Genomic DNA, 108077 nt, shown 5'->3' on the forward strand with positions numbered 1-108077 from the left:
CAACCTCGCGGTGGCGGCGATCGTGGCGGCCTCGATCGCCTGAGCCGGCTGGGCGCCGCCGGGACCGGCACGGACCGGCGCGCTACGCCTGCGTGTCCTGTGCCTGCGTGCCTCGTGCCTGCGTGCCCCGTGCCGCAGCAGGGTGCGCAGGCACGCCGCGTACGTGCGCGCGGCCCCAGGCGCCCAGCGGGGCCAGCGCCTCGTTGAGCCGCCGGCCCGCCTCCGTCAGCGTGTACTCCACGCGCGGCGGCACCTCGTCGTACGCCTCGCGGTGCACGATGCCGTCCGCCTCCAGTTCGCGCAGGTGGGCGGCGAGCACCTTCTCGGTGACGCCCGGGACCTGGCGCCGCAGCTCGCCGAAGCGGCACCCCGGGCGCTCCCCGAGCGCCCACAGGATCAGCACCTTCCACTTGCCGCCGATGACGTCCATCGCGGCGTCGATCCCGCAGACGTACGCACCCGGCCTCGGCACCGTCGCCATGCCCCACCCTCCCGACCTGCTCGCTCACCCCAGGGTAACCACCCACTCCGAAGTGCGTACTTGATGGCCGGTCGGGCCGCGGGGAGGCTGACCGGCATGGCAGAGAACACCGTTGACCCCGCTGCGAAGACCCCCGTCACCCTCCTCGGACTCGGCGCGATGGGCGCCGCCCTGGCCCGGACCTGGCTGGCCGCCGGGCACCCGCTGACCGTCTGGAACCGCACCCCCGCCCGGGCCGAGCCGCTCGCCGCCCTGGGCGCCACCGTCGCCGCGACGGCCGCCGAGGCGGTCGCGGCCGGCCGGCTGGTGGTGGTCTGCCTGCTCGACGACGCCTCCGTTGCGGAGGCCCTCGACGGCGCCGACCTGGCCGGCCGCGACGTGGTCAACCTGGTCCCCAGCACCCCCGCCCAGGCGCGGGCGCGGGCCGCGTGGGCCCGCGGGCGCGGCGCCCGCTACCTCGACGGCGGGATCATGGCCGTTCCGCCGATGATCGGCGTCCCGGCGGCGGGGCCGTACGTCTTCTACAGCGGCTCGTCCGAGCTGTTCGCCGAGCACCGCGAGACCCTGGCCGTCCCGGCCGCCACCACCTGGGTGGGCGAGGACCCGGGCTTCGCGGCGCTGTACGACGTGGCGCTGCTGAGCGCGATGTACGGGATGTTCGCCGGGGTCGCGCACGCCTTCGCGCTGATCGGGAAGGAGGAGGTCGCGCCGACCGAGCTGGCCCCGCTGTTGTCGTCCTGGCTCACCGCGATGTCCGGGTCGGTGGCGAAGACCGCCGAACAGCTGGAGAGCGGCGACTACACCAGCGGTGTGGTCTCCAACCTGGCCATGCAGGTGGCGGGCACGCCGACCTTCCTGCGCACCGCCGAGGAGCAGGGCGTCAGCGCCGAGCTGCTGGAGCCGTACTTCCGGCTGATGCGGCGCCGGCTCGCCGAGGGCAGCGGGGCGGAGGACCTCGTGGGCGTGGTCGACCTGCTCCGGCGGTAGTGGTCAGTAGTGCGGCGCAGCCGGGCGGTCCGGCCGTCCTCTTGGCGTCAGCCGGCCGCGGCCTCCCCGGCCACCGGGTCGCCGGCGGCGCGGTCGGTGACCGGGCGGCGGCGCAGGGCCGGGTCGGTCAGGGCGGGCGGCTGCCAGACGCCGTCCGGGTGGTAGACGTTGGTGCCGGGCGGGACGACGGCGTCGATGCGGTCGAGCACCGCGTCGTCGAGGACCAGGTCGGCGCCCGCGAGCGCGGCCGCCAGCTGCTCGGTGGTGCGCGGGCCGATGATCACCGAGGTGACGGCCGGGTGCGCCAGCGGGAAGGCGAGCGCCAGCTCGGGCAGGGTGCGGCCGAGGTCCTCGGCGATCGCGGTCAGCCCCTCGACCGCGTCCAGCTTGGCGGCCGTGCCGGGGAGCGCGGGGTCGAAGCGGGCCGGGTGGAGTGCGGCCCGGCCGGTGGCGAGGTCGATCGGGCGGTTCTTGCGGTAGCGGCCGGTCAGGAAGCCGGAGGCGAGCGGACTCCACGTCAGCGCGCCCATCCCGAGCCGCTGGACGACCGGCAGCACGTCCCGTTCGATGCCCCGGGCGAGCAACGAGTACGGCGGCTGCTCGGTGCGGAAGCGCGGCAGGCCGCGCTTCTCGGCGACGTGGTGGGCCTCGACGAGCTGCTCGGCGGGGAAGGTCGAGCAGCCGAAGGCGCGGATCTTGCCGGCCCGGACGAGGTCCCCGAGCACGCCGAGGGTCTCCTCGATGTCGGTGCGGTGGTCCGGCCGGTGCACCTGGTAGAGGTCGATCCGGTCGGTCCGCAGCCGCCGCAGGCTCTCCTCCACCTCCTGGACGATCCAGCGCCGGGAGTTGCCGCCGCGGTTGCGGCCCTCGCCCATCGGGAAGTGCACCTTGGTCGCGAGCACCACGTCGTCGCGGTTGCCGCGGCTCTGCAGCGCCTTGCCGACGATCTCCTCGGACTCGCCCGCCGAGTACATGTCGGCGGTGTCGACGAAGTTGATGCCCTGGTCGAGGGCGGTGTGGATGATCCGGGCACAGTCGTCGTGATCGGGGTTGCCGATCCTTCCGAACATCATGGTGCCGAGGCAGTAGGCGCTCACCTCGATACCGGTGCCGCCGAGGACGCGGTAGCGCATGGTTCAAGTCCCCCTTGTCAGGAATCTGCACGGTGGAGCCGGCGCCGGGCCCCGGGAGTCGGGGTGCCGGGAGTCCGGGTCCGGAGTCCGCCGGTGCCGGCCCCGTCGCAACGGGCCGCCGCCGCTGCCGGTGCCCGCGCGGGGCGGGCCCCCCGCCGTCCGGTGGCTCCGACGATAGGAGCTGGAGTGCGCTCCAACGCAAGGGGATTCGGGAGGGGCGGTGCCGTCCCCCTGCAGGGGGAGCCGTTTCCCCTCCCCGGGGGAGGGCGCCGGCGGGCGGACGGTGCGAGCTTGGGCGCATGACGGCGATCGAGGTGCGGACGGCGGAGCCGGGCGGCACGACCGGGCGGACGAGGTGGACCGGGTGGACCGGCAGCGGCACGGGCGCGGCCGTGTGGGGTGCCGGGTACGCGGTCTTCGGCGCGGTCTGCGCGGTGGCCGGGACACCGCTGTTCGGCACCGACCGCCTGGGGTGGGCGGTCGCGGCGGTGGGTGCGGCCGCGGTGGCGGCCGGGGCGGTCGCGTCCCGCTCGGCCCGCACCGCCCCGGCGTACCGCCGGATGCTGCGACCGGTTCTGCGGACGCTCTGCGTCCTGGCCGGTGCGGCGGCCTTCGGCCTGCTGATGGACGTGATCACGCTGCTCTTCAACCAGGCCGTGGACAGCGCTTCCGGCGCTGCCCTGCACGCCCTGTCGGCGCTCGGCGCCCTGCTGCTGGCGGCCACCGCGCACTCGGTCCGCGCCGACGGCACGGCCGCCGTGGCCTCCGCCGGCGCGGCCGACCGCTCCGGCCGGCCGCAGCCGTCAGCGGCCTCCGGCCCGGTCCAACTGGCTGCACTGGCGGGGAGCCTGGCCTTCGTCCCCTACACCGGGATGAAGCTGACCTGGGCGTTCGGCGGCACCTTCGCGGGTGTGAGCGGCGCCGAGGTGCGGGCCGCGGCCGAACGCAACGGCGCCTCCGGCCTCTGGCTCACCCTGGAGTCCTGGGGCGTGGACGCCACCGCCCTGCTGGCGGCGCTCGGCGTCTTCCTGCTCTGGGGCCTGGTCCGGCCGTGGGGCCAGGTCTTCCCGCGCTGGACCCTGCCCCTGCACGGGCGCCGCGTCCCCCGCTGGCTCCCGCTCACCCCTGCCCTGATCGGCGCCGCCACCCTCGCCCCGTACGGCCTCGTCGGCATCGGCTACGCGGCGCTGGGCACCACCGGGCTGGTGACGGTCCCCCTCGGCGACTTCCCGACCGAGGCCGACGTCCTGCTGGTCTGCTGGCTGGGCCTCGGCGCCTTCGCCGTCTACGGCGTCGCCCTGGCCGCCGCCGCCCGCTCCTACTGGCACCGCACCGCCCCCACCCCGCGCACCGCCCCCACCCCGCGCACCGCCCCCACCCCTTGAGCCCACCCCCGGCCGTGCCTAGGATCGCGGAGCGGCCAGTGGGGTGGGGCGAGGGCGAGGGGCGCGGGTGACGGCTACTCAGCGGATGCGGATCGTCGACGGCACACTGAAGTTCTTCGCGTTCGTCTTCGGTTCCGGGGCGTTCGTCTTCAGCACCCTGGCCGGCTCCAACAGCGGGCGGCAGGTGGAGTTCATCCTCTACGGCATCGCCACCACCGGTCTCACCGTGCTGGTCGGATCGGTGGAGGCGCGGCGCGCGCGGACGGTGCACGGGCAGGTCGAGGCGCTGGCCCGGGAGACGTCCCGCGGTCTGAACGAGCTGGTCACGGCGCTCGCTCCGGGAGCCACCTTCACCGCCAACATCAGCGGCATCCTGGCCGCTTCGGGGGATCCGAGCGCCGAGCGCGGGCGGCTCGACCAGGCAGTCGCGGCGGCCGCCGCGCGGATCCATCACTCCTGCCGCGGGGCCTACTACTCGTGGGACCCGGCGACCACGACCTTCACCTGCCGCGGGCGCTCCCTCGACTCGGCGTCGCCCGTGGAGCGGATCGGCCCCGGTGACTTCGGCATCGGCGCCTTGCGCAAGGTCGTCACCACCGGCCGGGTGTTCCGCCGCACCGGCACGAAGTCCTACCTCCGGGGCAACGTCCCCGGCACTCCGGCCGACGACGCGGTGGTGATCGTCCGGGTGCAGGCGGGGAACGTGCCACTCGGCGTTCTCGCCGTGGACGCGAAGGCGGATTCCTGGAGCGACGCCTTCAGTGAACCGGACCAGCAGGAGTTCAGCGATCAGAACGTCCGGCAACTGCTGGTGCTGGCCGATCTGCTCGCCGGTGGGTTGGCCCGCTGAACCCCGACAGCACAGGGAGCCGGCGACGCCGGATCCGGAGGAGGAGCGCGTGAGCAGTGGCTACAACGCGGTGCCCGGCGGGCCTCGGCGGCGGGGCTTCCGTCGGCGGGCGGTCCGGGTGGAGCGGGACTGGGAGGAGGGCGACATCGAGCCCTACTTCTTCGATCCGGGAGAGTTCACCGGGAGCGGCGGCGAGGGGGACGCGGCCGCGCAGATCGAGGAGATCCACCGGGGCCTGCCGGGCAGCAGGCTCGGGCTTTCATACGCAGTCCTCGGCTCGGCCGCACTCGCGTTGCTGCTCTGGCTGTACTCCCACACCGTGTGGGCCTTCGCACCGGCCGGACTGGCGGTTCTGGCGACGGGGGTGCTGGTCTGGTTCCACGTGACGGACCGGGCCGACCGGGGTCGGCGCCGGGCGGCGCTCCTGGGTCGCCGTCATCGGGAGGGCCCCCCGATCGAGTCCGAGTTCCGGGAGCGCTGAGGCCCCCGGCGCGGTGCTCCGACGCGTGCCGCTTTGCGGAAGTGGCAACTCTGCTTGCCGCCCGCGTGAGGGCAGGCGCAGCCTGGCGGTGGAGGTGGCCGGTAGAGGCGGCACCCCACCCACCGCGAGGGAGGACGGCATGACCGACGAGCAGCGCGAGGGCCACGGCCACGGGCAGGCCCAGGGACACATCCACGCCCACACCTGCGGCCGTCGGGCGTCCGGCGCCGAGCCGGACTGGGACGCCCTCGCCGCCTACCTGGAACGCGAGGGCGAGCTGCACGCTCCCGCGTTCACCGGGGCCGCGGGGTGGCTGCGCGAGCTGCGGGGCGGCGCCGCGGTCGAGCGGGTGCTGGACGTCGGCAGCGGCCCGGGTGTGGTCGCGGGCCTGCTGGCCGAGACCTTCCCGAGGGCCGAGGTGGTCGCGGTGGACCGCTCGGCCGCCCTGCTGGAGCGCGCCCGGACCCGCTCGTCCGGTCGGGTCGCCACGCAGCAGGCCGACCTTCCGACCGAGTTCGGTCTGCTCGGTGCGGCCGACCTGATCTGGTCCTCGCAGGCCGTCCACCACCTGGGCGACCAGCAGGCCGCGTTGACCGCGCTGGCCGGCTCGCTGCGCCCCGGCGGTCTGCTGGCCGTTGCCGAACGCGGGCTGCCGCTGCGGTTCCTGCCGCGGGACATCGGCCTCGGCCGCCCCGGCCTGCAGGCCCGGTTGGACGCGGCCCACGAGGACGCGTTCAGCCTGATGCGCGCCGAACTCCCGGACACCACAGCGGTGGTGGAGGACTGGCCGGCCATGCTGGCCGAGGCCGGACTGGTCCCCGCCGGCAGCCGGACGTTCCTGGCCGAGTGGCCGGCCCCGCTCGACCGGCGGGCCCGCGAGCACCTGCACGGGCACCTGGTCCGGCGGCGCGACCAGCTCGCCGGGCAGCTGGACGCGGAGGACCTCGCGACGCTGGACGCGCTGCTCGACCCCGACGCGCCCGCCGGCGTTCTGGCGCGTCCGGACGCCTTCTTCCTGGTCGCGGTCACGGTGCACACCGCCCGTGCGGGCGAGGCGTCCTGACCGCCCGTGATTCCTCAGCAGTCCGGCTTGCGGTGCCGGCCGGCACCCTGGCGCGGGACCGGCACCGCGGTGGCAGCGCCCTGGGGCAGCCCGCCCGCGGTGCCCGTCCGGGCGTCGGCGCCGGTCCGGGCGTCGGTGTCCGCCCCGGGGGCTCTGTCGCCCTCGGCGTCGCCCTCGGTGCCGGCCCCGGTGTCGGCTCCGGCGTCGGCTCCGGAGCGGGTGATCTGCGCGTACGCCGCCGCGTAGTTCGCCGCGACGCCGACCGGCCGCCACAGGTAGCCGTCCCACTCGACCACCAGCCGCGGTACGTCGAGGTGGACGTGCGCCCCGCGGCGCGGCCCGGTGGCGAGCGTGATCGCGTCCCGGGTGCCGGGCGCGCGCCGACGGCCCGCCCGCCGTGCGTACCATTCGGCCAGGGGCTCGTCCTCGGCGCTCACCGCCACCTCCCTCACGTCGGCCCCGCCAGTCTTGCCGACGGGGGAGGGCGGGTCGAGTCCACGATCGAGTGAAACCGACGCCAGGTCAGAGGCCGGACGCCAGCTTGAGGGTGATGGCGCCGGCGATGATCGAGGCGAACGAGAGCAGCTTGGGCGGCGTGATCCGCTCCTTGTAGATCAGGGCGCCGAAGAGCACGGTGCCGATCGAGCCGAGCCCGGTCCAGATCGTGTAACCGACGCTGACGTCCAGCGTCCGCAGCGCGAGGCTGAGCGTGAAGATGCCGCCGGCGGCCGCGAGCAGCGTGAGGACGGACGGCCAGAGCTTGGTGAAGCCCTGCGTGGCGTTGGTGCCGAGGGCGAAGGCGATCTCGAAGACGACGGCGATCGCGAGGAAGATCCAGGCCATGGTGGCGTGCTCCTTGGTGGAGTGGGGCGTCGGGTGACGGGGAAGGTCAGGCGCTCGCGCCGAGTCGGTCGGAGAGCTTCAGCCCGAGCACCCCGCCGATGATGAGGACGAAGGCGGCGACCTTCCCGGCGTTCATCGACTCGTCGAAGATCACGGTGCCGAGCACGACGGTGCCGACCGAGCCGATCCCCGTCCACACCGTGTAGCCGACGCCGACGTCGAGGGTCTTCAGGGCGAGGCTCAGGAAGAAGATCCCGCCCGCGGCGGCCCCGGCGGTCAGCAGGGACGGGCCCAGCTCCGTGAAGCCGTGCGTGGCGTTGGTGGCGAGGGCGAAGACCACCTCGAAGACCGAGGCGATGAGCAGGTGGATCCAGGCCATGGAGCGAAACCCCCCGGGTTCACTGGCTTTGCATGCATGTATGTGCAAATTGATTCGAGCTGGGCAAGAGCATGCATGTACAAGTAACCTGTGTCAACCGCCCCAGCCGTCAGGAGCCGCCCCGATGCCCACGGAACCCATCCCCACCAGCGGTGATTCGGACGCCAGGATGTGGAGCAGGCTGACCGCGCTGCACGCCCGGGTGGAGAGCCGGCTGGCCGCCGCGCTGCAGCGCCGGCACGGTCTCGGGCTCTCGGAGTACCGCGCCCTCGGCCTGCTCGCCGAGGCACCCGGGGGCGAGCTGCGGATGCAGGACCTCGCCGCCGGCCTCGGCCTCAACCAGAGCTCCGTCACCCGCCTGGTCGCCCGCCTGCACGCGGCCGACTTCACCTACCGGGACTCGTGCCCCGACGACAAGCGCGGCGTGTACACCGTCATCACCGAGCCCGGCCGCGCCCGCCGCCAGGAGGCCCGCGCCACCTACGAGGAGACCCTCGGCACGGCCCTGGACGAGGCGGCCGCCGCCGCCCCCGACCTCGCCCCGCTGCTCGACACCGCGCGCCGCTCCCTCGGCTGACCGGCGCGCGGTACGGTCGCGGCATGCCGGCAACCACCCGTGACGTCGTCGTGGTGACCACCACCCACGAAACCGAGGACAAGGCGCGCGCCCTCGCCGCGGCCGCCGTCCGCGAGCGCCTGGCCGCCTGCGCGCAGGTCCACCCGATCCGCTCGCTCTACTGGTGGGACGGCGAGGTGCAGGAGGGCGCCGAGTGGCGCGTGGACCTCAAGACGCGGGCCGACCTCGCCGACCGGCTCACCGCCTTCATCGGCGCGCACCACGACTACGACACCCCGGAGGTCGTGGTCGTCCCGGTGACCGCCGGCAGCCCGGCCTACCTCGAGTGGGTGGCCGCGGAGACCACCGCGGACTGATCGACCGGAACGGCCCGGCCTCCCCGCTCTCGTGCACAGCGGGGAGGCCGGGCCGTTCCCGGGTCCTGCTCGGCCCCGTCCGGGCCGACGCGCGCCGACTCCGCCGTCGACGCGCGGTCTGCTCTCCGCCTACTCGCCGCCGCCGAAGCGGGCGGTCCAGGCGGCCAGGTCCTCGTCGGTGATCTTCGCGAAGAGCACCGGCGGCACGGTGAAGGCCGTCCCGGCCGGGACCGCGTCCAGCGCGCGGGCCTCGTCCGCGCTCACCCAGCGCCGGGTCCGCGCCGGGGCGTCCCCGGGGAGCGCGAACGCGTCGCGCATCGCGCCGGCCGCGGTCGGGATGAACGGCTCGGAGACCACCGCGTAGAGGTGGATCAGGTTCATCGCCGTGCGCAGGGTCAGTGCGGCCGCCTCCGGGTCCGTCTTCACCTGCTTCCAGGGCGCCTTCTCGTCCAGGTACGCGTTGCCCGCGCTCCACAGCGTGCGCAGGCTCTGCGCGGCCTTGCGGAAGTTCAGCGCGTCCAGCTGGGCCTCGTACTCGGCCAGCAGCTCGGCGATCTGCGCGCCCAGCCGCTCCTCGGCCTCACCCGCGGCGTCCCCGGCCGGGACGTCGTCGCCGAACCGCTTGCGGCTGAACGAGAGCACCCGGTTGACGAAGTTGCCGAGCGTGTCGGCGAGGTCCTTGTTGACGACGGAGGCGAAGAGGTCCCAGGTGAAGCTGGAGTCGTCCGACTCGGGGGCGTGCGCCATCAGGAAGTAGCGCCAGTAGTCGGCCGGCAGCAGCTCCAGCGCGACGTCGGTGAAGATGCCCCGCTTCTGGCTGGTGGAGAACTTCCCGCCGTAGTACGTCAGCCAGTTGAAGGCCTTGACGTAGTCGACCTTCTTCCACGGCCGGCGCGAGCCCAGGATGGTCGCCGGGAACATCACCGTGTGGAACGGGACGTTGTCCTTGGCCATGAACTCGGTGTAGCGGACGGTCTCGTCGGCCTCGTACCACCAGGACTTCCAGTCCCGCACCTCGCCGGCCGGCGCCGCGTCCGCCCACTCCTTGGTGGCGCCGATGTACTCGATCGGGGCGTCGAACCAGACGTAGAAGACCTTGCCCTCGGCTGCCAGCTCCGGCCACACGTCGGCCGGCACCGGCACTCCCCACTCCAGGTCGCGGGTGATCGCGCGGTCCTGCAGGCCCTCGGTCAGCCACTTGCGGGCGATCGAGGAGGCGAGCACCGGCCAGTGGTCGCCGTGCGCCGCGACCCAGGCCTCGACCTGCTCGGTCAGCTTCGACTGGAGCAGGAACAGGTGCTTGGTCTCGCGGACCTCGAGCTCCGAACTGCCGCTGATCGCCGAGCGCGGCTCCAGCAGGTCCGTCGGGTCGAGCACACGGGTGCAGTTCTCGCACTGGTCGCCGCGCGCCTTGTCGTAGCCGCAGTGCGGGCAGGTGCCGACGATGTAGCGGTCCGGCAGGAAGCGGCCGTCGGTGATCGAGTACACCTGGCGGATCGCCCGCTCCTCGATGAAGCCGTTGGCGTGCAGCTCGCGGGCGATCTCCTGGGTGATCTCCCGGTTCTGCGGCGACGAGCTGCGTCCGAAGTAGTCGAACGAGAGCCGGAAGCCGTCGTAGACCGCCTTCTGCTGGTCGTGCGCCTGCGCGCAGAACTCCGCCACCGGCAGCCCGGCCTCCTGCGCGGCCAGCTCGGCCGGCGTGCCGTGCTCGTCGGTGGCACAGATGTAGAGCACCTCGTGCCCCCGCTGGCGCAGGTAGCGGGAGTAGACGTCCGCGGGGAGCATGGACCCGACCATGTTGCCCAGGTGCTTGATCCCGTTGATGTACGGAAGGGCGCTGGTGATCAGGTGCCGAGCCATCCTCGGATGCTCCAATTTCTCCTGCACGCACCCCTACCCGGAGTGCCGTGACAGGCGCAGGGTCTGGGGGCCGCAACGGGAGCCCGGCACACGCGCCGACTCCCGGGCTGCCTCACAGAGCGGAAGTCCACTGTGGGCAGCCCCGAGTCTATCGAGGCCGCGGACCGTGCTCCCGCCCATTTCGCGTCTCGGACACCGGGAGCGGTGAGGACACCTTTTCGACCGGGCACCGAAGCCTGGGCCAGGCCCTACTGGGACAGGCGATCACGTAGTGCCCCGACCACCGGCTGTCGGACACCCAGCGGGCCCAGACGAGATCGTCGCCGTGGCACAGCCGCTCCTCCGCGAGCCGCCGCCGCTGCTCGGTCGGGCACCACGGGTCCCCGCCGGGCGTGTGGCTCTCGTAGCGGGCCGCCAGCCAGGCGGTGGCCTGCGCCGCGTTCGTCCACGTGCCCCGGACCTGTGTCGAGGGGCGGAGCAGCCACCAGCCGGTCATCATAGGCGGCAGCTCCGAGGCCCTGAACCCGCCGCCCTCCACTGGCCGCCGCTCGGCCTCCCGCGCCAGCAGCCGTCCGTCACCGGCCCACTCGTACCCGTGGAAGTGCACGTCGTTCCTCCTTGCGGGGCCCGGGCCGTCCGCGCCAACCGCGGACGGCCCGGGCGGACGAGCTACGCCGAGAGGCCGAAACGCGCCGGGTCGATACCGGCCGCGTCCAGCTCGTCGGCCGTGAAGAGCAGCGGCCGGACATCGGGTCGCTTGCTGTCCCCGAGAGCGAAGACACCGGGGGCGTCGGGCACGGCGCCGAGCGTCACGCACGACTCGCCGTCGTCCCCGCCGCCCTGGTTGCCGCCGCAGGCGCGCTTGAACTCAACGGTGGTGAGGTCGAGCTCATGGAGGTTGAAGTGATCCATCGCGTGCACCTCTCTGGTGATTCGGGGCGCAACAGGCCCCGCCCCGGCCCGTGTGTTCGGGCGGGGAGAAATTGGAAGGAGGAGGAGCGACGGCTACCCGCGGGCGGACTACCGCTCGAAGAACCTGCCGGGCGCGTCACCCGGCGGCACGAGATCGGAGACGCGGACGACTCGCTCCCGCCCTCCCCTCAACGGCCGGACGTAGAGCCCGAATCGGCGAATCGCCATCACCTCGACCGCGTTCCCGGTCGCGCGCTCGAAGACCCGCTGACCGACTCTCGGGTCCTACCCCTCAGCCACGGCCAGCCACGGCGGACACCATCACTCAGCCGCCGCACGAGTTCGCCGGACGGGACGCGTCGCTGCGGCCCGTCCGGCGTGAAGAGCGGATGCACGATCGCCATCCCGTCGCTCTCACTGACCAGTTCGACCATCAGGCCGGTGGTGAGGTCGAACCGGATCGGATTGTTCTCGATCAGGGAAAGAAGCTCCGCAATGGTCCGGCGACGCCCCGGCGCGAGGCTCGGATCGGCCGGTTCGATGGAATCCGGAACGGACATGGCGGGCTCCCGCGTCTCTCGGCGTTGTTGGGTGAGACACCAGGCTATTTTCCGGAAAGGGTCGATTCCACGATTATTCGCGTAGCTGCATGGATTCGCTACGCGCAGCCCCGGAAGTCCTCGGACCACTGTGTGATCAGGTTCCTGGCGTCGTCTCCGAACACCGACTCGCCCGAGAAGTAGTCAAACAGGTCCCGATAGTGATCCATATCCTTGGGGTCGCGCAGTACGAGCCGCCCGGTGAACAGTTCGATGGTCACCAGCTTGGTGCCGTAGACAGTAAAGGTGTGAAACGGGGCGTCAGCCACCTGAGCCGAGAGCGGCAGGATTCCCATCGTGACATTGGGGAATCGCGAAACGGAGACCAGCCTGTCCAGCTGCACAGCCATGATCGCCGGATCGCAGAGCTTCCAGCGGACGGCGGACTCGGTCAGCAGGAAGTCGAACCGCTTGCTCCGGTCGTACAGGACGGACTGCCGCTCCAGCTTGAGCGCGATCGCCTGGGAGACGTCACAGTCCGCAGGGTCGACCGGAGGGCTCATGGCCGTGCGCATGTACTCGGGTGTCTGGAGTAGCCCGGAGAGCATCGCGGGAAGGAAGTAGCGGATGTGCTTGGCGCCGGCTTCGAGCGCCCCTAGTTCGCGTTGGCGAAGGTGTAGTCCGCGGCGGACGGAGGCGCGCACGTCCTCGTACTCGGCGTTGGCGATGCTCGCCAGCGCAAGGAGCTCTCGCGCCAACTCCTCGTCGACGCCCAGCCCGTCCAGTATCTGCTGGACGTCGACGACGGACGGCAGCGTCTTCCCGGTCTCGATCCGGGAGACCTTGCTCTGACTCATGCCGCAGCGGACGGCCAGGCGCTCACCGGACAGCCCAGAGGCGCGCCGGAGATCCTTGAGCGCTGCTGCGAGGTCTCGGCGCTGCTCTCCGGCCCTGCCGGGGTCGTGGGTCAATCTGAGCTGTACTCCAGGAACGGCACCGACATGGAGATCGCGAGGTCGCGCCAGCGCCGGTATTGCTTCAGGTCCGGGTTGGCCAGGAGTTCTCTACCGACCTGTGCCCCGTCGGGCCGGTACTGCATGTCGACCACGCTGACGCCGTCGAACATCCAGAAGTCCTGATCGGGTAGGCCGGGATTCTGCCGGTCGGTGAGGTCGAGAATCCTGATCTCCTCGCCGGCCGCGACGTTGAACGCGTACGCCGCGAATTCATAGCGCAGATAGTCCGACAGGGGCCGAGTGAGAACGCGGACGCGGCTGATGGTCCGGCCGGTTTCGCGGAAGTGTCGCACCCGGGTCAGCCACGGGTCGTCATCGGGGATGTGGAGTTCTCCCGTGGTCAGGAACTCCCGGTACTCCTCGTCCTCGTCCGGCATGGCGTAAAAGCTCCGGGTCTCCAACCGGAATGCCTCGTGCCCGAACGAGTCGAAGAACGTGCGCCAGGCGTCACCAGCCAAGAGCACGGAACGCCTCCCGGAGCACGCTTTCGGGGATCTCCACGACGGCCTCGCCGTCGGGCGTCCGATGATCCACGGTGTACCCCTGGACGGCAATGGTGCCCCGGTCCGTGGTGTAGACGGTCGGGCAGTCGTCATTGCGGCAGTCCGGGTCGCCGCCCGCGACCCTCGTCAGCTCCACTGCTCCTCCTCCACCTTCGATGCGGATTCGTGATGAGGACACTAGGGAGGCACCAGCGGAGGAGCAAGGATCATGCACGTTCCCGCATGGACTCGCGGTCCCATGGCTGGTCCTGCAGCGCCTCGACTCGGCCTGAACGCCGGGTTCCGTCTCCCGGCGGCCCCTTGCGAGGAGCAAGGGGCCGCCGGAACGATTCGGCTAGAGGTCGACGAAGTGGTCGAATTCGCCGGCCTGGACTCCCTGGACCCAGAGGGCGAACTTCTTCTGGGTCGTGACGACGATGGTGTCGGGATCATCGGACTCGCGGATCTCGATCATGCCGTCGGCGCGGACGCGGACCTCTATCGAGTTGCCACCGTCCTGCGTGCTGGTGCTCGACTTCTGCCACTGCTTGGACATCGCTACGTCTCCAATTCCAGTCCGTGCTTGCGCTCGACCTCTTCCCGCCAACCACCCCGCAAGTCGTGGGGGTGCTCCGCCGGTTCCTGCGGGACATGCTCGGATCCGTCGGGCGCGACCATGACGCGCCCTGCCTCATCCTCTCCGAGCTCGTCACGAACGCTCTCGTGCACCGGGGGAGGCGCCCCCGCAGTCGTGCTCGAACTCCGCGACGGCAGGCTCTACATCACGGTCTCGGACGCCTCCCCCGTCCCCGTCGTCCGCCGGGCCCCGGGCGACGCACGAACCGGCGGCCGGGGACTTGACCTCCTGGACGCGCCTGCCGATGAATGCTGTGTGGAACTCATCGGGTCGTATTTCAAGGCAGTCCGGGCCATTTCGGCGGTCAGTGTCTGATGGCCGTCCTGCTGCTGGCCGGGTTGTTCGTCTCCCTGCTCTTCATGGGCTGGCTGGCCTGGGTGGTCAACTCCCAGCCCCGGGCGAGACGCTCGTCCACCCCGGGGGAGAAGTAGGCACGGTCACCCGGCGGCCAGGCGCCCGGTCAGCCGCTCGCGCGCGGCCGGCCACTCGTCCCGCAGCATCGAGAAGTACGCGGTGTCGCGCCAGACGCCGTTCGCCCGCAGCTTCTCCCGCCGGTGGGTGCCCTCGTACTGCGCGCCGAGCCGCTGGATCGCGTTGCGGGAACGGTCGTTGAGCGCGTCCGTCTTCCACATCACCCGCCCCATGCCCAGCTCGTCGAAGGCGTACGCGAGCAGCAGCAGCTTGGACTCGGTGTTCACCGCCGTCCGCCAGACCGACCGGGCGTACCAGGTGCCGCCGATCTCGACCAGCTCGTCGACGGCGCTGAAGTCGTAGAACCCGGTGATGCCCACGGCGCGCCCGCTCGCGAGGTCGATCACCGCGAACTTCACGGCCGTCCCCGCCTCCACCTCCGCGAGCCGGATGTCGAGGATCGCGCCCAGCTCCTCCTCGGAGGCCGGCGGGAGGAACGGGATCCAGCGCCAGACGTCCGGGTCCGGGCCGACCGAGGCCCAGAGGTCGGCGAGGTGGTCACGGCTCAGCGGCTCCAGCCGCACGTGTCGGCCGGTCAGGGTCACCGAGGCAGGCAGCTTCGCAGTCATGATCCCGAAGGTAGCGCCACTCTGCACTAGATGCAATGGATATCTGCACTAGTGCAAAATCGTCAGGCCGAGAAAGAGGCCCTGCGGGACGCGACGTCCCGCAGGGCCTCCGAAACCGCGGAGCCTCAGGCTCAGATGAACGAGTTGATCTGGATCGTCTCGTCACGGCCCGGGCCGACGCCGATCGCCGAGATCGGAGCGCCGGACATCTCCTCCAGCGCCTTCACGTACGCCTGGGCGTTCTTCGGCAGCTCGGCGAAGGTCTTCGCCTTGCTGATGTCCTCGTTCCAGCCCGGCAGCGTCTCGTAGACCGGCTTGGCGTGGTGGAAGTCCGACTGGTTGTACGGCAGTTCCTCGACCCGGCGGCCGTCGATCTCGTACGCGACGCAGACCGGGATCTGCTCCCAGCCGGTCAGCACGTCGAGCTTGGTGAGGAAGAAGTCGGTCAGGCCGTTGACCCGGGTCGCGTAGCGCGCGATCACCGCGTCGAACCAGCCGCAGCGGCGGTCACGGCCGGTGGTGACGCCGCGCTCGCCGCCGATCCGGCGCAGCGCCTCGCCGTCCTCGTCCAGCAGCTCGGTCGGGAACGGGCCCGAACCGACGCGGGTGGTGTACGCCTTCAGGATGCCGATGACGCGGTCGATCTTGGTCGGGCCGATGCCGGCGCCGGTGCAGGCGCCGCCCGCGGTCGGGTTGCTGGAGGTGACGAAGGGGTACGTGCCGTGGTCGACGTCCAGCAGGGTGCCCTGGCCGCCCTCCAGCAGGACGACCTTGCCGGCCTTCAGCGCCTCGTCCAGCACCAGCGTGGTGTCGGCCAGGAAGGGCTTGATCTTCTCCGCGTAGCCGAGGTACTCCTCCAGCACCAGCTCGGCCGGGATGGCGCGGCGGTTGTAGAGCTTGACCAGCAGCTGGTTCTTGTCGTGGAGCGCGGCCTCGATCTTCTGCTGCAGGATCGACTCGTCGAAGAGGTCCTGCACGCGGATGCCGACGCGGTTGATCTTGTCGGCGTAGGTCGGGCCGATGCCGCGGCCGGTGGTGCCGATCCGGCGCTTGCCGAGGAAGCGCTCGGTGACCTTGTCCAGGGTGCGGTGGTACGGCGTGATCAGGTGGGCGTTGCCCGAGATCAGCAGCTTGGAGGTGTCGATGCCGCGCTCGTTGAGACCGTTGAGCTCGGAGAGCAGCACGCCCGGGTCGATGACGACGCCGTTGCCGATCACCGGCGTCACATTCGGGCTGAGGATGCCGGAAGGCAGCAGGTGCAGGGCATACTTCTGGTCGCCGATGACCACCGTGTGACCGGCGTTGTTGCCACCCTGGTAGCGGACGACGTAGTCGACGGAGCCACCGAGGAGGTCGGTCGCCTTCCCCTTGCCCTCGTCCCCCCACTGAGCGCCAACGAGCACGAGTGCCGGCACAGGCGTACACCCCTTCCGGTTGGGGCATCCTGCGTAGGCCGCAGTCTGCCCCGAGATAGACGAAGCCCCTGGCGCAATAGCGCAAGGGGCTCTTGCACCGAGAGATTACCTGAGGAAGGACCGGTCGTGTCGTCCCTGTCCACGCCTGCAACCGGCGGCCCCGAGCCGCTCCTGCTGCTCCTCGACCCGGCGGCCCGGCAGACCGACGGCGAGTCGGTGCGGATCGCGAAGGACGTCCTCTGCGGAGGGGCGGACGTCAAGGTGGCCTATCCCGAGACCCCGTCCGAGCTCGACCGGGTCCTTTCGCACCGGGGGCGGCGGCGACCGGTCGTGATCGGTTCCGACCTCGCACTGCAGCGGGTGCTCCAGGCCCTGTACCGGCAGCGTGAGCTGGGCGCGGATCCGGTGGGCGTGGTTCCGGTCGGCCGGGCAGGCGAGCTGACGGCGGCCCGCGCACTGGGCGTGCCGGGGGCCCCGGTGGCGGCGGCGCGGGCGGTGCTCTCCGGCGTGCCGCGCAAGCTGGACCTGCTGGTGGACGACGGGGGCGGCGTGGCGCTCGGCGGCGTGCGGATCGCAGGCGGCGGCGTGCGCCGGGCGGTGGGCCGCACGAGTGGTTGGCGTTCGCTATGGGCGAAACTGGCTGCGGCCGAGCAGGGGACCCCACTCACGTCCGCGGCCCGGGACGGGGAGGAGCCGGACCTCGGCGGCGGGCGGGCCGACCACAGCGCCCGACTCCGGGTGGAGGCGGACGGCAGGCTGCTCGCCGACGTCCATCGCCCGGTGCGGGTGGTTCAGGTGACCCTGCCGTCCGGCGACGGGGCCGGCGCCGGCGTGATGGAGATCGTCGTCCGCACGCCGGGCGCCCTGGTGCGCGCCCGGGCGGCGACCGTCTCGGTGGCCGGGCGCGGGTTCGGCTACGAGGTGGACGGCCACCCCGTGGGCCCGGTGCGGGCGCGCACCTGGACGGTCCACCCGAGCGCCTGGGGCCTGCTGCTCCCGGCGGCGTAGCCCGGGCGCGAGGCGGGAGGGCCGGTCCGCCCCGGGTGAGCAGGCTCACGTTGGCCGAACGCCCGGCGAACGCCGGGCGAAGCGCCGTCCGCACACGGAACTCCCCAACAAGCGCGAACCACAAGGCCAAGCGCCCCTCCGCCGAATTCCGGCGTGCTGAAACCGGGCCGCGGTAAGGGGTTTTGTCTACGCGCGTTGCCGGGTGATCGCCCGACAAACCCGGCCGCCCGGGTTCCGGAAGCCTGTGCCAACTGCCCTAGACTCGAAGGCGTGCCACGTGGTGACGGAAGACTCAACCACGATCTTCTTCCCGGCGAGAAAGGCCCCCAGGACGCTTGTGGCGTCTTCGGTGTCTGGGCTCCCGGCGAGGAGGTCGCCAAGCTCACGTTCTTCGGCCTTTACGCCCTGCAGCACCGCGGTCAGGAATCCGCGGGCATCGCAGTGAGCAACGGCTCCCAGATTCTCGTCTTCAAGGACATGGGCCTCGTCTCCCAGGTCTTCGACGAGGCCTCGCTGGGGTCGTTGCACGGGCATATCGCCGTCGGACACGCCCGCTACTCGACCACCGGTTCCTCGGTCTGGGAGAACGCCCAGCCGACCTTCCGGGCGACCGTTCACGGTTCGCTGGCCCTCGGCCACAACGGAAACCTGGTGAACACCGCCGAACTGGCGGCGATGGTCGCCGAACTCCCCGGCGAGGAGCACGTCTCCCGCTCGGGCCGGACGGCCGCGACCAACGACACCGACCTGGTGACCGCCCTGCTCGCAGGCCACCCGGACCTCTCCATCGAGGAGACGGCCAAGGTGGTCCTGCCCAAGGTCAAGGGCGCGTTCTCGCTGGTCTTCATGGACGAGCACACGCTCTACGCCGCCCGTGACCCGCAGGGCATCCGCCCGCTGGTGCTGGGCCGGCTGGAGCGCGGCTGGGTGGTCGCCTCCGAGACGGCGGCGCTGGACATCTGCGGCGCCTCGTTCATCCGCGAGGTCGAGCCCGGCGAGCTCATCGCCATCGACGAGAACGGCATCCGCACCTCCCGGTTCGCCGAGGCCAAGCCCAAGGGCTGCGTCTTCGAGTACGTCTACCTGGCCCGCCCCGACACCTCGATCGCCGGCCGCAACGTGCACCTCTCCCGCGTGGAGATGGGCCGTCGCCTGGCGAAGGAGGCCCCGGTCGAGGCCGACCTGGTGATAGCGACCCCCGAGTCCGGCACCCCCGCCGCGATCGGCTACGCCGAGGCCAGCGGCATCCCGTACGGCTCCGGCCTGGTGAAGAACGCCTACGTGGGCCGCACCTTCATCCAGCCCAGCCAGACCATCCGCCAGCTCGGCATCCGGCTCAAGCTCAACCCGCTGCGCGAGGTCATCGAGGGCAAGCGCCTGGTGGTCGTGGACGACTCGATCGTCCGCGGCAACACCCAGCGGGCGCTGGTCCGGATGCTGCGCGAGGCCGGCGCCGCCGAGGTCCACATCCGGATCTCCTCGCCGCCGGTGAAGTGGCCCTGCTTCTTCGGCATCGACTTCGCCACCCGCGCGGAGCTGATCGCCAACGGCATGACGGTCGAGGAGATCGGCCGCACGCTGGGCGCGGACTCGCTCGCCTACATCTCGATCGACGGCATGATCGAGGCCACCAAGCAGCCGAAGGACCGGCTCTGCCGGGCGTGCTTCGACGGTGAGTACCCGATGGAGCTGCCGGACCCGGCGCTGCTCGGCAAGCTCCTGCTGGAGGCCGAGATCAAGGGCGGCCAGCAGCCGCCGGCCGTCCGCGGCAAGCCGACCAGCGGCAGTGACCTGGACGGCGTCCAGTCGCTGCTCGGCGGAGCGGGCGCGGCAGACGCCCTGCGCCGCCCGTAGTACCTCTCGGTGGGGTCCCGGAACCCGGGGCCCCACCGCCGTTCCAAGCCCCCACCTCGACCCGAAAGGGCCGCACCGCAGTGACCACGAACCAGAACGGCGCCACCTACGCCGCCGCCGGCGTCGACATCGAGGCGGGCGACCGCGCCGTCGAGCTGATGAAGCAGTGGGTGAAGAAGGCCAACCGCCCCGAGGTGGTCGGCGGCCTCGGCGGCTTCGCCGGGCTCTTCGACGCGTCCGCCTTCAAGCGCTACGAGCGGCCGCTGCTGGCCTCGGCCACCGACGGTGTGGGGACCAAGGTCGCCATCGCCGCCGCCATGGACAAGCACGACACGATCGGCCACGACCTGGTCGGCATGGTCGTCGACGACCTGGTGGTGTGCGGTGCCGAGCCGCTGTTCATGACCGACTACATCTGCGTCGGCAAGGTCGTCCCGGAGCGGGTCGCCTCGATCGTCAAGGGCATCGCCGAGGGCTGCGCCCTGGCCGGCTGCGCCCTGGTCGGCGGCGAGACCGCCGAACACCCGGGCCTGCTCGGGCCGGACGAGTACGACGTCGCGGGCGCCGGCACCGGCGTGGTCGAGGCGGACGCCCTGCTCGGGGCGGACCGCGTCCGCGCCGGCGACGTGGTGATCGCGATGGCCGCCTCCGGCCTGCACTCCAACGGCTACTCGCTGGTGCGCCACGTGCTGCTGAACGAGGCCGGCTGGAAGCTGGACCGCAAGGTCGAGGACTTCGGCCGCACCCTCGGCGAGGAGCTGCTGGAGCCGACCCGGATCTACTCGCTGGACTGCCTGGCGCTGACCCGCGCCACCGAGGTCCACGCCTTCTCGCACGTCACCGGCGGCGGCCTGGCGGCCAACCTGGCCCGGGTCATCCCGGACGGCCTGCACGCCCGCCTGGACCGCGGCACCTGGACCCCGCTGCCGGTCTTCCAGACCGTGGCCGAGGTCGGCAAGGTGGCCACCCTGGAGATCGAGAAGACGCTGAACATGGGCGTCGGCATGGTCGCGGTCGTGCCGCCGCACTCGGTGGACGTCGTGCTGTCGATCCTGGAGGACCGCGGCGTCGAGGCGTGGCTGCTGGGCGACATCGTCGAGCGCACGGACGAGCACGACGGCGGTGCGGCGCTCTACAACGCCTACGAGGGCTTCACGGCCGGCTGAGCCGATCCTGCACCGACCGGGCTGGCCGGCCTGACCGCCGTCGCTGGTCAGACCGGCGGGACGACCAGGGGCCTCCCCGCAGCTGCTGCGGGGAGGCCCTTGCGCGTGTCCGAGGCGTTCGTTCGCCGCCGGCGGGCGGGTGCTCGTCCGCCGGGCACGCCACGGAGGGTCACGTCCGGGGCCGGCCGCGCGCGGGAACGCCGAAAACCGGCCCGGCGCCCAGGGCGCCCGGACCGGTCAGGCCAGACTGGTGACTACGCGCGACGGCGGGCCTGGGAGGGCCCGGTGTCCGAATCCGCTTCGTCGTCCTCGTCGACGTCGCCGTAGCGAGCCGCGTATTCCGCGTACGGGTCGTCGTCCTCTTCCTCTTCGATCGGCTCCGGCTCGATCGAAGCGGTAGCGGGCGATACGCCCAGCTCGTTGGACAGACGGTTAGCGTCGAAGCCGCCGCTGTTGTACTTCAGCTGGCGGGCGACCTTCGTCTGCTTGGCCTTGGCCCGGCCGCGCCCCATGGGTCGACCCCCTCAACGGCGGGGCTCACGGCCCCGAGTCTGACACGTGTTCATGTTCAGGATCGGCCTGCCCTAAGTGGAGAAGCCGTCCCTTGGAGCATTAACGGTACCTGTTTCCGCCGCCGGACGGTACGTCGTCGGTGTGACGTGGCGCGCACCGACAGCACCCAAGACCGGGTCTTCCCAGGTCACGAGAGGTTTTGCGGCAGTTTGCACGCTGTCCGGAGGTATCTGAGGTCCGTCGTTCCCGGATCGATTATCCCCCCAAGGGGGACCTCGGATCACCCGATCGGCCGCAGAAGTGAGAATCCGGTTCCACATTGTGATGCGCGGGGGACGAGCGTCCCCCGCGCATCACGGTCGGGCCGGCCGGATCAGGCGCGGCGGGCGCCCGGCAGGAGCACCGAGCGGAGCGCGCTGATCTCACGCATCCGCTTCTCGGCCAGGCGGTCGGCGGCGACGGCCGGCGGGACGCCGTCGGTGGCGGCCCGGGTGAAGATCTCCAGCGTGGTGTCGAAGATCTTCGTGGCCTTGTTCTTGGCCCGCTCGAAGTTGAAGCCCTCGATCTCGTCGGCGACCTGGATCACGCCGCCGGAGTTCACCAGGTAGTCCGGCGCGTAGAGGATGCCGCGGTCGGCGAGGTCCTTCTCGACGCCCGGGTGGGCCAGCTGGTTGTTGGCCGCACCGCAGACCACGGAGGTGCCGAACTCGCCGAGCGCGGCCACCGAGGCGTCGGTGAGGGCGCCGCCGAGGGCACAGGGGGCGTAGACGTCCAGCTTGGCCTGGAGCAGGGCGGCGGTGTCGCCGACGACCTCCACCTCCGGGTGGGCGGCGCGCACGCGGTTGACCGCGGTCTCCGAGACGTCGGTGATGACGACGGTGGCGCCGTCCGCGACCAGGTGGCCGACCAGGTAGTGGCCGACCTTGCCGACGCCGGCCACGCCGACCCGCTTGCCGCGCAGGGTGGGCTGGCCCCAGCGGGCCTGGGCGCTGGCGCGCATGCCCTGGAAGACGCCGAAGGCGGTCAGGATGGAGGAGTCGCCGGCACCGCCGTGCTCGGGGGAGCGGCCCGTGACGAACTGGGTCTCGCGGGCGACCACGTCCATGTCCTGGACGTAGGTGCCGACGTCGCAGGCGGTGATGTAGCGGCCGCGCAGGGACTCGACGAAGCGCCCGTAGGCGCGCAGCATCGCCTCGTTCTTGTCCTTGTTGGGGTCGCCGATGATGACGGCCTTGCCGCCGCCGAGGTCGAGCCCGGCCAGCGCGTTCTTGTAGGACATGCCGCGCGACAGGTTCAGCGCGTCCTCCAGCGCCGCCTCCTCGGAGGCGTACGGGAAGAAGCGGGTGCCGCCGAGGGCGGGGCCCAGCGCGGTCGAGTGGATGGCGATGATCGCCTTGAGCCCGGAGCTGCGGTCGTGGCAGAGCACGACCTGCTCGTGGCCGTCGCCGGGGGCGCCGTCCTGCTCGGTGCGGAAGATCCTGCTGAGCACGCCGGGTGCGGGGTGCGTCGCGGAGGTCTGTACGTCGGTCACTGTGGTGACTCCAGCATTCGAGGCCCGCTGCTGTGGTGCGGGCGCCTAAGGCGAAGAGTAGTCGCGGGGGCGCCCGCGATCTGCCCCCTTGTCCGAGCTCGAGCCACTTGTCCGAGTGCTGAGACTCGGGGGCGCGGAGTGCGTCCGCGAACGGCTCGCGGCCGGAGCCCTCCCGGCAGGCGGCCGGTGCGTGCGACGATGCAGCACGTGACCGTCGTACGCACCTCCGTGCAGCCGCCCTACGCCGCCCACCTGCGGGTCTACGAGCCGCTGGCCGCGTACCCGGAGGCCGAGCGGGCGCGTTGGCAGGCCTACGTGGCCGAGCACGGCCCGGACGCGGCGGAGGCGGGCCGCCCGGTCGCCGCGGCGGCACTGGAGGAGCAGCGGACGGCACTGGCGGAGCTGGTGGGCCGCACGCCCCGGCCGCTGCCGGAGCGGGAGAGCGAGCGGGCCTTCGTCCGGGCACTGGACGGCGTGCTGTACGTCTGCCCGTGGGCGACCAGGCTGCGCAGCTGGCAGGCGCTGGAGGAGCTGGCGGGGGCCGCCCCGGTGGCGCTGGTGGACACGGCGCTGCCGCCCGCCTCCCGGGCTGCCGCGGAGGCGGACCGGGACCGCTGGCGGGCGGAGCACCCGGACGCGCGGCCGTGGATCCTGACCAGCCGGTGGGAGGTGCCGGTCCGCTGGTTCCTGCCGTTCGGGGAGGAGGACCGCTGCTTCGTGCCGGCCGGGGGGCCCGGCGGGGAGGCGGCCGGGGCCGCCGCGGCCCCGGCCGCCGCAGGAGGGGGGAAGGGGGAGGGGCCGGCGCTCTTCTACCTGACGCCGATGGCACAGGCCCGCCGGCGGGTGGCCCGGGCGTACCGGGCGTTGCGCGAGGCCGTGCCGGAGGGGGATCTGGTGCGCGGCGCGGAGCAGGTCGGGCGGTGGCTGGAGGAGTTCCACCCGCGCTCGCTGGTGGAGCTGGACTACGGGGGGCTGGTTCACCTGCTGGGGCCGGAGCGACTGCTGGCGGACCGTTCGGCGGGGGAGCTGGAGGACGGGCTGCGCGCGCTGCGGGAGGGGGACGCGGCGGAGGCGCTGCGGGCCTACGAGGAGCTGACGGTCCGCTGGCGGCGGGTGCTGGCCCTGCGGTACGCGAACTGAGCGGTTCTCCGGGGCCCGGACGGCGGCCCGCGCGGCGGCCCGCGCGGTGGCCCTGAGCGGGCGTCACCGCGGGCCCGGCGGCCTGTCGGTGGTACTTGTAAGACTGAAGGGGTCCTACGGCCCGAGTGGTATGACCAAGGTCCCGGTTCGGGTCAATAGCTGTCGAACGTGACACTACTCACCGTTGACGCGAACTTACCCCTATGTGCAAAAATGGGACAACCAGCCCAACTTCACGTGAGCGTGCCCACTTTTGGGTGGTTCTGGAGTCGATGCGTGCTTTGCGGGGAAACGGCGGGTCTGGTCCCCTCGTAACTAGATGTCACTATAAAGTGACTGTCCGTTATGGGGTGGTCCATCGCCATCCGTCGGCCTTGAACCCGTGAGGGCTCAATTTTGGCGGTTTGGTCGATAGGGCTGGACGGATGGTGTAGTTGTAGACACCAGGACAAGCCGTTCGTCCTATAACCGACTCGGCCCGTCTATGCCATTTCGGGCATCGCGGGCCAAGGTGCAGAATTTGAAGGATAGAACCGCCCTGGTTCGGTTCTCCCGAGGAGGCCGCTCATGACCGCTCGTACCCCTGATGCTGAGCCCCTGCTGACGCCGGCAGAGGTAGCCACCATGTTCCGCGTGGACCCGAAGACGGTTACCCGCTGGGCCAAGGCGGGCAAGCTCACGTCCATTCGCACCCTCGGCGGCCACCGCCGGTACCGCGAGGCGGAGGTGCGCGCTCTGCTGGCCGGTATTCCCGCCCAGCGCACCGAGGCCTGACGGCCGAAGGCTCTTTCAAAGGGGCCGCTTACCGGACTCCGCCGGGTCCGGTAAGCGGCCCCTTTGCGTGCCCCGGCGCGATCGGCGGGGGCGCTGCCGGGGAGCATCCCGGTCGCCCGGAATGTTGAACTCCACATAACGATTTGATGGGCGTGGGGCGGGGGGGATTTACTGTGAATAGCAGTGCAATTTTACATATTAAATTAGCGGCCGCGCGGAGGGGGTGAAGACCGTGTGTTCGCCGGGGAAGGTGAGTGACGACCGTCACACGGTCTGTCACTTGTGGTCTAGACCTAGTCCAGGGTATAAGCGGGCGGCGGTGAAACGACGAGAGGCCCGGAACCAAACGGTTCCGGGCCTCTCGGCTACGGCGATCCCGACGGGACTTGAACCCGCGACCTCCACCTTGACAGGGTGGCGAGCTAACCAACTGCTCCACGGGACCAGAGATTTCTGATCCGTTCGCTTTGCTTGCCGCGCTGCGAACAAGACAGATCGTAGCCCATGTGGGGCCCCCAGGTCGAACTGGCTCCTGAGGGCCCCCGGCCCGCTGAGCTGGGCGGCCTCACAACGTCGCCCGGGCCGCCTCCATCGCCTTCATGATCCGCTTCTCGGAGACGGGGGTCGGCGTACCGAGCGACTGCGCGAAGAAGCTGACCCGCAGCTCCTCGATCATCCAGCGGATCGCCAGCACCTCCGGCGAGGGCTGCCGGCCCGCCGGCACCGCCGCCAGCAGCTCCCCGTACTCCTGCTGCACCTGCTGGACCTTCAGCAGCTGCTGGGCGTCCCGCTGCGGGTGGTTGGGCAGCGCCTCCAGCCGGCGGTCCACCGCCAGCAGGTAGCGCTTGAGGTCCGGCAGCCGCTGCCAGCCCGTCTCGGTGACGAAGCCCGGGTGCACCAGCGAGGCCAGGTGCAGCCGGACGTCGTTGACCGCCGACAGCAGCACCGGGCTGCTCACCGACTTCAGCCGGGTCGACGCCTTGTGGAAGGCGATCAGCGCGGAGGCGGTCTTCAGCGTGGTGTCCGCCGAGAGGTCGTACAGGTCCGCCCGTACCTTGTCGTGCAGCTTGCCGAAGGCGGCCTCGTCCCAGGCCGGACCGCCGGCCAGGGACATCAGCCGGTCGGCGGCGCAGGCCACCACGTCCTCGAAGAGCGCCGGGATCGAGCCGTGCGGGTTGTACGACAGGGCGAGCTTCGCCTGGTTGCCCAGCCGCCCCTGGATCGACTTCGCCGGGGAGGTGGTGGTCAGCATCAGCAGCCGCCGGGTGCCCGCCCACATCGCCGCGGCCTGCGCCTCCGGGGTGTCGAACAGCTTGACGCCGACCGCGTCCTGCTCGTCCACCAGCGCCGGGTAGGCGCGCAGCGAGTGGCCGCGCGAGCGCTGCTCGAAGGTCCGCTGCAGGACGGGCAGCGAGGCCGGCCAGGCGGTCAGCCCGGACTGCTCGATGCCGCGCCCGGAGGCGGCCGAGGAGAGCGTCTCCTTGAGCTTGGGCTTCAGCTTCAGCCGCAGCTCCTCCAGGTCCTTGGACTCGGCGAGGTTCCGGCGGCCGTCCACCACCCGGAAGGTCACCTTGAGGTGCTCCGGCACCCGCTCCTCGTCCCAGGCCTCCGGCGGCACGGTGACCGCCGTCAGCCGCTTGAGGACGAGCTCCAGGGTGGGCAGCAGCGGCTCGCCGGACCCGAAGGTGCCGGCGGCCTGGCGCTCCCTCACCTGGCGCAGCGCCGCCCTGGCGAAGTCCGGGGCCGGGACGAAGTTGCGCCGGACCGCCTTGGGGAGCGACTTGATCCAGGCGGTGACCAGTTCCTCGCGCAGGCCGGGGATCTGCCAGTCGAAGCCCTCCGCGGTCACCTGGTTGAGCACCGGGAGCGGGATGTGGACGGTCACGCCGTCCGCGTCGCTGCCCGGCTCGAACTGGTAGGTCAGCTTGAAGCGGAGCTTGCCCTGCTGCCAGTGGTCCGGGTAGTCGGCCTCGGTGACGCCGTCGGCGGCGTCGTTGATCAGCATCGACTTCTCGAAGTTGAGCAGGTCCGGCTGCTCGTGCCGGGCCTTCTTCCACCAGGAGTCGAAGTGCCGGGTGGAGACGACGTCGTCCGGCAGGCGGCTGTCGTAGAAGTCGAACAGGGTCTGGTCGTCGACCAGGATGTCCCGGCGGCGGGCCCGGTTCTCCAGTTCCTCGACCTCGCCGAGCAGTTTGCGGTTCTCGGCGAAGAAGCGGTGGTGGGTCTCCCAGTCGCCCTCGACCAGCGCGTTGCGGATGAACAGCTCGCGGCAGAGCTCCGGGTCGATCCGGCCGTAGTTGACCTTGCGCTGGGCGACGATCGGCATCCCGTAGAGGGTGACCTTCTCGTAGGCCATCACCGCGCCGGCCTTCTTCTCCCAGTGCGGCTCGCTGTGGCTGCGCTTGATCAGGTGGCCGGCCAGCGGCTCCACCCACTCGGGCTCGATCCTGGCGTTGATCCGGGCCCACAGCCGGGACGTCTCGACCAGCTCGGCCGACATCACCCAGCGCGGCGGCTTCTTGAACAGGCCGGAGCCCGGGAAGACCGCGAACCGCGCCCCGCGGGCGCCGCCGTACTCGCGCTTCTCCACGTCGAACAGGCCGATGTGGGAGAGCAGGCCGGCCAGCAGCGACTGGTGGATCCGGTCGGCGTCCGGCTCGGCGTCCGGGTGGGGCTCCTCGATGGTCACGCCGAGCTGCTTGGCGACCGTGCGCAGCTGCGAGTAGATGTCCTGCCACTCCCGTATCCGCAGGTAGTTGAGGAACTCGGCCTTGCACATCCGGCGGAAGGCGGAGGAGGAGAGCTCCTTCTGCTGCTCCCGGACGTAGCGCCACATGGCCAGGTACGAGAGGAAGTCGGAGGTCTCCGACTGGAAGCGGCGGTGCCGGTCGTCGGCCGCCTGGCGCTTCTCGGTGGGCCGCTCCCGCGGGTCCTGGATGGAGAGCGCGGCCGCGATCACCATGACGTCGCGGACGCAGCCGTTCCGGTCGGCCTCCAGGACCATCCGGGCCATCCGCGGGTCCACCGGGAGCTGGGCCAGCTTGCGGCCGAGCGGGGTGAGGCGCTTGCGGGCGTCCTTCTCGTCCGGGTTCAGCGCCCCGAGCTCGTGCAGCAGGTTGACGCCGTCCTTGATGTTGCGGGAGTCCGGCGGGTCCAGGAACGGGAAGGCGGCGATGTCGCCGAGGCCGGCGGCGGTCATCTGGAGGATGACCGAGGCCAGGTTGGTGCGCAGGATCTCGGCGTCCGTGAACTCGGGGCGGGAGAGGAAGTCCTCCTCCGAGTAGAGCCGGATGCAGATGCCGTCCGAGGTGCGGCCGCAGCGGCCCTTGCGCTGGTTGGCGCTGGCCTGGCTGATCGCCTCGATCGGGAGCCGCTGCACCTTGGTGCGGTGGCTGTAGCGCGAGATCCGGGCGGTGCCCGGGTCGATCACGTACTTGATGCCGGGGACGGTGAGCGAGGTCTCGGCGACGTTGGTCGCCAGCACGATCCGGCGGCTGCTGGAGCGCTGGAAGACCTTGTGCTGCTCGGCCGAGCTCAGCCGGGCGTAGAGCGGGAGGACCTCGGTGGACTTCAGCTTCATCCGGTTGAGCGCGTCGGCGGTGTCGCGGATCTCCCGCTCGCCGGAGAGGAAGACCAGGATGTCACCGGGGCCCTCCGCCTGCAGTTCCTCGGCGGCGTCGCAGATCGCCTGGATCTGGTCGCGGTCGCGGTCGGCGTCGGTGGAGTCGTCCTCGGCGTCCTCGTCGAGGATCGGGCGGTAGCGGACCTCGACCGGGTACGTCCGGCCGGACACCTCGATGATCGGGGCGTCGCCGAAGTGGCGGGCGAAGCGCTCGGGGTCGATGGTCGCGGAGGTGATGACGACCTTGAGGTCCGGGCGGCGGGGCAGCAGCTGCTTGACGTAGCCCAGGATGAAGTCGATGTTGAGGCTGCGTTCGTGCGCCTCGTCGATGATCAGGGTGTCGTACTGGCGCAGCTCGCGGTCGGTCTGGATCTCCGCGAGCAGGATGCCGTCCGTCATCAGCTTGACCAGGGTGTCCTGGCCGACCTGGTCGGTGAACCGGACCTTCCAGCCGACCGCCTCGCCGAGCGGGGTGCGCAGCTCCTCGGCGACCCGCTCCGCCACCGTGCGGGCGGCGATCCGGCGGGGCTGGGTGTGGCCGACCAGGCCGCGGATGCCGCGGCCCAGCTCCAGGCAGATCTTCGGGATCTGGGTGGTCTTGCCGGAGCCGGTCTCGCCCGCCACGATCACCACCTGGTGGTCGCGGATGGCCGCCAGGATCTCGTCCTTCTTCTGGCTGACCGGGAGCTCGGCGGGATAGGTGATGGTCGGGACGGCGGCGCGGCGCTGCTCGACCAGCAGTTCGGCGCGCTCGATGTCGCCGGCGATCTCGGCGGCGATCTGCGCACGCGCCTCGGGCTTGCGGACCCGGCGGGCGCCCTCCAGACGGCGCCCGATCCGCACCTCGTCGCGGAGGGTCAGCGCGGGGAGACGGGCGGCCAGCTCGCCGATGCCCGGGCCCGTGTCGGGCGCCTGGGCGGATGCGTCGGCGGACTGGACTGCGGGAGAACTCACTGCGGGCATCCCTCTAGGTTCGCAAGGAGGCGGGGTGGTGTGCACCCCGGTTTTCGAGCCCCTCCAGTGTCACAGCCGCCGGTGCGGACACGCGAACCCCGGGCGGCCGGTCGTTCGAACGGCGGTCGGCGGCGCAGGGGGCCGGCCGCGGGCGCGCCTCGGCGCGGGTGGGCAGGGGCGGGGCGGGCGGAGAGGCCGGGCCGGCCGGGCGACCGGTTCGGTGCCGCGGGGGGCTCAGCGGCCCAAGGCGTCCTCGTCCGGGCCGGGCAGCCAGTCCCGCGCAGGGTCGTACTCCAGCCAGCGGCTGCGCCGCGCCTCCTCGCCGAACGCCTCCAGCAGCGGTTCCAGTCGGGGGTGCGGCTGGGCGTCGTCCTCGCGCCACACCAGCGACCAGGCGTAGAGCGGTGTGGGGTCGACCAGCGGGACGGTCCGCACACCGGGCCGACCGTCGCTCGCCGCCGGGGGGTCGGGCAGCGGGCAGTCGGCGGGGAGGAGGGAGAAGCAGGTCGGGTCGGTGCGCACCCTCTCGACGAAGTGCTCCAGGCCGAGGTTGGTCGAGCCGGCCCGCCCCTCGACGCCGAACCGGTCGGCGAACCGGGTCAGGAAGTCCAGCCGGTCCACCGCGGCCGGGTAGCGCAGCACGCTGTCGCGCAGGTCGGCCGGGCGGAGCGTGTCCCGCCCGGCCAGCGGGTGGTCGGTGCTCAGCAGCGCGTCCACCGGCTCCAGCCGGACCAGCCGGTGCGCCAGCCCCGCGTCCCGGCCGTCCGGCAGCGGGTGCACCCGGCCGAACCCGGCGTCCGACTCGCCCCGCAGCACGGCGGCCGCCACCGACGGCAGGTCCCGCCCCGGCACCGGCTCCACCTCCAGGCCCGGCAGCCCCTCGACGGCGCGCGCCACGGTCCGCATCGGTGCGTACAGGTGCCCCCACACGTCGATGCGCAGCGGCCGCCGCGGACGGGCCACCGCCGCCACCGCCCGGTCGCCGTCGACGAGCAGCCGGCGGGCCGGATCCAGGAAGCGTCGGCCGGCCGGGGTCAGCCCGACGCCGTGCGCGTCGCGGTCGAGCAGCCGGGCCCCGAGCGCGGCCTCCAGCCGGGCGACCCGCTTGGAGAGCGCCTGCTGGCTGATCGCCAACCGTGCGGCGGCGCGCCCGAAGTGCAGCTCCTCGGCCGCCGCCGTGAAGGCGCGGACCTGGGCGAGATCGAGATCCATGGCCGCCCAGCGTAGGGGCGACAACGGTCGGTTGTCCTCCCACCTGAGCGGTTGTTGGACCGGCCCCGGACGGCCGGGGTCTGCTGGGAACCGCCCCGGGACCGCCGCCGCGGCCGCCGGACCGCCCGGCGCGGGGCCGAGGGAGGGAGCAGGAGCATGAAGGCGCTGACACCGACCGGACGGGCCGACGCCGCGGTCGGGTTCGCCGAGGTGGAGCAGCCGCGGCCGGGCCCTGGCGAGGCCCTGGTCAAGGTCGAGGCGTTCTCGGTCAACCGGGGCGAGACCTTCCAGCTGGAGGCCCCCGGGCCGGGCTGGCGCCCCGGCAAGGACGTCGCCGGACTGGTCGTGCAGGCCGCCGCCGACGGGTCCGGCCCGGGCGTCTGCCGCCGGGTGGTCGGCCACCCGCCCGCCGGCGGCTGGGCCGAGTACGTCTGCGTCCCGACCGCGTCGCTGGCCCAGATCCCGGACGAGCTGGACAGCGTGCGGGCCGCCGCCCTGCCGCTGGCCGGCCTGACCGCCGTCCGGCTGCTGCGCACCGCCGGGGCCCTGGCCGGCCGCCGGGTGCTGCTGACCGGCGCCTCCGGGGGCGTCGGCCACTACGTCACCGAGCTGGCCGCGGCCGCCGGAGCCGAGCTGACCGTCGTCACCGCCTCGCCGGAGCGCGGCCGGCGCCTGGCCGAGCTGGGCGCGGCGGAGGTGGTGCACGAGCTCTCCGCGGCGCGCGGGCCGTACGACCTCGTGCTGGAGTCGACCGGCGGCCCGAACCTGCCGCTGGCGCTCACCCGGCTGGCCCGGCGCGGCACGCTGATCTGGTTCGGCCAGGCCTCCCGGACGCCTGCGACGCTCGATTTCTTCGGCTTCTTCGCCGGGCCGGAGTCGGCCACCCTGCGGCACTTCCACTACGCCGACTCCGACGTGCCCGACGGGGTGGACCTCGCCACCCTGGTCCGCCTGGTGGGCGAGGGCCGGCTGACCCCGGAGATCGGCCGGGTCGCGCCCTGGACGGAGACCGCCGCCGTGCTCACCGATCTGCGGGAGCGCCGGATCCGCGGCAAGGCCGTGCTCACCCTGGCCTGACCCCGCGGGCCGGCCGGCGCCTGACCGGCCCACCGCCCGCGCGCGCCCATCCGCCCTCCCCACCCGCCGTACCCACCAGCCGTACCCACCAGCCGTGCCCACCCGCCGTGCCCGAACCCGCAGAGGAGCGAACCGCACCCATGACCGGCACCCCGTCCCCGGCCCCGTCCCCGGCCCTCCCCGACCTCTCCTTCCTCGACCACCCGGAGCTGCTCCCGGCCTTCGTCGAGGAGAACCGCCCCCGCGCCACCGGGGCCGGGTTGGACCCGCACGAGTACACCCGGGTCACCGCCCCGCTGCGCTCCCTGCACGAGTGGCCCGCAGCCTGTCGCGCGGCCGGCCGCCGTCACCTGGCCGCCGCCGACCGCGCCGCCGCCCAGGGCCGTACGGTGTCGGCAGGCGAGGCGTACCGGGTGGCCGCCCGCTGGTTCCACGTCGCCGGTCTGCTGCCGCACCCCGACCGCTCGGCCGCGGCAGAAGCCGCCGCCGAGGCGGACGAGGCGATGCGCCGGGCGCTGGCCCACCTCGACCCGGCGGCCGAGCGGGTCGAGGGCGGCTCCTTCGCCGGTTGGCTCCGCCGCCCGACCGGGGTGGCCCATCCCCCGGTGGTGCTGGTCGTCCCGGGGATGGACTCCGGCAAGGAGGAGTTCCACGCCGTCGCCGAGGCCCTGCTGGCCCGCGGCACCGCGGTCCTCGCCCTGGACGGGCCGGGGCAGGGCGTGCTCGCCGCGACCAGCGCACCCGAGCCGGACTACCACCGCGTGGTCGGCCGGGTGATCGACGCCCTGACCACGCACGGCGGCGTGGACACCGACCGGGTGGGCGTGATCGGCCTCAGCCTGGGCGGCTACTACGCGGTGACCGCCGCCGCCCACGAACCCCGGATCCGCGCCACGGCCGTCGTCAGCGGCCCGTACCGGCTGGACTGGGACGCCCTGGTCCCCTTCGTCACGGCGACCCTGACCCAGCGCTGCGGTACCCCGGAGGAGGCCCGAGCCTTCGCCGCCCGCGTCGACCTGACCGGTCTCGCCCCGGCGGTCGCCGGTCCCCTCCTCGTCGTCGAGGGCGGCGAGGACCGCATCCCGGGCGTCACCAACGCCGACGTCCTGGCGGACCGGGCCCCGCACGCGGAACTCCTGCTGGTGCCGCACGGCAACCACCTGCTGGGCAACGCCCTCGCCGACTGGCTCCCCGCCGCCGCCGACTGGCTCACCGCCCGACTCGGCACCCCGTCAGCCCGGTGACCGGGTCGCCAGGTCCTCAGTAGCCGAGCAGCCCGTCGGTGACCAGCTCGAAGTCGAACGGTTCGGGGAGGTGCAGTGTCTCGCCGAACTCGATGTCCTCACGACGGTGGTACTTGGTGCCGTCAGGGCGGCTGAACAGGGTGACCGTCTTCTGCCGGGCATCGACCAGCAGGTAGAGCGGGATCCCCATCAGCGGGTAGTCACGCACCTTGCCGACCCAGTCGTTCTCCGGGTTGGAGGGGGAGACGAGTTCGACGGCGATGGCGGCGAGCTCGGCGGGGACCTGGTTCTCGGTGGTCTCCAGGGCCTCCGCGGGGAGGTAGGTCAGATCGGGGTTGCGGCTCTTGCCGACGTTCGGTGACACGAGGTCCGTGTTCTCGCTCGGCAGCAGCTCGGCGGGCACATGGGCGTCGAACTGGCGGCGCACCACCAGGAGGTTCCGCTGGTGGATGCCCGTGGCGCTGACCATCATCACGATGGTGTCGCCCGAGATCTCGACCTTGAACCCGTCAGGCAGGCTCCTGCGGGCTTCGTCGAGGAGGGCGAAGTGCTCCGGGTTCATCAGCGGCGTCTCCTGACGGTGGACCGGCGGCATCTCAGCGTAGCTCCGGGGAACGCGAAAGGCCCCGTGAACTCTCCGGGGCCTTTCCCACGGTGGCCAGGGCCGGGGTCGAACCGGCGACCTTCCGCTCTTCAGGCCACGCCGGGGCATTGGAATGCCCTGATGTGAGCGCTTCTGCCGTCCGTAGGAGTGCGGCTTCGGACGTCATCGTGCGCGGCGGTTGGCGTCAGTGTTGGCGTCAATCGGAGTTACGGGATCGGTGAGCTTGCGTCCCGCGCCGATCCAGCCGACGAGACCTCGGATCTGCTCGACGGTGCGTGGCTGCTCGGGTTCCATCATCGCTTCCTGTCTGGCTCGGGCTTGGCGGATTCCACCATCAGGGGTCGGGGTCCCGCTAAGGTCGCAGCGATGAGCGAGTACCAGTACTACGAGTTCCTGGCGATCGACCGGCCGCTGACCAGCGACGAGCAGGAGCAACTGCGGGCGCTGTCCACCCGAGCCCGGATCACCGCGACCAGCTTCACCAACGAATATCAATGGGGCAACTTCCGCGGTGATCCGAGGCGGATGGTGGAGCAGTACTACGACGCTCACCTCTACCTGACCAACTGGGGCACCCACCGGGTGATCCTGCGCGTGCCCAAGGGGCACCTCGCGCTGCGGGCGGTGGAGCCGTACTGCTTCGACGAGTGCGTCGAGTCGTGGACGACCGAAACCCACCTCGTTCTGGACCTAAGCAGCGAGGACGAGGGCGCGGATCGGGAGGAGGGCGCCGAGGACTCGCTCGGTGCCATCGCTGGGGTACGGGCCGAGCTGGCTTCCGGGGATCACCGTGCCCTGTACCTCGCGTGGCTGTCCGCCATCGGCGCTTGGGCGCTGCAGGACGATGACGAGGAGGCTTACCAGGACGAGGTCGAGCCCCCGGTCCCGGCCGGGCTCGATCGGCTCACCGCACCGCAGCGAGCGCTCGCGGACTTCCTGCGCGTCGACGCCGACCTGCTGGCGGTCGCCGCTCAGGCCAGCCCGCCCGCCCCCGCCCCTCGGAAGCGGCCCGGGAAGAAGGAGCTGGCGCCGCTGATCGCCGCGCTTCCCGAGACGGAGAAGGATGACCTCCTCTTGCGCCTCGCGTTGGGTGGCGAGCCTCAGCTGGGAGCTGAACTCGTGCGCCGGCTGCGGGGCGAGCCGTCTGTCGCGACCGTGCCGGGGCAGCGCTCCGCCGCCGAACTGCTGGATGCCGCGCACGCGCGAGTCGCTGAGCGTCGGCAGCTCGCCGAGCAGGATCGAGTGGAGGCTCGGGCGGCGAAGCTGTCCATCCTGGCTGCCGACGAGGAAGCGATCTGGCGCGAGGTCGAGAGCCACGTCGCCCGTAAGCAGGCGGCCCGCTACGACACCGCCGTGGCCCTCCTGGCCGAGCTCCGTGGCGCCTGTGACCACGTCGGGCGCGGACTGGAGTTCCGGCAGCGGCTGGCCGCGCTCCGCGACCGGTACCGGCACCTGCCCGGCCTGCTGCGCCGGCTCGACGACCGGGCCTTGCGGGGCTGAGGCCCGTCCTTCCCACTGGTGGGTCCGCCGAGGGACACCGCCGACTCCGGCTGCAACCCGGCGACCGGGGTCAGCGGCCCTCGGTCCAGAACTGCTGGAGTCGCGCGATCGCCTGGGCCTTGTCCAGCTCGGCGACCTGGTCCTCGGCGAGTCCGACGCGGTTGATCAGCATGTGGACCAGATCCGCGGGAAGCGCGTCGCGTGGCGGCTCGGGCACGCCTCGATCGGGCAGTGTGCCGTCCAGGACGCACGGCCAGAAGACATTCTCCGTCACGTCCAGCTGATCGCGGAGGATGTGTGCCCACATGCTCGCGCCGTACGCGGTGCGGTCGACCGGATGCGACACCCGAGTGCGCAGGATCCGCCCATCGGGGAGCGCGAACTCATAGGTGATGTGGTGGGTGCCGGTGCGGCCGCGCGCGTCACGTACACGGTCCCAGCCTTCAACCTTGCAGAACTGCTCGTGTCGTTCGCGGGTCGGCTGAGGCCAGGTCACTTCGCGACTCCGAGCAGCCAATCGCGGAGCTGCGCGTCGTCGCTGAGGCCGATCAGCTGAACGAGGCCCCAGTTGTCGCGGTGGTTGGGAGCGCTCAGGAGTCGGTCCTGCCAGTCCTCCGCGTACTCGCGGAGCGCGTCGACCATCTCGTCGATGGCCTCATCAAACGTGCCGCCGTCCGCGGCGACCGGGAGGCCGGGGAAGAACACCGACCAGCCACCGCCCTCGGCGACTACCTCGGCCTTGGACGGGCACAGCAGCGTGAGGGCATGGCGCAGCCGCCCCGCGTCGACCACCGCCGCGTACCCGGTGTCACGGCGAACGGTCGCGACCCGGCCCTGCCCGGCCGCGTCCAGTAGGTCCTTCAGGTGCGCTCGGGCTTCGGTGTAGCTCTCGTAATGGACTGCTGTCATGGGAGCCTCCTCGTCCGAGAACCAGGGTCGCCCCCGCTGTGAAGTACGTCAAGTACGTCACGTACTTGCCGACAGGCGAGAGGATGGTGATCCTCCGCCGTCCCGTTGGCGTCGAACAACACGAAAATGCCCCCGAAGCGATTTGCTTCGAGGGCATCGTGCCTGTTCAGGCGCCTGTGGCCAGGGCCGGGGTCGAACCGGCGACCTTCCGCTTTTCAGGCCGCGTGAGGGCTGCCTGCCTCGGCACGCCGACCACAGCGGTTGGCCTCGTTTGTGCTGCGGCGTCCAGCTCTGTGCGCCGCTGTTGGCGTACGGGGTGGTGTACGCCAAGCAGCAGGTGGGTGCACGGTGGAGCCCTCAGCTGTGTGGTTCTGACTGATCGCTTGGCGTTCGCGAGTGCGGCGGCTCAGTGTGCGATCGGAGCCACCCCAAGAGGGCGGCTCGGCAGACATCAGCAGCCGTCCGATGCAGTCCGCTCTCAGCGATTTGATTTGGAGTTGGCGCGATGAAGCCTGTTTCCTCGTCCATCTCAAGCAGGCTGCTTCCATGCGTGAGGTCTGAGCGAGTGTCGTAGAGTAGCCTTCGGGCGCGCTTATCCTCGGGGGAGCCAGTTGGTGGCGCATATTGGCCAATGAAGCTATTGAACAGCTTGGTTGGGCCATCGGCTATCGGGCGCCGGCACTCCTCGCAGTCGGGCGCGGAATCTGACGTGATTGTCATCGCTTCGATTGCCTGAATGAAGAACTGAAAGCTTGCCGAATTTGAAGAGCTGAATACCTGCCTCGCTAGGTGCATCCAATAGGATGCCCTAAGGATTCTCCGGCGATCTTCGCTGTCGAGATTGGAGAATGCTTGCAGGTGTTCTGAAATGTCTGGCCGAAGCGTTAGGCTGTCGCCGATTGATATCCCAAGCCCTGGCGGCTTGAGCTGGATTTCTGGTAGATCCCCCCGGCTTGATAGCGAATCAGCTGGACCGTCGAGCGCCCCTGTGCAGTGGTATCCGAACTGTGCGTATTCGCTATGTAGGTCATCTATCGGTGCGGCCGGGTCGTGTGTGCTCCACGTGGGGACGAGGACCCATCCCTTGGCGGACGCATTAGGGATCTTCAGGCCGGGGATGAGCAAGGAAAGGATCAGTGTGTACTGGCGAATTGCGCGAGCGGATCGGAAGCCATTCACCCAGGGGTCGGGCGCGCCCAGGTAGCTAATTTCGCAGATTAGTGGATGGTCTGCGAGCAGGAAAGGCGGCTGGGGTGAGCCGGGAGGTACAGGGCGCAGGACGATCTGGTCTTTGAATCGCCAGTAGCCATCGACCGGAACATGAGAGTATAGAATCGCCTTGGCGACCTTACGTACGGGAGCCACCAATAGCTTCTCTTTCACCTCCAGCTCAATCTGGTCGAGTAGTTGATTCGTCAGTCCCGACAGTGGGGTAAGGTTGGATATGGCCCCAGTCTTCTTGTCGTAGGTTATGCGCATTCGGGCGCGCCCGTTCGTGAGCTCAACGCTGCGGTCCGATTGGTACTGTCCGGACGGAAAGAAGTTGACCAGAATATTTCTGAGCTCGCTATCATCGACCTCCCCCATGTGAAGTCTGCGCTCTAGTTGATTCCGTCCAGTGCTGCCCATGGCTGCCTCTCCTGTGGGTAGGGTGGCTATAGCTGGGGTTGCGATTTTAGATGGCCCTGGCAATCTCATCCACTGAATAGATGATGATTACGGCCGCCGGGACCTGCTCGCCAGCGGCGAGCAGGTCTCCGAGTTGGCGAGCTGCTGTGGAGTGGTGATCACGACTGCGGCTTGTGGGTGAGGTTCCTGAGACCCCAAGGCGCTTGGCAGAAGGCGACCGCAGCGTCATCGCTGGCCTTGTAGCGGGGCCAGCGCACGCCATCCGGGTCGGTGGCCTCAATCGTCCGAACTGACGAAATCAGTCCTTCGACGCCCGACTCCCGGAGCGTGGTGAACACCTCGCTCCAGGAAGCCGCACGATACTCGGTCACCAGCCGCGACACGCCATCGGACATGACGGCGACCGCCTCTACACCAGCCAATGGCATTACTCCGGTGAGCGCGTGGTGTGCCGCTTCGCCGTTGGAGGCCGCTACCCAGTAGCCGCCAGGGGTGTTCCTGGTGAGCCGCTGTGCCGTAACCATTCGACGGAGGCTCTCGGCGTGCTCCGGCGAGCCGGTGGTGAAGCGTTCCGTCTCCGCGCGAAGCTCGGGCACCACGGTGTCCACCCGCAAGTCGGTGAACACCTCGTAGCCGCCGCCACGCTCGACAACGATGGGAGAATCGGCCAGGACCAGGTACTCGAACTGGTCGACTCCGGCACGGAGAACCGAGACGGTCGCCGACGGTGTGCCGGGGTTGCTGAGGTCGCACTCCGGATGGAGCGCGGCCACCTGATCGAGGGCCTTGGCCAGCCCGTCCGTGAGGGGACAGTCAGGGGTAGCCAGCGAAGCCACCAGGTGGCTTCCGAGTTGGGCGACGTACCACGGGACGCCGTGCCGACAGCCGGTGTCGAGGCCGACCGTACTCAGCCCGTCCAGGACCATGGCCAGCGTCGGGGTTGCGGCCACCCAATCCTCGTTAGGGAGTAGGCCGCCCGGGGCGGTGGCGATGGAGACGCGCATGTGTCAGCCCTCGTGTCGGTAGATCGGGGTGACCCGGCTGCTCTCCAGGACTTCGAGGGTCTTCGGGTCGTAGCGGCAGGAGATGAGCGTGGAGAAGCGCTTCGTGCGTACCTCGCGATAGAGCTCCGCCAGGTGGTTCTCCAGGTAGTGGACGACTCCGTTCGCGCCGACTGCGTGGATGCCTGCGATGTAGAGGAAGGTCCCCTTGCCGTCGAGTCGGGGCAGCCGGCCGAGATAGCCCACGTCTCCGGCTGTGCCGTCCTCATCTAGTGGGGACCGGAATTCGGTCTCGGTACGCAGGTCTACCAGGTGCCAGGCCTTGTCCTTGCGGAAGCGCAAGTTGTCGTCCCCTTCGAGCACTTGGGCAACGATCGGGGACAGGCGCGGACCGCAGATGACCACCAGGTGCTCACGGTTGAGACTAATGATCCCGGACGGTGGAATCACCTCGTAGTCCGACTCCAGCTTGAGGCCGGAGAACAGTCGGCGCAGGTGCTCGAAGTTGCTGAGGTCTTCCCGAGTGACGACCTCGCTCGGGTTCTCCTCCTGGGACTTCCCGGCTTCGTACTTGCCGCCGAGCGCCACGGTCATCGGTCCCATGCCGAAGAACGCGCGTTCCGGCGCGGGGCCGGCCGACGCGAGCTGTCCGACGCGCCCGCGGCTGACACCCAGTTGCGCGGCGATCTCGGCCTGGGTCATGCCCGAAGCGGAGGCCTCTTCGATGGCCTCGCGGCGGACCCGGGAGAGCTCCACGACGCGGCCTTGGTAGTCGGCCATCAGGGCAATGGCCGCTTTGGCGCGCTCGATCGGGACGCCGATGTTGGCGACCCGCTCCATCTCCTCGTGCATGGTCATCCCTTCGCTGCCTAGGGGGGCAAAGCAAGGTTACCGCGAGGGGGGCTTGACGCCTAGGCGTTGCCTGCCTACCTTGGGTATCAGGCAAGGGCGATAGCCCCCCTAGGCAACTAGGGGGCTAGCTTCTCGCTTCTTTGACCTGCGCAAATGCGCCCGGAGGGGTGGGGTGGCAGCCCCCCGAAGGCAGTGCCTGACCTTTGAGAACTCCACAGAGTGCATCCGTGACGGGGCTCGTCCCCGTCCCCGCGCGGACCGGGTGATGTCCGCAACGTTTCGAGTGTCTTTGGTCCCCGATCCGTGCCGCCACAGGACGGGTCGGGGGTCATGGCTGCTCGTGATGTGACGAGTAGCTGGGCCCGCATGAGTCGGGCCGCCACGCCCCCGGCCAAGGAAAGCGTGGCGGCCCTGCGGGCTCACGCCCATCTACCCAGAGGTGAACCCGTGAAGTCGATTGTTGCAGGTCAACGGGCCGTTTCGGCCGTGGAGTTCGCTGAGCTGGCGCTCGGCGTCGACAACGAGCCGTTCGACGCGCTGTTCGGCGGCGTGGCCGGCGAGAGCGAGGCGGAGTACGCGGCCCGGACCGATGTGGCCCGGGAGGTGCTGGCGGAGCTGTGGGAGAGCGACCCGGAGTCGGCGGAGGTGGCCGCGGAGCTGCTGCGGTCCGTCCCGGTCCCGCTGCACCGCCCGCAGGCCGCCCGCCGCCGGTACCGCCCGGGGATCGCGGCGTGACCCGGGCCGGAAAGTTCTGGATGGTGGCGGCCCTGCTGGCCGTCGTCGGCATGGCGTTCCGCGTCTCCTGGAACGCGCTGAAGGACGTGGCGACCGCCGTCGGGGCCGACCCGACCGCCGCCACGGTCTACCCGCTGGTGGTCGACGGCCTCATGGCTCTCGCCCTGATCGCCGTACTCGTCCTCATCGGCGACGACCGGCGGTTCGCTCTGCGGGTCCTGGTCGGCTACACCGCCGCTTCGCTGGTCCTCAACTATGTGCACGGCCTGGTGCCGACTCTGCACACCGGTAGTCGGATGCGGTTGGCGGAGTGGGCGCCCGCGCACTGGGCCCTGGTCCTGCTCGCGAGCAGCCTTCCGGTCGGGTCGATCTACTTCGGGTCGGACCTGGTCGCCAAGGTCCTGCACCACAAGCCAGAGACCGCCGAATCGGTGCAGAGTGGGGCGAATCGGTCGGGGTCTGACCTGCCCGAACCCGCCCCGGCCGAACCGAACGGGTCGGTGTACGAGTCGGCCGACCCCGCCCCCGTCCCGGCCCCGACCACTCCGGTGGCCGAGCCGACCGCACCGGCCACCGAGGCTTCCCCGGCCCCGCCGACCCGGAAGCCGACCGCACCCGCGGCGGCCCGGCCGCGGCGGGCGACCGGCGCGGTGCCGGTGGCGGCCCGCACGACCCGACCGAAGCGCACGGCGGAGGAACTGCTGGACGCGGCGCGGTCGACCACGGCCGACTGGTCGGACGCGGAGCTGACCGCCGACCGCATCCGCACCGCGGTCCGCACGTCCGCCGCCAACGCCCGCACCCTGCGCGACGCGCTGGCCGCCGAGCGCGCCACCCACACGGCCGCCGTCGAGCCGGAGCGGCCCGCGCTGCACGCCGTGCCCGACCCCACCCCGGACGCCGACACCACCACGGCCGAAACCGAGACCGACGCGACCCCCGAGACCACCGACTCCCCCGAGGAGCAGGCATCGTGACCACCACCGCCACCCCCGGCACGCAGATCAACGCGGCCGGCGCCCTGATGGCCATCCTTACCGCCCACTTCGACCTGCCCACGCCGACGATCGGGCTGGAGGAGATGCGTGCCCCCGGGCGGTCCTGGATGTGGGGCCTGCGCATCGCGCTGCACGACGGACTCGACCAGTTCGAGCAGTGGCGTGCCGCCCTCGACCTCGACCCCGCCGGTGTCGACCACAAGCGCCGCGGCACCCTGGCCTGGCTGACCGTGACCGAGGAGTGCTACGGCGTCCCGGTCGAGCTGGTCGGCTTCTACAGCGTGCCCGCGGGTGAGGAGGAGCTGTCGTGACCTCTCTGGCCACCCGCGGCGACGCCGCGTCCGTGCTGCTGATGCTGCTTGCCGAGCACGGGGACATCACCCAGCCCGACCAGTTCGAGGTGTGCGAGTACGAGAGCGAGACCGGTGAACCGGACTGGGGGGTGTGCCTGATCGTCCGCGACTCGCTCGGCCGGTTCGAGCAGTGGCGCCACGCGCTCGACCTCGACCCGTCCTGGATCGACTACAGCAGTTGCCCGCACGGCGCGTGCCTGCGCGCCGGGGGCGAGTACGAGAACGTGCCGGTGGAGCTGTTCGCCGTCGCCGACTTCCCCGGCCAGTAGCCGTGGGACTCCCGCGCTTCTGGGACCCGGAGGGACGCCGCCACGGCGGCACCCCCACCTACCCGTGGCGGATGGCCCCCGCCGGGCTGTTCACCCGCCGCCAGCTCCGTACCCGCGGCCTGCGCCCGGGTGGTCAGCCCGTGGCCGCACAGATCCTCTGGCGCTCCCGCCGCACCAACGGCGTGCGGGCCGCCTACCTCTACCGGCTCGCCCTGGCCAAGCCCGTCCGCCCCATGACGGAGGCCAGGGCCGCCGCCCTGGCAAAGGCCAATGCCGCCCGCCGCACCTGCCCGGCCTGCGGCATCGATGCCGGCTACGTCCTGCCCGCGCACCTGGGCACCTGCCTGCCCTGCGCCGACAGCGTGCCGCTCGCCGCCTGAGATCCCCCCAACTTCCGTGCACGACAAGACCTTTGGAGTCTTCGTGAACAGCGTCCGCGCTGCCCGCTTCGCCGCCGCCTACGCCCTGTTCCGCGCCGCCGCCGACGTGGCGGACCACTGGATCCAGACCGACCACCAGGCCTCCACCAAGGGCCAGCACGACCACAACCAGGGGCAGTCCAGCGCGGCCGGCCGCCGTGCCTGCGCCGCCCACGTCGCCACCTACACCGCCACCCAGGCCGCCGCGCTCATCGCCGGTAGCCGCCTGCTCGGCATCCGGCTGCGCCCCGGACCGGTCGCCACCGCACTCGCCCTGTCCGCCGCCACCCACTACATCGCCGACCGCCGCGAGCCCCTGCGCCGCCTGGCCGACGCCACCGGCAAGGGCAACTTCGTCCGCCTCACCGACTACGGCATGAACGGCGCCTACGCCCTCGACCAGGCCTGGCACCACGCCGCCGAGACCTGCGCCGCCCTCATCGCCTCCGCCTGAACCAACGCCTGAAGGAGAGATCGGCATGTACCAGCGCCCGCCCGTGCACCGCTACCCCGTCAAGGGCACTGTCCAGGTCATCACCGGCCTTCTCACCTCCCACTGGAGGTGTGAGGGCTGCCTCGCCACCAGCTACCCCATGACCCGCCAGCAGGCCGCCGACCAGGCCGAGCGCCACGGCGCCACCTGCCGCTCCCTGCGCCGCCCCTGACACCCACCCACGCCACCACACGCCGAGGAAGGCCTTCGCCATGACCGTGTTCAACGTCAACGACCGCGTCACCGTGATCGACCGGAGCGACCGGGACTTCGGGCAGACCGGACGCGTCTTCTACGTCCAGTCGGACGGCACGCTGCTGGTCGACCAGATCGGCTCCGGGTTCCTGAACGCCCTGTGCGGCGGGCTGGTCTTCCACCCGTCGCAGCTCAAGCACGCCGACGCGCAGACCGCGCAGGGCTGATTTCGCCCCGGGGCGGCCGCCTAAGCCGCCAAGCACGCCGGCCGTCCCGGGCCCCTTCTCCGCACCACAACGCAGTGAGGAAGGAACACCCAGTGAACCAGCCGCACAGCACCGACCGCAGCACCGAGCCCGACCCTGGCGGGGGCGTGGTGGTGGACCTCGACAAGGCCCGCGCTGCCCGCACCATCCCGACGGACGCCCCGCCGCCCGCTGTCCCGGCGGCGCCCGTGCCGGTCGAGGGTGTCGTCCTGCCTAACCCGGCGGCCATGCCGGGGCGTCCGCCGGTGTGGGTGCGCGGGGGCCGCTCGGTGCGGGTGGTGCTTACCGATGACCGGACCCGCACCGCTGCCCGTCTGGTGGTCCGGCACGGCGCCTACGTCGTCGCCGGGGCCGGCATCGCCGCCCGGCGTGCGTGGGACGGCCGCACCTTGGCCCGCTACGAGCGCATGATGCGCACCGCGGAGGCGGCGGGTCAGCACGAGGTGGCGATGGAGTGGGAGGTCCGGGCCGCGGCGTTCCGTGCGGCCCGCCACCAGCGCCGCATGGACCTGCTGAAGGCACCTCAGCAGGTCGCCAAGTCCGCGGCGTTCGCCGTGGGCACCGCGCAGGGAGCGCTGCTGCTGCTCGGTGTGATCCTGGCCATCGCGGAGAAGGACATCGCCCAGCTCGTCGTGCCGACCATGACCGTGATCGACCTGATCCGGTGGGTGGCGGTGTTCATCGGCATCGTGTGGGGCCCGCTGACCGTGCTCGGCCCCTGGCTCGGCTTGCTGGCCTTGTGGTCGGTCGGCCGGCACCGGCAGGCCGCCCCCGCGTGGACGCTGCCGGCCGCCGCCACGGCCACGGTCGGCGCGCCGATCACCCCCTCGGTGGTGGTCACGTCGCTGCGGGATCTGGGCATCGCCCCGCTGCGGAACGCGATCCGGGAGATGGGCGACGCCGGGGCGGGGATGCTCGGCCCGATCCGCATCGCCGGCTGCGGCGTCGAGGTGGACGTCACCCTGCCGTCTGGGGTGTCGACGGAGGAGGTGCAGAAGCGGCGCCGCAAGCTCGCCGAGAACCTGTCCCGGCACGAGCACGAGGTGTTCATCACCATCCCGCAGGCCGCCCGCACCGTGCGCCTGTGGATCGCCGACTCGGGCGCGTTGGACGAGCCGATCGGCCCGTCCCCGCTGGTCACCGACCCCGACACCCCGGCCGACCTCTACACTGGCCGCGCCCCCTGGGGCCAGGACCTGCGCGGCGACGCCGCCGCGCTGTCCCTGCTGCAGCGCCACCTGCTGATCACCGGCCTGTCCAACCAGGGCAAGACCGCAGCGCTCCGTGCCCTGGCGCTGTGGCTGGCCCTGGACACGTCGGTGGAGTTCCGCATCGCCGACCTCAAGGGCGTGGGTGACTGGCGCATGTTCGACGGCCTGGCCACCGTCCTCATCCAGGGCCCCACCGACCAGCACGTGATTGACGCGACCGAGATGCTGGAAGCCGGCGTCGCGGAGATGGAACGCCGCATCGAGCTGCTGGAGCAGTCCGGCGCGACCGACGGCGTCACCCGCGAGATGGCCCGCACCGACCACCGGTTCCACCCGATCGTGCTGCTCGTCGACGAAGCGCAGGTCGCGTTCATGTGCCCGGCGGTCGGCGAGGACAAGCGCCCCTACGGCGGGACGAAAGCCACGTCCCGGTACTTCATGGCCGCCCGCAAGCTCCACAACCAGGGCCGCGCGGTGAACGTGACCCTTTGGCAGGGCACCCAGGACCCCACCAACGAGAACCTGCCCAAGCTGGTCCGCGAAGGTGCCCACATCCGGGCCTCGCTCGTCCTCGGCACCGAGGAACAGGCCCGCATGGCCCTCGGTGACAAGGCCGTCGACGGCGGCGCCGCCCCGCACAAGCTCCGCCAGGGCCTCGACAAGGGCACCGTCGTCGTCGCCGGCGACGGCGTCAAGCTCGCCCCCGGACAGTCGTCCACCACCATCCGCACCCACTTCATCTCCGGCGAGCACGCCGCCGAGATCGCCGACCGCGCCAAGGCCCGCCGCACCGGCGTCACCACCCTGTCCGCGGTCGAGCGCCCCGAGACCGTCGACCCGCTCGCCGACATCGCCGCCGTCCTCGGCGACGAGAAGCGCATGCGCACCCAAGAGGTCCTGGCCGGCCTCGCCGCCCGGGACCCGGGCGAGTACCGGGAGTGGACCTTCAGCGACCTCAAGACGGTCCTGGAGGCCGCCGGCGCCGCGCCCTACAAGTCCGACGGCGTGCAGGTCGTCTCCCGCTCCAAGGTCGAATCCGCGCTCCAGCTCCGCGCCGAAGACGCCGGAGCGTAACCAAACGACTAGAGGGAGGCCGGAGGGAGGCAGGGAGTTCTCCCTCTCCGCCTCCCTGAACCCCAACCCTGCCCCTGATCAGCCCAGATAGGCGCTTCAGGGAGGCAGGGAGGCAACCCCCGCACCCCCGCCAAGGGCCCGGAAACCCGCATCGCGACCCGGAGCCCTCCTCCCTCCCCACCCACCCACCATCACTCTCCGCAACCAGAGATGAAGGGAGAGCCATCCCGTGAACGCCCCCGCCCCGGCCGTCATCCGGCCGCTGGCCGCCGTGCACCTGCGCGACGCGCTCACCGCCGCCGCCAACGGCCACGGCCCGGCCGCACTGGCCGCCCTCATGCACATCGACCCCGAGTCCTGGGCCGCGATCGAGCAGCGCGCCGCCGCGCTCGGCACCGGCCTGATCGACCTGCTCGCCACCGCCGCCCGCACCGGAGGAACCCCGTGAGCGCCACCACCGACGCCATCACCGCCGCCGTCCTGTTCGGCCCCGGCCTGGCCGGCACCGCAGCCCTCGCCCTGACCTGGCGGGGCGCCAAAGCCGACTCCGCCGCCGTCCGGCAGGTCCTGGCCGAGTCCGCCGCCGCCCGCGCCGCCCAGCAGCAGACGGCCCCGCCCGACGGCGGCGAAGGCGCCCCCACCCCCACGGCCGAGCAGCCCACCCGCCTCGCCACCGTCCTGCCCTTCCCCACCACCCGGCGCGCCGCCTAGCCGGTCTGTGCCGACCCCGGTTCCGCCCGCCCCCCGACACCAGGCGGGGCGCGGGCGGTGCCAGGGACGGACAGCCCGATCCCACCCAGTTGCCCCGGGAGGGCCACATGACCAAGCGCACCTACCTCGACCCCCGCCAGATGGGCGCCGACAACATCGGCGACGCCGCCCGCCTCTTCCTGCTCGGCGTACGCATCACCCGCGCCGAAAGCCGCGGCAAGTCCACCAAGCGACTGGAGAACAAGGCCGACCGCATCCAGCAGGACGCCTTCGACCGCTGGGACGCCAAGTATGGCGCCCCCGACGAGAGCTGACTCCGCCCGGAGCGGCCGGCCACTCCCTGCCAGGATCTTCCGGCCGCTCCGGTTCCTCCCCCTGCTCTACCGAGATGAGGAGAACCACCAGCATGACCCAACCGACCAACCGGGGCGAGCACCTGCCCACCGCTCTCTCCCTGGCGGCCTCCGGCGTGCCCGTGCTGCCGTTGCGGGCCGGGAAGGTGCCGTTCGGCAACTGCCGGCACTGCGCCGACAACGCGTGTGGCGGCCGGCCGAACATGAAGACCCCGGGCCCCTGCACCTGCCCGAAGCCGTGCCACGGCTGGGCCGCCGCCACCACCGACCCCGACGTCATCAGCTCGCCCGCGTGGGCGCACGCGTGGCGGGAGGCGGCCTCCGTCGGCTACCACCCCGGCGGCGCGGGCCTGACCGTCGTGGACCTCGACAACGCGGACGCCATCGCGTGGGCCCGCATGGCCCTACCGGCGACCCGGACCGTCGCCACCACCCGGGGCGAGCACTGGCTGTACCGGGGCGCCATGCAGTCCGCGAACGCGGTGCGGCCGGGCGTGGACGTCAAGTCCACGATGGCCTACGCGCGGTGGCTCGGCCCCGGCACCGGCACCCTCACCGCCTTGCCGGACGTCGTCCGCGCCCTGGTGGTGAGGGAGCCCGCTGCGGTCCGGCCGGCGGCCGTCACGGTGCCCGCGCCGGCCGGGGGCGGGAAGTGCCCCCACCGCAGCCCGGTCTTCCTGGAGCGCGGCATCGCCATGGCCGAGCAGCGCATCGCCGAGGCGGCCAGCGGGGTGCACAACACGGTGTTCGGGGCGTTCCTCGCGGTGCTGTCCACGCACGGGCGGTGCGGGTGTCTGACCGAGGCGCACACCGCGCGGCTGTTCACCGCCGCGCAGGCCAAGGGCGAATCGCCCCGGCACTGCGCCGACGCGTGGGCCAACGCCCTGAGCAGGTTGGGGCTGTAGCCGTGGCCGAGGACGAGAAGACCCCGGCGCGCGAGATCATCGCCGACTACGCCCAGGTGCACTTCCGCTACTTCCGCACCGCCGACGGGACCGTGTACGCGCAGCGCACCGGCCACCCCGTGGCCCGTCCGATCCGCTCCCAGGGCACCACCGGCAGCCACCGCCAGGAACTCATGGTCGGCCTCTACAAGGACGGGGTCGGCGTGTTCAACGGGACCGCACTCAAGGAGGCACTGGACTTGATCGAAGCGCTCGCCCTGTCCGAGGACGTGCAGCCCGTCCACATCCGCGTCGCCCCCGGGTTCGACGGGGCGACGTGGCTGGACCTGGGCCGCGCCGACGGCCTGTCCGTGCGCATCCACCCCACCGGCTGGGACATCGCCACCCCGGACCCGCGGGAGGTCTGTTGGCGGCGCACCCAGCTCACCGGCGAACTCCCGGTGCCGGCCAAGGACACCGACGGCAAAGGCATCGACCTGCTGCTGCGGCTGTGCAACTTCGCCAACGCGCAGGCCGAGTGCCTGGCCATCGCCTGGCTGATCGGGTGCCTCGGGCCGTCCGTGCCCGTCCCGGCCCCGTTCCTCACCGGGCCGCAGGGCGCCGGCAAGTCCACCGGCGGCCGGATGCTGGTGCGGATCATCGAGGGCATGAGCGGTGACCTGCGCCGGGCACCGAAGGACGAAGAGAACCTGATCGCCGCCGTGGCGGCCGGCTGGGTCACCGCCCTGGACAACCTGAGCCACATGACCCCCGACCTGTCGGATGCCATGTGCTGCATCGTGACCGGCGCCGAGAGCGTCAAGCGCGCCCTGTTCACCGACGGCGACGTCCACCGCTCCGCCTACCGCCGCCCCCTGCTCCTGACCGGCATCGACGTCGGCGTCATCCGCCCCGACCTCGCCGAACGACTCCTGCCCCTGCGGCTGGAGCGCCCCCGCGTCCGCCGCACCGAAGCGGAGCTGTGGGCCGAGTACGCGGACGTGCTGCCCGTCGTCCTGGGGTCGCTGCTCGACCTCACGGTCAAGGTCCGCGCGGCCGAGGCGGAAACCCCGACCGACCTGCGGATGGCGGACTTCGCCCACCTGTGCGCGCAGCTCGACGCGGCAACCGGCTGGAGGGCACTGGCCGCCTACCGGGCCAGCCTGGACGACCTGAACGACGACGTCATCGAGGGCGACCTGTTGGCGCAGACCGTCCTCAAGCACGCCGAGACCATCGAGCCCGGCACCGCACAGCGCATGACCTCCACCGAGTGGCTGCAGTGCCTCGGCCGCCTCTACAGCGGCGACGACCCGCGGGCCGTTCCCAAGGGCTGGCCGACCACCGGCAAGGTCCTCTCCGACCGCCTCAAGCGCCTCCAGCCCACCCTTGCGGCCCGGGGCGTCCTCATCGACACCGGCCGCACCCACGAGGGCCGCTACCTCGAAATGGCCCGCCCCGCCCCCACGCCCCCGCACGACCAGCCCCGGCTGCACTGACCGCCCGGACAAGCAAGAAGAGCACCGGCGGCCCGGGTGCTCTTCTTGCTGTTCGGCGAAGCCGCCAAAGGTCGCGCCGCGCAGCGGCTCCTCATTCGCTCTGTGAGGCGCGCCTACTACAACGAACAGCCCCTCCTTTGTCCCAAGGAGGAAGACGCTGCGTCACGTGCGTCATACGGGGCGGAAACCGGCCCCCGACCTGCGACGACAGCCATGACGCAGACGACGGCCGCTGCGTCATCCTGCGTCACCTGCGTCACGCAATGACGCAGCCCATGACACACCCATGACGCAGCCCCCGCCTGCTGCGTCAGGCAAAACCCCTGGTCAGAGACCCAAATGACGCTGATGACGCAATGACGCAGAAATCCGCACCTCGGACAGCGCGCACCGCGAGAAGCCCCCGCCACCGCCCCAGGGAGCATGCATGACCACGATCCCGCCCGTCGCCCTGCAAGTCCCCGAGGTCATGGAGGCCCTGCGGCTGAGCCGCAGCAAGGTCTACGACCTCATTCGCACGAAGAAGCTCGGCAGCTTCAAGGAAGGCGGCTCCCGCCGCATCCCCGTCACTGCCCTGCATGACTACGTCCGCACCAAGATGGAGGAGGCCGCCTGATGGCGAAGCGTGCCAACGGCGAAGGCAGCATCACTCGAATGAAGGGACGCGACCTCTTTCACGGGCGGGTCTACGTGACGACCACGTCCGGCCTGATCAAGCGTGTCTCCGTGTACGGCAAGACGCGTGACGACGTACGGGAGAAGATCACTGCCCTTCAGGCCCAGGACAACCAGGGCATCCCGACGCCCGACACGAACGTGAAGATGGCCGAGTACCTGACGTACTGGCTGGCCGCGGTCGTGGGCGTGAACCGGCGCCCGAAGACCTACCAGGGGTACGAGAGCGTCGTCCGGGTGCACCTGATCCCCGGGCTCGGCAAGAAGAAGCTCAGGACGCTGCGGGCCACCGAGGTCCGGGTGTGGCTTGCCCACCTTGCCGCCGCCTGCCAGTGCTGCAAGAACGGCTGGGACGCCGCTCGGTCGGAGCCGGAGTGCTGCGCGGCGGGGCAGTGCTGCGAGACCAAGCTGTCCCACCGCACGGTTCAGCAGGCACACGCGGTCCTGAGGAACGCGTTGGAGAACGCCGTTCGGGAGGAGCTGGTCCTCCGGAACGTGGCGAAGCTGGTGCAGGTCCCCGCGCCCGACTACACGACCGGGAAGGGCCTCTCGGTCCCGCAGGCCCGGCTCCTGCTGAAGGCGGCCGGCGTCGACCGCCTCCATGCCCTGTACGTGCTGGCTCTGACCATGGGGATGCGGCGCGGGGAGCTGTTGGGTCTGCACTGGGAAGCGATCGACCTGGACCGCGGGACACTGATCGTCGCCAGCAACCTTCAACGGGTCGGTGGAGCGCTCCAGCTCGGCCCCACCAAGACGTCGTCCTCGCTGCGGACGCTCCCGCTCCCGCCGCTCGTCCTGGAGGCCCTGAGGGCCCACCGGGAGCGGCAGGCGCAGGAGCGGGTGGCCGCCGGGGAGCGGTGGACGGAGACCGGCCTGGTGTTCACCAGCAGGGTCGGGACGCCGATGGAACCGGACAACCTCCGGCGGAGCTGGTACCCGATCCGGGATCGGCTCGGCCTCACGCTCCGCTTTCATGATCTACGCCACACCTGCGTGACCCTGCTGCTGGATCTCGGGGTGCCGCCGCACGTCGTCCGGCAGATCGCCGGCCACAGTGACATCGGGGTGACCATGAAGATCTACGCCCACGCGTCCCTGGACGAGCAGCGGAAGGCCCTCGGGTCGCTCAGCGACCGGCTCTCCTGAGCCGTTGGCGTACCGGTTGGCGTACGCGGCATGCAGAAGGCCCCGGAGAGTGATCTCTCCGGGGCCTTTTTGCCTTTTCAGGCGCTTGTGGCCAGGGCCGGGGTCGAACCGGCGACCTTCCGCTTTTCAGGCGGACGCTCGTACCAACTGAGCTACCTGGCCGTACTACACCGCCTCTTGCGAGACGAGCGATCCCGACGGGACTTGAACCCGCGACCTCCACCTTGACAGGGTGGCGAGCTAACCAACTGCTCCACGGGACCTTGTGTGGTGTTTCTCCACTAGGTCTTGCGGCACTGCACTTTACTACGGTACTGCGGTACTGCGTGCCCCCAACGGGATTCGAACCCGTGCTACCGCCTTGAAAGGGCGGCGTCCTGGGCCACTAGACGATGAGGGCTTGCGGCCTGTCCCGCTGTTTCCAGCGTTCGGGGACGTCGAGAAGCATATGGGATGTCGAGCCGAACGCCAAAACGGGTTCCGGCCGAGTGGCGGGGCGTGGGACGGGCCGGGTCAGGACCAGCCGAGCTCGTCGAGCTCGTGGTCGTCGAAGCCGAAGTGGTGGGCGACCTCGTGGATCACCGTGGTGCGGACCTCCTCGACCACCTGTTCGCGGGAGTCGCAGTGCCGGAGGGTCGGGCCCAGGTAGATGATGATCCGGTCGGGCAGGACGCCCGCGTACCACTCGCCGCGCTCGGTGAGCGGGGTGCCCTCGTACAGGCCGAGGAGCTCCGGGTCGGAGGCGTCGGGTTCGTCCTCGACGAAGACCGCGACGTTGTCCATCATGGCCGCGAGCTGCGGGGGAATCTGGTCGAGGGCGTCGCCGACCAGCGTCTCGAACTCTTCCCGGGTCATCTCCACCGGATCATTGTCGGCTCTGCGGTGACGGTGTGCCAGGCGGTCGGCGCCGGTGTTTCATGGGCTTATGACGACCTCGGGCGGTGCGGTGGGGAGCGCGGAACGGACGGGGCCGGCGCCGGTCCGGCCGGTGCGGCCGCCGGTGCTGCGCGGACAGGGGCGGGCGGTGGGCGCGGTGGCGCTCGGCGGGGCGATCGGCGCCGCGGCCCGCTACGGGGCCGGGCTGCTGTGGCCGGCCGGTCCGGCGGCCTTCCCGTGGACCACGCTGCTGGTGAACGTGGTGGGCTGCGCGGTGATCGGGGTGTTCCTGGTGGCCGTCACCGAGGGACGGCCCGCGCACCCGCTGCTGCGGCCGTTCTTCGGGACCGGCGTGCTGGGCGGGTTCACCACCTTCTCCACCTACGAGGTGGACGTCCGGCGGTTGCTGGGCGAGGGGCGGCCCGGGGCGGCGGCGGCCTACCTGGGGCTGACGCTGCTGGCGGCGATGGCCGCGGTCTGGGCGGCGGCCGGGCTGACCCGCGGCCTGATCCGCCGTCTGGCCCGGAGCGGGGAAGGGGCGTCGGGATGACCAGGCGGTCGGACGGGCCCGCGTCGGACGGGCCGGCGTCGGGCGGACCGGCATCGGACGGGACCGCGGCGAACGGGCCGGAGCCGAGCGGGCCGGCCCTGCGGCTCACCGTGCTGGTGGGCGAGGGCGACCGGTGGCACCACCGCCCGCTGTACAGCGAGATCGTGCACCGGGCGCGGGACGCCGGGCTGGCCGGGGCGAGCGTGTTCCGGGGGATCGAGGGGTTCGGGGCGTCCTCGCTGGTGCACACCGCCCGGCTGCTCTCCCTCAGCGAGGACCTGCCGGTGGCGGTCGTGGTCGTGGACACCGAGGAACGGGTGCGGGCCTTCCTGCCCCGGCTGGACGGGCTGGTGGCCGGCGGCCTGGTGGTGCTCGACCGGTGCGAGGTGGTCCGGCCGGCGGGACGCGGACGGGACGCGGAGCACGAGCGGGGGGCGGGGGAGTGAACTGGCTGCTCGTGGTGGTGGGCGCGGTGGTCGGCGCGCCGCTGCGGTACCTGACCGACCGTGCCGTGCAGTCCCGGCACGATTCGGTGTTCCCGTGGGGCACCTTCGCCGTGAACGCGGCCGGCTGTCTGGTGCTCGGGCTGCTGACCGGGGCGGCGGCGGCCGGCGCGGCGTCCTCGGACGTCCAGCTCCTCGTCGGCACGGGGTTCTGCGGGGCGTTGACCACGTACTCGACCTTCTCGTACGAGACGCTGCGGCTGGCCGAGAGCGGCGCCGGGCGGTACGCGCTGGCCAATGTGCTGGGGAGCCTCGCGGTGGGGCTGGCGGCCGTCTACGCGGGGGCGGGGCTGGCCTCTGTGCTCTGGGGCTGAGCGGTCCCGGGGCGCCCGGCGGTCCGGTGGGCGGCGGCGGTCCGGTGTGCAGCGGCGGTCCGGTGGGCGGCGGCCGCACCGCGGAGCCGCCCCGCGGCCGGGCCGGGCGGGAGGTTCGAACCGCGGCCGTTGCGCCGGGCGGTCGGCGTCCGGGGCTTCCTGCGGGGCCGGCCGTGTCCCGCCGGGCCGGACGCGCGTTGGTCACCACGAGTGGGCCGTGTGCATGGGCGGCCGGGTGGGGCTGTGGAGCGAGGGGCTCGGTGGCGGCGATGCGTTCGGTGCGTTCGGTGCGTTCGATGCGTTCGGTGCGCGAGGTGGGCGCCCGGGAAGGCCGTCCGGCGGTGGTGCGGGCGTTGGCGGTCCGGCGGACCGCGCCGGTGCGCAGTGGCGTGGTGCGGGCGGCCGCGGTGCTGGCGGTGGCCGGGTTGGGCCTGACGGGGTGCATGTCGGTGGGCCCCGGTGCGGCGGACGAGAAGCACGGCACGGTGCCGGTCGGGCAGGCCGGGACGCCGGGCCGGGCGGGCGGTGCCGGCGGTACGGCCGCGCCGAGCGGCGGCCACCAGGGCGGCCCGTCCGGGAGGTCGGAGCGCCCGGGAGCGGACCCGCCGACGGCGCGCGGACGGCGGGCCTGACCCCGACACCGGGCGCGGCCCCGCCGGGCGTCGGCGGCACGGACGGCGGGAACGGCGCGGCCGGTCCGAGCGACGCGAACGGGACGGTCGAGGGCGCGGGATCCGCCCCGGGCGCCGTGACGGGCGAGCCCGCGCCCGGAGCGAGCGGATCCGCCGGGGGCGTGAGCGCTGGCACCGCACCTCGTCCGGGCACCGGGTCGTCCAGCGGCGGCGCGGCCGGCGGCCCGGCCGGGACGGGCGGGGCCACCGGCCCCGCCGGCACCGCGGGCGCCGGCGAGGGGCGTTCCGGCGGCGGCTCCGCCACCACACCGGCGGCGAGCCCGTCCGCGCGGCCGTCGAGCACCCCGGAACCCGCGCACACCACCTCCGCCCCGCCCGTGCCGAGCACCCCGGAACCGTCCGCCGGAAGCTCCGGATCTTCGGCGCCCACCGCCGGTCCGGGTGGGCACTAGCGATCTGGCCAGGGCATTTGCCTCCGATCCCGAGGTTCCTCTATGGTGGTAGATCGTTCGTTTGATCCATTTGACTGGCGCCCTATTCCCATCTGGCGCCCTTGGCGCGTTCCGGCGATCCGTGGCTGACCGCATAGAGGCGGTTGTGAAACAGAACCCCGGACTTTGGCGCGTGCCACTTCCGGAAGGTTTTAGATGTCTCTCATTGACGACGCCCGCTTCGCCATGCCCGCGAACGAGTCCGCCGCCGATGCCACCACTCCCGAGACCGACGCCCGGCTGACCGAGGCCGACGCCGCCGAGGTCGTCGCCGAGGCCGCCGAGATCACCGAGGCCGCCGCCGACGAGGCCGAGGTCGAGGAGGCCGCCGAGCCCACCGTCACCTTCGGCGACCTGGGCCTGCCGGACGACGTCGTCCGGGCCCTCGCCAAGCGCGGCGTGACCACCCCGTTCCCGATCCAGGCCGCGACCATCCCGGACGCGCTGGCCGGCAAGGACGTCCTGGGCCGCGGCCGCACCGGCTCCGGCAAGACCCTGAGCTTCGGCCTGCCGCTGCTGACCCGCCTCGCCGACGGCGAGCGCACCCGCGCCAAGCACCCGCGCGGCCTGATCCTGGTCCCGACCCGCGAGCTGGCGATGCAGGTCGCCGACGCCCTGGAGCCGTTCGGCTCGGTGCTCGGCCTGCGCCTCAAGGTCGTCTGCGGCGGTACCTCGATGTCCAACCAGATCTACGCGCTGGAGCGCGGTGTCGACGTCCTGGTCGCCACCCCCGGCCGTCTGCGCGACCTGATCAACCGCGGCTCCGCCAAGCTCGACGACGTCCAGGTCGCCGTCCTCGACGAGGCCGACCAGATGGCCGACATGGGCTTCCTGCCCGAGGTCACCGAGATCCTCGACCAGGTGCCGGCCGGCGGCCAGCGCCTGCTGTTCTCCGCCACGCTGGAGAACGAGATCGACACCCTGGTCAAGCGCTACCTGAACAGCCCGGTCACCCACGAGGTCGACCCGTCGGCCGGCGCGGTCACCACCATGACCCACCACATCCTCGTGGTGAAGCCCAAGGACAAGGCGCCGATCACCAACGCGATCGCCGCCCGCAAGGGCCGCACGATCATCTTCGTCCGCACCCAGATGGGCGCCGACCGCGTCGCCGAGCAGCTGATCGAGGCCGGCGTCAAGGCCGACGCGCTGCACGGCGGCATGACCCAGGGCGCCCGCACCCGCGTCCTCGGCGACTTCAAGGACGGCTACGTCAACGTCGTCGTCGCCACCGACGTCGCCGCCCGCGGCATCCACGTGGACGGCATCGACCTGGTCCTCAACGTGGACCCGGCCGGCGACCACAAGGACTACCTGCACCGCTCCGGCCGCACCGCCCGTGCCGGCCGCTCCGGCACCGTCGTCACCCTGGTGCTGCCGCACCAGCGCCGCGGCGTCTTCCGTCTGATGGAGGACGCGGGCGTCGACGCCTCGCGCCACATCCTCGACCACGCCTTCGACGCCGAGGTCGCCCGGATCACCGGCGCCCGCTCGCTGATCGAGGTCCAGGCCGAGAGCGCCGCCGGCATCGCCGGTGCCGCCGAGCGCGAGCTGGCCGAGATGACCCGCCAGCTGGAGCGCGCACAGCGCCGCGCCACCGAGCTGCGCGAGGAGGCCGACCGCCTGGCCGCGCGGGCCGCGCGCGAGCGGGCCGAGCTGGGCATCGAGGACGCGCCGGCCGCCGACGCCGAGGCGGGCGAGGCCGCCGAGGCCCCGGCCGAGACCGCCGCGCCGGTGGTCGAGGAGCGCACCCCGTCCTACCGCGAGGCCCGCACCGAGCGCCCGGCGTTCACCCGCGACCGCGACCGCGACCGTGACGACCGCGGCGGCCGTTCCGGCGGCTTCGGCCGTGACCGCGACCGTGACCGCGGTGGCTTCGGCCGTGACCGTGACGACCGCGGTGGCCGTTCGGGTGGCTTCGGCGACCGTGACCGCGGTGGCTTCAACCGTGACCGTGACGACCGCGGTGGCCGTTCCGGCGGCTTCGGCGACCGTGACCGCGGTGGCTTCAACCGTGACCGCGACGACCGCGGCGGCCGTTCCGGCCGTGACCGTGACGACCGCGGTGGCCGTTCGGGTGGCTTCGGCGACCGTGACCGCGGTGGCTTCGGCCGTGACCGCGACGACCGCGGCGGCCGTTCCGGCGGCTTCGGCGACCGTCCGGCCCGCTCCTTCGGCGACCGCCCGTCCTTCGGCCGGGACCGCGACGAGCGCGGCGGCAGCAGCCGTCCGTTCTCCCGCCGCGACGACCACCGCTCCGGTGGCCGCCCGCAGGCCTCCGGTGGCTTCAACCGTGACCGCGACGACCGCGGCGGCCGTTCCGGCGGCTTCAACTCCGGTGGCTTCAACCGCGACGACCGCAAGCCGCGCTGGAAGAACTGACCCGGCCGGCACCGGCTCCACGGGCCCGCTCCACTTCGGTGGGGCGGGCCCGTCCGCGTTCGCGCGCCCGTCCGCCCGGGCCGACCGGGGGCGTTCGCGGCCGCCCGGGCGCGGGTGTTGTTCTGTGGGTGAGAATAACCTGTGGCGTGGCGGCGGTCCCGTCCCCTACCGTCGCGGTCATGAGCAGCAGACTGCATCACGTGGCAGCGGTGAACGAGGAGATCGCCGCGCGGGGGAGCTACCGGGTGGCCGGGGGCGAGCTCGTGCAGGTGAGGGAGCGACTGGCCGCGGCCAGGGAGGGGACGGTGTCGTACACCCCGGAGGCGCTGGACGCGCTGCTCCGGGCGGGCGGGCCGGGCCCGCTGAGGGGTGCGGCCGGAGCCGTCGAGGTGACCGCCGAGGGCAGCATTGAGGCGGCCCGGCGGCTGGCCGGGGCCGGCACCGGCCGGGTGGGGGTGCTCAACTTCGCCTCCGCGCGTAACCCGGGCGGCGGCTACCTGCGCGGCGCCCGCGCCCAGGAGGAGGACCTCTGCCGCAGCGCCCTGCTGTACACCTGCCTGGTGGAGGCGCCGGACTACTACGAGGCGCACCGCGCCTCGACCGACCTGCGGTACAGCCACCGGGTGATCGTCTCGCCGGACGTGCCGGTGATCCGGGACGACAGGGGCGAGCTGCTGGCGCAGCCCTACCCGGTGACCTTCCTCACCTCGCCCGCGCCCAACGCGGGCCAGCTGGAACGGCGTTCGGCCGGGACGGACGTCCGGGGCGTGCTCGCCGAGCGGGCCGTACGGGTGCTCGCGGCGGCCGCCCGCCACGAGATCCGGGCGCTGGTGCTGGGGGCGTGGGGCTGCGGGGTGTTCCGCAACGACCCGGCGCAGGTGGCCGAGGCGTTCGAGGGGGCGCTGGCGCAGTACGGCGCGGCCTTCGAGCAGGTGGTGTTCGCGGTCTGGGACCGCACGCCCGTCTCCGCCAACCGCGCCGCCTTCGAGGCCCGGTTCGGCCCGGCCTCCCGCTGACGGACCGGCCTCAAGCCTCCGGCCCGGCCTCCCGCTGACGGCCGGGTGGCCCGGAGCCCCGTCGACGTCGGCCCGTCGGCCGGTCGGGTCAGCCCTTGCGGTCGGTGATCGCGGTGGCGGCGGTCGAGGCGGCCACGACCACCCCGGTGACCGCGAAGACGGACGGCCAGGCGCCGATCCTCTTCGCCAGCGGGTGCGAGCCGCCGAAGGCCGCCACGTACAGCCCCGTCAGTGCGGCCGCGGTGGCCGCGCCCGAGCTCCGGTGCCACTGCACCGCGGCACCGGCGCCGGCCGCCGCCAGGACGGCACCGCCCAGCTCGCGCCGGCCGCTCCAGCGGGCGACGCCGTAGCCGCCGACCAGACCGCTCGCCGCGGTGAGAGCGGCGGGCGCCGCGGCCGAGAGCACGTCGGGGATCCTCGCCATGGTCGACTCCACTCCGTGGGTTCGGCCCGGGGCCGCCGGCCGCTCCGGCTCCTCCGGTCCTTCGACCATAACCCGCCCGCCGGGCCGGCCGATCCGCGCACCCGGGCCGGGGCCGGCCGCCGGTCCGATCCGGCCGACCGCCCCGTCCGGCACCGGGGTTCAGCGGTAGGCCTGCTCGAAGGGGTGCGCGGGCGCCGCCGCGGCGAGCTTGGCCGCGGCCTCGGCGGGGGCCAGTACCCGCTCCAGCCGGAGGTCCCCCGGGACCTGCTGGATGAACCGGCCGGCCGACCAGCTCCGCTCGTACGGCTGCGGGTCCAGCACCAGGGTGCGCACGCCGTCCACCACCGGGATGTCGGCGGGGGTGCCCTCGTTCCAGATCCACGAGCCGTCCGGGGCGAGCAGGTTGAACGCTCCCAGCGCGATCACCCGGCGCCGGGCGTCGACCTCGGCGGTCCGGCTGAGCGCCACCACCTCAGGGTGGGGGCGGGTGCCCGGCAGGTGGCCGCCGCCGATCAGCAGCTCGGCCAGCAGGGTGTGCAGCTGGAAGTTGTCGGCCAGCCCGTCCATCCGGACCAGGTAGCCGGTGCCGCTCGGACGGTCGAGCACCAGCAGCGGCTCGTCGTCCAGCATCTTCATCAGGTAGAGCAGGCCCTTGAGGTCGTGGTGGCCGTCCCCGTACCGCTCGATCAGCTCGGCCAGGACGTCCGTCACGCCGGAAGACCGGGCCGAGGTGCGGACGGCGGCGTGCGTGTAGACCGCGAACGAGGCCATCTGCCACAGGTGCAGCGTCCACCAGCCGATCACCGCCCGGTGGGCCGGCCAGGCGTCCGGGTCGTCCGGGTCGGCGATCCGGGCGTGCGCGTGCCCCGGGTCGTCGGCGTCCGGGTCGGGCAGCTGCCCGCCGCCCGTCTCCTTCCAGCGCTCGACCAGCAGCAGCGCGCCGGTGAGCGCCTCGCGCAGACCGGCCAGCACCTGGTCCGCGCAGGCCACCGGATCGGCGCCGCGCTCCACGCAGGCGCCCACCATCATGGCCAGGTGGGCCCGTTCGAAGGGCGGTGAGTCCGCCAGCTGGGCGGCCAGCCGCGGGCCGGCCTCGGCCGACTCGCGCGCTCCGGCCGGTCCGAGCAGTCCGCGCAGCAGCCGGAACGCGGCATCGAAGCGTTCCATGTCGGCGACCGCGTTGGCGGCCTCCAGAGCGGTGATCGCGCTGTCCAGGGTCGGCTGCTGACGGTCGGACGGATCCGCGGACCCGTCGGGCGAGGGAATTCGGTCGGACACCATTCGCCGCAGCATAGGCGCCCACCCTGACGGGCCGTCCGGCCGGGGTCGCCCGTGCGTCCGACCGTCGAAAACACCCGCGCGGAGCGGTCGCCGTGTCGCATACTCGCGCGGTGACCGTGCCCCGTGCCCTGCCGGCCCCCTTGGCGGCCGAGGCGGAGCCCGCCCTGCGGGTGGCCCCGCTCGAACTCTTCCTCGACCTCGTCTTCGTCTTCACCATCACCCAGCTCACCGGGAGCCTGGTCCACCACCTCACCCCCGGTGGCCTGGCCCAGGTGGTCGTGATGCTGGCGGTGATCTGGTGGATGTACGACGCGTTCATCTGGCTGACCAACGCGATGCCGCCGACCAGCCACGGCCGCCGCGGCCTGTTGCTCCTGGCGATGGCCGGGTTCCTGGTGATCTCGCTCGCCGTCCCGCACGCCTTCGAGGGCAGCGGCGTCGCCTTCGGGTGGGCGTACCTGCTGGTGGTCGCCGTGCACACCGGGATGTTCGCGGCCTCCGGGGTGGCGCTCGGGCCGGTCCTGCGGATGGGCGGGCTCAACCTGGCCAACACCGGCCTGGTGGTGACCGGCGGCTACCTCACCGGCACCGCCCAACTCGGCTTCTGGGCCGCGGCCTTCGCCCTGCAGTTCGCGATACCCCGGTTGGTCGACCTGCCGAGCTTCCAGCTCCGGGCCGACCACTTCGTCGAGCGCCACGGCCTCGTCGTGATCATCGCGTTCGGCGAGTCGGTGATCGCCATCGGCGTCGGAGCGGGCACCGCCGACCTCGGCGCCCCGCTGGTCGCCGTCGCCGTGCTCAGCCTGGCCGTCTGCGTGGGCCTCTGGTGGGCGTACTTCGGCCACGACGACGACAGCCGCGCCGAGCACCACATGGCGGCGCTGCCCTCGGACCGCCGTAACCTGCTCGCGGTGAGCGTCTACAACCTGGGCCACTACGGGCTGCTGCTCGGAGTGCTGCTCTTCGCGGCCGGGGTGAAGTCCGCGGTCGCCCACCCGGACGCGCCGATCACCCTCGCGCAGGCCGCCGCCCTGGCCGGCGGCGTCGCGCTCTTCCTCGCGGTGAACGTCGCGATCCGCCGCAGCTTCGCGCTGACCCCCAACCTGCCCCGGCTGCTCGCCGCAGGCCTGCTGGTGGCGGTCGTCCCGCTGGGGACGGGGGTGTCGGCGCTGGCGGAGGTGGCCGCCTCGGCCGCCGTGCTCGGCGGGGCCTTCGGCTACGAGGCCGCGCGGCAGCGGGGCCGGTCGGTGCCCGGTGGCAGACTCGCACCGTGACGGATTACGCGATCAAGGACGGCCTCTACCGGGTGCGCAACGTCGGCAGCGGCCTGCTGCTGGAGGTCGTCGACGGAAGCCGCCGCAGCGGCGCCAGGGTCGGGCTGGGCGCGGACGACGGCTCGGACGCCCAGCTCTGGCGCTTCACGGCCGTCCACGCGGGCGGGGCGCTCTTCCACGTGGAGAACGCCGGCAGCGGCAAGCGGCTCGACGTCACCGGGGCCTCCCCGGAGGACGGCGTCCCGATCCAGCAGTGGTCGGCCAATGCCTTCGGCGCCCAGGAGTGGCTGCTCGAACACCACCTCGACGCCCCCGGCACCTACACCCTGGTCAGCTTCATCGCCGGCAAGCCGCTGACCGCCACCGCCCCGGGCGAACCCGTCGAGCAGCGGGAGGACGACGACTCCCCCGCGCAGTGGTGGCGCCTGGAGCCCCAGGGGTAGGCCCTTGCCGCCCCGGTCCCGCCCCGGTCCCGGACCGGACGGGGGCGGGGCGGGCCCCGTGTCTCAGGCCTCCGGACCTCGGGCGGAGAGGTTGTCGCGGAGGGCGGTGAGGTCCTCGTCGGTGGTGCCGTGGGCCCGGAGGTAGTCCGCGACGGAGCCGTGGTTGGTCCGGATCCAGGTCAGCGAGGAGGCCAGCAGCGGCGCGGAGACGGGCCGGGAGACCCGCTCGGCGCCGGTCTCGTCGATGTAGGGCGTCGGGCCGTCGAGCAGGCCGAGGCCGGCGTTGGAGAGCAGGTAGTCGGCCATGACGTCGGCGTCGGAGGCCCCGAGGAGGGACTGCACCACGGCGATGGTGAGGCCGGTGCGGTCCTTGCCGACGGCGCAGTGGACGACGGCCGGGACGCCGCCGGCGGCGCCGAGCCGGCGGACGGCGGCGACCAGGGACGGGCCGGCCGTCTGGGCCATGAACGGGTAGAGCTCGGCCTGGTCCTCGGGCCAGGGGCGGTCGGTGTCCTCCCGGTTGGCCGGGAGGGTGGGGAGGTTGACCGCCTCGTGGTCGAGGCCGTGCCGCAGGTCCGGCCAGACCTCCAGCTCGAACGGGCTGCGCAGGTCGATCACCAGGCGCAGGCCCAGCGCCTTGAGGCGCTGGGCGCCCTCCGGGGCGAGGGCGTGGAAGGACCCGGAGCGGTAGAGCACCCCCTTGCGCAGGGTGCCGACGCCGCCGGCGTCACGGAAGTTGCGGACACCGGGGATGTCGATGAAGGCGGACGGCAGGTCGGGTTCGCGGTCCGGCAAGGCGTCGGTCATGCGCTCCACCGTACGGGCGGGAGCGGCACCGCGGGAAGGAAACGGAACACGGGGTCTCGGTGTCCGGGTCCCCGCGCCCGCACCCCGGCAGCCGCAGGCGCCCGCCGGGGCGGCGCCCGGGCCGGCCCCATCGTCCCGGGAGCCGTCGCCCCGGGGGCCGGGGCCCCGCCGGGGCGGGCCTCAGCGGCCGCCCGCGACGTCCAGGAAGCCGCCGGTCATGTACGAGGACGCCGGGGAGAGCAGGAAGAGGATCGCCTCGGCGACCTCCTCCGGCTGCCCGCCGCGCCGCATCGGCAGGTCGGGGGCGACCCGGTCCACCCGGCCGGGCTCCCCGCCCAGGGCGTGGATGTCGGTGTGGATCAGCCCCGGCCGGACGGCGTTGACCCGGATGCCCTCGGCGGCGACCTCCAGGGCCAGCCCGCGCGTCATCGAGTCGACGGCGCCCTTGGCGGCCGCGTAGTCCACGTACTCGTTCGGCGAGCCGAGCCGGGCGGCGGCGGAGGAGACGTTGACGATCACGCCGCCGGCCCCGCCGTACCGGGTGGACATGCGGCGGACGGCCTGCGCGGCGCACAGGAAGGGGGCGGTGATGTTGGCGGCCCAGATCCGGTTCAGCCGGTCCTCGTCGACCTCCTCCAGCCGGCACTGCTTCTCCAGCGTGCCGGCGTTGTTCACCAGGGCGGTGAGCGGGCCGAGTTCGGTGTCGACGGCGGCGAACAGCCGCTCGACCCCGGCGGTGCGGGTGACGTCGGCCCGGACGGCCACGGCGGTGCCGCCCTCGGCCCGGATCGCCTCGACCACCGAGGCCGCCGAGGCCTCGTCGCTGCGGTAGTTGACGCACACCCGGTAGCCGCGGCGCCCGGCGAGCCGTGCGGTGGCGGCGCCGATCCCGCGCCCGCCGCCGGTGACGAGGAGGACTTCGGTGCGGGCCGGGGCCGTCGAGTCGGTCATGCCCTGCACGGTACTCCGTCCGCGCCCGCCCGGGCCCGTGTCTCGGCCCGGGCCCGCGTCACGGCGCGGGATCCGGCATCACGGTCCGGCCCCCGTCACCGTCCCGCGGCCCCGGCATCACGAGCCGGACGCGGCCGCCGCCCGCAGGGCCGCGATCTTCGGCGCCCGGCTCCTCGGCGAGTCCAGACCGAACCCGCGTGCGTCCCCGAGCCGGTCGCGGACGAAGGCCTCGGTCCGGGCCACCGCCGCCCGCAGTTCGGCGTCGGGCGGCACGAAGGGCTGGTGGACGATCTCGGCCCGCTCGGCGTCGTACTCCCAGAGGCCGACGATCCGGCCCCGGTCCAGCACGATGTGGGTCTGCGGATCGGCCTCGCCGCCGAAGCTGCGCCCGGCCTTCCCGCCCCGGCCGGACGGCAGCTGCCGGACCGCGTCGGCGGGGTCGACCAGCCGGGGCAGGTCGCGGTGGAGCAGGTGGATGCCGTCGATGCCGGCCAGCAGTGTGTAGTACGGCTCCGCCGGGACGGTGAACTCGGCGAACTCGTCGATGAGTTCGGGGAGCATCAGCAGCCCGGCGCCGGCCGGCCCGCCCGGCAGCGGGACGATCCCGGCCTCGGCGACGGCCCGTCGGGCGGTCGCCGCGGTGAAGCCGGAGAACCAACGGAAGTGCCCGAGGTTCGCCGGGCCGGCCCAGGCGAAGTAGCGCCGGGCGAGGTCGACCGCGTCGCCCGCGACCGGCTGGTCCCAGCCGAGGTAGCCGTAACGCTGCTGGTCCAGACGGCCGTTGGTCGGCACCCGGCGGATCTGGCCGCGCGACTGCATCAGGGCGAGGGCCAGCGGCAGGGTGGTGGAGAGGCCGCGCTTCTTCCCCGCCTCGCCCAGCGACCGGACGGCGCCGCCCACCGCCACCCGGAGTGCGGCCGGGTCCTGCGGCGTGTCCGGGGCGGCGGCGAGGGCGCGGCCGATGGCCAGGCAAAGCTGCTCCACCTCGTCCCGGCCGACCCCGAGGTGCTTCTCGGCGGAGGCCAACTCGCCTGCGGGGGCGGCCGCTCCGACCGCCAGGGCGAGGGAGAAGTCGGTGGCCGGCACCACGTAGGTGCAGCCGCGCGCGGCGGGCAGCTCGTGCACCGCCAGCCCGGCGATCGCCGCGTCCACGGCCTGCCGATCCAGGCCTGCCCGGGCGAACAGCCCGAGGTAGGGCGCCGCGCCGCCCACCGAGCGGGCCCAGCCGGTGGCGGCCAGGACCTCGGCCGGGGACGCGCCGCGGTGGACGCCGTCCAGCCACTGCCGGTGCGCCCACCAGGCCCGCAGCTTCTCGGGGGTGACGTCGGGCGCCGCTCCGGGTGCGGCGCCGTGGGTGACCCGGGGCGGGGCCGGGGAGGCGGCCTCGGGGTGCCGTGGGGTGCCGTTCGCCTTCGCCATGCGGCCAGTATCGGTCCGGGGCCGCCACCGGGTGGGAATTCGCTCGCCCGGCGCGGTCCGCGCACGGCACACTCCTCTGACCGCACCGCGCGGCGAGGGCCCCGCGCACCGGCCGTGTCCGCGCGATCCCCCGGCCCGGGACCGTCCAGACCCGGACCGTCCAGACCCGGACCGTCCAGCCCGGGACCGTCCAGATCCGGACCGTCCAGCCCGGGCCGCCTAACACCTTACGGAGACCCATGCCCACCGCACCCGGTAGCGCCCGGCTCCCGGCCACCACCGGGCTCCCCGCCGCCGTGCCCGGCACCCGCCTGCCCGGCACCGTCCTGCTCGCCGGCATCGTCGGCTCGACCGCGTACGGCTTCGCCCACGCCGGCTCCGACACCGACCGGCTCGGCCTCTTCGCCGCCCCCACCGAGGACTTCCACGGCCTGCACCGCCCGGCCGAGTCCCGCGTCACCACCGGGCCCGACCTCACCCTGCACGAGGCCGTCAAGTGGTGCCGCCTCGCGCTCACCTGCAACCCGACCGCCTCCGAACTGGCCTGGCTCCCCGACGACCTCTACGAGGTGCGGACCCCGCTCGGTGACGAGCTGATCGCGATCCGCACCTCCTTCCTGAGCGCGAAGGCCGTCCGCGGTTCCTACCTCGGCTACGCCGACCAGCAGTTCCGCAAGCTGCTCACCCGGGACGCCGCCGACCCGGCCGCCCGCCGCCGGGCGGCCAAGCACGCCCGGCACCTGGTCCGGCTGCTGGAGCAGGGCGTGGGGTTGCACGAGACCGGCGAGAACGTCGTCCGCCTCCCCGAACCCGAGCGCGTCCGCGAGCTCGGCGAGCGCATCGCGGACCGTCCCGCCCTCGCCGAACCGCTGCTCGCGGAGGCCGCCGAGCGGTTCTCCCGGCCCGGTGCGCTGCCCGCGGAGCCCGACCCGCGCCCGGCCGAGGCCTGGCTGCGCCGGGTGCGCGCCGCGCACTGGACGCCGCCCGTCCCGCCGGCCGGCCGAGCCCGGCGCGCCCCGCAATCCACTGGCGGAGCCCTGGGCCCCACCGGGTAGGATCGCCGTGGCCCGCCCCGCACGGGAACGGGCCATGGGCCGCTAGCTCAATTGGCAGAGCTGCGGACTTTTAATCCGTAGGTTCAGGGTTCGAGCCCCTGGCGGCCCACGGTTGCGGAGCCGGACCGGACGCGAGTCCCGGTCCGGCTCCGCTGCGTTCGGGAGGTGGACGGGCGTTGACGGAGAGTCACCCGTGCGTGGGGGCGGGGTCCGTGGACCGGTGGGGCGCCGGCGGGTGATCGAGAGCACGGCCGGATAAATATGACCGGCTTGTATGCTCCGAGAGGGCCTGTTGTGACTGCAGGGGGTCCGTGGGAGGGGGCTGCGGGGACGATCGCGGGGGGCGTTCGTAGGTCATTACGACCTTCGTATGTGCAACCCGGCGATGGTTCCAGCCGTCTCTCTGTGTGCAGCGCGCCCGGATGTGCGGGCGCCGCGTCCGCCGGTGAAAGGTACACGGATGTCAGGTCAATGGGGCGAGGGCCCGGCTCGTGGTGACGACGCGCCCGGTGCGCTCACGACCGAGGCGGCCGACGGCGGTGCGGTGCCTCAGCCGCGGACCGGCGGGCGGGCCGAGGCCCGGCGGGCCGCACAGGGCAAGGGTTCCCAGGCCAAGGGTCCGCAGGGCAAGGGCCCCCAGGCCAAGGGTCCGCAGGGCAAGGCCGGACCGGAGGGCGCCGGCCCCGTCCCCGGCGGGCGGGCGGCGGCCCGCAACGGCCGGAAGCCGCCCAAGAAGAACGTGAAGAAGATCGTCGCCTGGTCGGCGGCCGGAGTGCTGGTGCTGATAGCCGGCGCCGGGGGGGCGATCTACCTCAAGCTCAACGCCAACATCAAGTCCTTCGACGCGGACGCCATCGCCACCGACCGGCCGCCCGAGGCGCAGGCCGACGCGGACGGCAACAAGCCGGTGAACGTCCTGCTGATCGGCTCGGACAGCCGCGGCAAGAACAACGCCGACCTGGGCGGCGGCGAGGACGGCGGCGCCCGCTCGGACACCACGATCCTGCTGCACGTCTACGCCGACCACAAGCACGCCGTCGGCATCTCGATCCCGCGCAACGCCAAGGTCACCCTGCCGGCCTGCAAGCTGCCCAGCGGCAAGTGGACCAAGGAGAAGTCCAGCGCGCTGTTCAACGAGGCCTTCGCCACGGGCGGTACGGACGACGGCAACCCGGCCTGCACCCAGAACACCGTGGAGAAGCTCACCGGCATCCGGGTCGACCACACCATCGTGGTCGACTTCCAGGGCTTCTCGGCGATGACCAAGGCGGTCCACGGCGTGGACGTCTGCCTGCCGAAGCCGATCTACGAGGGCGACATCAACCCCAACCTCCCGAAGAAGGGGAGCGTCGTCCTGCCCCAGGGCCCGCAGAAGGTCGAGGGCCAGAAGGCGCTCGACTACGTCCGGCTGCGGCACGGCATCGGCGACGGCTCCGACATCGGCCGGATGAAGCGCCAGCAGGCCTTCCTCAGCTCGCTGGCCAAGAACATCAAGGGCCAGGGCCTCAACCCGACCACCCTGCTGCCGCTCGCCGACGCCGCCACCAAGTCGCTGGTCGTCGACCCGGGCCTGAACTCGGCCGACAAGCTGCTCTCCTTCGGCCTCTCGCTGAAGAACATCGACCTGCACGACCTCAAGTTCGTCACGGTGCCGTGGCGCTACCGCACCCAGGACGCGGACCTCGACATCGTCCAGCCGGACGCCGGCAAGCTCTGGGAGACCCTCAAGGCCGACCGGACCCTGGACGGCCAGAACGCCACCGGTGAGCAGCCGGACGCGCCCGCCTCGCCGTCCGCCTCCGCCGGGCCGAGCGCCCCGGCCACGACCCCCTCCGCCCCGGCGGCGGCCTCCGACGCGGGCAACGCGGCGATCAAGGTGGCCGTCTACAACGGCACCACCACCCGGGGCATGGCGGACCGGGCGAGCGAGCAGCTCAAGGCGGCCAAGTTCACCGTCACCAAGGCGGGCACGGCGGCCAGCACCAAGTACACGACCACGATGGTCGAGTACGGCTCCGGCCAGAAGGCCAACGCCGAGAAGGTCGCCGCGCTGTTCCCGGGGGCGACCGTCGAGGCCGGCAGCTCGCCGGGCGTCACCGTGATCGTGGGCAAGGACTTCGTGGCGGCCAACGGCGGTGCCACCGCCGCCGCCTCCGGCGGCTCCGGCCCCTCGGCCGCCCCGACCACTCCCGGCCCGCTGCCCACCAGCGTCACGAACGAGGCCCGCTCGGCGGACGACGACATCTGCGCGGGCACCACCTACGGCAGCGGCGGGTAGCGCCCGGCGACGCACGGCGACGGTACCGGGCCCGGGGTGTGCGCGCCCCGGGCCCGTGCCATGGTGGCGGTCGGGGGGCCGCAGGACCGAAAGGCGGAACCCATGGCCGAGATCGCCATGCAGTTCGACATCGCCGCACCCCGCGACGTCGTGCTCGCCGCGCTGGACACCCACGACGGCCTCACCGGCTGGTGGACCACCGACGTCGACCGGGACGAGGGCGGGGTGCTGCTCCTCGACTTCCCGGACGCCCCCGAGCCGTTCCGGCTGCGCCGCGAGCGCGCCGACCGGGACCGGGTGGTGTGGACCAACGTCGGCACGTTCCCGCCGCACTGGGCCGGCACCTGGATCAGCTGGGAGTTCGCGGACCAGCCCGGCGGCCCCGGCCGCACCCGGTTGCTGTTCCGGCACGGCGGTTGGCAGCCCGGTACCGAGGAGGGCGTCCCGATGGTGGCCGGCACCTGGGCGGAGCTGATCGTCCGGCTCAAGGACTACGCGCAGAGCGGCAAGGTGCAGCCGTACTTCGTGAAGGCCCCGGGGCACTCAGCGTGACGCTGCGGCGGGGGCGTCCCCCGCCGGATGCCGTCCGGTGGCGCGATCGCGGTGGCGCGGCGAAGGTGGGCGGTGTACCGCCGTCCGGTCGTCCGCCCGGCGCGGGAGCGCCGCGCCGGACCCGACGGCTCCCGCCCGGAGTGCCGGACCGGCGGGCCCGGCGGAGGACCATCGCTCTTGGAGGCCCAGCAATGCCCGTAGTCACCGCTCCGTACAAGCCCGGCACCCCGTGCTGGGTCGACCTGATGGCGAGGGACCAGCAGGCCGCGCTCGACTTCTACCGCGACCTGTTCGGCTGGCAGGGCGAGGTCGGCCCGCCCGAGTTCGGCGGCTACGCCGTGTGCTCGCTGAACGGCAAGCCGGTCGCCGGGATCATGGCGCAGACGGCCCCCGAGGGCCAGCCCGTTCCGCCGGTCGCCTGGACGACGTACCTGGCCTCGGACGACGCCGAGGCCACCGGCCGGGCCATCGCCGACAGCGGCGGCACCATCCTCTACCCCGTGATGGACGTCGGTACGGTCGGCCGGATGCTGGTCGCCGCCGACCCGACCGGCGCGGTGTTCGGCGTCTGGCAGAAGGTGGACTTCCTCGGCGCCGGCGTGGTCAACGAGCCCGGCGCGCTGGTCTGGAACGAGCTCAACACCACCGACACCGACGCGGCCGGGCGGTTCTACCACCAGGCGCTCGGCCTGCGCCCGGCGACCATCCAGGGCATGGAGGGCTACTACTCGCTCAACGTCGGCGAGCGCACGGTGGGCGGCATGCAGCCGGTCGCCGAATACCTGCCGGACGGCACGCCCCCGCACTGGATGACGTACTTCTCGGTGGACGACACCGACTCCACGGTGGACGCCGTGGTGAAGGCGGGCGGTTCGGTGATCCAGCCCCCGTTCGACATCCAGTCCGGCCGGATGGCCGTCGTGCGGGACCCGCAGGGCGCGGTCTTCGCGGTGACGGCCGCCCCCGAGTCCCAGATGCCCGACTCCTGAGCCCCACGGACCTCCTGAGCGCCACCGGGGCCCGAGAGCCACCGGAAGCCGCCCCTTCCCGCGACGCGCCGCCGGGAATGGGCGGCTTCCCCGCGTTCGCGGGTAAGACTGCACCCATGCTGGGTCTTCCGGACGACATCCGCGCTTTCCTCTTCGACCTCGACGGGGTGCTCACCCAGACCGCCAAGGTGCACGCCGCGGCCTGGAAGGACACCTTCGACGCCTTCCTGCGCGCCGAAGCGGCCCGCACCGGCGGGCAGTTCGTGCCCTTCGACGCGGTCGCCGACTACGACACGTACGTCGACGGGCGCCCGAGACTCGACGGTACCCGCGCCTTCCTGGAGAGCCGCGGCATCGCGCTCCCCGAGGGCACCGACGCCGACCCGCCCGGCACCCGCACGGTGCACGGCATCAGCCTGGCCAAGAACGACACCGTGCTGCGGATGATCCGCGCGCAGGGCGTCCAGCCCTACGAGGGCTCGGTCGCCTACGTGCGCCGGATGCGCGAGCTCGGGCTGCCCGGCGCGGTGGTCTCGTCCAGCGCGAACTGCCGGGACGTGCTGCGGGCCGCGGGGATCGAGGACCTGTTCGACGTGATCGTGGACGGCCTGGTGGCCAAGCGCGAGGGGCTGCCCGGCAAGCCGGCCCCGGACACCTACCTGGCCGCCGCCCGCGCCCTGGGCGTCGAGCCGGCGCACGCCGCCGTCTTCGAGGACGCGCTCGCCGGCGTCGCCTCCGGCCGGGCCGGCGGTTTCGGTGCGGTGGTCGGGGTGGACCGCGTCGGCCAGGCGGCCGAGCTGCGCCGCGACGGCGCCACCGTGGTCGTCACCGACCTCGCCGAACTGCTCGAAGGAGGCTCGGCATGACCGGCCTGGACAACTTCTCGGTCGACCCGTGGCAGATCGTCGAGCCCGGCCTCGACCTGGCCTCGATGGCCCGCGCCGAGTCGCTCTTCGCCCTCTCCAACGGCCACATCGGCCTGCGCGGCAACCTCGACGAGGGCGAGCCGCACGGCCTGCCCGGCACCTACCTCAACGGCGTCTTCGAGCTGCGCCCGCTGCCCTACGGAGAGGGCGGCTACGGCTACCCGGAGTCCAGCCAGAGCGTCATCAACATCACCAACGGTAAGATCATCCGACTGCTGGTGGACGACGAGCCCTTCGACCTCCGCTACGGTGAACTGCTGAGCCACCGGCGGTGGTTGGACTTCCGCGAGGGGCTGCTGCGGCGCGAGGCGGAGTGGGCCTCCCCGGCCGGGCGGACGATCCGGGTGAAGTCCACCCGGCTGGTCTCGCTCACCCAGCGGGCCGTCGCCGCCGTCGAGTACACCGTCGAGGCGGTGGACGGGCCGGTGCGGATCGTCCTCCAGTCGGAGCTGGTCGCCAACGAGCAGCTTCCCGGCGGTCCCGAGGGCGACCCCCGGGCGTCCGCCGTGCTGGAGGCGCCGCTGCTCGCCGAGGCCAGTCACGCCGGCGGCACCAAGGCCGTCCTGGTGCACCGCACCCGCTACAGCGGCATCCGCGTCGCCGCCGGGATGGACCACGTCATCGACGGCCCGGAGCGGCTGGACACCGTCGCCGAGTCCGAGGCCGACCACTGCCGGATCAGCGTGACCACCGTGCTCGAACCGGGCCAGAAGCTGCGCCTGGTGAAGTTCATGTCCTACGGCTGGTCCGCGACCCGCTCGCTGCCCGCCGTCCGGGACCAGGTGGAGGCCGCGCTGACCGCCGCCAGGTACACCGGATGGGACGGTCTGGTGGCCGAACAGGCCGCCTTCCTCAGCGAGTTCTGGGAGACCAGCGACGTCGAGATCGAGGGTGACGTCGAACTCCAGCAGGCCGTCCGGTTCGCCGTCTTCCACGTGCTGCAGGCGGGCGCCCGCAGCGAGGAGCGGGCCATCCCCGCCAAGGGGCTGACCGGCCCGGGCTACGACGGCCACAGCTTCTGGGACACCGAGACCTTCGTCCTCCCGGTGCTCACCTACTGCCTGCCGGGCGCCGTCAACCAGGCACTGCGCTGGCGGCACACCACGCTGCCGATGGCCCGTGAGCGGGCCGTCCAACTCGGCCTCGCCGGCGCGGTGTTCCCGTGGCGGACGATCCGCGGCGAGGAGTGTTCCGGGTACTGGCCGGCCGGCACCGCGGCCTTCCACATCGGCGCCGACATCGCCGCCTCCGCCGCCCGGTACGTCCGGGCCACCGGGGACGTCGAGTTCGAGCGGGAGTACGGGCTGGAGCTGCTGGTCGAGACGGCCCGGATGTGGCGCTCGCTCGGCCACCACGACGCCGTCGGCAAGTTCCGCATCGAGGGCGTCACCGGGCCGGACGAGTACAGCGCGGTCGCCGACAACAACGTCTTCACCAACCTCATGGCGCAGACCAACCTGCGCGCCGCCGCCGAGGCCGCCGCCCGGCACCCCCGGGAGGCGGCCGCGCTCGGCGTGGACACCGAGGAGACCGCCGCCTGGCGGGACGCCGCCGCGGCGATGTTCATCCCGTACGACGAGAACCTCGGCGTCCACCCGCAGGCCGACGGCTTCACCGACCACCAGGTCTGGGACTTCGAGCGCACCCCGCCGGAGAACTACCCGCTGCTGCTCCACTACCCGTACTTCGACCTGTACCGGAAACAGGTGGTCAAGCAGGCCGACCTGGTGCTCGCCATGCAGGTGCGCGGCGACGCCTTCACCGACGAGCAGAAGGCCCGCAACTTCGCCTACTACGAGCGGCTGACCGTCCGCGACTCCTCGCTCTCGGCCTGCACCCAGGCGGTGATCGCCGCCGAGGTCGGCCAGCTGGACCTCGCGTACGACTACACCGCCGAGGCCGCCCTGATGGACCTGCACGACCTCGGCGGCAACACCCGCGACGGCCTGCACATGGCCTCGCTCGCCGGGGCCTGCATCGCCCTGGTGGCCGGGTTCGGCGGCCTGCGGGACCACAGCGAGGTGCTGTCCTTCCGGCCGCGACTGCCCAACGGGCTGATGAAGCTCAGCTTCTCGCTGCTGGTGCGCGGCCAGCTGCTGGGGGTGCGCATCACCCATGAGGGGACGACGTACACGCTGCGCCGGGGCGAGGTGATCCACCTGCGGCACGACGGCGGGGCGGTGCAGGTGAAGGCGGGCACGCCGGTCACCCTGCCCACCACGGTGCCGCCCGTCCAGGAGCGCTGCGTCCAGCCGCCCGGCCGCGAGCCGTCGCGGCGCCAGCCGCACGCCGGAGTGGCCGCGGGCACGGTCGGCCCGGGGCCGGACCACCTGGCGGCGGAGTAGGGAGGCGGAGCAGGGAGGCGGAGCAGGGAAGGACCGGCCCCGGGGGAGGGGGGGTGACGACAGACCGGCGAGAGGAGATCCCCGTGGTGAGCGTGGCCGAGCAGATGGTGGAGGTGCTCCGGCAGGCCGGGGTCGAGCGCGTCTACGGGGTGGTCGGCGACAGCCTCAACCCGGTGGTGGACGCGATCCGCCGGGCCGAGGGCATCGGCTGGGTGCCCGTTCGCAACGAGGAGGCCGGCGCCTTCGCGGCCGCCGCCGAGGCCGAGCTGAGCGGCCGCCTGGCGGTCTGCGCAGGCTCCTGCGGCCCCGGCAACACCCACCTGATCCAGGGCCTCTACGACGCCCAGCGCAGCGGCCTGCCGGTGCTGGCACTCGCCTCGCACATCCCGTCCGCCCAGATCGGCACCGGCTTCTTCCAGGAGACCCACCCCGAGCGGGTGTTCACCGACTGCAGCAGCTGGTGCGAGACGGTCTCCACCCCGGCGCAGCTGCCGCGGCTGCTGCGGATCGCGGTCCAGCACGCGCTGGGCGCCCCCGGCGTCGCCGTGCTGGTCTTCCCCGGCGACGTCGCCGCGCTGCCGGCCGCCGGGCCGACGGGCGGCAGCCACTTCCTCACCGAGCAGGCGGTGGCCGCGCCGCCCTGGTCCCAGGTGCAGGCGCTGGCCCGGGCGCTCAACGACGCCCGGAAGGTCGCGCTGTTCTGCGGTGCGGGCGTGCGCGGGGCGCACGGCGAGGTGATGGAGGTCGCGCAGGCGCTGGCCGCGCCGGTCGGGCACTCCCTGCGCGGCAAGGAGTGGATCCAGTACGACAATCCGTACGACGTCGGCATGAGCGGCCTGCTCGGCTACGGCGCCTGTCACGAGGCGCTGCACGCGGCCGACCTGGTGCTGCTGCTCGGCACCGACTTCCCCTACGACTCCTTCCTCCCGCAGGCCCGGACGATCCAGGTGGACCACGACGCCACCCGGCTCGGCCGCCGCACCCCGCTGGAGCTGGCCGTCCACGGCGACGTCTCGGCCACCCTGCGCGCCGTCCTGCCGCTGCTGGAGCCGAAGGCCGACCGCGCCTTCCTGGACGAGATGCTGCGCCGGCACTGCCGGGCCCTGGAGGACGTGGTCGGCGCCTACACCCGGGACATCGACAAGCACCTGCCGATCCACCCGGAGTACGTGGCCTCGGTGCTGGACGGGATCGCCGCGGACGACGCGGTGTTCACCGTGGACACCGGCATGAACAACGTCTGGGCCGCCCGCTACCTGCAGCCCAACGGCCGCCGCCGGGTGATCGGTTCGTTCCTGCACGGCTCGATGGCCAACGCCCTGCCGCACGCGATCGGCGCCCAGCTGGCCTGCCCCGGGCGGCAGGTGGTCGCGATGGCCGGCGACGGCGGGCTGTCGATGCTGCTCGGCGAGCTGCTCACGGTGGCGCGGCTCAGGCTGCCGGTGAAGACGGTGGTGTTCAACAACGGCGCGCTCGGCATGATCAAGCTGGAGATGCTGGTCTCCGGCTACCCCGAGGCGGAGACCGACAACGGGGACGTGGACTACGCGGGGATCGCCCGGGCGATGGGCGTCCCGGCCAAGCGCGTCACCGAGCCGGCGCGGGTGCGGGAGGTGCTGGCGGAAGCCCTGGAGCGGCCGGGCCCGGCCCTGGTGGACGTGGTCACCGACCCCAACGCGCTCGCCGTGCCGCCGCACGTCACCGCGGCCCAGCTGAAGGGGTTCGCGCTGGCAGCCGGGCGGACGGTGCTCGCCGGCGGGGTCGGGCGCATGATCGACCTGGCCCGCAGCAACCTGCGGAACATCCCGCGCCCGTAGCGGGCCCGGGCGTCGCCCGGGGGGACGGGTCCGGCGCTCCGCGGCACGGCCGACCGGCGCGGGGTTACGGCGGTTTGCCTCTGAGGCAAATTTCTTGCCCGTGCGGCACGTCAGGTGTCCACTGGTCCCATGAGCACCAGCCCGTCCGGCCCCACCACCGCCGGTTCCACCGGTGACCAGCTCGACGACCAGGAGGTCGCCGGCCTCGCCGCGCGACTGCGCGAGCACCGGCTCGGCAGCCGCCTCACCCTGGAGGTCGCCGCGGCCCGGGTCGGCCTCTCCCCAGCCTATCTGTCCCGGCTGGAGACCGGCCGCCGGCAGCCGTCGCTGCCCGTCCTGCTGGGCCTCGCCCGTGCCTACGGCACGTCCGTCTCCGGCCTCCTCGGCGAGGCCATGGTCGAGCCGGACCCGGTGGTGCGCGGCGGCGCGATCGAGCCCGGTCGCGCGGGCGGCTGGGGCTACCGGCGCGCCGGTGCGCCCGGCCGGGCGATGCAGGCTCTGCGCGTGCACGTCCCGCTGGGCGTCCAGGACGCCGTCGTCCGGGTCCACCCGGGCGAGGAGTGGCTCTACGTGCTCCAGGGCCGGCTGAAGCTGACCCTCGGCGACCGCGTCCACCAGCTCGACGAGGGCGACTCCGCGCACTTCGACTCGCTCACCCCACACTGCATCGCCGCGGAGTCGTCCGGCGGGGTCGAGCTGCTCTTCGTCCACACCCTGCTGCAGAGCCCCGGCGGCGAACTCTGCCTCGGCGGCGGCCCTGCCGCTCCCCACTGACCGACCGTCAGACCTCCCGGAGGAGATCTCCCATGGCTGATCCCGCCACCGCCACCGCCACCGCCGTCACCGCCACCACCGCCCCGGCCGTTCCTGCCCCGGCCGCCCCCGCCGCGAAGACCGTCGACGCCGGCAAGTGGGCCAACCGCCGCGTCGGCATCCGACTGGTGATCTACACCGTCGCGACGCACGCCTTCGCGGGCTTCATCCTCCTGCTCTTCGAGCTGGGCAACCGGAACAAGTAGCAACCGCGGCGGATGGGCGGACCGGCCCGGACACGCCCGACCCTCACACTCCGCGCAGCAGCTCGCAGAGCGCGTCCACTGCGGCCGGGAAGAGCCGGTCGGGCGGCGTCGCGTAGCCGACCACCAGGGCGGGCGCGGCGTCCGGGCCCGACGGGGGCGCGGCGAGGTGCCGGCCGAGCACGCCGAACACCAGGCCGGCGGTCTCGGCCCGGGCCAGCAGCTCGGCCTCGGACGGTGCGCCGGGCGGCAGTTGCAGCACGGCGTGCAGGCCCGCGGCGATCCCGGTCACCTGGACGCGCGGGGCCCGCTCGGCCAGCGCCGCGACCAGGTGGTCGCGGCGGCGCCGGTAGTGCAGCCGGGAACGGCGCACGTGGCGGTCGTAGGTGCCGGAGGTGATCAGCTCGGCGAGGGTGAGCTGGTCGATCACCGGGGACGTCCCGTCGGCCTGCTGCTTGAGCCGGGCCACCGGCTCCACCAACGCGTCCGGCAGTGCCAGCCAGCCGAGCCGCAGACCGGGGGCGAGGCTCTTGGCGGCCGTACCCGCGTACACCACCCGCTCGGGATCGAGCGCCTGCATCGCGCCGAGCGGCTGCCGGTCGTAGCGGAACTCGCCGTCGTAGTCGTCCTCGATCACGTACCCGTCGTGTGCGCGGGCCCAGGCCACGGCGGCGGCCCGGCGCTCGGCGGAGAGCGCGGCGCCGGTCGGGAACTGGTGGGCGGGGGTGAGCAGGACCGCCGCGTCCCGCCGCCCGGCCAGCAGGTCGGTGCGCGCCCCGGAGCAGTCCAGCGGCAGCGGTGCCGTGGTGAGCCCGGCGGCCCGCACCACCTCGTGCTGCGGCGGCAGCCCGTACTCCTCCACGGCCAGCGAGCGGGCGCGCCGGCCGCGCAGGGCGGCGCAGAGCAGCCCCAGCCCCTGGGTGAACCCGGCGCAGACCAGCAGGTGGTCGGGGTCGGTCCGGACGCCGCGGACCCGGGCCAGGTAGTCGGCGAGCGCCTGCCGCAGCTCGATCCGCCCGAGCGGGCTGCCGTAGTCGAAGGCCTCGTGCGGGGCGGTGGCCAGGGCCCGCCGTGCGGCGGAGAGCCAGGCGGTCCGCGGGAAGAGCGAGACGTCCGGCCGCCCCGGCGCCAGGTCGTACCGGGCGGTGCGGCGGTCCAGCGGCGGGTGGGCGGCCCGCCGGGCCGGGCGGGGGGCGGTCCGCTCGGCCACCGTGGTGCCCGAGCCCTGCCGGGAGCTGAGCCAGCCCTCGGCGGTGAGCTGCCCGTACGCCTCCACCACGGTGTTCCGGGCGATCCCGAGGTCCTCGCCGAGCGCCCGGGAGGACGGCAGCCGGGTGCCGGGTGCCAGCCGGCCGTCCTGGACGGCCTCCCGCAGCGCGTCCTCCAGGGCGGCCCGGATCCCGGCGCCTGCGGTCCGGCGCCCCGTGAGGTCGAGGTGCAGGTCGCCGCCGAACGCGGTCCAGGAGGCGGCCCCGGCGGCGCGGGAGCTCCGGGAGCCGGCTCGGGAGGTGCGGGAGCTGGTCATGGGCCGTTCCCTGCGGGCGTGGACGGATCGGTACGGGGGATTATCGCCCCCCTCGGGCGCGGGTGGTCCCGAGGGTGGAGCCGTCCCGTATGTTGATCATGTCGGTGGGGTCGCCTTCCGGGCGGGTCGGCGGAGCCCCGGAAGAAGTTCGGAGAATGTCGCCGGGGGATGTCGAGGACTCCGGACCCGCTCCGACTGGAGGGTGGAAGCGCGCCGGAGGGGCGCGCACGACGGGAGGACACCCGAGATGAAGTACGTCGCGATGATCTACGGCAACCAGGCCAAGTGGGACGCGTTCCCGGCCGAGGCCTGGCCCGAGGCGATCGCCAAGCAGGACGCGTTCAACAGGAAGTACCGCGAGAGCGGCGAGCTGATCGGCGCCTACGGCCTGGCCGACGCGGCCGCCGCCCAGCTGGTGCGCCGCCGGGAAGGCCTCCCGGTGGTCACCGACGGCCCGTACCTGGAGACCAAGGAGTACCTCGCCAGCTTCTACCTGCTGGACTGCGAGAGCCTGGAGCGGGCCCAGGAGATCGCCGCCGACATGCCGTTCGCCGACGTCGAGCCGGTCGAGCTCTGGCCGATCCTGCACGACGCCGCGGCGGACGTGTGACCGTCCTGCCCCAGGCCACCGAGGACCTGCTGCGCGAGCTGGCGCCGCAGGTCCTCGGCGCGCTCGTCCGCCGCTACGGCACCTTCGACGCGTGCGAGGACGCGGTGCAGGAGGCGCTGATCGCGGCGGCACAGCAGTGGCCCGGGACCGGAACGCCGGAGAACCCGCGCGGCTGGCTGCTCACCGTCGCCTCCCGGCGCCTGGTCGACCAGGTGCGCAGCGAGACCGCCCGGCGCCGACGCGAGGACGCCCTCGCCCTGGCCACCCCGCAGTCCGCGCTGGTCGGCCCCGCGGCGGACGGCACGCCGGAGAGCGACCGGGACGACTCGCTGGCACTGCTCTTCCTCTGCTGCCACCCGGCGCTCTCCGCGCCCAGCCGGATCGCGCTGACCCTGCGCGCGGTCGGCGGCCTGACCACGGCGCAGATCGCCGCCGCCTTCCTGGTGCCCGAGGCGACGATGGCCCAGCGGATCAGCCGGGCCAAGCAGACCGTGAAGGGCGTCGGCCTGGCCCTGCCCGAGGGTGCGGCGCACGCCGAGCGCCTGGCGGACGTCCGGCAGGTGCTCTACCTGGTCTTCAACGAGGGCTACACCGCCAGCGACGGCGCCGACCTGACCGTGCCGGCCCTGGCCGTCGAGGCGATCCGGCTCACCCGGCTGCTGCACGGGCTGGTGCCCGAGGACGCCGAGACGGCCGGCCTGCTCGCGCTGATGCTGCTCACCGAGGCCCGCCGTCCGGCCCGCACCGGTGCCGACGGGGAGCTGGTGCCGCTCGCCGAGCAGGACCGCGGTCGGTGGGACGGGCGGCTGGTCGCGGAGGGCGTGGCGCTGCTGGAGCGGGTCCTGCCGCGGGGGCAGGCCGGTCCGTACCAGCTGCAGGCGGCCGTCGCGGCGGTGCACGACGAGGCCGGGTCGGCGGAGGCCACCGACTGGCCGCAGATCCTCGCCCTGTACGGGCTGCTGGAGCGGTTCGGGCCGAACCCGGTGGTCACGCTCAACCGTGCGGTCGCGGTGGCCATGGTGCACGGCCCGGCGGCCGGGCTGGAGCTGCTGGCCACCCTGGAGCGGGAGAAGGGCCTGGCCCGGAACCACCGGCTGCCCGCGACCCGGGCCCACCTGCTGGAGCTGCTCGGCGACCGGGCCGGTGCGGTGGAGTCCTACCGCGAGGCGGCCCGCCGCACCACCAGCGCGCCCGAGCGGCGGCATCTGACGGAACGCGCACGACGGTTGGAGGGGGCGCAATGACAGTGGTGAGGTACGTCGAGAGGGACGGGGTCCGGCTCGCCTGCCGCGACTCGGGAGGGCCGGGAACAGCCGTCGTGTTGCTGCACGGGCTGGCGGGGCACGCGGGGGAGTGGGACGCCGTGGTGGCGGCCCTGGGCGGGCGGTTCCGGGTGGTGGCCGTCGACCAGCGCGGCAGCGGCGCGAGCGAGCGGCGGCCGCAGGACGTCTCACGGGCCGCGTACGTGGCGGACGTGCTCGCGGTGGTCGAGCAGCTCGGGCTGGAGCGCCCGGTGCTGGTCGGCCAGTCCTACGGAGGCCATGCTGCGATGCTCGCCGCTGCGACGCACCCCGGGGCGGTGAGTGGGCTGGTCGTGGTCGAGGCGGGGCCGGCGGGCTCGGACCCGGAGGCACTGGCGGGGATCGCCGGCTGGTTCGACTCCTGGCCGGTGCCGTTCCCGTCGTTCGAGGCGGCTGTGGGGTTCTTCGGCGGCGGAGCGGTCGGGGAGGGCTGGGCGGCGGGGCTGGAGGAGCGCGACGGCGGCTGGTGGCCGCGGTTCGACAGCGGCGTGATGGTCGACAGCCTGACGGAGAACGCCCACCGGTCGTGGTGGGACGAGTGGGCACAGGTCGGGTGTCCGATCCTGGCCGTGGTCGGGCAGTCGGGGATCATCGACGCGGAGCAGTTCGACCGGATGCTGGGCACGCGACCGGAGACCGTGGCGGTCAGCGTGCCCGGCACCGGCCACGACCTGCACCTGGAACGGCCGGAGGAGCTGGCGCGGCTGATCGGCGAGTTCGTCCGGTTCGTCCGGTAGGGAGGATCAGCCGAACTCGCCCGCGCGGACGGCGGTGACGAAGGACTGCCAGGCAGCCGGGGTGAAGGCGAGCGCGGGCCCGTCCGGGTCCTTGGAGTCCCGGACCCGCCCGGGGGAGGCGTCGTCCACTTCGACGCAGTTGCCGCCCTCGGCGTTGCTGTAGCTGCTGGACCGCCATTGAGTCTCGCGCACGGTGCTCCTCCAATTAGATGCTGCCGAACTCCCCGGTGCGGACGGCGGTGACGAAGGACTGCCAGGCGCCGGGAGTGAAGTCGAGGGTGGGCCCGTCCGGGTCCTTGGAGTCCCGGACCCGCCCGGGCGTCGCGTCGTCCACTTCGACGCAGGAGCCGCCTTCGCCATTGCTGTAGCTGCTCTTCCGCCAGTTGGCGGGTCGCTCAACGCGCTTGCGCATTCTCGTGGACCTCCGCCGCCGACTGGATCAGGGCCAGGGACGCCTCCGGCGACAATGCGGCGGCCCGTACGAGATCGTAGGACCGCTGACATCTGGCCACCAACCGATTGTCGTCGATCAGCTGGCCGGCGTGCTGTCCTTCGAGATATGCGAGCGGTGGGGCATCCGCGAAGGTCATCAGCGAGAGCATTCCGCCGAGTAGTGCATGGGCCCCGGCTTCGTAACTGACGACCTGGACGATCATGCGACGCCTGACCATGAGGCCAGCCACGTGCCTGAGCTGAGCTACCATCACCTGGCGGTCGCCCACGACTCTCCGGAGGACGGATTCGTCCAGGATGTACCACAACTCCGGTCCTGTTGGGTCGCTGACCAGCCGCTGTCGCTCCATTCGGGCCGCGACGAGCTCGGCCAGCTCGTCATCGCTGAGAAGCGGCTGCGCGCCGAGGCAAACCGCGCTTGCGTACTCGGAAGTCTGAAGCAGTCCAGGTACTACGTGACCCGCGTATTCGCAGATCGACATCGCGCGAGCCTCGTGCTCGGCCGCCTCTTTGAAGTAGTCGGCGAAGCGGGAGTACTCCAGCAACTCGTGAAGGCGCTCCAGCACTCCTCCTGTTGCGAGTGCCTGATCGATCCGAATCGAGAGATCGAGCTGCGGAGTCCGAGTCGCATTCTCCAACTGCCCGATGTACGTACCGGACACGAAGGTCAGTGCTCCCAACTTCTCCTGAGACATCTTCGGTTGGGCTGCCTCACGGAGTCGTCGCAGCTCAGAGCCGTAGAAAGTCCGGGGCGACTTGCCCGGCGGGAGGCTGTGGGGAGGGGCCATCCGGATCCCACCTCTGAACAATCAACATGCGGTGACCGCTTGACTTCACAGCGTAGCTTCGAGTGCTGATCCTGGGAGAGGAATCACCGAATCCGCAGCGACAGGAGCAGCGCTATGTCCTCCATCCTCCGCAGAATCACCGCCGACGACCGCCGCGAGGCCGCTTCCGTCCTGGACGACTTCAAGGTCGCCCTCGCCGCCGCGGGTACGGAACTCCCCTCCACCGGCATCGACTGGAACTGCGCCTCCGTCACGGGGGTGGTCCTCATCGACCTCGGCGCCGCCCCCGTCTCCGTCGTCACCAAGCTCACCGACGTCATCCGCGACGGCGTCCGCGCCCGCCGCGAACCGCCTCGGGCGACCTGGTACCCCAGGGCCGGCCAGGCCGTCACCCTCAACACCGCCGACGGCGCCCCGCTCGCTGCCGAAGTGGTGGTCGCCACCCAGCGGTTGGTGACGATCCGGCTCGACGGACGCCGCTGACCCTGCCCTGCCGCCCTTCGAAGGACCGCCCCGTGAACCACCCCGTGAACCACCGCCCGCCCCACACCCCCGGCGAACTCCTCCACGACCGCCGGACCCGCCGCACCGGCGTCTACATGGACACCATCGGCGGCCGCGTCTACCTCCGCCCCGTCGGGGGCGGCGTCGAGTGGACCGTTCGACCCGAGCACGTCACCGCGCCGCCGCCGCAATCCGCTCGGGCCCGGTCGCTCTCGTGAGCCGCCCTAGCCGTGTCCTGCTCCTCGCCGCTTCGGCCGTCTCCGTGGCGGTCGGCGCCGCTCTCGCGGCCCTCGCCGTCTGTCCGATCCGGCACGCCGCCCCGCGTGCCGCCGGCTTCCTCTTCGTCACGGTGCTCTGCACCACCACCGCCCTCGTGAACCTGCTGCTGGGCGCCGCCGTTCAGCGCCGGGCCGCTCGCTCGGCGCGGCCGGCTACGCCTGCTCCGGCTCGGCGTCCGCCGCCGTCGCAGGCTTCCGGTACGTGAGGAGCACGCTGCCCTGGTCGAAGGTCCGGCTCTCGACAAGCTCGAAGTTCCGAGCAGCGAAGTCGGCCGAGAACAGCGGGATGCCCGAACCCGCCACGACCGGATAGAGCTTGACGACCAGTTCGTCGATCTCCGGCAGGAGCTGTCCGGCCAGCGAGGCGCCGCCGCAGAGCCAGATGCCGAGCCCGTCCTCCCGCTTGAGGCGGCGGACCACCGACAGCGGGTCCTCGGCGGTGACCTCGACGGCCGGGTCCGGGCTCTCGGCGATGGAGCGGGAGAAGACGATCTGCCGCAGGTGGGCGTACGGGCTGGTCGCGCCGACGGCCAGCCCCGGCTCGTAGGTGGCGCGGCCCATCAGCACGGTGTCGTAGTGCTTGTTGGGCGCGTCGCCGATGCCCAGGCCGGCCCGGGCCGGGGCGAAGACGGTGTCCGGGTACTCGGTGGTCAGGTAGGAGGCGTACTCGCCCGTGACGTGCGGGAAGAAGAAGTCGAAGCCGCCGTCCGGCGCGGCGATGAAGCCGTCGATGGTGCTGCCGATGAAGTAGCTGAGCTTGCGCATCCGTGTCCTAGGTGTCGTGGTGCTGGATCGTGGCCCGTCGCTCGAACCACTCTATTTATAGTACTTCGACCGTAGTGGTTGCAAGGGGGTTCTGAGAGAGGGTCAGCTTCGGCTCGGAATGCCCCACGTGAAGGCCCTACGCTCGGCGTCATGACCGTGCCCGCGTACCTGGCCGCCGTCCGCGCGTCGTACGACACCGTCGCCGAGGACTACGTCCGGCGGGTGGTCCCGCCGGACGCCATGGACCCGGTGTCCCGCGGGATGCTCGGCGCCTTGGCCGAGTTGGTGCGGGCGGACGGGCTCGGCCCGATCGCGGACGTGGGCTGCGGGCCGGGCCGGGTGACGGCGTACCTCGCCGGCCTGGGCGTGACCACCTTCGGCATCGACCTGTCCCCGCGGATGATCGAGCTGGCCCGCCGGGCCCACCCCGCGGTCGACTACGCGGTCGGCTCGATGGCCGGCCTGCCGCTCCGTGACGCCGGGCTCGGCGGTCTGCTGGCCTGGTACTCGACCCACCACACGCCGCCGGCGCTACTCCCTCTCGTCTTCGCGGAGTTCCGCCGCGCCCTTGCTCCCGGTGGCCGCCTGCTGCTGGGCGGCCACGCGGGCGAGGCCGCCCGCCTGAGGCCCGCGCAGGGCTACGGCCACCCGGTGACCTACGAGTCGTACCTCATCCCTGCCGACCGGCAGGCCGAACTGCTGGCCGGGGCCGGGTTCGCCGTGACCGCACGGGTGGAGCAGCCGGCCGAGGGCCGGCCCGGCCGCTCCTACGTCTGCCTGCTCGCCCGGGCCGTCTGACGCTCGCCCCTGCACAGGAGTCGGACGGGCCGACTTCCTGCGCAGGGGCCGTCCGGGTGTTCAGCGCGCCTCGGCGTGCAGTTCCTCGATCAGCCGTGCGACGGCCTCCGGCTCGCGCAGCGTCGGGTAGTGGTCGGAACCGGCCAGCCGGACCAGCCGGCAGCCCGGGATCCGGGTCGCGACCTCCTCGCCGAGCCGCACGATTCCCGGCCGGTCCAGCTCGCCCAGCACCAGCAGGGCGGGCACGGCGATCTCGCCGAGCCGGTCGAACGCGGGCGGGTCGGGTTCCTGGTACCCGACGTTGCCGAACCACGAGGGCAGGACCGCCCTGAAGTGCGCGGCGGCGACCGGATCGGCCTCGGGCGTGCCGCCGCCCGCCAGCCCCCAGAGGCTCAGCCCGTACCGGACGATGCCCTCCGTGTCGCCGGCCCCGGCCAGCCGCTGCACCTCCCGGTAGAGCTCGGACTCGTCGAGCCCGTCGTACCCGGTGACGGTGGGGACGATCAGCGCCAGGCCCGCCACCCGCTCGGGTGCGTCCAGGGCCAGACTGATCGACGCGGCCCCGCCCATGCTGTTGCCGACCAGCACCACCCGGTCGAGTTCGAAGTGGTCGAGCACCGCGGCGAGGTCCTCGGCCGGGGTGTACGCGACGGTGGGGGCGGGCGAGCGCCCGTAGCCGCGGGCGTCGTACCGGACCACCCGGTGCCGTCCGTCGAGCACCGCGAGCACCGGATCCCAGATGGTCGAGTCGCCGACACCCGGGTGGACCAGGACCAGTGGGAGCCCTTCTCCTCCGGAGTCCTCGGCCCAGAGTTCACCACCGCGGACGGGCACCCTGGTTTCCATGGCCCCAGTCTCGGCGGGCGCCTCCGGCACCCGCCAGTGGGCCTGCTCCATCGAACCGCGCAGCAGGCCTAGACGATCCGGCGCCACCGGTCCCCGGCCGGCCCGGTCACGGGGGCGCGGCCGAAGTCGTACCGCAGTCCGTCAGGCCGGAAGGCCAGCAGGGATATCGAGGACGAGCCCCAGATCCGGCCGTCGCCGAACTCCCGGCGCTGGACCAGCGCCTCGGGGGCGTCCAGGGGCAGGCCGTCGCCGGCGACGATCGGCAGCCAGGCGCCCCATGCCTCCTCCGTGGGCCCGGCCGCCGGCTCGGGCCGGGCGGCGGCCTCGAAACGGGCGCGGAAGTGCGCGGCGCGCGCCGCCATCAGCGTGCGGACCAGCTCTGAGGTGGTCCGGGTGGCGGCCAGGCCCTCCAGCCCGTCGTTCAGCACCACGCTCAGGCCGGTCGGCAGTTCGCGCTCCTCCGGGCTGCCGCCGCCCCAGCTCAGGACCCGGGCGCCGTCCGGCCGGACGAGGACCAGATGGAAGGGGTCGTAACGCTCCAGGTCGAGGTGGGCGATGCCGCCGTCGCGGACGGCGGTCAGCGGCAGGTCGCCGCGCGAGAGCCGCGCCTGCGCGGGGGCCATCGCGCCGAAGCCGTTCAGCAGGCAGGCCGCGACCGGCTCGGCCCCCGGGCCGCCCGGCTCGGCCGCCAGCCACGTCCCGCCCGCGGCGAGGTCGAGCCCGCCGAGGACCGAGGGCTGCCCGGGCCAGTGGCGGTCCGGCGGCAGCCACTGCCGCCCCGCGTACTCGTCCCGCACCGACAGCAGCAGCACCGGCACCGCCGACGACGGCTCGATGCTGACGAACGCGGTACACACGGACCTGGCCCCCTGGTCTTCCCGGCGGGGCGGCCGGACACCGCCCCGCCGCCGATCCTCGCACGCACGTTCGCCGATCGGAACAGCCGGAAGGGACGGACCCCTGGCTGCCCGGCCGTCCCCGTGCCGGCTCGGCCGGCCTCGGGCGCCGGTGCCGGGCGCCCGCGGCGGCGCAGCGAAGTGGCCCGTGATCCCCGGCGTCGATTGTGCCAAGGAGGCGGTCCACTCCCCGCCTAGGCTGACCGGTATGACGACGAACGAGACCGCCACCGTGTCCGCCCCCGAGCAGCGGATCTCCCTCCCCGACCTCGCCCCCGAGTTCTACCAGGCCATGATCGCCCTGGACCGGTCCGCCCGTCGGGGCGTCGACCCGACCCTCGCCGAGCTGGTCAAGGTGCACGCCTCGATGGTGAACGGCTGCTCGTTCTGCATCGACATGCACTCCACCGACGCGCTGAAGAACGGTGAGCAGAACCACCGCCTGCTCTCCCTGCCGGCCTGGCGCGAGACCTCCTGGTTCACGGCCAGGGAGCGCGCCGCCCTGGCGCTGACCGAGTCGATCACCCTGCTGACCCGGGGGCACGTCCCGGACGCCGTCTACCAGGAGGCCGCCGAGCACTTCGAGCAGGCCGAGCTGGCGCAGCTGATCGCCCTGATCGTCACCATCAACTCCTGGAACCGGATCGGCGTCACCTCCCGCCTCAGCCCGGCCGCGAAGTAGGGTCGCCGCCATGACGCCCACGCAGCAGCAGAAGGCCCGCGCCCTGCGCGAACTCCACCGCCCGGGTGAGCCGTTGGTGCTCGCCAACGTCTGGGACGCGGCCGGCGCCCGGCTGGTCGCCGCCGCCGGGGCGCGGGCCGTCGCCACGGCCAGCGCGAGCGTCTCCTGGAGCCTCGGCAGCGCGGACGGGGACGCGGCCGACCGCGACGAGGTGCTCGCGCAGACCGCGCTGGTCGTGCGCGCGGTGGAGCTGCCGGTCACGGCCGACCTGGAGAGCGGCTACGGCGCCACCTCGGCCGAGGTCGGCGAGACGGTGGCGGGGCTGCTCGCCACCGGGGCGGTCGGAGTGAACCTGGAGGACGCCCACCGGTCCCCGGCCGAGGCGGCCGAGCGGATCGCCGCGGCCCGGGGAGCCGCCTCGAACGCCGGGATCGACCTGTTCGTCAACGGGCGCACCGACGTCTTCCTGCGGGGGATCGGTGAGCCGGCCGGCCGGCTGGACGAGGCCGTCGCCCGCCTGCGCGCCTACGTCGAGGCGGGTGCGGGCGGGGGGTTCGTGCCGGGCGTCACCGATCCCGAGACGATCGCGGCCCTGGTCGCGGCCGTTCCGGCGCCGCTGAACGTGCTGGCGGGGCCGGGCTCGCCGTCGGTGTCGGAGCTGGCGAAGCTGGGCGTGGCCCGGGTGAGCCTCGGGCCCGGCCTGGCCAAGGCGGCGTACGCGGCGGTGCGCCGGGCCGCCGAGGAGGTCTACGGCTCGGGGACGTACACCGCACTCGACGGCGGGCTGACCTACCAGGAGCTGAACGCCCTCGCCCGGGGCTGACCACCGCCCCGGGGCCCGGGGTCCGCAGGCACCGGTCCGGGTCGGGCACGCTCGGGGGAGCGCCCGAACCGGACCGGAGGTCACTGCGCGGGCGGCCCCCGGGGCGCGGGCCCGGATCGGCTCAGGACCCGGCCGTGGGTTCAGGAGCCGGCCGTGGGGTTCAGGAGCCGGCCGTCGGTTGAGGACCCGGCGGCGTCAGTTCAGGACCTGCCCGCTGATCCCCGGGTGCTCCATCTGTCCCGTGCCCACGGCCTCCACCTGCTGGGCGGCGTGGCCGACCAGCGGCAGCTTGCCGGCCTCGTGGAGCGCCAGGTCGGTGGGGGAGAGGTTGAGCCCGCTGGAGAGCCCGTCCAGGGCGTCCGGCTGGGAGGCGACCGAGGTCGCGGCGGACGCGGCGGGGGCGGCCAGGGCCAGGCCCGCCAGGGTGAGGGCGGCCAGGGTGGCGAGTTTCGTCATGACACGCCAAACGACCCGGCCGCCTTCAGGTCACCCGCGGGGCCCGACCGTCCCCCGCAGCGTCCGCACGCTGTTGCTGACGAACGAGCCGATCGGCTCCGCCCCCGGCTCCTCCGCCAGGGCCAGCCGCGGGAACCGCTCGAACAGCGACCGCAGGGCCGTCTCCGCCTCCAGCCGGGCGAGCCCGGAGCCGAGGCAGAAGTGCGGGCCGTGGCCGAGCGAGAGGTGCCGGTTCGGCTGCCGGGTGACGTCGAACCGGTCGGCGTCCGGGTGGTGCCCGGCGTCCCGGCCGGCGGCGGCGTACGAGGCGAGCATCGCCTCGCCGCGGCGGATGACGACGTCGCCCACCTCGATGTCCTCGGTCGCGTACCGCATGGGGAACTGGCCGACCGGCGAGTCGTAGCGGAGCGTCTCCTCGACCACCGCGGACCACTCCACCTCGCCGTCCAGTACCAGCCGGAGCTGGTCGGGGTGGGCGAGCAGCGCGCGCACCGCGTTGGTGATCAGGTTGAGCGTGGTCTCGTGGCCGGCCACCAGCATCAGCAGCAGGGTGCCGATCAGCTCCTGCTCGCTGAGCCGGTCCTCGGACTCGCGGGCGGCGATCAGGTCGGTGGTGAGGTCGTCGCCGGGCTCGGCACGCTTCGCCGCGACCACCGAGCCGAGCAGCGCGAACAGGCCCTGCTGGGCGGCGACGGCGGCCTCGGGGGTGGCCGAGCTGGAGACCATCACGTCGGAGAGCTCGTGCAGCTCGTCCTGCTGCTTCGGCGGCAGGCCCAGCAGCTCGCCGATCACCTGCATCGGCAGCGGGTAGGCGAAGTGCCGGCGCAGGTCGAACTCGCCCTCCAGGAGCTCGATCCGGTCCAGCAGGGCGGCCGTGCGAGCCTCGATCGCGGGCTGCAGCTCGGCGATCCGGCGCGGGGTGAAGGCCTGGGTGACCAGCCCGCGCAGCCGTCGGTGGTCCTCGCCGTCGGCGGTGACCATGCCGGGCACGGTGACGAAGTTCAGCAGCGGCCAGCCCTTCGGCAGCCGGCCCTCGGTGAACGTCGTCCACAGCTGGGGGTTCTTGCCGACGCGCGGGTCGGCGAGCAGCGCCTGGAGGGTGTCGTGGTGGGTTATCGCCCAGACCACCACCCCGCCAGGGAGCTCCACCAGGACCGCCGGGCCGGCGTCCCGGAGTCGGGCGTTCTCGCCGTGCTGGTCGCGGCCGAAGGGGTCGAGCCGAACGGGCTCGACGGGCCGGCGGCCGGGCTGTTCGGTTCCAGGGTCGGCGGTGTCCATGCGGGCCTCTCGGGGGCTGGCGGGCGGGGCGGGGTGAAGGCGCTGTAGAGCACCGGCAGGCTGACCAGGGCGCGCGACCAGGGCGACGGCCGCCAGGCCAGGTCGTGCGGCGGGACGGCGAGCTGGAGGTCGGGCAGCCGGTGCAGCAGGGTCTCGACCGCGGTCTCGACGATGATCCGGGCCGGGTGCTGGGCCGGGCAGACGTGCTTGCCGGCGCCCCAGGCCAGGTGCGCCCGGTTGCCGCCGAGGGTGCCCTGCGCGGCGGCGGAGGCGCCCTGGGCCGCGGGGTCGGCGTTGGCCGCGGCCAGGCCGAGCACGAGCATGTCGCCGGCGCTGATGTACTGGCCGCCGAGCACGGTGTCGCCGGTGGCCCACCGGCCGGGGAAGTTCTGCGTCGGCGGGTCGCGCCAGAGGACCTCCTCCAGGGCGTCGGTGACGGTCAGCCGGCCGCCGGTCAGGGTGGCCCGGAAGCGGCGGTCGGTGAGCAGTAGCCGCAGGGTGTTGCCGATCCAGTTGATGCTGGTCTCGTTGCCGGCGACCATCATCACCACCACGTGGTGCACCGCCTCCTCGTCGGTCAGCCCGGCCGGGTGGGCCAGCAGCCAGGAGGTCAGGTCGGCACCGGGCGTCGCGCGGCGGCTCTTGACCAGGTCGACCAGGATCGCCTGGAACCCCGCGTTGGCCTTGACGGAGTACTTGCTGCTGTCGACGAAGTGGTTGATCAGCTCGACCAGGCGGGGGCCGGCCTCGGCGGGCAGGCCGAGCAGCTGGGTGAAGACCAGCAGCGGCAGTTGGCGGGCGAACTGGGCGATCAGGTCGGCCGTGCCGTCCGGACCCCAGCTGTCGATGAGCGAGTGGGCGGCGGCCTCGGTCGTCCCGCGCAGCCGGCGGTGGTCGATCTGGGCCAGCGTGTCGGTGACGGCGGCGCGCAGCCGCTGGTGCTCGGCGCCGTCCAGGTTGAGCAGGGTGGGCCGCCAGGCGGTCATCGGAAGCAGCCGCGAGTCGGCGGCGAGCCGGCCCTCGGCCGGCACCCGCCAGCGACGCGAGTCCTTGGAGAACAGCGCCTCGTTGCGGGTGAGTTCGAGCAGCTCGGGATACCCGAGCACCAGCCATGCCTCGATCCCGGGCTCCAGCTCGATCGGGGCGACCGGGCCGTACTTGGCCCGCAGGTCGGCGTAGAGGCCGTGCGGGTCGTCGGCGACGGCGGAGCCGTAGAGGGCCGGCAGCGGCACCCCGGTGGGCATGCCGGCGCCGGCCGGGACGCCGCCCGCGTGCGCGGGGCATCCGGGCGGGGGGCCGGCCGGATGCGGCCCGGACGTGCCCGGTTCGGGGGCGGTCATCGCTGGAGCTCCAGGACGGACGTGGCGTGCAGGTGGCTGACGAAGTCGATCAGCAGGTCGTAGGCGGCCCGCCGGTCCCGCGCGTCGCAGTACAGGATGGGCACGTCGGGCAGCAGGTCGAGGGCCGAGCGCAGCTCCTCCTCCGGGTAACTCGGGGTGTCCGGGAAGGTGTTGACGGCCACCGCGAACGGGATCTGCTGCTCCTCCAGCCGGCCGAGCACGTCGAAGCTCTCGTCCGGGCGGCGCAGGTCGACCATGGCGATGGCGCCGAGCGCACCGCGCGAGAGGTCGTCCCAGAGCGGCCAGAACCGTTGCTGGCCCGGGGTGCCGAAGAGGTAGAGCGCGAGCCGCGGGTTGAGCGTGATCCGGCCGAAGTCCAGCGCGACCGTGGTGGTGGTCTTCCCGGCACGCCCGGTGAGGTCGTCGACGCCGCTGCTGGCGGCCGTCATGGTCTCCTCGGTGCGCAGCGGGGTGATCTCGCTGAGCGAGCCGACCAGCGTCGTCTTGCCGACCCCGAACGGGCCGGTGACCAGGATCTTCACCGCACCCTGGACGGAGGCCGGGAGGTACTGCGGCTCGGCGGGCGGGCCGGCGGGGGCTTCAGCGGAGTTGGCGGAGGCCAACGAGCACCTCTTCCAGGAGGGTCGTGGGCAGGCGTTCGGCCTGCGGGACGGGCGGGAGCACCTGGACGGCGCCGAGGTCGTGGAGATCGCCGACCAGCACCTTGACGACGCCGAGCGGCAGCCCCAGATGGGCGGCCACCTCGGCGATCGACAGCAGGCTGCGGCAGAGGTCCAGGATGCGCTGGTGTTCGCGGTTGAGCAGCGCGTCCTCGGGCAGTTCGGGCCGGTCGGGTAAGGCGCTGACCAGGCTTTCGACGGCGAGCGCGGCGCGGGTGGGCCGGCTGCGCCCGCCGGTGATCACGTAGGGCCGGACCGGTCCGTTCACCGCTGGCCCCCCACCGCGTGGTCCACCCGGGGCGGGCTGGTGAGGTGGGTTCCGATCCGCTCGACCAGCACCTGCATCTGGTAGGCGACCAGGCCGGCGTCGACGGCCTCGTCGGTCACCACGGCCAGGTGGGCGCCGGCGCCCGCGGCGACGATGAACAGGTAGCCGCCGCCGTACTCGATGATGATCTGGCGGGTGGCGCTGCCGGGGCCGCCGAAGCCCTGGGCGACGCCGCGGGCCAGCGACTGCAGGCCCGAGCAGGCGGCGGCGAGCCGCTCGGCGTCCTCGCGCAGGATCCCCGCGCTGCGGCCGATCTCCAGGCCGTCGTTGGACACGACGACGGCGTGCTGGACCTGGGGGACGGAGACGATGTCGGCGAGCAGCCAGCCGAGGTCAGGGGTGGTGGTCATGGAACTCTCCGGAGCGCTGGGGAAGCTGGGGGGAAGGGGGAGGGGAGGCTTCGGTGGCGGCCCGGGCCCGGGCGGCCGACCGGCCGCTGGCGGTACCGGCCTGGAACATCGTCATGAACGTCTGGGCGTCCCGCGCGGAGCGGTACGGCGGGGCGGGCGCCTGGGCCGGGGCGGCCGGCGCGGCGTGGCGGCTGGCGCGGTCGCGCCGGTGGCTCCGGCGGGGCAGCGGGGGCGGGGTGGCGGGGCCGGCCGCGGGGGGCCGTTCGGTCGGCGGGGTCTCCAGCAGCGGGTGGCCGGCGGGCGGGTGCTGCCCCGCCGTCCGAGCGTGGTCGGCGGAGCCCCGGTACGGGGGTTCGGGCCCGCGGAGCGGTGCCGGGGAGAACGCCCGGTCCCCGTGGCCGAGGCCCGGGACGGTCGGCGGCAGCGGCTCGGTGAGCAGCGCGTTCGGCAGCAGCACCACGACCCGGACACCGCCGTACGGCGAGGGCGCGGAGCTGAGGGTGACCCGGAACCCGTACTGCTCGGAGAGCCGGCCGACCGCGGCGAGGCCCAGCTGCGGCACCTCGCCGAGACGGGAGACCTCCAGCGCGGAGCCGCCGGCCAGGGCCGAGGCGGCCTTGGCGACGGCCTGCTCGGGCATGCCGACGCCACCGTCGTCGATCTCGATGACGGCACCGTTGTGCACCGGCATCAGCGTGACGAACACCTGGGTGCTGGGCGGGGAGTACCGGGTGGCGTTGTCGAGCAGCTCGGCCACGGCGTGGATGAGCGCCTCGGCGGCGGCGCCGACCACGGCGGTCTCGATCCGGCTGCGGACCACCACCCGCTGGAAGGGCAGGATGCGCGACTGCGCGCCGCGCACCACGTCCTCCAGGGAGACCGGCTCGGGCCAGTGCCGCCCGGCCCGGGCGCCGCAGAGGACGGCCAGGGTCTGGGCGAGGCGGGCCTGTTGGGCGGCGGCGTGGTCGGCCTTGAGCAGGCCCTCCAGCAGCGACGGGTCGTCGTGGGTGCGCTCCATCTCGTCCAGCAGGGCCTGCTGGTCGTGCGCCATGACGAGGATCCGGCGGGCCACGCTCAGGAAGGCCCGCTGGGTGGAGGCGTTGAGCTCCTGCTCCTGCTGGACGGCGGCCAGTTCGCCGCCGCGCCGGGCCAGTTCGGTGTTCAGCTGTTCCCGAAGGAGGGCGATCTCGCGCTGCTGCCGGTCGGCCCGGCTGCGTTGGGTGGCGGAGACCGCGCGGTAGCGGGCGGCGGCCACGAGGGCGAGGACGGCGAGAACGCCGGCTGCCGTCACGCACCACTGAGTCATCGTCACGCGGCGAATTCTAGGGTGATGATCCTACGAAGATGTGAACGGATCTCGCCATGTGACCGGATCTCGTCAACATCCCGTCAATACGGCCTCAATCAGACGTCCTTCGGGCCCGATCGGCCCCTCCTCCCGGCCGGAAGGAGCGCTACTGCGCCGGCGACACCCGGTGCAGCAGGAGCAGCGCGACGTCGTCCGGGCGGGAGCGGCGTTCGGTCACGTTGAGGGTGAGCAGGTCGGCCAGCCGCTCCAGGGCCGGCGCCGGCCCGATCAGGACCGGGCCGGTCTGCCGGGCCCACAGTTCCAGACCGCCGAGCATCCGCTGCACCGACTCGTCGTAGTCCTCCTCGCGGTCCTCGACCAGGCCGTCCGTGTAGACCAGCAGGGTCTCGCCCGGCGCCAGGTGCCCGACCGCCGGCGGGTAGGGCACCCCCGGGTCCACGCCCAGCGGCGGGCCGCCCGGCAGGTCCAGCTCCACCGCCCGGGCGTCGCCGGTGATCCGGACCGGGGGCGGGTGCCCGGCACGGGCCGCCTCCAGGGTGCCGTCGACCGGGTCCAGGGTGAGGTAGAGGCAGGTGGCGAAGAGGTCGGTGTCCAGTCCGGAGAGCAGCCGGCCGGTCCGGGCCAGCGTGGCGGCCGGATCGTGCCCGTCGGTGGCGTAGGCCCGCAGGGCGCTGCGCAGCTGGCCCATCACCGCGGTGGCCTCCGCGTTGTGGCCCTGGACGTCGCCGATCACCAGGCCGATCCGCCCGTCCGGCAGCCGTAGCAGGTCGTACCAGTCGCCGCCGATCTGCATGCCCTCGGTGCTCGGCAGGTAGCGGGCGGCGCTGGCGATCCCGGGCAGCCGGGGCAGGGTGCGCGGCAGCATCGCCCGCTGGAGCTCGGTGGCCCGGTGGTGGTGGGTGTCGTAGAGGCGGGCGCGCTCCAGCGACTGCGCCAGGATGCCGGCGAACGCGGAGTACAGGGTGCGGTCCTCGTGGCCGAAGACCCGCTCGGCGGCGAAGGTGATCAGGCAGGAGCCGACCTGCCGGCCCGAGGCGACCAGCGGCAGCACCGCCCAGGCGGCCGGAGTGAGCGGCCCGCCGCTGTTCTCCGGCGACCGCCCGGTCCGCCCGGGCTCGCTGAACAGCGGGGTCGCGCGGGCCAGGGCGTGCTGCATCACGCCCTCGGAGAGGTCGGCCAGCCGGGTCAGCTCGGTGCGGCGCGGGCCGCCGTAGACGGTGTGCGAGACGGGCAGCAGCCGGCCCTCGTCCACCAGGTCCAGCACGATGCTGGCGGCGCCGAACGCGGGCCGGGCGACGTCGGTCACCGCGGTGGTGACGTCCCGGACGGTGACCGCCCGGGAGAGCGCCCGGGTGAGCGCCAGCAGCAGCGCCGAGCGGGCGGCGGCCGCCGCCGCACCGCCCTCCGGCGGTTCCGGCGACGGCTGCTCGGCGGCACGGGTGCGGTCCCGGTCGGCCAGCAGGCCGGCGATCCGGACCGGCCGCCGGTGGACGTCGAGCATCACCTCGCCGGTCTCCTCGATCCGCACCACGCCGCCGCCCTGGCGCAGCACCCGGTACGTGATCCGGTACGGGCCGCCGGCGGCCAGCGCCTCGGCGAGCGCGGCCTGGACGTCCGGCAGGTCCTCGGGGTGCACGATCCGGTCCAGGTCGGGGGCGGTGGCCGGGGAGCCCTCGGCCGGCGGCGGCCGGCCCGTCACCCGGTAGGCCTGGTCGTCCCAGAACGTCTCGCCGGTGACCAGGTCCCGCTCGAAGGCGCCGTGCCCGGCGGAGCGGACGGCCAGCGACAGCAGCGGCTGGGCCGCTCCGGCGGCCCGGTCGGCGTCGCCCCCGGTGGCGACGGGGCCGGGCCGGACGCCGCCCACGGTCGCGCGGCCCTGGGCGTGCGCATGGGCGAGCAGGTGGGCGAGGCGGTGGCCGCAGGCGTCGGCCAGGGTCTCCAGGACGTCCAGATCGCGCCGCGGGACGGTGCCCCGGTGGGCGAGGGCCAGGCCCAGGACGCCGATCGGCTGTTCGTCGACGATCATCGGCAGGGTGATGACGGCGACCATGCCGGTGCCCATGCCGGTGTTCCGGTTCGGGTAGTCGGCGCTGGTGCGCTCGGGGCTGAGCAGATAGGGGCGGCGCAGGCGCAGCGCCATCGCAGCGGGCAGGTCGCTCGCCGGGTCGACCACGCCGTAGCGCTCGCGGGCCCAGTCGGGCATGCCGTGGGAGGCGGTGAGGCGGAGCGTTCCGGTGGAGTCCAGCAGGTAGAGCGCGGAGCCCTCGCCGGTGATCCAGGACGGGCCCTCGGCGAGGACCGTGCCGAGCAGCTCGGTGGCGCTGGTGCAACCGAGCAGTAACCGGACGCAGCGCATCGCGCTGCGTGCGGTCGGGCTGCTCCGCGGCGTCCGGTTCTCGTCCTCGGAGGGGGGAAGCCACGGCGAGGTCAGGTCCATGGGATGGCCTTTCCGCCGCCCTGTGGGGCTCTGCCGGATCGGGCTCTCGATTCCTCGTACCTTGTTGCCGGCCAATCTATCCCGTCTTGACCGATTGGTCCCGATCGGTTCCGGCCCGCGTCCGCTTGCCGGGTGTCGGGGCACCCGCCGCGGTCGAGTAGGATGGCCGTTCGGCGAGGGCCTATAGCTCAGACGGTTAGAGCGCTTCCCTGATAAGGAAGAGGCCACAGGTTCAAGTCCTGTTAGGCCCACCAGCACGCCGGAGGGCCCGGAGCGATCACGCTCCGGGCCCTCCGGCGTTTTCCGGGGCGCCCGCCGCTCCGGCGTGGGCCACGGTCAGGGCGCGGGTCCCGGAACGCCTGGGTCAGGGCGCGGGCCAGGCGCGCAGGCCCCCGGTGAGGACGGCGATCAGACGGTCCTCGGTGACGGCGAGGTCCTCGGCGAGCCGGAAGGCGCCGCCGATGGAGAGCGAGGCGAAGCCGTGCGCCACCGAGCGGACGGTCCGGGCCGCGTGGATCGCCTCGGAGCCCTCCAGCCCGTACGCGCGGAGCACCGCGACGATCACGCCGACCAGCCGGGCCGCCGCCCGGGCGAGGTCGTCGTCGTCCGGCTGGGGAGCCTGCGGGAGCGCGTGGTAGCGGTGCGGGTACTCGGTCGCGTACCCGAGGTAGGCGCGCAGGACCGCTGCGACGGCGTCGTCCCCGCCCCGGCCGACGGCCGCCTCGGCCAGCCGGTCGGCCAGCTCCTCGGTGACCCGGACGGCGACCAGCCGGCGCAGCTCGGCCAGCCCGCCGCTGACGTGCTTGTACAACGAGGGCGTGGCCACCTTGGCGCGGACGGCGACCGCGGCCAGGGTGAGGGCGTCGGCGCCCTGCTCGTCGATGAGGGCGAGGGCGTGGTCGACGACCTGCTCGGGATTGAGTCCTACGCGGGGCATGGGGAACGGCCTCCGTGGTTGCGGGGTGGGGTTCGGCGCGCGGGCGCCCGGTCGGCGTGGTGCGCGGTGCGGTCCCGGGCCGGGAGGCCGGGGCCCGCGCGGCGGGTCTGCGGCGGGCCGCGGCGGGTCAGCCGAGCTCGGCGAGGAAGGGCAGCAGGGCGTCGGCGGTGGCCTGCGGCTGGTCGGCCATCGGGTAGTGGCCCGACCCCTCGATCATCACCTTGCGGGCCTTGAGTGCGGCGGCCTGCCGGTCGGCGACCAGCTCGGGCTTCGGGAAGTCGGGGTCCTTGCTGCCCATGACGACCAGCGCAGGGCAGGTCACGGCGGCGGTCCAGCCGGTGGGCGCGGAATCCCCTCGGACGTAGCCGCGGGTGGCGGCCTTGCGGCCCGGCGTGCGCATGGCGGCGACCAGGCCGTCCACGTAGCCGTCGAAGTCGGCCGGCTTGGGGCCCGGGTAGGCCATCTTCCGGTGGTAGAGGCCCCAGAACGCCGGCGAGTGCACCAGCAGGGTGCCCATCACCCCGAACACCGCGCGCTGCAGGGCGGTCGGTGGCAGGTTCTCGACGAAGGCGTCCAGCAGGACGATCCCGGCGACCCGCCCGGGCGCGTCCCCGGCGGCCTTGACCACGGTGGCGCCGGTGTAGGAGTTGCCGGCCAGCACGGCCCGCCCGATGCCGAGGTGGTCGAGCAGGGCGAGCACGTCGGTGGCGATGGCGGCGGGCGAGTAGTCGTCCCAGGCGATCGAGGACTCGCCGAAGCCGCGCAGGTCCATGGTGATCACCCGGTGGCCGGCCGCCGTCAGCAGCGGGCGCAGGTGCCGGTAGGCGGCCCGGCTGTCGAGCATGCCGGGGAGCAGGACGACCGGCAGGCCGTCGCCCCGGACGGTGTCGTCGTAGGCCAGCCGGCCGCCGGGGACGTCGAGGAACAGCGTGGTGGGAGTGCTGGTGCCGGTCATGAGGGCCTCCGCGGTCCGCCGGGACGGGGTGTCGGCGGTGCTGCCGACACCCGCAAAGCTAAGGCTAATAGCCTTAGCCGTCAAGCTATTGGCGTCAGCTCGATGTCGAGGCCGCGGCCCCGGCCGTCCGGCCGCGGCTCCGGCCTCGCTCCCGGCCCCGGCCCGGCTCCGGCTGGGGGCTTCGCCGCCGTCCCGGCCGGCCGGCTCAGACGCCCTCGACCTTGAACGGGTCGTGCTCGGCCAGAAGCTTCTCCAGTCGAGCCTGGTCGACCCGGGTGACGATCTCGTTGGTCTCCTGCCGGTCCCGGACGACCTTCGCCAGGGTGAACGCGGAGGTGATGGTGTAGAGCAGGCCGACACCGAGGAAGGCGCGGGTCCAGGCGCCCACCGGGAGGTAGGCGATGCCGATCGCGAGGGCGCCGGCAGAGAGGGCGAAGGAGAGCACGGCCTGGACGTGGTACGCGGCCGTGGTGCGTGACTGCATCGGTGCGTTCATGGCGCCAGGATGCGCGTCGTCGAACGAGGTCCACATGAGTAGGAGTACTCAAACACGGGGTCGTTCGTTGACGTCCTATCACGTTCGGTAGTGTCAGTTGTCGTCAAACGCCCCAAATCGCCCGTCGGATCGCGTAGTGTCCGAGCTGTGTCCTGTCGTCCCATGCGGACGGCTTGGAATCGGGGGCTCCTAGGATTAACGTTTGATAACGCAGCGCGGTCCGCAACGCCGTACCCAGACGGCACCGTGCGCCGTCGCCTAATCCCGCCGGCCGGCCTCCGGGCAGGCCAGGGAGCCGGGGAACCACGTTCCTTGGGGTGAATCGGCCGGGCCCAGGCCCAGCCGTAGGAGACCTTCCTGCTCCGAACCCGTCAGCTAACCCGGTAGGCGCGAAGGAAGGAAAGGAGCGCGCCTCCGTGGCGTCGACGCACTCTCCGGCACATCTGCCCGGCTCCTCCGCCGGCACCCAGCTGCTCGACCCGTGGCCGCCCGCCCATCCGGGCGAGTACGGAGGGTCCGACGACGAGGTTGCGCCGCAGCCCGCCGAGGCCAACCGCCACCGGATGCCGCGTCAGACCCGCGGGTCCGCCCCGCTGCTCGGCGTCACCGCCGTCGCCGCCACCCTGGGCGCCACCGGCTTCGCGTCCGCCACCCCGGCCGCCGCGCCCGCCGTCGAGGCGCCGGACGAGGCCCCGGTCGCGCTCTCCGCGGACCCGGGCCTCGCCCTCGCCGCCCGGATCCAGCAGCAGGCCGACAGCCAGCGCACCGCCGCCGAGGAGACCGCCCGCCTGCAGGCCGCCAAGGAGGCCGAGACCAAGCGCGCCGTCCAGCAGCAGGAGGCCAAGCGCGCCGCCGAGGCCGCCGAGAAGGCCAAGCTCGCCGCGATCAACCTGCCGGTGCGCGACTACCGCCTCTCCGCCCACTACGGCCAGAGCGCCTCCTACTGGGCCCACCTGCACACCGGCCTGGACTTCGCCGCCGACACCGGTACCCCGGTGTACGCGGTCGGCCAGGGCACCATCACCTCCGCCGGCTGGGCCGGCTCCTACGGCTACCGGATCGTCGAGACGCTGCCCGACGGCACCGAGATCTGGTACTGCCACCTCTCCTCGATCATCAAGGGCTCGGGCAAGGTCGTCCCCGGCCAGCAGCTCGGCAAGGTCGGCGCCACCGGCAACGTCACCGGCCCGCACCTGCACCTGGAGGTGCGCCCCGACGGCGGCGCCCCGGTCGACCCGGAGAGCTGGTTCGAGCAGCGCGGCATCACCCCCTGACGGCCGCCCCTGACGGTCCGCCCCCTGGGGGCACGACGAAGGCGCCCCGGCCGGTACGTCCGTACCGGCCGGGGCGCCTTCCCGTTTCCGCGCGCCGCCCGCCGCTACTCGGCGCGGTCGCCTTCCGCGACGTCCTGCTCCGCCGGCAGGCCGGCCAGGTAGGCGTCGATCTCCTCCTGGCCCGGCTCCGGGGCCAGCTCCGGGAACTCCGCCACCAGCAGCCGCGGCAGCCCCGGCACCGTCCACGTGCCGAGCAGGTCCAGCGCGGCGGCCTCCGCCGCCTCCTCGAACGCCCCGAAGTCCCCGGTCAGCTCGTCCGGCATGGGCCGGCCCAGCGCCGTCAGCTCCGCCAGGTTGCGGTAGCTGCGCCGCATCAGCCCGTGCTCCAGCAGCCGCCGGGCGCCGTCGGTGGCCATCCCGACCGAGAGCACCCGGCCAGGACCCCAGCCCGCCGGGTCGGCCTCGTCCAGCCAGCCGGCCGCCGCCAGCGCCTCGAACGCGGCCCGACGGTCCTCCTCGGCCAGCTCCCGGAAGCCCGACAGCCAGTCGAACACCGCGGCCCCGTCGGTGACGTCCACCCCGTACGCGTGCAGCAGCAACGCGTACAGCCGCGGCCACGTCACCAGATCGGCCCGGCGGAGCAGGCCGGCCGCCACCTCGCCCTGCCACTCGGCCTCCGCGTGCAGCCGCTCCTGCCGCTTGGCGTTCAGCCGCTTCGCCGCCCGCTGGTGGTCGATCAGCAGCCGCACCGCCTCGCCGTACGCCAGCGGGTCCTGCTCCGGGCCGGGCTGCACGTAGAGGTGGAGCCGCTCGTGGAGCAGCTGCTCCACGGCGTCCGAGGTCAGCTCCGGCCAGCCGTCGCGCATCCTGCCCCCGCCCAGCTCCAGCAGCGCCAGCACCGCCCGCAGCGGGGCCTCGGCCACCGGCACACGGCCCTCGGCCTGCGCCCAGGCGAGCAGCTCGGCGGCCCTGGTGTGCGGGGCGAGCCGCAGGTCATCGTCTTCCATGTCACTTACGGTAACCGGAAAGCGCGGGTAGGGTCTGCCACCATGGTCCCCGTCCGGCTCCTCGGCCCCCGCCTCGCCCTCCGCGAGTTCCACCACACCCCCGGAGACGTCGACGCGCTGCACGCCGTCTTCGGCGATCCGGAGGCCACCCGCTACCTCCCCTTCGAGCCGCGTGACCCGGTGGACTGCGCCGACCAGATCGAGCAGTACCTGGAGGAGGCCCTGCGGGAGGAGCGGACCGTCTACCGACTGGCCGTCACCCGGCGCGCGGACGCGGACGACCCGGCCGACGCCACCCCGATCGGCAACGCCGCCCTCACCCTCGGCGACCACCGCTCCGCCGACCTCGGCTACGCGCTGCGCCGGGACACCTGGGGCAACGGCTACGCCGGCGAGATCACCGCCCTGCTCTGCGACTTCGCCTTCGGCCCGCTCGGCCTGCACCGGCTGGCCGCCCGGGTGGACCCGGCCAACGGGGCCTCCGCGCGGGTGCTCACCCGGGCCGGGTTCCAGCTGGAGGGCCGGATCCGGCACGACGTCAGGCTGCGCGGCACCTGGCACGACTCGCTGCAGTACTCGCTGCTGGCCGACGAGTGGCCGCGGCCGGTCGGGCCGGGCCCGACCGGGGGTTAACCCCACCCCCGGTTCGCCGGGGAGCCGGATGTCCGCCGCGCCCGGGCGCTGGGAGGGTGGAGCCATCCCCCGAAAGCCCGCACCAGAGAACCGAGGACCGAGGCCGGCCATGAGCAGCGAGAGCATCCAGCGCACCGCGTACGACCTCCCCGCCGCGGGCGTCCGCCGGACCGAGGAGCCGCCGTACGCCTGGCGCGCGCCCTTCTCCGCCTACTTCTACCGCGAGCTCGGCTACACCCTCACCGGCCTCCCGGTCGCCGTCGCGGGCTTCTCCTTCGCCATCACCCTGTTCAGCCTCGGCCTGGGCACCCTGGTCACCGTCCTGGGCTTGCCGGTCCTGGCCGCCCTGACCGCCGGCGCCCGCGGCTTCGGCCGGCTGGAGCGGGCCCGGACCCGCAGCATGCTGGCGCTCGACGTGCCCGGACCGGCGCCGGTGAAGGCCGTCCGCCCCGGGAGCTGGGGCCTGATCACCGCGCGGACGGCCGACGCGGCCGGCTGGAAGGCGGCCCTCCACCAGGTGCTGATGTTCCCGTGGGCGATCCTCAGCTTCACCGTGTCCCTGACGTTCCTGCTGCTCGGCTGGGCGCTGGCGGCGTACCCGCTCTACCACTGGGTCTACCCGACCTACGCCGGCCAGCCGGGGATACAGCTGTTCGACTTCTACGACGACGACCACACCCGGCACGTCTACTACATCCAGTCGCCGCTGCAGATCGCCGGCGTCTCGCTGCTCGGGCTGCTCGTCGTCTTCCTCACCCCGCAGCTGGTGCGCGGCCTGACCAACGTCAACCGGCTCGCCGTCCGGGGCCTGCTCGGCCGCTGAGCCCGAGCCGGACCCGGCGGCCCCGGCCGGACCACCGCGGTGGCGGCCGGGGCCGGGCGGCCGCGGGGCCGGGCGCCTCCGGATGCGGACGGGGCCGCCCCGTGTTCGGATGCCCTTCATGGCCGCCCCTGCAGCCCCCGCCGCCCCGGACCTCGACGGCGTCCTCGTGACCTCCCGCCCGCTGGACGAGTACTGCGCGCTCTTCGGCCTGACCCGCGCCGCGCTCGCCGCGGTGCCCGGGCCGGTGCTCGACTGCCCCGCCGGGGCGGCCGGCCTGGCCGCCGAGGCGCGCGCCCTGGGCTGCCACGTGATCGCCACCGATCCGGCCTACGCCCTGCCGGTCCCCGAGGTGGCGGCCCGCGCGCTGGCCGCCCGCGCCTCGATGGCCGCCGCGATGGCGGCCCGCCCGGCGCTCTACCCGCTGCCGCGGCACCGCCCGTACGACCGCTACCTGCGCAGCTGGGACCGGGCGCGGCGGCTCTTCACCGCCGACACCGAGCGCCACCCCGAGCAGTACGTGGCCGCCGCGCTGCCCCGGCTCCCGTTCGCCGACGGGACCTTCGCACTGACGCTCAGCGGGTACCTGGTCTTCGCCTACCCCGAGCTGTTCGACCTCGACCGGCAGGTGGGGGCCCTGGCCGAACTGGTCCGGGTCACCCGGCCCGACGGCGAGGTCCGGGTCCACCCGCTGCACGACGGCTCGGGGCGGCGCTGCCCGCACCTGGACGGGTTACGGCACGCCCTCGGCGAGCGCCGGATCGCCAGCGCGGTCGAGGTCTTCGCCCGGGCGGGGGACGGCCGCTCCCGGCGCGTCCTCGTCCTGCGGGCCGCCGACCACCGGCGCCGGAGCGGCGGCTCGCGCCGGGGCCTCCTGCCCTACGGCTGAACCGGCTGCCTCGACTCCGGCTGCGCCGGTTCGGGCTGCCTCGACTCCGGCTGCGCCGGTTCGGGCTGCGACGACCCCGGCTGCGCCGGTTCGGGCTGCGACGACCCCGGCTGCGAGGACCCCGGCTCCGACGACTCCGGCTCCGACGACCCAGGCTCCGACGACCCCGACCGCGCCGGCGCCCCGGCGGACGGGCCGGGCTGCTGCGGGAGGCTGATCCGCTGCGGCAGCCCGGCTGGCGCCTCCAGCCGGGAGAGGATCTTCTCCGCCAGCCAGCTCCGGTCCGAGCCGTACGGGATGCCGTCCGCCGCCACCAGCTGCCCGGCCAGCGCGTCGCGCAGCCGCTGAGCCCCGGCCTCCGGCAGCCGGTTGAGCAGCCCGCGGGCCGCCAGCAGCGCGTTGTACTGCTCGAAGCCGGAGCGGGGGTGCTCGATCGCGTCCAGCAGGCAGGGCAGGTCGGCCAGCGCCGGATCGCCCTGCATCAGGGCCAGCGCCTGGAGCCGGCGGTCCTCGTCGCCTCCTGCGAACAGCTCGCGCACCTGGTCCGCGGTGAGCGCCGAGCGCCGCGCCGCCGAGCGGACCTCGGCCATCACGGTCGCCGGCCCGGTCGCCGCGCCCGCCGGCCGGCGGGCCGGCTCCTCGGACCGGTCCGCGGGGCCGCCCAGCAGGCCCAGCTGCTGCATCGCCCGCACCCGGAGGTCGTCCGCGCCCACCTTGTCGCCGCGGCGGTCGCGGTCCTGGCCCGCCAGGAAGAGGTCCAGCGCCTCGTCCGCGTCGGAGAGCACCCGGGGCAGCGCCAGCCGGGTCACCAGCCAGCCGGCCAGGAAACCGAGGACCAGGAAGTAGAGCACCAGCGCCGCCGCGAACGGGACCGCGCCCTCCTCCCCGCCCAGCGCGGGCGCCAGCGCGGACCCGAGCTGGTGCATCCGCTCGCCGAGCGAGCCGAGCTGGGTCAGTCCGACGCCCAGCAGCACCTTGGTCAGCCAGTCCGAGACCTGCTCCAGGTTGGTGTTCGGCGCGTAGGAGCCGTGCGCCTCCCCGCCCGGACCGCCGCCGGCGCGCACCCGGGGCACGCCGAACAGGAAGCCCAGCGCCCCGCCGAGCACCATCGACGCCCCGGCCACCACCAGGCCGCCGCCCAGTGCCTGCCAGGCGCGCTCCCGGCCGAGCGAGAACAACAGCAGCCCCAGCACACCGACCCCGAGCAGCACCCCGGCCGCCACCCGCTGCACCGCCTGCACCGCCGCGGCCGTGCTCCCCGCTCGCCGGACCTTGACCGCCATCGCGTCCCCCCTCGTACCCGTCCTGCTCCGGATCCGCGCCGATCCGTGCCGATCCGCGCCGACTCTAGGCCCTCGCCGACGGCGGTCTGCGCGCCGCTGCCGCCCGACGGCGGGCGAGCCCGCCGGAGCTCGGGATGCCCGGTACGGGGCGCCGGAAACGGCCGGGCGCCGGAAACCGCCGGGTGGCCGGCCGGCGCGGGTGTTCCGGACATGCAGACGGCCCGTGGGCTGCTCCTCCGCGCCGGCCCTGCGAGGGGACGGGCGCCGAGGCACCGGGGATGTACCGGTGAGCCCACGGGCCGGGTGACTGCTTGGAATTTCGCCTGCCGGAGGCCTGGGGCCTCACCCTGCGCAGGCAGGGGCGGCTCTAGCGAGCAGCCACCTCACGCATCCTGATGGAACTCAATTCAGGATCACCTCCTTTCAGTGTGCCGCCACCATAGGCAGCCCACCCCGGGGAGGGCAACGGATTATTCGCGGCCGCTGCGCGGGGCCCGGATCAGGCGCCCTGAAGCTCCTTGAACTTCTTGAAGTCGATCACGCTGTCGGCCGGCGGGGCCTGGACGGTCAGCGGCTTGTCGAAGTCGCCGAAGTTGACCTGGCCGCTCTCCTTGCCGCCGGACTTCTCGATCCGCACCGGGTAGGGCTTGCCCTCGACCAGGACGTGGATGGTCGACTCCTCGCCCTTGGCGTCCTTCGCCTTGAGGCTGAAGGTCTTCGCGCCGTTGACGGTGCCGGCCGAGCCCTTGGTGTAGGTGCTCTTGTCGCCGTCGTCCTCGACGAGCTGCTTGCTCAGCACGGTGAGGTTGCAGACCGAGGAGAGGCTCTTGAAGTCGTCGTCGCTCTCGAAGCCGGTGAGGTAGCGGCCCTTGAAGAGCTCGGCGGCCTTGGCGCCGTTCGGGCCGCCGACGGCGGTCCACATGTCCTTGTCCGGCTTCAGGAAGGACTGCTTGCCGTCGCTGATGATCTCGAACTTGCCGGTGCCGGGCATGCTCATGGTGCCGGTGCACTGGCCCTTGGTGTCAAGTGCCAGGTCCATGGTCATCTTGCCGTCGGCGTCGTTCATCTCGCCGCTGATCTTCACCGAGGAAGCGGTGGCCAGGGCGTCCTTCGCCTGCTTCTGGATCTCGTCGGCGCTCAGCTTGTCGGTGTCCAGCTTCGGCACCGCGGCCGCGGCCGGGGCCGCCGCCTTGCTGTCCTTGGAGTCGCCGCACGCGGCCGTGCCCGCTGCCAGCAGCAGGCAGATCGCGGCGGTACTGACAAGGCGCTTGGAGAGCATCGGGATTTCCTTACTCGACGCGAGGGGGCGCGTCCGAACGAGTGATGGTGGGCCCTCAGTATGCTCGACGGTCCCTTTCCCGGATCTTGCGGCCGGGCCCCGTTACCAGTTCCTGATGCAATCGTGCCGTTGCCGCCCCCGGGAACGGCGAAAGGCCCGGAGGACGGATCCTCCGGGCCTTTCGGCTACTGAGTAGCGGGGACAGGATTTGAACCTGCGACCTCTGGGTTATGAGCCCAGCGAGCTACCGAGCTGCTCCACCCCGCGTCGGTGAACACAACAATACGGGGAAGTCGCGCGGATGGGAAATCGGTTCCTCGGCAGGCCGGTGCAGCCGGTCCCGGCCGTGCGGTTCCCGGGCCCCGGGCCCCGGGCCCCGGGCGGTCTCAGGCGGCCGCGGTCCCGGCGGGGGCGGCGCGGGGCCGGCGCGCGGAGTGGCGGACGGTCCGGGCCCGCGCCCAGGCCGCGAACCCGACCAGCGCGGCGAAGCAGGGCACCATCAGCACCGCGTAGACCAGCAGGAAGCCGTGGGTGCCGAGGTCGGCCGCGGCGTTCCAGGTGCCGTGCAGGGCCATGGACAGCACCAGCCCGGTCGGCGCGGCCAGCCGGGCCAGCCAGCGCCGGCCGGTGGTGAGGGTGACGGCCAGACCCAGCCCGGTCAGCGCGGTGAACAACGGGTGGGCGAAGGGGGAGAGCAGGGCGCGCAGGACGAAGGTCTGCACCGTGCTGTCGAAGTCGCGCAGGCTCGGGGTCGCGCCGAGCCCGATGCTGTCCAGCCGCTGCTGCTCGTCGTCGCTGAAGGCCCGGCCCAGGTAGAGCGCGTTCTCGGTGAAGGCGAAGCCGCAGGCGGTGACCCCGCCGAGGACCACCCCGGCGGCCAGGGTGCGGGGGCGGGCCCGGGCCCGCGGACGGTCGTGGGTCAGCGGGTACGGGCGCAGGTAGGGCAGCGGCCGCAGGTAGGGCCGCAGCCGGCCGCGGGCGTTCGGTACGGCGGTCCGGCGGGCGTACGGGCGGGGCCGGCCGGCGCCGGGCAGCGGGCGCAGCACGCTCGCGCAGGGGCGGTCGGTGGTGCGGTGGCCGCGGCAGGGGAGCTGCCGGCCGATCGGGACCAGCAGCAGGAGCAGCGCCGCCCCCTTGGCGCTCTCCTCGATCACCGGGGTGACCAGGTCCGCGCCGAGCGCCTCGCCCAGGCTGCCCTGGTGGGCGGTCAGGTAGTCGGCGGTCCAGCCGTTGGCGAGGATCGCGACGGTGGTCGCCGCGAAGGCGCCCCAGCCGAGGCAGAACACGGTGTGCCGCAGCGGCACCCGGGCGGTCTGGTTGAGCCAGGCCAGGCCGCCGAGCACGAAGGGCAGCGGGACGGTCGCCAGGCCGAGGCCGACCAGCAGTCCGGTGGTGCCGGTCTGGCGGTGCACCAGGTGCAGGATCAGCACGCCGCAGCCGGCCAGGGCCAGGACGGCGCCCGCGGTGGCGGAGGAGATGGCGAGCGAGCGGCCGGCGCGCCGCCGACGGGGGGCGGGGCCGGCCGGCGGGCCCGGGGCAGCGGCTCGCGGGGCGGTCGGGGCAGCGGCGGGCGGGGCGGCGCCCGACGGGGTGTCGGGCGGGCCGCTCCCTTGCGGAACGGCCGGCGGCGGGGGCTGCGATGGGGGCTGCGGCGCGAGGGCGGGCGGCCAGGGCACGAGCCGGTGCGCCCGGCGCCCCCGGGGCCCCGGGATGGTCCGGGTGCCGGCGGGGCGCGTGGGCACCGCTCGGTCGTCGGCGGCGTGGGCCGTGGCCCGGTTCCCGCCGCCGGACGGGCTGCTCACCCGGCACAGGGTAGGCCAAGGCACCGGCCCGCCGGGAGGACTCGGGACGGATCCGCCCGGGCGGGTCGGCCGGACGGGGGCCCGGGGAGCCGGTGCGGGGCCGCCGGGTCGAACACCCGGCGGCGGCTCAGCGGCGGCGGAACAGCAGGTCGTGGACCACGTGGCCCTTGGCGAGCCCGGCCCGTTCGAACTTGGTGACCGGCCGCCAGTCCGGCCGCGGCGCGTAGCCGGGGATGCTGCCGTCCGGGTGGTCGGCGGGCTCCAGCCAGCCGGTGCCGTCGCCCTCCGGGTGCAGGTTCTCCAGCTCGGGCGAGGCGGAGAGCACCTCCAGCATCTGCTCCGCGTACGGCTCCCAGTCCGTGGCGCAGTGCACCAGGGCGCCCGGGGCGAGCCGCGGCAGCACCAGGTCCAGGAAGCTCGACTGGACCAGGCGGCGCTTGTGGTGCTTGGGCTTGGGCCACGGGTCGGCGAAGTAGACCCGCAGGCCGGCCAGCGAGGCGTCGGGCAGCATGTCGCGGAGCAGGATCACGGCGTCGCCTGCGGCCAGCCGGACGTTCTCCGAGCCGTCGCGCTCCAGCATGCCGAGCAGGTTGCCGTGGCCGGGGGTGTGGACGTCGGCGGCCAGGATGCCCATCGCCGGGTCGGCGGCGGCCATCGCGGCGGTGGTCTCGCCCATGCCGAAGCCGATCTCCAGGGTGACCGGCCGGCCGTCGAAGAGCTCGCGCAGGTCGAGCGGGGTGCCGTCGATCGCGATGCCGTACTTCTCCCAGCCCCGGTCCAGCGCGCCCGCCTGGGCGTTGGTCATCCGGCCCCGGCGCGGCTGGAAGCTGCGGATGCGCCGCTCGCTGTGCTGGGCCTCGGTGGCCTTGTGCGGGTACATCGGCGCGGGGTACGCGGCGGGCGCCGCGGAGAGCCGGGCGGAGGGCGATTGCTGGGGGATCGGGGCGGTGGCAGTCACAATCAACCGAGTCTACGGGGCCGCCCGGCGCGTACCGCAGGCCCGGCGGGGCCCTGTGACGCACGCGACGCGGGGGCGCGGAACGCGCGGCGCCCGCGCGGGAAGTCGAACGGGCCGACTTCCTGCGCGAGCGGCGTGATCCGGGGACAGGACCTGGTCGCGGGGGCCCGGCCACGCGTCTGCGCTCAGCCTCCGGCCTCCCGGGCGGCGAGCGCCCGGCGGGCCACCTCGCGGCCGATCGGCAGCGAGGCGGTGGCCGCCGGGGAGGGCGCGTTCAGCACGTGCACCAGGCGCCGGGTGGAGCGCGGGTCGTCCGGGTCGAAGCCGGCGAAGGCGAAGTCGTCCAGCAGCGTGCCGTCCCGGGCCACCGCCTGGGCCCGCACCCCGGCGGCGGCCGGGACGAGGTCCGCCGCGGTCACGGCGGGCAGCAGCCGCCGGACGGCGGCGGTGAACGCCCGCTTGGAGAGCGAGCGGTGCAACTCGCCGATCTCGTACCGCCAGTGCCGGCGGGCGATCTGCCAGGTGCCGGGGAAGGCGATCGTGTCGGCCAGGTCGCGCGGGCGGACGGTGCGCCAGTCGTAGCCCTCGCGGGCCAGCGCGGGCACCGCGTTGGGGCCGACGTGCACGTCGCCGTGGATGCCCCGGGTCAGGTGCACGCCGAGGAAGGGGAAGGCCGGGTCGGGCACCGGGTAGACCAGGCCGCGGACCAGCCCCCGGCGCTTCTCGGTCAGTTCGTAGTACTCGCCCCGGAAGGGCACGATCCGCACGCCGGGGTCGTCGCCGGCCAGCCGGGCGATCCGGTCGCTGTGCAGGCCGGCGCAGTTCACCAGCACCTGGCAGCGCAGCTCGCCCGCGGAGGTCTGGAGGGTCACCCCGTCGGCCCGCCGGGCCACGGCCCGCAGCTCGGTGCCGGTGCGCAGCTCGGCGCCGGCCTCCCGGGCCAGCCGGGCGTAGGTGCCGGCTACGGCCGGGAAGTCGCAGATGCCCGTGGTGCCGATGTGGAGCCCGGCGATGCCGGTGACCTCCGGCTCGTGCTCGGCGATGCCCGCCCGGTCCAGCTCGGTGACCGGGATGCCGTTCTCCCGGCCGCGCTCGGCGAGCGCGTGCAGCCGCGGCAGCTCGGCCGGGTCGGTGGCCACGATCAGCTTGCCGGTCACCTCGTACGGGACGTCGTGGGTGCGGCAGAACTCCACCATCTCGGCGGCGCCCGAGACGGCGTACCGGGCCTTGAGCGAGCCCGGCCGGTAGTAGACGCCACTGTGGATGACCCCGCTGTTGCGCCCGGTCTGGTGCGCGGCGAGGCCGGCCTCCTTCTCCAGCACCGCCAGTCGCAGTCCGGGCCGTTCCCTGGTCAGCGCGTACGCCGTGGAGAGCCCGACGATGCCCCCGCCCACCACCACGACGTCGTAGTCGTACGTCACCGCTCGCTCCCCATGCGTCCGCCCGGGTCCTCCCTCCGCGCCCGCCGCCGGGCGGGAGGGGCCCGACCCGCCGATGCTGCCACGGCGCGCGGTACCGGTCGAGGGGGCCTCCGGGCCCGTCCCGGAAACCCCCTGGGTGCCCGCCGCTCGGTGCGGGCCGTGGTCACGGGCGAGTCCGGACTCGGCTCGGCCCTACGGGCGTCGAATCCGGAGCAGCCCCCGCCCGCGCACCGGGCACCCGGGCGCTCCGCCTCCCGAGATCAAGGTGGCGGCGGTGTTGTTGTCCGGTTCACCGCGCCCCGCTGGGGGCACTCCACGAAGTAACCGCCGCCGTCGCACCGGGAGGTGCGGAATCCTCTGCGCGCATGGGTGTCCAGAGGTCCGGATCGGCTGAGGTGACGAGCTGTTCCACCGGCCGAGCTGCAACGGCCCGAAGGCCGGCGGCGGGACTCGGAACCGCGACCCGCCCATGAACGGTGGAAGCGACCTCC

115 protein-coding genes, 9 tRNA genes and 1 riboswitch are annotated in these 108077 nt (G+C 73.3%); of the genes, 62 read left to right on the top strand and 62 right to left on the bottom strand.

Features of this window, described 5'->3' with window-relative positions:
- Nucleotides 1-82: 82 nt before the first annotated feature.
- Entirely contained in the window at nt 83-481 is a 399-nt protein-coding gene (locus tag MCM47_RS11025) for a helix-turn-helix domain-containing protein (protein ID WP_238860868.1), read from the bottom strand.
- A 96-nt stretch (nt 482-577) separates the two neighbouring features.
- Between MCM47_RS11025 and MCM47_RS11030 the strand changes: the two genes are divergently transcribed.
- Complete coding sequence (locus MCM47_RS11030) at nt 578-1468, top strand: NAD(P)-dependent oxidoreductase (RefSeq protein WP_238860870.1); 891 nt, start codon at nt 578-580, stop codon at nt 1466-1468.
- Nucleotides 1469-1515: 47 nt separating this feature from the next.
- Here MCM47_RS11030 and MCM47_RS11035 read toward each other — a convergent pair whose 3' ends face one another.
- Nucleotides 1516-2601: an aldo/keto reductase gene (locus MCM47_RS11035; RefSeq protein ID WP_238860872.1), complete on the bottom strand. Its 1086-nt coding sequence runs from the start codon at nt 2599-2601 to the stop codon at nt 1516-1518.
- Between the two features lie 299 nt (nt 2602-2900).
- On the opposite strand from MCM47_RS11035, the gene MCM47_RS11040 reads away from it, so the two are divergent.
- The 4 genes from MCM47_RS11040 to MCM47_RS11055 all read left to right on the top strand — a co-directional run bounded on the left by MCM47_RS11040 (nt 2901) and on the right by MCM47_RS11055 (nt 6380).
- Nucleotides 2901-3986: a hypothetical protein gene (locus tag MCM47_RS11040; protein WP_238860874.1), complete on the top strand. Its 1086-nt coding sequence runs from the start codon at nt 2901-2903 to the stop codon at nt 3984-3986.
- 67 nt (nt 3987-4053) lie between these two features.
- Nucleotides 4054-4836 (top strand): hypothetical protein, encoded by a 783-nt coding sequence (locus tag MCM47_RS11045; protein WP_238860876.1) that lies wholly within the window; start codon nt 4054-4056, stop codon nt 4834-4836.
- A gap of 49 nt (nt 4837-4885) precedes the next feature.
- Nucleotides 4886-5317 (top strand): hypothetical protein, encoded by a 432-nt coding sequence (locus MCM47_RS11050; RefSeq protein ID WP_238860878.1) that lies wholly within the window; start codon nt 4886-4888, stop codon nt 5315-5317.
- Between the two features lie 139 nt (nt 5318-5456).
- Nucleotides 5457-6380, top strand: coding sequence for a trans-aconitate 2-methyltransferase (locus tag MCM47_RS11055; protein ID WP_238860880.1), 924 nt, complete (start codon nt 5457-5459; stop codon nt 6378-6380).
- Nucleotides 6381-6394: 14 nt separating this feature from the next.
- On the opposite strand, the gene MCM47_RS42545 is transcribed toward MCM47_RS11055, so the two are convergent.
- From MCM47_RS42545 to MCM47_RS11070, 3 genes are all read right to left on the bottom strand, one after another.
- On the bottom strand, nt 6395-6817 hold the full coding sequence (locus tag MCM47_RS42545) for a DUF6087 family protein (protein WP_308222313.1): 423 nt from the start codon (nt 6815-6817) through the stop codon (nt 6395-6397).
- Between the two features lie 85 nt (nt 6818-6902).
- Nucleotides 6903-7223 (bottom strand): multidrug efflux SMR transporter, encoded by a 321-nt coding sequence (locus MCM47_RS11065; protein ID WP_238860882.1) that lies wholly within the window; start codon nt 7221-7223, stop codon nt 6903-6905.
- 46 nt (nt 7224-7269) lie between these two features.
- The gene (locus MCM47_RS11070) at nt 7270-7602 is read right to left on the bottom strand and encodes a multidrug efflux SMR transporter (RefSeq protein ID WP_238860884.1); all 333 of its coding nucleotides are present in this window, start codon (nt 7600-7602) and stop codon (nt 7270-7272) included.
- A gap of 124 nt (nt 7603-7726) precedes the next feature.
- Between MCM47_RS11070 and MCM47_RS11075 the strand changes: the two genes are divergently transcribed.
- Nucleotides 7727-8179, top strand: a complete 453-nt coding sequence (locus tag MCM47_RS11075) for a MarR family winged helix-turn-helix transcriptional regulator (protein ID WP_374209110.1) — start codon at nt 7727-7729, stop codon at nt 8177-8179.
- Nucleotides 8180-8202: 23 nt separating this feature from the next.
- Entirely contained in the window at nt 8203-8535 is a 333-nt protein-coding gene (gene cutA, locus MCM47_RS11080) for a divalent-cation tolerance protein CutA (protein WP_238860886.1), read from the top strand.
- Between the two features lie 129 nt (nt 8536-8664).
- Here cutA and metG read toward each other — a convergent pair whose 3' ends face one another.
- The 9 genes from metG to MCM47_RS11125 form a co-directional block, all read right to left on the bottom strand.
- The gene (gene metG / locus MCM47_RS11085) at nt 8665-10395 is read right to left on the bottom strand and encodes a methionine--tRNA ligase (RefSeq protein ID WP_238860888.1); all 1731 of its coding nucleotides are present in this window, start codon (nt 10393-10395) and stop codon (nt 8665-8667) included.
- A 669-nt stretch (nt 10396-11064) separates the two neighbouring features.
- Nucleotides 11065-11307, bottom strand: coding sequence for a DUF397 domain-containing protein (locus MCM47_RS11090; protein WP_238860890.1), 243 nt, complete (start codon nt 11305-11307; stop codon nt 11065-11067).
- A 227-nt stretch (nt 11308-11534) separates the two neighbouring features.
- Nucleotides 11535-11867, bottom strand: coding sequence for a hypothetical protein (locus MCM47_RS11095; RefSeq protein ID WP_238860893.1), 333 nt, complete (start codon nt 11865-11867; stop codon nt 11535-11537).
- Between the two features lie 98 nt (nt 11868-11965).
- Nucleotides 11966-12817: a helix-turn-helix transcriptional regulator gene (locus tag MCM47_RS11100; RefSeq protein ID WP_238860895.1), complete on the bottom strand. Its 852-nt coding sequence runs from the start codon at nt 12815-12817 to the stop codon at nt 11966-11968.
- On the bottom strand, nt 12814-13326 hold the full coding sequence (locus MCM47_RS11105; protein ID WP_238860897.1) for a DUF6879 family protein: 513 nt from the start codon (nt 13324-13326) through the stop codon (nt 12814-12816). Before MCM47_RS11105 ends, MCM47_RS11100 begins: the two co-directional genes overlap by 4 nt.
- Entirely contained in the window at nt 13310-13501 is a 192-nt protein-coding gene (locus MCM47_RS11110; protein ID WP_238860899.1) for a hypothetical protein, read from the bottom strand. Before MCM47_RS11110 ends, MCM47_RS11105 begins: the two co-directional genes overlap by 17 nt.
- Nucleotides 13502-13699: 198 nt before the next feature.
- Nucleotides 13700-13900, bottom strand: coding sequence for a DUF397 domain-containing protein (locus tag MCM47_RS11115; protein ID WP_238860901.1), 201 nt, complete (start codon nt 13898-13900; stop codon nt 13700-13702).
- A gap of 518 nt (nt 13901-14418) precedes the next feature.
- Complete coding sequence (locus MCM47_RS11120; protein ID WP_238860903.1) at nt 14419-15021, bottom strand: GNAT family N-acetyltransferase; 603 nt, start codon at nt 15019-15021, stop codon at nt 14419-14421.
- Between the two features lie 131 nt (nt 15022-15152).
- Nucleotides 15153-16436, bottom strand: a complete 1284-nt coding sequence (locus tag MCM47_RS11125; RefSeq protein WP_238860905.1) for an adenylosuccinate synthase — start codon at nt 16434-16436, stop codon at nt 15153-15155.
- A gap of 126 nt (nt 16437-16562) precedes the next feature.
- Between MCM47_RS11125 and MCM47_RS11130 the strand changes: the two genes are divergently transcribed.
- The 3 genes from MCM47_RS11130 (at nt 16563) to purM (ending at nt 20464) form a co-directional block, all read left to right on the top strand.
- Complete coding sequence (locus tag MCM47_RS11130) at nt 16563-17444, top strand: acylglycerol kinase family protein (RefSeq protein ID WP_238860907.1); 882 nt, start codon at nt 16563-16565, stop codon at nt 17442-17444.
- Nucleotides 17445-17714: 270 nt separating this feature from the next.
- Nucleotides 17715-19298 (top strand): amidophosphoribosyltransferase, encoded by a 1584-nt coding sequence (purF, locus tag MCM47_RS11135; RefSeq protein WP_238860910.1) that lies wholly within the window; start codon nt 17715-17717, stop codon nt 19296-19298.
- A gap of 80 nt (nt 19299-19378) precedes the next feature.
- On the top strand, nt 19379-20464 hold the full coding sequence (gene purM / locus MCM47_RS11140; RefSeq protein ID WP_238860912.1) for a phosphoribosylformylglycinamidine cyclo-ligase: 1086 nt from the start codon (nt 19379-19381) through the stop codon (nt 20462-20464).
- 254 nt (nt 20465-20718) lie between these two features.
- Here the strand turns inward: purM and MCM47_RS11145 are convergent, their stop codons facing one another.
- Complete coding sequence (locus MCM47_RS11145) at nt 20719-20976, bottom strand: DUF3073 family protein (RefSeq protein ID WP_238860914.1); 258 nt, start codon at nt 20974-20976, stop codon at nt 20719-20721.
- Nucleotides 20977-21350: 374 nt separating this feature from the next.
- Nucleotides 21351-22508 carry a Glu/Leu/Phe/Val dehydrogenase dimerization domain-containing protein gene (locus MCM47_RS11150; protein WP_238860916.1) on the bottom strand — a complete coding sequence of 386 codons (1158 nt, stop codon included), beginning with the start codon at nt 22506-22508 and terminating at the stop codon, nt 21351-21353.
- A gap of 198 nt (nt 22509-22706) precedes the next feature.
- On the opposite strand from MCM47_RS11150, the gene MCM47_RS11155 reads away from it, so the two are divergent.
- Both MCM47_RS11155 and bldC read left to right on the top strand, forming a co-directional pair.
- The gene (locus MCM47_RS11155; protein WP_255751979.1) at nt 22707-23648 is read left to right on the top strand and encodes a hypothetical protein; all 942 of its coding nucleotides are present in this window, start codon (nt 22707-22709) and stop codon (nt 23646-23648) included.
- A 567-nt stretch (nt 23649-24215) separates the two neighbouring features.
- Complete coding sequence (gene bldC / locus MCM47_RS11160) at nt 24216-24422, top strand: developmental transcriptional regulator BldC (protein ID WP_014137253.1); 207 nt, start codon at nt 24216-24218, stop codon at nt 24420-24422.
- A 371-nt stretch (nt 24423-24793) separates the two neighbouring features.
- On the opposite strand, the gene MCM47_RS11165 is transcribed toward bldC, so the two are convergent.
- The 3 genes from MCM47_RS11165 to MCM47_RS11175 form a co-directional block, all read right to left on the bottom strand.
- Nucleotides 24794-24867: transfer RNA gene (locus MCM47_RS11165), tRNA-Asp, on the bottom strand.
- 120 nt (nt 24868-24987) lie between these two features.
- Nucleotides 24988-29007 carry an ATP-dependent RNA helicase HrpA gene (gene hrpA / locus MCM47_RS11170; protein ID WP_374209111.1) on the bottom strand — a complete coding sequence of 1340 codons (4020 nt, stop codon included), beginning with the start codon at nt 29005-29007 and terminating at the stop codon, nt 24988-24990.
- A 225-nt stretch (nt 29008-29232) separates the two neighbouring features.
- Entirely contained in the window at nt 29233-30210 is a 978-nt protein-coding gene (locus tag MCM47_RS11175; protein WP_238860920.1) for a LysR family transcriptional regulator, read from the bottom strand.
- A 156-nt stretch (nt 30211-30366) separates the two neighbouring features.
- Here MCM47_RS11175 and MCM47_RS11180 point away from each other — a divergent pair, with 156 nt between their 5' ends.
- Complete coding sequence (locus MCM47_RS11180) at nt 30367-31287, top strand: zinc-binding dehydrogenase (protein WP_238860922.1); 921 nt, start codon at nt 30367-30369, stop codon at nt 31285-31287.
- A 140-nt stretch (nt 31288-31427) separates the two neighbouring features.
- Complete coding sequence (locus MCM47_RS11185; protein ID WP_238860924.1) at nt 31428-32531, top strand: S9 family peptidase; 1104 nt, start codon at nt 31428-31430, stop codon at nt 32529-32531.
- A gap of 16 nt (nt 32532-32547) precedes the next feature.
- Here MCM47_RS11185 and MCM47_RS11190 read toward each other — a convergent pair whose 3' ends face one another.
- The 3 genes from MCM47_RS11190 to MCM47_RS41655 form a co-directional block, all read right to left on the bottom strand.
- A complete protein-coding gene (locus tag MCM47_RS11190; protein ID WP_238860926.1) occupies nt 32548-33093 on the bottom strand; it encodes a Uma2 family endonuclease in 546 nt (181 codons plus the stop codon).
- A gap of 93 nt (nt 33094-33186) precedes the next feature.
- Nucleotides 33187-33264, bottom strand: a tRNA-Phe gene (locus MCM47_RS11195).
- Nucleotides 33265-33297: 33 nt separating this feature from the next.
- Complete coding sequence (locus MCM47_RS41655) at nt 33298-33432, bottom strand: hypothetical protein (protein WP_255751980.1); 135 nt, start codon at nt 33430-33432, stop codon at nt 33298-33300.
- A gap of 69 nt (nt 33433-33501) precedes the next feature.
- On the opposite strand from MCM47_RS41655, the gene MCM47_RS11200 reads away from it, so the two are divergent.
- A complete protein-coding gene (locus MCM47_RS11200) occupies nt 33502-34635 on the top strand; it encodes a hypothetical protein (protein ID WP_238860928.1) in 1134 nt (377 codons plus the stop codon).
- A 70-nt stretch (nt 34636-34705) separates the two neighbouring features.
- Here MCM47_RS11200 and MCM47_RS11205 read toward each other — a convergent pair whose 3' ends face one another.
- The 6 genes from MCM47_RS11205 to MCM47_RS11230 all read right to left on the bottom strand — a co-directional run bounded on the left by MCM47_RS11205 (nt 34706) and on the right by MCM47_RS11230 (nt 39032).
- Entirely contained in the window at nt 34706-35131 is a 426-nt protein-coding gene (locus MCM47_RS11205; RefSeq protein WP_238860930.1) for a cytotoxic translational repressor of toxin-antitoxin stability system, read from the bottom strand.
- The gene (locus MCM47_RS11210; protein WP_238860932.1) at nt 35128-35544 is read right to left on the bottom strand and encodes a prevent-host-death protein; all 417 of its coding nucleotides are present in this window, start codon (nt 35542-35544) and stop codon (nt 35128-35130) included. The genes MCM47_RS11205 and MCM47_RS11210 overlap by 4 nt, the downstream gene beginning before the upstream one ends.
- Before the next feature lie 177 nt (nt 35545-35721).
- Nucleotides 35722-35794: transfer RNA gene (locus MCM47_RS11215), tRNA-Phe, on the bottom strand.
- A gap of 107 nt (nt 35795-35901) precedes the next feature.
- On the bottom strand, nt 35902-37173 hold the full coding sequence (locus MCM47_RS11220; protein WP_238860935.1) for a hypothetical protein: 1272 nt from the start codon (nt 37171-37173) through the stop codon (nt 35902-35904).
- 158 nt (nt 37174-37331) lie between these two features.
- Entirely contained in the window at nt 37332-38177 is an 846-nt protein-coding gene (locus MCM47_RS11225) for a protein phosphatase 2C domain-containing protein (RefSeq protein WP_238860936.1), read from the bottom strand.
- A 3-nt stretch (nt 38178-38180) separates the two neighbouring features.
- Nucleotides 38181-39032, bottom strand: a complete 852-nt coding sequence (locus MCM47_RS11230) for a sigma-70 region 4 domain-containing protein (RefSeq protein ID WP_238860938.1) — start codon at nt 39030-39032, stop codon at nt 38181-38183.
- Between the two features lie 480 nt (nt 39033-39512).
- Between MCM47_RS11230 and MCM47_RS11235 the strand changes: the two genes are divergently transcribed.
- The 16 genes from MCM47_RS11235 to MCM47_RS11310 all read left to right on the top strand — a co-directional run bounded on the left by MCM47_RS11235 (nt 39513) and on the right by MCM47_RS11310 (nt 50307).
- Nucleotides 39513-39761, top strand: a complete 249-nt coding sequence (locus tag MCM47_RS11235) for a hypothetical protein (protein ID WP_238860940.1) — start codon at nt 39513-39515, stop codon at nt 39759-39761.
- Nucleotides 39758-40738, top strand: a complete 981-nt coding sequence (locus MCM47_RS11240; protein WP_238860941.1) for a DUF2637 domain-containing protein — start codon at nt 39758-39760, stop codon at nt 40736-40738. The genes MCM47_RS11235 and MCM47_RS11240 overlap by 4 nt, the downstream gene beginning before the upstream one ends.
- Nucleotides 40735-41070, top strand: coding sequence for a hypothetical protein (locus MCM47_RS11245; RefSeq protein ID WP_238860943.1), 336 nt, complete (start codon nt 40735-40737; stop codon nt 41068-41070). Before MCM47_RS11240 ends, MCM47_RS11245 begins: the two co-directional genes overlap by 4 nt.
- Nucleotides 41067-41381 (top strand): hypothetical protein, encoded by a 315-nt coding sequence (locus tag MCM47_RS11250; protein ID WP_238860946.1) that lies wholly within the window; start codon nt 41067-41069, stop codon nt 41379-41381. The genes MCM47_RS11245 and MCM47_RS11250 overlap by 4 nt, the downstream gene beginning before the upstream one ends.
- A 71-nt stretch (nt 41382-41452) precedes the next feature.
- Complete coding sequence (locus tag MCM47_RS11255) at nt 41453-41761, top strand: RRQRL motif-containing zinc-binding protein (protein WP_255752090.1); 309 nt, start codon at nt 41453-41455, stop codon at nt 41759-41761.
- A 43-nt stretch (nt 41762-41804) separates the two neighbouring features.
- Entirely contained in the window at nt 41805-42254 is a 450-nt protein-coding gene (locus MCM47_RS11260) for a hypothetical protein (protein WP_238860949.1), read from the top strand.
- Between the two features lie 25 nt (nt 42255-42279).
- A complete protein-coding gene (locus MCM47_RS11265) occupies nt 42280-42465 on the top strand; it encodes a hypothetical protein (protein ID WP_238860951.1) in 186 nt (61 codons plus the stop codon).
- Nucleotides 42466-42505: 40 nt separating this feature from the next.
- On the top strand, nt 42506-42715 hold the full coding sequence (locus MCM47_RS11270; protein WP_238860953.1) for a hypothetical protein: 210 nt from the start codon (nt 42506-42508) through the stop codon (nt 42713-42715).
- 266 nt (nt 42716-42981) lie between these two features.
- Nucleotides 42982-45039, top strand: coding sequence for an FtsK/SpoIIIE domain-containing protein (locus MCM47_RS11275; protein WP_238861425.1), 2058 nt, complete (start codon nt 42982-42984; stop codon nt 45037-45039).
- Between the two features lie 229 nt (nt 45040-45268).
- Complete coding sequence (locus MCM47_RS11280) at nt 45269-45487, top strand: hypothetical protein (protein WP_238860955.1); 219 nt, start codon at nt 45269-45271, stop codon at nt 45485-45487.
- Nucleotides 45484-45750 (top strand): hypothetical protein, encoded by a 267-nt coding sequence (locus MCM47_RS11285; protein WP_238860957.1) that lies wholly within the window; start codon nt 45484-45486, stop codon nt 45748-45750. Before MCM47_RS11280 ends, MCM47_RS11285 begins: the two co-directional genes overlap by 4 nt.
- A gap of 107 nt (nt 45751-45857) precedes the next feature.
- Nucleotides 45858-46064: a hypothetical protein gene (locus MCM47_RS11290; protein ID WP_238860959.1), complete on the top strand. Its 207-nt coding sequence runs from the start codon at nt 45858-45860 to the stop codon at nt 46062-46064.
- A 92-nt stretch (nt 46065-46156) separates the two neighbouring features.
- Nucleotides 46157-47008, top strand: coding sequence for a bifunctional DNA primase/polymerase (locus MCM47_RS11295; protein ID WP_238860961.1), 852 nt, complete (start codon nt 46157-46159; stop codon nt 47006-47008).
- 2 nt (nt 47009-47010) lie between these two features.
- Nucleotides 47011-48486 carry an ATP-binding protein gene (locus MCM47_RS11300; RefSeq protein ID WP_238860963.1) on the top strand — a complete coding sequence of 492 codons (1476 nt, stop codon included), beginning with the start codon at nt 47011-47013 and terminating at the stop codon, nt 48484-48486.
- 427 nt (nt 48487-48913) lie between these two features.
- Nucleotides 48914-49102 carry a helix-turn-helix domain-containing protein gene (locus MCM47_RS11305; protein ID WP_238860965.1) on the top strand — a complete coding sequence of 63 codons (189 nt, stop codon included), beginning with the start codon at nt 48914-48916 and terminating at the stop codon, nt 49100-49102.
- Nucleotides 49102-50307 carry a site-specific integrase gene (locus MCM47_RS11310; RefSeq protein WP_238860967.1) on the top strand — a complete coding sequence of 402 codons (1206 nt, stop codon included), beginning with the start codon at nt 49102-49104 and terminating at the stop codon, nt 50305-50307. The genes MCM47_RS11305 and MCM47_RS11310 overlap by 1 nt, the downstream gene beginning before the upstream one ends.
- 88 nt (nt 50308-50395) lie before the next feature.
- Here MCM47_RS11310 and MCM47_RS11315 read toward each other — a convergent pair.
- From MCM47_RS11315 to MCM47_RS11330, 4 genes are all read right to left on the bottom strand, one after another.
- Nucleotides 50396-50469: transfer RNA gene (locus MCM47_RS11315), tRNA-Phe, on the bottom strand.
- A 27-nt stretch (nt 50470-50496) separates the two neighbouring features.
- Nucleotides 50497-50570, bottom strand: a tRNA-Asp gene (locus MCM47_RS11320).
- 64 nt (nt 50571-50634) lie between these two features.
- Nucleotides 50635-50707 (bottom strand) — tRNA-Glu (locus MCM47_RS11325).
- 113 nt (nt 50708-50820) lie between these two features.
- Complete coding sequence (locus tag MCM47_RS11330) at nt 50821-51162, bottom strand: metallopeptidase family protein (protein ID WP_238861427.1); 342 nt, start codon at nt 51160-51162, stop codon at nt 50821-50823.
- Nucleotides 51163-51232: 70 nt separating this feature from the next.
- On the opposite strand from MCM47_RS11330, the gene crcB (MCM47_RS11335) reads away from it, so the two are divergent.
- From crcB (MCM47_RS11335) to MCM47_RS11360, 6 genes are all read left to right on the top strand, one after another.
- Nucleotides 51233-51733, top strand: a complete 501-nt coding sequence (gene crcB, locus MCM47_RS11335) for a fluoride efflux transporter CrcB (RefSeq protein ID WP_238860969.1) — start codon at nt 51233-51235, stop codon at nt 51731-51733.
- Nucleotides 51730-52179, top strand: coding sequence for a DUF190 domain-containing protein (locus tag MCM47_RS11340; protein WP_238860971.1), 450 nt, complete (start codon nt 51730-51732; stop codon nt 52177-52179). Before crcB (MCM47_RS11335) ends, MCM47_RS11340 begins: the two co-directional genes overlap by 4 nt.
- Nucleotides 52176-52550: a fluoride efflux transporter CrcB gene (gene crcB / locus MCM47_RS11345; protein ID WP_238860973.1), complete on the top strand. Its 375-nt coding sequence runs from the start codon at nt 52176-52178 to the stop codon at nt 52548-52550. Before MCM47_RS11340 ends, crcB (MCM47_RS11345) begins: the two co-directional genes overlap by 4 nt.
- Nucleotides 52551-52837: 287 nt before the next feature.
- A complete protein-coding gene (locus tag MCM47_RS11350; protein ID WP_238860975.1) occupies nt 52838-53182 on the top strand; it encodes a hypothetical protein in 345 nt (114 codons plus the stop codon).
- A 647-nt stretch (nt 53183-53829) separates the two neighbouring features.
- A complete protein-coding gene (locus tag MCM47_RS11355; RefSeq protein WP_238860977.1) occupies nt 53830-56055 on the top strand; it encodes a DEAD/DEAH box helicase in 2226 nt (741 codons plus the stop codon).
- Nucleotides 56056-56234: 179 nt separating this feature from the next.
- Complete coding sequence (locus MCM47_RS11360) at nt 56235-57071, top strand: TIGR02452 family protein (RefSeq protein WP_238860978.1); 837 nt, start codon at nt 56235-56237, stop codon at nt 57069-57071.
- A gap of 88 nt (nt 57072-57159) precedes the next feature.
- On the opposite strand, the gene MCM47_RS11365 is transcribed toward MCM47_RS11360, so the two are convergent.
- Together MCM47_RS11365 and MCM47_RS11370 are read right to left on the bottom strand one after the other, a co-directional pair.
- Nucleotides 57160-57495 (bottom strand): hypothetical protein, encoded by a 336-nt coding sequence (locus tag MCM47_RS11365; RefSeq protein WP_238860980.1) that lies wholly within the window; start codon nt 57493-57495, stop codon nt 57160-57162.
- A gap of 159 nt (nt 57496-57654) precedes the next feature.
- The gene (locus MCM47_RS11370) at nt 57655-58776 is read right to left on the bottom strand and encodes a hypothetical protein (RefSeq protein WP_238860982.1); all 1122 of its coding nucleotides are present in this window, start codon (nt 58774-58776) and stop codon (nt 57655-57657) included.
- Nucleotides 58777-58886: 110 nt separating this feature from the next.
- Between MCM47_RS11370 and MCM47_RS11375 the strand changes: the two genes are divergently transcribed.
- Together MCM47_RS11375 and MCM47_RS11380 are read left to right on the top strand one after the other, a co-directional pair.
- A complete protein-coding gene (locus MCM47_RS11375; protein ID WP_238860984.1) occupies nt 58887-60050 on the top strand; it encodes a low temperature requirement protein A in 1164 nt (387 codons plus the stop codon).
- The gene (locus tag MCM47_RS11380) at nt 60047-60493 is read left to right on the top strand and encodes an RICIN domain-containing protein (protein WP_238860986.1); all 447 of its coding nucleotides are present in this window, start codon (nt 60047-60049) and stop codon (nt 60491-60493) included. Before MCM47_RS11375 ends, MCM47_RS11380 begins: the two co-directional genes overlap by 4 nt.
- Nucleotides 60494-60556: 63 nt before the next feature.
- On the opposite strand, the gene MCM47_RS11385 is transcribed toward MCM47_RS11380, so the two are convergent.
- The 3 genes from MCM47_RS11385 to MCM47_RS11395 all read right to left on the bottom strand — a co-directional run bounded on the left by MCM47_RS11385 (nt 60557) and on the right by MCM47_RS11395 (nt 63670).
- Nucleotides 60557-61300, bottom strand: coding sequence for a tyrosine-protein phosphatase (locus tag MCM47_RS11385; protein ID WP_238860988.1), 744 nt, complete (start codon nt 61298-61300; stop codon nt 60557-60559).
- A 180-nt stretch (nt 61301-61480) separates the two neighbouring features.
- A complete protein-coding gene (locus MCM47_RS11390; protein ID WP_238860990.1) occupies nt 61481-62251 on the bottom strand; it encodes an SDR family oxidoreductase in 771 nt (256 codons plus the stop codon).
- A 117-nt stretch (nt 62252-62368) separates the two neighbouring features.
- Nucleotides 62369-63670 carry a DNA glycosylase AlkZ-like family protein gene (locus MCM47_RS11395; protein WP_238860992.1) on the bottom strand — a complete coding sequence of 434 codons (1302 nt, stop codon included), beginning with the start codon at nt 63668-63670 and terminating at the stop codon, nt 62369-62371.
- A 239-nt stretch (nt 63671-63909) separates the two neighbouring features.
- Between MCM47_RS11395 and MCM47_RS11400 the strand changes: the two genes are divergently transcribed.
- The 10 genes from MCM47_RS11400 (at nt 63910) to MCM47_RS11445 (ending at nt 74651) form a co-directional block, all read left to right on the top strand.
- Nucleotides 63910-64725 (top strand): DNA polymerase beta superfamily protein, encoded by an 816-nt coding sequence (locus MCM47_RS11400; protein WP_238860994.1) that lies wholly within the window; start codon nt 63910-63912, stop codon nt 64723-64725.
- 36 nt (nt 64726-64761) lie between these two features.
- Nucleotides 64762-64834: transfer RNA gene (locus tag MCM47_RS11405), tRNA-Lys, on the top strand.
- A gap of 351 nt (nt 64835-65185) precedes the next feature.
- Nucleotides 65186-67003 carry an LCP family protein gene (locus MCM47_RS11410; RefSeq protein WP_238860996.1) on the top strand — a complete coding sequence of 606 codons (1818 nt, stop codon included), beginning with the start codon at nt 65186-65188 and terminating at the stop codon, nt 67001-67003.
- 102 nt (nt 67004-67105) lie between these two features.
- Nucleotides 67106-67555, top strand: coding sequence for an SRPBCC domain-containing protein (locus MCM47_RS11415; protein WP_238860998.1), 450 nt, complete (start codon nt 67106-67108; stop codon nt 67553-67555).
- A gap of 191 nt (nt 67556-67746) precedes the next feature.
- Nucleotides 67747-68544: a VOC family protein gene (locus tag MCM47_RS11420; RefSeq protein ID WP_238861000.1), complete on the top strand. Its 798-nt coding sequence runs from the start codon at nt 67747-67749 to the stop codon at nt 68542-68544.
- Between the two features lie 116 nt (nt 68545-68660).
- Nucleotides 68661-69410 (top strand): HAD family phosphatase, encoded by a 750-nt coding sequence (locus MCM47_RS11425; RefSeq protein ID WP_238861002.1) that lies wholly within the window; start codon nt 68661-68663, stop codon nt 69408-69410.
- Nucleotides 69407-71815 (top strand): glycoside hydrolase family 65 protein, encoded by a 2409-nt coding sequence (locus tag MCM47_RS11430; RefSeq protein WP_238861004.1) that lies wholly within the window; start codon nt 69407-69409, stop codon nt 71813-71815. The genes MCM47_RS11425 and MCM47_RS11430 overlap by 4 nt, the downstream gene beginning before the upstream one ends.
- Nucleotides 71816-71892: 77 nt before the next feature.
- Entirely contained in the window at nt 71893-73632 is a 1740-nt protein-coding gene (locus MCM47_RS11435) for a pyruvate dehydrogenase (protein ID WP_238861430.1), read from the top strand.
- Between the two features lie 129 nt (nt 73633-73761).
- Nucleotides 73762-74406 carry a helix-turn-helix domain-containing protein gene (locus MCM47_RS11440; protein WP_238861006.1) on the top strand — a complete coding sequence of 215 codons (645 nt, stop codon included), beginning with the start codon at nt 73762-73764 and terminating at the stop codon, nt 74404-74406.
- A gap of 32 nt (nt 74407-74438) precedes the next feature.
- A complete protein-coding gene (locus MCM47_RS11445; RefSeq protein WP_238861009.1) occupies nt 74439-74651 on the top strand; it encodes a DUF6126 family protein in 213 nt (70 codons plus the stop codon).
- Nucleotides 74652-74694: 43 nt separating this feature from the next.
- Here the strand turns inward: MCM47_RS11445 and MCM47_RS11450 are convergent, their stop codons facing one another.
- Nucleotides 74695-76173 carry a PLP-dependent aminotransferase family protein gene (locus MCM47_RS11450; protein ID WP_238861011.1) on the bottom strand — a complete coding sequence of 493 codons (1479 nt, stop codon included), beginning with the start codon at nt 76171-76173 and terminating at the stop codon, nt 74695-74697.
- Nucleotides 76174-76420: 247 nt separating this feature from the next.
- Here MCM47_RS11450 and MCM47_RS11455 point away from each other — a divergent pair, with 247 nt between their 5' ends.
- Genes MCM47_RS11455 through MCM47_RS11465 form a run of 3 tightly spaced genes read left to right on the top strand, consistent with a single transcriptional unit; the run spans nt 76421 to nt 78821 of the window.
- On the top strand, nt 76421-76783 hold the full coding sequence (locus tag MCM47_RS11455; protein ID WP_238861013.1) for a YciI family protein: 363 nt from the start codon (nt 76421-76423) through the stop codon (nt 76781-76783).
- Between the two features lie 5 nt (nt 76784-76788).
- Complete coding sequence (locus MCM47_RS11460) at nt 76789-78027, top strand: DUF6596 domain-containing protein (RefSeq protein ID WP_255752095.1); 1239 nt, start codon at nt 76789-76791, stop codon at nt 78025-78027.
- Nucleotides 78024-78821, top strand: coding sequence for an alpha/beta fold hydrolase (locus tag MCM47_RS11465; RefSeq protein WP_238861017.1), 798 nt, complete (start codon nt 78024-78026; stop codon nt 78819-78821). The genes MCM47_RS11460 and MCM47_RS11465 overlap by 4 nt, the downstream gene beginning before the upstream one ends.
- A 6-nt stretch (nt 78822-78827) precedes the next feature.
- Here the strand turns inward: MCM47_RS11465 and MCM47_RS11470 are convergent, their stop codons facing one another.
- From MCM47_RS11470 to MCM47_RS11480, 3 genes are read right to left on the bottom strand one after another with little or no spacing between them, the layout of a single operon-like run.
- Nucleotides 78828-79013 carry a DUF397 domain-containing protein gene (locus MCM47_RS11470; protein WP_238861019.1) on the bottom strand — a complete coding sequence of 62 codons (186 nt, stop codon included), beginning with the start codon at nt 79011-79013 and terminating at the stop codon, nt 78828-78830.
- A gap of 13 nt (nt 79014-79026) precedes the next feature.
- Nucleotides 79027-79233 carry a DUF397 domain-containing protein gene (locus MCM47_RS11475; RefSeq protein ID WP_238861021.1) on the bottom strand — a complete coding sequence of 69 codons (207 nt, stop codon included), beginning with the start codon at nt 79231-79233 and terminating at the stop codon, nt 79027-79029.
- Nucleotides 79217-80062, bottom strand: a complete 846-nt coding sequence (locus tag MCM47_RS11480) for a helix-turn-helix transcriptional regulator (protein ID WP_255751981.1) — start codon at nt 80060-80062, stop codon at nt 79217-79219. The genes MCM47_RS11475 and MCM47_RS11480 overlap by 17 nt, the downstream gene beginning before the upstream one ends.
- A gap of 114 nt (nt 80063-80176) precedes the next feature.
- On the opposite strand from MCM47_RS11480, the gene MCM47_RS11485 reads away from it, so the two are divergent.
- Together MCM47_RS11485 and MCM47_RS11490 are read left to right on the top strand one after the other, a co-directional pair.
- Complete coding sequence (locus MCM47_RS11485; protein ID WP_238861026.1) at nt 80177-80545, top strand: hypothetical protein; 369 nt, start codon at nt 80177-80179, stop codon at nt 80543-80545.
- A gap of 32 nt (nt 80546-80577) precedes the next feature.
- Complete coding sequence (locus MCM47_RS11490; RefSeq protein ID WP_238861028.1) at nt 80578-80784, top strand: hypothetical protein; 207 nt, start codon at nt 80578-80580, stop codon at nt 80782-80784.
- A 213-nt stretch (nt 80785-80997) separates the two neighbouring features.
- Here MCM47_RS11490 and MCM47_RS11495 read toward each other — a convergent pair whose 3' ends face one another.
- Complete coding sequence (locus tag MCM47_RS11495) at nt 80998-81609, bottom strand: dihydrofolate reductase family protein (RefSeq protein WP_238861030.1); 612 nt, start codon at nt 81607-81609, stop codon at nt 80998-81000.
- 150 nt (nt 81610-81759) lie between these two features.
- On the opposite strand from MCM47_RS11495, the gene MCM47_RS11500 reads away from it, so the two are divergent.
- Nucleotides 81760-82407, top strand: a complete 648-nt coding sequence (locus MCM47_RS11500; protein ID WP_238861032.1) for a class I SAM-dependent methyltransferase — start codon at nt 81760-81762, stop codon at nt 82405-82407.
- Between the two features lie 60 nt (nt 82408-82467).
- Here MCM47_RS11500 and MCM47_RS11505 read toward each other — a convergent pair whose 3' ends face one another.
- The gene (locus MCM47_RS11505) at nt 82468-83253 is read right to left on the bottom strand and encodes an alpha/beta fold hydrolase (protein ID WP_238861034.1); all 786 of its coding nucleotides are present in this window, start codon (nt 83251-83253) and stop codon (nt 82468-82470) included.
- A gap of 68 nt (nt 83254-83321) precedes the next feature.
- On the bottom strand, nt 83322-84110 hold the full coding sequence (locus MCM47_RS11510) for an NRDE family protein (RefSeq protein WP_238861036.1): 789 nt from the start codon (nt 84108-84110) through the stop codon (nt 83322-83324).
- 247 nt (nt 84111-84357) lie between these two features.
- Here MCM47_RS11510 and MCM47_RS11515 point away from each other — a divergent pair, with 247 nt between their 5' ends.
- Together MCM47_RS11515 and MCM47_RS11520 are read left to right on the top strand one after the other, a co-directional pair.
- Nucleotides 84358-84831 carry a carboxymuconolactone decarboxylase family protein gene (locus MCM47_RS11515; RefSeq protein WP_238861039.1) on the top strand — a complete coding sequence of 158 codons (474 nt, stop codon included), beginning with the start codon at nt 84358-84360 and terminating at the stop codon, nt 84829-84831.
- 10 nt (nt 84832-84841) lie between these two features.
- Nucleotides 84842-85654: an isocitrate lyase/phosphoenolpyruvate mutase family protein gene (locus MCM47_RS11520; protein ID WP_238861041.1), complete on the top strand. Its 813-nt coding sequence runs from the start codon at nt 84842-84844 to the stop codon at nt 85652-85654.
- A gap of 195 nt (nt 85655-85849) precedes the next feature.
- On the opposite strand, the gene MCM47_RS11525 is transcribed toward MCM47_RS11520, so the two are convergent.
- The 8 genes from MCM47_RS11525 to MCM47_RS11560 all read right to left on the bottom strand — a co-directional run bounded on the left by MCM47_RS11525 (nt 85850) and on the right by MCM47_RS11560 (nt 93832).
- Nucleotides 85850-86110: a hypothetical protein gene (locus tag MCM47_RS11525; protein WP_238861043.1), complete on the bottom strand. Its 261-nt coding sequence runs from the start codon at nt 86108-86110 to the stop codon at nt 85850-85852.
- A gap of 30 nt (nt 86111-86140) precedes the next feature.
- Nucleotides 86141-87259: a cytochrome P450 gene (locus MCM47_RS11530; protein ID WP_238861045.1), complete on the bottom strand. Its 1119-nt coding sequence runs from the start codon at nt 87257-87259 to the stop codon at nt 86141-86143.
- Nucleotides 87223-88728 carry a cytochrome P450 gene (locus MCM47_RS11535; protein WP_238861047.1) on the bottom strand — a complete coding sequence of 502 codons (1506 nt, stop codon included), beginning with the start codon at nt 88726-88728 and terminating at the stop codon, nt 87223-87225. The genes MCM47_RS11530 and MCM47_RS11535 overlap by 37 nt, the downstream gene beginning before the upstream one ends.
- On the bottom strand, nt 88725-89351 hold the full coding sequence (locus MCM47_RS11540; RefSeq protein WP_238861049.1) for an ATP/GTP-binding protein: 627 nt from the start codon (nt 89349-89351) through the stop codon (nt 88725-88727). Before MCM47_RS11540 ends, MCM47_RS11535 begins: the two co-directional genes overlap by 4 nt.
- The gene (locus MCM47_RS11545; RefSeq protein ID WP_238861052.1) at nt 89329-89676 is read right to left on the bottom strand and encodes a DUF742 domain-containing protein; all 348 of its coding nucleotides are present in this window, start codon (nt 89674-89676) and stop codon (nt 89329-89331) included. The genes MCM47_RS11540 and MCM47_RS11545 overlap by 23 nt, the downstream gene beginning before the upstream one ends.
- Nucleotides 89673-90086, bottom strand: coding sequence for a roadblock/LC7 domain-containing protein (locus MCM47_RS11550; protein WP_238861054.1), 414 nt, complete (start codon nt 90084-90086; stop codon nt 89673-89675). Before MCM47_RS11550 ends, MCM47_RS11545 begins: the two co-directional genes overlap by 4 nt.
- Nucleotides 90070-91392 carry a sensor histidine kinase gene (locus MCM47_RS11555; RefSeq protein WP_238861445.1) on the bottom strand — a complete coding sequence of 441 codons (1323 nt, stop codon included), beginning with the start codon at nt 91390-91392 and terminating at the stop codon, nt 90070-90072. The genes MCM47_RS11550 and MCM47_RS11555 overlap by 17 nt, the downstream gene beginning before the upstream one ends.
- 148 nt (nt 91393-91540) lie before the next feature.
- Nucleotides 91541-93832, bottom strand: coding sequence for a SpoIIE family protein phosphatase (locus MCM47_RS11560; RefSeq protein WP_238861056.1), 2292 nt, complete (start codon nt 93830-93832; stop codon nt 91541-91543).
- Nucleotides 93833-94009: 177 nt separating this feature from the next.
- Here MCM47_RS11560 and MCM47_RS11565 point away from each other — a divergent pair.
- Nucleotides 94010-94086 (top strand) — tRNA-Ile (locus MCM47_RS11565).
- Nucleotides 94087-94196: 110 nt separating this feature from the next.
- Here the strand turns inward: MCM47_RS11565 and MCM47_RS11570 are convergent.
- The 3 genes from MCM47_RS11570 to MCM47_RS11580 form a co-directional block, all read right to left on the bottom strand.
- Nucleotides 94197-94769 carry a TetR/AcrR family transcriptional regulator gene (locus tag MCM47_RS11570; RefSeq protein ID WP_238861058.1) on the bottom strand — a complete coding sequence of 191 codons (573 nt, stop codon included), beginning with the start codon at nt 94767-94769 and terminating at the stop codon, nt 94197-94199.
- Between the two features lie 127 nt (nt 94770-94896).
- Entirely contained in the window at nt 94897-95724 is an 828-nt protein-coding gene (locus MCM47_RS11575) for an alpha/beta fold hydrolase (protein WP_238861060.1), read from the bottom strand.
- A gap of 205 nt (nt 95725-95929) precedes the next feature.
- Nucleotides 95930-96220, bottom strand: coding sequence for a YiaA/YiaB family inner membrane protein (locus tag MCM47_RS11580; protein WP_238861062.1), 291 nt, complete (start codon nt 96218-96220; stop codon nt 95930-95932).
- Nucleotides 96221-96465: 245 nt separating this feature from the next.
- A riboswitch (cyclic di-AMP (ydaO/yuaA leader) is annotated at nt 96466-96624 on the top strand.
- Between the two features lie 12 nt (nt 96625-96636).
- Here MCM47_RS11580 and MCM47_RS11585 point away from each other — a divergent pair.
- Nucleotides 96637-97494, top strand: a complete 858-nt coding sequence (locus tag MCM47_RS11585; RefSeq protein ID WP_238861064.1) for a M23 family metallopeptidase — start codon at nt 96637-96639, stop codon at nt 97492-97494.
- A 104-nt stretch (nt 97495-97598) separates the two neighbouring features.
- On the opposite strand, the gene MCM47_RS11590 is transcribed toward MCM47_RS11585, so the two are convergent.
- The gene (locus MCM47_RS11590; RefSeq protein ID WP_238861066.1) at nt 97599-98501 is read right to left on the bottom strand and encodes a hypothetical protein; all 903 of its coding nucleotides are present in this window, start codon (nt 98499-98501) and stop codon (nt 97599-97601) included.
- A gap of 42 nt (nt 98502-98543) precedes the next feature.
- Between MCM47_RS11590 and MCM47_RS11595 the strand changes: the two genes are divergently transcribed.
- The 3 genes from MCM47_RS11595 to MCM47_RS11605 all read left to right on the top strand — a co-directional run bounded on the left by MCM47_RS11595 (nt 98544) and on the right by MCM47_RS11605 (nt 100843).
- Nucleotides 98544-99134: a GNAT family N-acetyltransferase gene (locus MCM47_RS11595; RefSeq protein ID WP_238861068.1), complete on the top strand. Its 591-nt coding sequence runs from the start codon at nt 98544-98546 to the stop codon at nt 99132-99134.
- A gap of 109 nt (nt 99135-99243) precedes the next feature.
- Nucleotides 99244-99957: a sensor domain-containing protein gene (locus MCM47_RS11600; RefSeq protein ID WP_238861070.1), complete on the top strand. Its 714-nt coding sequence runs from the start codon at nt 99244-99246 to the stop codon at nt 99955-99957.
- Between the two features lie 118 nt (nt 99958-100075).
- Nucleotides 100076-100843 carry a class I SAM-dependent methyltransferase gene (locus tag MCM47_RS11605; protein ID WP_238861072.1) on the top strand — a complete coding sequence of 256 codons (768 nt, stop codon included), beginning with the start codon at nt 100076-100078 and terminating at the stop codon, nt 100841-100843.
- On the opposite strand, the gene MCM47_RS11610 is transcribed toward MCM47_RS11605, so the two are convergent.
- The 6 genes from MCM47_RS11610 to lhgO form a co-directional block, all read right to left on the bottom strand.
- Nucleotides 100834-102126 (bottom strand): hypothetical protein, encoded by a 1293-nt coding sequence (locus MCM47_RS11610; RefSeq protein WP_238861074.1) that lies wholly within the window; start codon nt 102124-102126, stop codon nt 100834-100836. The two genes, MCM47_RS11605 and MCM47_RS11610, sit on opposite strands and share 10 nt — an antisense overlap.
- A 499-nt stretch (nt 102127-102625) precedes the next feature.
- A complete protein-coding gene (locus MCM47_RS11615) occupies nt 102626-103405 on the bottom strand; it encodes a hypothetical protein (RefSeq protein WP_238861076.1) in 780 nt (259 codons plus the stop codon).
- Between the two features lie 193 nt (nt 103406-103598).
- Nucleotides 103599-103672: transfer RNA gene (locus tag MCM47_RS11620), tRNA-Met, on the bottom strand.
- A gap of 119 nt (nt 103673-103791) precedes the next feature.
- Nucleotides 103792-105207, bottom strand: a complete 1416-nt coding sequence (locus tag MCM47_RS43220) for a PrsW family intramembrane metalloprotease (RefSeq protein WP_238861078.1) — start codon at nt 105205-105207, stop codon at nt 103792-103794.
- 127 nt (nt 105208-105334) lie between these two features.
- Nucleotides 105335-106165 carry a tRNA (guanosine(46)-N7)-methyltransferase TrmB gene (gene trmB / locus MCM47_RS11630; protein ID WP_238861080.1) on the bottom strand — a complete coding sequence of 277 codons (831 nt, stop codon included), beginning with the start codon at nt 106163-106165 and terminating at the stop codon, nt 105335-105337.
- 185 nt (nt 106166-106350) lie between these two features.
- Nucleotides 106351-107586, bottom strand: coding sequence for an L-2-hydroxyglutarate oxidase (gene lhgO, locus MCM47_RS11635; RefSeq protein WP_238861083.1), 1236 nt, complete (start codon nt 107584-107586; stop codon nt 106351-106353).
- Nucleotides 107587-108077 lie beyond the last annotated feature (491 nt).

Source organism: Kitasatospora sp. A2-31, assembly GCF_022288725.1.
In the GTDB taxonomy this organism is placed as follows: domain Bacteria; phylum Actinomycetota; class Actinomycetes; order Streptomycetales; family Streptomycetaceae; genus Kitasatospora.

Excerpts from the sequence above, each read along its gene's own strand:
- MCM47_RS11025 (WP_238860868.1), bottom strand. The coding sequence starts at position 481 with ATGGCGACGGTGCCGAGGCCGGGTGCGTACGTCTGCGGGATCGACGCC.
- MCM47_RS11030 (WP_238860870.1), top strand. The coding sequence starts at position 578 with ATGGCAGAGAACACCGTTGACCCCGCTGCGAAGACCCCCGTCACCCTC.
- MCM47_RS11035 (WP_238860872.1), bottom strand. The coding sequence starts at position 2,601 with ATGCGCTACCGCGTCCTCGGCGGCACCGGTATCGAGGTGAGCGCCTAC.
- MCM47_RS11040 (WP_238860874.1), top strand. The coding sequence starts at position 2,901 with ATGACGGCGATCGAGGTGCGGACGGCGGAGCCGGGCGGCACGACCGGG.
- MCM47_RS11055 (WP_238860880.1), top strand. The coding sequence starts at position 5,457 with ATGACCGACGAGCAGCGCGAGGGCCACGGCCACGGGCAGGCCCAGGGA.
- MCM47_RS11065 (WP_238860882.1), bottom strand. The coding sequence starts at position 7,223 with ATGGCCTGGATCTTCCTCGCGATCGCCGTCGTCTTCGAGATCGCCTTC.
- MCM47_RS11070 (WP_238860884.1), bottom strand. The coding sequence starts at position 7,602 with ATGGCCTGGATCCACCTGCTCATCGCCTCGGTCTTCGAGGTGGTCTTC.
- MCM47_RS11075 (WP_374209110.1), top strand. The coding sequence starts at position 7,727 with ATGCCCACGGAACCCATCCCCACCAGCGGTGATTCGGACGCCAGGATG.
- cutA (WP_238860886.1), top strand. The coding sequence starts at position 8,203 with ATGCCGGCAACCACCCGTGACGTCGTCGTGGTGACCACCACCCACGAA.
- metG (WP_238860888.1), bottom strand. The coding sequence starts at position 10,395 with ATGGCTCGGCACCTGATCACCAGCGCCCTTCCGTACATCAACGGGATC.
- MCM47_RS11090 (WP_238860890.1), bottom strand. The coding sequence starts at position 11,307 with ATGGATCACTTCAACCTCCATGAGCTCGACCTCACCACCGTTGAGTTC.
- MCM47_RS11095 (WP_238860893.1), bottom strand. The coding sequence starts at position 11,867 with ATGTCCGTTCCGGATTCCATCGAACCGGCCGATCCGAGCCTCGCGCCG.
- MCM47_RS11115 (WP_238860901.1), bottom strand. The coding sequence starts at position 13,900 with ATGTCCAAGCAGTGGCAGAAGTCGAGCACCAGCACGCAGGACGGTGGC.
- MCM47_RS11120 (WP_238860903.1), bottom strand. The coding sequence starts at position 15,021 with ATGACTGCGAAGCTGCCTGCCTCGGTGACCCTGACCGGCCGACACGTG.
- MCM47_RS11145 (WP_238860914.1), bottom strand. The coding sequence starts at position 20,976 with ATGGGGCGCGGCCGGGCCAAGGCCAAGCAGACGAAGGTCGCCCGCCAG.
- MCM47_RS11155 (WP_255751979.1), top strand. The coding sequence starts at position 22,707 with ATGCAGCACGTGACCGTCGTACGCACCTCCGTGCAGCCGCCCTACGCC.
- bldC (WP_014137253.1), top strand. The coding sequence starts at position 24,216 with ATGACCGCTCGTACCCCTGATGCTGAGCCCCTGCTGACGCCGGCAGAG.
- hrpA (WP_374209111.1), bottom strand. The coding sequence starts at position 29,007 with ATGCCCGCAGTGAGTTCTCCCGCAGTCCAGTCCGCCGACGCATCCGCC.
- MCM47_RS11175 (WP_238860920.1), bottom strand. The coding sequence starts at position 30,210 with ATGGATCTCGATCTCGCCCAGGTCCGCGCCTTCACGGCGGCGGCCGAG.
- MCM47_RS11180 (WP_238860922.1), top strand. The coding sequence starts at position 30,367 with ATGAAGGCGCTGACACCGACCGGACGGGCCGACGCCGCGGTCGGGTTC.
- MCM47_RS11185 (WP_238860924.1), top strand. The coding sequence starts at position 31,428 with ATGACCGGCACCCCGTCCCCGGCCCCGTCCCCGGCCCTCCCCGACCTC.
- MCM47_RS11190 (WP_238860926.1), bottom strand. The coding sequence starts at position 33,093 with ATGAACCCGGAGCACTTCGCCCTCCTCGACGAAGCCCGCAGGAGCCTG.
- MCM47_RS41655 (WP_255751980.1), bottom strand. The coding sequence starts at position 33,432 with ATGATGGAACCCGAGCAGCCACGCACCGTCGAGCAGATCCGAGGTCTC.
- MCM47_RS11200 (WP_238860928.1), top strand. The coding sequence starts at position 33,502 with ATGAGCGAGTACCAGTACTACGAGTTCCTGGCGATCGACCGGCCGCTG.
- MCM47_RS11210 (WP_238860932.1), bottom strand. The coding sequence starts at position 35,544 with ATGACAGCAGTCCATTACGAGAGCTACACCGAAGCCCGAGCGCACCTG.
- MCM47_RS11220 (WP_238860935.1), bottom strand. The coding sequence starts at position 37,173 with ATGGGCAGCACTGGACGGAATCAACTAGAGCGCAGACTTCACATGGGG.
- MCM47_RS11225 (WP_238860936.1), bottom strand. The coding sequence starts at position 38,177 with ATGCGCGTCTCCATCGCCACCGCCCCGGGCGGCCTACTCCCTAACGAG.
- MCM47_RS11230 (WP_238860938.1), bottom strand. The coding sequence starts at position 39,032 with ATGACCATGCACGAGGAGATGGAGCGGGTCGCCAACATCGGCGTCCCG.
- MCM47_RS11255 (WP_255752090.1), top strand. The coding sequence starts at position 41,453 with ATGGCCCCCGCCGGGCTGTTCACCCGCCGCCAGCTCCGTACCCGCGGC.
- MCM47_RS11265 (WP_238860951.1), top strand. The coding sequence starts at position 42,280 with ATGTACCAGCGCCCGCCCGTGCACCGCTACCCCGTCAAGGGCACTGTC.
- MCM47_RS11270 (WP_238860953.1), top strand. The coding sequence starts at position 42,506 with ATGACCGTGTTCAACGTCAACGACCGCGTCACCGTGATCGACCGGAGC.
- MCM47_RS11275 (WP_238861425.1), top strand. The coding sequence starts at position 42,982 with ATGCCGGGGCGTCCGCCGGTGTGGGTGCGCGGGGGCCGCTCGGTGCGG.
- MCM47_RS11290 (WP_238860959.1), top strand. The coding sequence starts at position 45,858 with ATGACCAAGCGCACCTACCTCGACCCCCGCCAGATGGGCGCCGACAAC.
- MCM47_RS11295 (WP_238860961.1), top strand. The coding sequence starts at position 46,157 with ATGACCCAACCGACCAACCGGGGCGAGCACCTGCCCACCGCTCTCTCC.
- MCM47_RS11305 (WP_238860965.1), top strand. The coding sequence starts at position 48,914 with ATGACCACGATCCCGCCCGTCGCCCTGCAAGTCCCCGAGGTCATGGAG.
- MCM47_RS11310 (WP_238860967.1), top strand. The coding sequence starts at position 49,102 with ATGGCGAAGCGTGCCAACGGCGAAGGCAGCATCACTCGAATGAAGGGA.
- MCM47_RS11330 (WP_238861427.1), bottom strand. The coding sequence starts at position 51,162 with ATGACCCGGGAAGAGTTCGAGACGCTGGTCGGCGACGCCCTCGACCAG.
- crcB (WP_238860969.1), top strand. The coding sequence starts at position 51,233 with ATGACGACCTCGGGCGGTGCGGTGGGGAGCGCGGAACGGACGGGGCCG.
- MCM47_RS11340 (WP_238860971.1), top strand. The coding sequence starts at position 51,730 with ATGACCAGGCGGTCGGACGGGCCCGCGTCGGACGGGCCGGCGTCGGGC.
- MCM47_RS11355 (WP_238860977.1), top strand. The coding sequence starts at position 53,830 with ATGTCTCTCATTGACGACGCCCGCTTCGCCATGCCCGCGAACGAGTCC.
- MCM47_RS11360 (WP_238860978.1), top strand. The coding sequence starts at position 56,235 with ATGAGCAGCAGACTGCATCACGTGGCAGCGGTGAACGAGGAGATCGCC.
- MCM47_RS11365 (WP_238860980.1), bottom strand. The coding sequence starts at position 57,495 with ATGGCGAGGATCCCCGACGTGCTCTCGGCCGCGGCGCCCGCCGCTCTC.
- MCM47_RS11370 (WP_238860982.1), bottom strand. The coding sequence starts at position 58,776 with ATGGTGTCCGACCGAATTCCCTCGCCCGACGGGTCCGCGGATCCGTCC.
- MCM47_RS11385 (WP_238860988.1), bottom strand. The coding sequence starts at position 61,300 with ATGACCGACGCCTTGCCGGACCGCGAACCCGACCTGCCGTCCGCCTTC.
- MCM47_RS11390 (WP_238860990.1), bottom strand. The coding sequence starts at position 62,251 with ATGACCGACTCGACGGCCCCGGCCCGCACCGAAGTCCTCCTCGTCACC.
- MCM47_RS11395 (WP_238860992.1), bottom strand. The coding sequence starts at position 63,670 with ATGGCGAAGGCGAACGGCACCCCACGGCACCCCGAGGCCGCCTCCCCG.
- MCM47_RS11400 (WP_238860994.1), top strand. The coding sequence starts at position 63,910 with ATGCCCACCGCACCCGGTAGCGCCCGGCTCCCGGCCACCACCGGGCTC.
- MCM47_RS11410 (WP_238860996.1), top strand. The coding sequence starts at position 65,186 with ATGTCAGGTCAATGGGGCGAGGGCCCGGCTCGTGGTGACGACGCGCCC.
- MCM47_RS11415 (WP_238860998.1), top strand. The coding sequence starts at position 67,106 with ATGGCCGAGATCGCCATGCAGTTCGACATCGCCGCACCCCGCGACGTC.
- MCM47_RS11420 (WP_238861000.1), top strand. The coding sequence starts at position 67,747 with ATGCCCGTAGTCACCGCTCCGTACAAGCCCGGCACCCCGTGCTGGGTC.
- MCM47_RS11425 (WP_238861002.1), top strand. The coding sequence starts at position 68,661 with ATGCTGGGTCTTCCGGACGACATCCGCGCTTTCCTCTTCGACCTCGAC.
- MCM47_RS11430 (WP_238861004.1), top strand. The coding sequence starts at position 69,407 with ATGACCGGCCTGGACAACTTCTCGGTCGACCCGTGGCAGATCGTCGAG.
- MCM47_RS11440 (WP_238861006.1), top strand. The coding sequence starts at position 73,762 with ATGAGCACCAGCCCGTCCGGCCCCACCACCGCCGGTTCCACCGGTGAC.
- MCM47_RS11445 (WP_238861009.1), top strand. The coding sequence starts at position 74,439 with ATGGCTGATCCCGCCACCGCCACCGCCACCGCCGTCACCGCCACCACC.
- MCM47_RS11450 (WP_238861011.1), bottom strand. The coding sequence starts at position 76,173 with ATGACCAGCTCCCGCACCTCCCGAGCCGGCTCCCGGAGCTCCCGCGCC.
- MCM47_RS11455 (WP_238861013.1), top strand. The coding sequence starts at position 76,421 with ATGAAGTACGTCGCGATGATCTACGGCAACCAGGCCAAGTGGGACGCG.
- MCM47_RS11465 (WP_238861017.1), top strand. The coding sequence starts at position 78,024 with ATGACAGTGGTGAGGTACGTCGAGAGGGACGGGGTCCGGCTCGCCTGC.
- MCM47_RS11475 (WP_238861021.1), bottom strand. The coding sequence starts at position 79,233 with ATGCGCAAGCGCGTTGAGCGACCCGCCAACTGGCGGAAGAGCAGCTAC.
- MCM47_RS11480 (WP_255751981.1), bottom strand. The coding sequence starts at position 80,062 with ATGGCCCCTCCCCACAGCCTCCCGCCGGGCAAGTCGCCCCGGACTTTC.
- MCM47_RS11485 (WP_238861026.1), top strand. The coding sequence starts at position 80,177 with ATGTCCTCCATCCTCCGCAGAATCACCGCCGACGACCGCCGCGAGGCC.
- MCM47_RS11495 (WP_238861030.1), bottom strand. The coding sequence starts at position 81,609 with ATGCGCAAGCTCAGCTACTTCATCGGCAGCACCATCGACGGCTTCATC.
- MCM47_RS11500 (WP_238861032.1), top strand. The coding sequence starts at position 81,760 with ATGACCGTGCCCGCGTACCTGGCCGCCGTCCGCGCGTCGTACGACACC.
- MCM47_RS11505 (WP_238861034.1), bottom strand. The coding sequence starts at position 83,253 with ATGGAAACCAGGGTGCCCGTCCGCGGTGGTGAACTCTGGGCCGAGGAC.
- MCM47_RS11515 (WP_238861039.1), top strand. The coding sequence starts at position 84,358 with ATGACGACGAACGAGACCGCCACCGTGTCCGCCCCCGAGCAGCGGATC.
- MCM47_RS11520 (WP_238861041.1), top strand. The coding sequence starts at position 84,842 with ATGACGCCCACGCAGCAGCAGAAGGCCCGCGCCCTGCGCGAACTCCAC.
- MCM47_RS11525 (WP_238861043.1), bottom strand. The coding sequence starts at position 86,110 with ATGACGAAACTCGCCACCCTGGCCGCCCTCACCCTGGCGGGCCTGGCC.
- MCM47_RS11535 (WP_238861047.1), bottom strand. The coding sequence starts at position 88,728 with ATGACCGCCCCCGAACCGGGCACGTCCGGGCCGCATCCGGCCGGCCCC.
- MCM47_RS11550 (WP_238861054.1), bottom strand. The coding sequence starts at position 90,086 with ATGACCACCACCCCTGACCTCGGCTGGCTGCTCGCCGACATCGTCTCC.
- MCM47_RS11555 (WP_238861445.1), bottom strand. The coding sequence starts at position 91,392 with ATGACTCAGTGGTGCGTGACGGCAGCCGGCGTTCTCGCCGTCCTCGCC.
- MCM47_RS11560 (WP_238861056.1), bottom strand. The coding sequence starts at position 93,832 with ATGGACCTGACCTCGCCGTGGCTTCCCCCCTCCGAGGACGAGAACCGG.
- MCM47_RS11570 (WP_238861058.1), bottom strand. The coding sequence starts at position 94,769 with ATGCCCCGCGTAGGACTCAATCCCGAGCAGGTCGTCGACCACGCCCTC.
- MCM47_RS11575 (WP_238861060.1), bottom strand. The coding sequence starts at position 95,724 with ATGACCGGCACCAGCACTCCCACCACGCTGTTCCTCGACGTCCCCGGC.
- MCM47_RS11580 (WP_238861062.1), bottom strand. The coding sequence starts at position 96,220 with ATGAACGCACCGATGCAGTCACGCACCACGGCCGCGTACCACGTCCAG.
- MCM47_RS11590 (WP_238861066.1), bottom strand. The coding sequence starts at position 98,501 with ATGGAAGACGATGACCTGCGGCTCGCCCCGCACACCAGGGCCGCCGAG.
- MCM47_RS11595 (WP_238861068.1), top strand. The coding sequence starts at position 98,544 with ATGGTCCCCGTCCGGCTCCTCGGCCCCCGCCTCGCCCTCCGCGAGTTC.
- MCM47_RS11600 (WP_238861070.1), top strand. The coding sequence starts at position 99,244 with ATGAGCAGCGAGAGCATCCAGCGCACCGCGTACGACCTCCCCGCCGCG.
- MCM47_RS11605 (WP_238861072.1), top strand. The coding sequence starts at position 100,076 with ATGGCCGCCCCTGCAGCCCCCGCCGCCCCGGACCTCGACGGCGTCCTC.
- MCM47_RS11610 (WP_238861074.1), bottom strand. The coding sequence starts at position 102,126 with ATGGCGGTCAAGGTCCGGCGAGCGGGGAGCACGGCCGCGGCGGTGCAG.
- MCM47_RS11615 (WP_238861076.1), bottom strand. The coding sequence starts at position 103,405 with ATGCTCTCCAAGCGCCTTGTCAGTACCGCCGCGATCTGCCTGCTGCTG.